Genomic DNA, 115,343 nt, shown 5'->3' on the forward strand with positions numbered 1-115,343 from the left:
GCGTCTACTACGTCCCCGAATGAACGCTTACATAGGGGCTTCAACAATGCTAAAAGCCGATCAAATGCTGGACACTGCCACTTGGCAGACTTCGCTCGACGACCTGTTTGCCAGAATCAGCGACCATTACATCGTCGACGAAGACGCCTATCTGACCGAGCTGTGTACGCTCCTGGGAGCCGGTGAAGCCGATTTCGCACGAATCGGTGACAAGACAGCACAGCTGGTGCGCGATGTCCGGGCCATGGATACCGCCGTCGACTCCATCGATGAGCTGCTTCAGCAGTACAGCCTCGACACGCAGGAAGGCGTATTGCTGATGTGCCTGGCCGAAGCGCTGCTGCGCATTCCCGACAAGGCCACCGCCGACGCGCTGATCGAGGACAAGCTGGGGGTCGCCGACTGGAAGCGTTATCTGGGCCAGAGTGAATCCTGGTTCGTCAATGCCTCGACCTGGGGCCTGCTGATGACCGGCAACGTGATCCAGATGGACAAGCCGCGAGAAGGCAAGCCGGCCAACTTCATCAACAAGATGGTCAATCGCATGGGCGAGCCGGTCATTCGCAGTGCGATGTACCAGGCGATGAAGATCATGGGGCAGCAGTTCGTGCTGGGCCGCACGATCGACGAAGCGCTCAAGCGCTCCCGGCCGCTCTTCAACAAGGGCTATACCTATTCCTACGACATGCTGGGCGAAGCCGCCCGTACCCGTCAGGATGCCAAGCGCTATTTCGACGATTACGCCGCGGCGATTCTCGAGGTGGGCAAGACCAGCCTTAAGCTGGACGCCAGAACACCGGCGCCGTCCGTGTCGATCAAGCTGTCGGCGCTGCATCCGCGCTATGAATTCGGCCGCCGCACCCAGGTACTCGAAGAGCTCGTCGGTACGGTCAAGCAGCTCGTCGAACTGGCCCGCGAGCGCCACGTCGCGCTGACCATCGATGCCGAGGAAGTGGATCGCCTCGAACTGTCGCTCGAGGTCTTCCGCGCCGTCTTCGAAAGCGATGTCTGCCGTGGCTGGGGGCATTTCGGCCTGGTGGTCCAGGCCTACTCCAAGCGTGCCTTGCCAGTCCTTCACTACATCAACCGCCTGGCCGATCAACAGGGCGACGAGATCCCGCTGCGTCTGGTCAAGGGCGCGTACTGGGATACCGAGATCAAGGAGTCGCAGAAGCTCGGCGTCGATGGTTACCCGGTCTATACCCGCAAGGCGTGTACCGATGTCGCCTATCTCGCCTGCGCCCAGTTCCTGCTGTCCGAGAACACCCGCGGCCGTATTTTCCCCCAGTTCGCGACGCATAACGCGCACACCATCACCAACATTCTCGAGCGGGCCAACCATGCCGGCCGCGCGTTCGAATTCCAGCGCCTGCACGGCATGGGTGAAGCCCTCTACGATGCTGCGCTGACCCGGGCGCCCGAAGGCACCTACTGTCGCATCTACGCCCCGGTGGGAGCGCACAAGGATCTACTGCCCTACCTGGTCCGGCGCCTGCTGGAAAATGGCGCCAACTCGTCGTTCGTACATCAGCTGGTCGACCCCCGCGTTCCGGTGGAATCGCTCTGCGTTCATCCGATCGCCACCCTCAAGCAGTACCCGGCCTTCGCCAATACCAAGATCCCGTTGCCGCGCCAGATCTACGGTCCGGCACGCAAGAACTCCAAGGGCGTCAACTTGAACATCAATAGCGAATATCAGCCGCTCGTCGATCGCATGGCGGAGTTCATGGAGCGCGAGCATCACGTCAAGCCGCTGCTCGGAATCGATGTCGCCGACGACGAGAGCCAGCGCCAGCGGGTCACCAGCCCATACGACCGCCGTCAGTCCGTGGGCAGCGTGCAGTGGGCCACGCGCGAGCAGGCCGAAAAGGCCGTCGATATCGCCTGGCAGGCCTTCCCCCGCTGGAGCGAGACGCCGGTCGAGGAGCGTGCGGCCATTCTCGAACGCCACGCCGACCTGATGGAGACGCATCTCGCGGAACTGATGACGCTCTGCTCCCGCGAGGGCGGCAAACTGCTCACCGACGGTGTCGACGAGATTCGCGAAGCCGTGGATTTCTGCCGCTACTACGCGGCGCGCGCGCGTGAATTGTTTGCCGAGCCGACCGTGTTGCCAGGGCCGACCGGCGAGTCCAACGAGCTGGTGATGCAGGGCAAAGGGGTCTTCGCCGCGATCAGCCCCTGGAACTTCCCCGTCGCCATCTTTACCGGACAGCTCGTTGCAGCGGCAGTGGCCGGCAATACCGTGCTTGCCAAGCCCGCCGAGCAGACCTCGCTGGTCGCCAACCGCGTGATCGAATTGCTGTACGAGGCCGGCATGCCCCGGGACGTGGTGCAGTTGCTGCCTGGCGACGGCCCCACCGTGGGTAGCGTCCTGAGCAGCGACCCGCGCATCACCGGCGTGGTCTTCACCGGCTCGACCGACACCGCACAGATCATCAACCGGGCCCTGGCCGCCAGGGAAAATGCCGCGCTCCCTACGTTGATCGCCGAGACCGGCGGCATGAATGCGATGATCGTCGACTCGACCGCCCTGCCCGAACAGGTCGTGGCCGATGTCGTCCACTCCGCATTCCAGAGTGCCGGACAGCGCTGTTCCGCGCTACGCGTTCTCTATCTTCAGGAAGATATCGCCGACCGTGTGATCGAGATTCTACGTGGGGCCATGGATGAATTGCGCATCGGTGATCCGCGTGACCTGGGCACCGATGTCGGCCCGGTCATCGATGAAGACGCCCGCCAGGGTCTGCTCAAGCATGTCGAGACCATGAAGGCCGAAGGCCGCCTGATCGCCGAGGCGAAACTCGATCCGGCCCAGACCAGCAACGGCACCTTCGTTGCGCCGATGGCATTCAATATCGACGGCATCGAGTCGATGGAAACCGAACAGTTCGGCCCCCTGCTGCACATCGCCCGCTACCGCGCCGATCAACTGGAAGCGGTCATCGACTCCATCAATGCCAAGGGCTATGGGCTGACGTTCGGCGTTCATAGTCGCAACGAGAACTTCACCAACCATGTCGCCAGCCGCATCCGCGTCGGCAACGTCTATGTCAACCGCGATATCATCGGCGCGGTCGTCGGCGTACAGCCGTTCGGCGGACAAGGATTCTCCGGTACCGGACCCAAGGCGGGCGGCCCCCATTATCTGTTACGCTTCGTCACCGAAAAGACGCGCACCATCAATACGGCCGCGCTGGGTGGGAACGCCTCACTGCTTGCCATGGGAGACGAGTGATCGCCACGTCCGGCCTAGGCTTTGTCTGAAAACTGCCTGCGCTCGGCCATACGGCGTTAAAAATCGGCTCAAAGTACTCATTTACACCGCGTAAACTCCGTCTTTTCGCCGATTTTTGCCTTGTCTGACCTTCGCTCGACGACTTTTCAGACAAAACCTAATAATTAAGAAACAGGAGACGTTTTTATGGCTATTGGTGTCTGGATAAGCCTTTTTGCCTACTTTGCGCTCATGATCGCCATCGGCCTCTACGCCATGCGCACATCCACTTCCACGTCGGAAGACTACATGCTGGGCGGCCGGACGCTCAGCCCGCAGGTGGCGGCGCTGTCGGCCGGCGCCTCGGACATGAGCGGCTGGCTGTTGCTGGGGCTGCCGGGGGCGATGTTCGTCTCCGGCCTGGGCTCGGCCTGGATCGGTATCGGCCTGTTCGTGGGAGCGTTCTTCAACTGGCTCCTGGTCGCACCGCGCCTTCGTGAACAGACGGTTCACTATGGCAATGCGATCACCATCCCGGCCTTTCTGGCAAACCGGTTCCCCACCCGGGCCATGTCGCTGAGGACGGTATCCGCTATCGTCATCGTCGTCTTCTTCGCGGTCTACACGGCGTCAGGCCTGGTGGCGGGCGGCAAGCTGTTCGAAAGCGCCTTTGCCAATGTCATCAGCATCGGTGGCCTGAGCGACTATGCGGCGGGCGTGATCATCACGCTCGGCGTGGTCCTGACATATACGGTCGTTGGCGGCTTTTTGGCCGTGAGCATGACCGACTTCGTGCAGGGCTGCATCATGATGCTGGCACTGGTAATCATGCCGGCGGTGGTGATCTTCGGCGAAGGAGGCGGCGGTTTCTCCCAAGCCTCGCAGACCCTGAACGAGGTCGATCCCACCCTTCTGTCGTGGACAGATGGGCTGACCTTCATCGGCTGGCTCTCCGCGGTGACCTGGGGGCTGGGCTATTTCGGACAGCCGCATATCATCGTGCGCTTCATGGCCATCCGGTCGCTGAAGGATGTACCCGTCGCCCGCAACATCGGCATGAGCTGGATGCTCATCTCCCTGATCGGCGCTGTCTCGCTGGGCATATTCGGCCGGGCCTATGCGATCCGTAACGGTATGGAAGTCGAGGATCCGGAAACGATCTTCATCATCCTGGCGGATCTGCTGTTCCATCCGCTGATCACCGGCTTCCTCTATGCCGCGCTGCTTGCCGCGATTATGAGTACGATTTCCAGCCAGCTGCTGGTGGCCTCCTCGTCGCTGACCGAGGACTTCTACCGCCTGTTCCTGCGCAAGGAGGCGACGGAGAAGGAAACCGTCGGTATCGGCCGGATCAGTGTCGTGCTGGTTGGCCTGGTGGCCGCCGTGATTGCGTCCGACCCGGACTCTCAGGTGCTGGGGCTGGTGAGCAACGCCTGGGCCGGCTTCGGTGCGGCATTCGGCCCGTTGATCCTTCTCTCGCTGATGTGGTCGCGCACCAATGGCGCTGGCGCCATCGCAGGCATGGTGGTGGGCGCTCTCACCGTCATCGTCTGGATCTCGCTGGGCTGGAACGGTGAATTCATGGGGGGCCCCGGCGTCTACGAGATCATTCCCGGCTTCATCGCCTCCGTCATCGCCATCCTGGTGGTTAGCAGCGTGACCAGCGATGCCGGGGAGTACAAGCAGATCTCGCGTTAGCAAAGCGTGCGTGATGGACTCTAGGCATCGAAGGGCTCCTGCGGGAGCCCTTTTTCATGCTCCGTTCATGCCCTCCCGATACCCGGCCCGCGTCCCCGCCCTGGCTTTGCCTGAAAGGTGCCCCCTGGCTTTGCCTGAAAGGTGCCGTGCCCACCCATGCATGCCTGCAGCCTTTCCGCCTCCGGGCCCTAGACATGATGTTCGCGGAACGCCCACAGCCGCGAACCGATGTAGGTGATCAACGGCACGGTCAACGTAGCAATGACGATGGCCCAGAATCCCGCGATCCTGGTGGATGCCAGCAGCGCCGCCAGCACCCCGTTATTGAGCACGAATCCCAGCACCGCCAGCGTGAAAAAGCGCTTTGCCCGCCCGCGGCGCCGGAATGTCAGCCGCCGATGACCAATGAGAGATATCTGGAAGGCCACCAGAAACCCGCACAGGTTGACGATGAATTCCGACAGCGCCGGCCATAGCGCGCTCAGGACAGCCGCGACCGACAGATGGGCAGCCGTCGCCGCCGTGCCTACCAGGCCGAAACGTGCGGCGGTCTTGGCTTCGCGCTTGAGTCGACGTTTCATGAGTTGCGGGAGGCCTCATCGACCAGACCCGCTTTGGCCAGGCTATCTTTATCATCCAGGCTGTCTTCGGCGACCAGGTAGAGCGGCCGCTGCTTGGTTTCGATGAACAGGCGTCCCACGTACTCGCCCAGAATCCCGACGGACAGCAGTTGCATGCCGCCGAAGAACAGGATCGCCGTCATCAAAGAAGCATAGCCGGGGACATCGCTGCCCACCACGATCACACGCCCCACGAGCAGCAGAATGTAGAGGAATGCGAGCCCCGCGATGACCGCGCCGAAATACATCCAGATGCGCAGCGGCCAGGTCGAGAAGCTGACGAAACCGTCGATGGCGAAGTTCCAGAGTTTCCAGAAGTTGAACTTGCTCTCTCCGCTCTCTCTCGCCGGCCGGTTGTAATAGATGCCGGTCGAACGGTATCCGGGCCAGCTGAACAGCCCTTTCATGAACCGGTTACGCTCCGGCAATCGCTTGATCGCCTCGACGACACGGCGATCCATCAGCCGGAAATCTCCCGCGTTACTGGGGATGGGCGTCTCCGCCAGCCGGTTGAAGAAGCGATAGAAAAGCCCCGCGGAGGTCCGCTTCGCCTGGGTATCTTCATCCCGCGAACCCCGAATGCCGTAGATCATGTCGTAGCCGTGCTCCCGCCATAGACGAATGAATTCCAGAATCACCTCCGGCGGGTCCTGCAGATCGACATCCATCGGCACCACAGCATCACCGCGCGCATGGTCGAGACCGGCGGTCATGGCAGCCTCCTTGCCGAAATTGCGCGTCAGCGATATCACCCGAGTGCGAGGATCCAGCGCTGCCCGCTCTCGCAGCGTGGCCAGCGTCGCATCGGTGGAACCGTCGTCGACGAACAGAATTTCCAGTCGCGGCACCGCATCGCCCAGCGTGCAATCCACGGCTTCCAGGAACCGCTCGATGGCCGTTTCCTCGTTCATCACCGGCACCACGATCGACAACATCCAGTTTCTCTGACGACTCTCCACGAGCACTCCTTGCGCGATGTGCTGCCATCTCATCTCGTATTGGCAACTCGAGCCATTCGCTACTACGCTAATCCTAGCCGGTAGCAGCGGATTGCGCACAAGCAGGCATAACGCCTATGGAGCTGTAAAAAAACGCTGTTTCAAAATTTTACTGGACATAAAAAACACTGTTTCCTATCATAGGGACGTTGTCTCATAGAATGTGAAAGCCGGTAACACGGCTTCATGATGAAAGGAAGGGAGTACTTATCATGACCAAGACCAAACTGTTTTCTGCACTGGTGGTTGCCGGCGCTTGCGCATTCGGAACCCAAGCCGCTTTCGCCTACGGCGCTGGCGACTTCTACGGCCGTCTGGGCGTTGCCAAGACCGACGTTGACACCGGTTATACCGATGACAACGACAAGGGCGCCTACCTGGGCCTGGGTTACATGGTTCACGACAAGATCGGTGTCGAGCTGAGCTCCATGACCGAAACCAAGGTTCACGCTGAAGGCGGCAACTTCAAGCAGGTTCCGATTAACCTGATGGCTCAGTACTACCCGCTCGGCGGCATGGACTCTCGTGTCCAGCCCTATGCTGGTGTCGGCGTCAACTACACCACGTTCTCCGACGAGAGCGGTGTCGGCAGCGTAGACGACTCCTGGGGCGCAGCCGGCCAGTTGGGCGTTGACCTGAACGTCACCGAAAACTTCGGCTTTAACGCTTTCGCGCAGTACACCGATGTCAGCGCCGACATCGATGGCGGCCGCGACATCGATCTCGACCCGGTCACCGTCGGTGCCGGTGTTACCGCTCGCTTCTAAGCGATCGGCGATCGATAGCAAAACCGGGCCTCAGGGCCCGGTTTTTTGTGTCCGCGATTCAGCAAGCGAACGACCATGCTCGCTGTGACCGCTCACGCCTGGGTGACGATGCGGTCGACGACGGCGAGTTCACGAATTACCGGCTCTCTCCTCGAGGCCGGTTCGTCCTTGAGCCACACCTCCATTGCCGGCGCGACCGCGCAGCTCTCCGGCAGGGTCGCACGGGCGTCGATCAGTGCCTGCAGACGGGCGATAAAGACGTACCGCAGCCATTGCGGCAGTGACATGGTATCGACGCAGAATGGTTGCCGGCTTTCGAACGCCGAAGCGTCCGGCCGGGATTTCTCCCAGAAGCCGGCCTCCATCAGGGCCGTTTCCAATTCACGCAAGGCACTGGCCAATTCATCGTGTGGACTCATTCTCTCTCCTGTTGCTGTCTGGATATGGCGCCTTCAGGGTTGCTCACAGAAACCCTGAAAGAGCCTGTGGATAAACTTGGGACACCTTGATCGGAGCGCCGCAAGCCATGCCTTGGCGGAAACTGTTCAATTTTTGGCCACCCCCTATCCAGCGCCATCACCGCAAGTTACAGTGCGCGCCTTGATGAAAATGACGACCGCTACCATGCAAACGCTGAGCGATTTTTTCGCCCATAGCGGCGCAGAGCTTGCGCTGTCGACCCTGGGCCGACGTGTGGCGCCAATGCGCCAGGACACTTTCGCTGCCTTCGAACAGGAGCGCGAGCCATGGCCGCTACCCTGGAACGGCCATGCACAGGTCGCATGCGCCCTGCGCTGGCCAGCTACCTACCAGGATCCGGCGATCTGGTTTCTGTCGTTACCGCTGGACGAACAGGGCATGCTGGTTCCTGCCGCGCGCGACGGATTTCTCGATCGCCTGCTCCAGACCCTGGGCACCCAGGCTGCCGATCCGTCAGAGAACGGTCTCGCACAAGGTAAGCTGGAGCCGCCCAATCTGATGCAGGACAATCCACTGGCATTCGAACCGGAGCTGCACCAGCGCGCGCTGCTGCATGCTCGCCTGTCTCGCCATTTCGGGCAACCGTCGTCATCGCATTCGGACATGGCGCGCCGTTACCTCATCGGCGACGACGCTCTCAATTGGCAAATGCTCGGCCTCCAAGGGCTGGCCGATCAGGTGGTCGCCAGCGATCCCGCCGTCATCGAGGCATTGGCGCTGCGCCTGAACACGCTGCCCCGCGAGGTGATCCTGCCGCTGTGCTACCTGATGGAGCATGGCGATACGCCGGCCGAGCTTCTTCCCACTCTCTGGCACGCCCTCGCCACCGCCCGCGAAGCGCAGGATATAGAGACGTTCTGCGCCCTGCTGAGAGCGCTACTGGGCAGTGACGAACCCCGGGTCGGAGAATGGCTCGATGGTATTCTCGAAGACGACGACCTCATGGCCGCCGACTGTCTCGCCGCCATCGCCGCCCGCGGCTGGCAGCACCTCGAACATGAAACCCGGCTCGAGCGGTTTCTGGAACGTCTGGCAAGTTGCAGGAATGCCAACTTCCGCCGCGTCGTCCATGATTTGGCATTGATCCCTCGCCTGCGCCTGCCCATATTGATGATGCTGCGTCAGGCGCCGGCGAACTCTGCCGTGGGCCGGCTCGTCAGAGAATGGAATGCTTGAACCCATGAAAGCACTACCCTACCAGGCCAAGGCGGTCATCGGCCGACGTGAAATGGTCACGCTACCGGACCTGCACATGACACTCTGCTGCAAGGCGGACACCGGCGCGAGGACATCGGCCTTGCATGCGGAACGGATCGAACCCTACGAGGAGAACGGTCACCCGTGGGTTCGGTTCATCACCCGCTCAAGTGGCCAGCAGAGCACGCACCATGAATGTCAGTTGCCTCTGCACGATCGTCGCCGGGTGAGAAGTTCCAACGGCCAGCAGGAGTGGCGCTATGTCATTCGTACGCGTCTTCTGCTCGGCGGGCTGGATTTCCCCATCGAGCTGACCCTGACCGATCGCAGCAACATGCGCCACCCCATGCTGCTGGGAAGGCGCGCCATGCGGCGGCTTCTGGTTGCCCCTGGCGCCGCGTTCCTGCACGGTGAACCCTGACGGCCCGTTTCGCCTCGCCCTTCCTTCCATTCACGCATCGGAGCCCCAAGCGCATGCATATCGGCATCCTGTCACGCAATCGCAACCTCTACTCGACGCGCCGCCTGGTCGAGGCCGCCGAGCAGCGTGGCCATACCGTCAGAGTCGTCGACACGCTGCGCTGTTACATGAGCATCGCCTCGCACCGCCCTTCGATTCATTACAAGGGCGAAGAGCTCGAGTCCTTCGATGCCATCGTTCCGCGCATCGGAGCATCGGTCACGTTCTACGGCTGTGCCGTGCTGAGGCAGTTCGAGATGATGAACACGTACGTGCTCAACGATTCGGTCGCGATCACTCGCTCGCGAGATAAATTGCGCTCCCTGCAACTGCTCTCCCGCAAGGGGCTTGGGTTACCGGTCACCGGCTTTGCCCACTCGCCCGACGACATCCCCGACCTGATCACCATGGCTAAGGGCGCACCGTTGGTGATCAAGCTGCTGGAAGGCACGCAGGGCATCGGCGTGGTCCTGGCGGAAACCAACCAGGCCGCCGAGTCGGTCATCCAGGCTTTCATGGGCATGAAGGCAAACATCATGGTTCAGGAGTACATCAAGGAAGCCAAGGGCGCCGATATTCGCTGCCTCGTGATCGGCGACAAGGTCGTGGCATCGATGAAGCGCCAGGCTGCCGAGGGTGAATTCCGTTCCAACCTCCACCGCGGCGGCACCGCCAGCGTCATCCGCATCACGCCGGAAGAGCGCTCCACCGCGATTCGCGCAGCCAAGGCCATGGGGCTCGGCGTGGCGGGTGTCGATCTGCTGCGCTCCAACCATGGCCCGGTGATCATGGAGGTCAATTCCTCCCCTGGCCTGCAGGGTATCGAAACCGCGACCGGCAAGGATATCGCGGGCCTGATCGTCGAGCATCTGGAGAAAAATGCCAGCACGCCACGGAAAGCGCCGCCGAAACCCAAGGGCTGATGGATAGCGGTCGAACAAATGGCCGAAAATCCTAAATTTTTCTGCGCCCGGGGGTGGCAAAACAGTGTTTCCGGCCGCACAATTTGTGTCACCTCAGGAGGTGGCCGCACATGTTTCTCGACAATCGCCAAGTGGCGATGGACAGCGTACTCGAAGCGCTGGCCGACAGTCTCGATTACTTTCAGGACAATCTCGATCGCCTGCGACCGGCGTTGCGTAATGCCCTGAAACCCCATTACGAGGAACGTGGGGCCGCCATGCGCGAACTGCAGCAACTGGTTCGCGAACATCTCGATATACTGCCTCGCGATGCCGATGTCGAACGCGACGATTACCTCTGGCTCTGGAGCCGTATCAAGAGCTTCGTCGGCAACGACAGTGCCGTACTACTCGGAGAGCTGCTCGAGCAGGAGCGCGTATTGATGCAGGCGCTGGGCACCGCGTTCACGCACCCCTTGCCGGAAGCCCTGGAGCCCTCGCTGGAACGGTGTTGGAAGAACTGCCGCGCATTGATCCGGGAGATCAACAAGCTGCAGCAACGCCAACGCTAAGAAGCGGTTCTTGGAGGCATGCTACCTTGCTGGCGACAACTCAGGCCTGGATGCGTGTCATGGCGATGACAGCTGGATCGGCTCCAGAGGCCCCAGGAAGTAAGGCTTTCGCCCCCAGACGTAGAGATCGCCAAAGGTAGCGGCACGGGCGAGCCATTCGCGTAGACGTAGCCGCCATTCTCCCTCAACGCCATCATCGGGCACCGCACAGCCGGTAGCCTCGATCCCCAGAACCTCGGCGATGAACAGAGCCCGTGGCAGGTGCCAGCCCTGGGAAATCAGCATCAGGCGATCCGCGCCAAACACCTCCTTGGCACGAACCACGCTATCGAAAGTACTGAAGCCGGCATAATCGAGCGTCATGTGAGCATCGCTGACGTTGCGATGGCGCAAGGAGCGCCACATGCTGATGGGCTCGTTGTAGTACCGCGTGCGGTTGTCGCCGGAAAGCAGCAGATGCTGAACGCGGTGAAGCCTCAGCAGCTCTGCCGAGGTCTCCATCCGGGCCTGATAGTAGGGATTGGTGCCGCCCTCTCGCAGCCACTGCGCGGTACCGAAGACCAGCCCGACCGGCTGCATGGCACACAGCGGCACCTCGTGTTCGATTCGGGCGTGGGTCTTCTGGAGTATCCAGAGATTGATCACCACGACACCGATCACCAGCAGCAACAGGCCAGCGAACAGTGCCTTGAGCAATCCCTTCAGCAGCTCGAGCATGGATGAACGACACGGTAACGGTGTGGGGAAAGCGATCGTCGGGCGCCCCAGCCGGGAGTCGAATAGCGATTAGAGATGTCAATCAGCATGTCGCGTTCGTTATCCTGCCAGAAACCGGCTCGCGCAGCCCGGAAAGCCTGACTCCATGCCACATGCCCAGGGTCCCGTCGACCCTAGAACATTCCCAGCTCGAGGCGCGCCTCTTCGCTCATCATCTCACGGCTCCAGGGAGGATCGAAAACGATTTCCACGTGAACCTTGGAGAACTGCGGCGCACCGAGAATCTTGCGCCGCGCGTCTTCAGCGATCACGTCGCCCATGCCGCAACCGGGCGCCGTCAGCGTCATGCGAATGGTCACCATGCGTTCGCCGGTAAGCAGGCGCTCGATACGACAGCCATAGACCAGTCCCAGATCGACGATGTTGACCGGTATCTCCGGGTCGAAGCATGTCCGCAACTGCTCCCAGACGAAAGCTTCCATTTCCGCTTCCGTCGCATCGGGATCCAGCGTCGGCCGCTCGAGCGCCTTCAGCCCCAGCGCGTCGAGATCATGGCCTTCGATCAGATAGAGACGGCCTTCGTAGCTGACGGTAATCGAGTTGCCCTTGGCCTGCATCACCACCACGGTGCTGTCCTCGGCCAGCGTGATGGTCTTGCCGAACGGAATCGAAATGACATCGACATCCCGCTGCAGCGGCATTTCCTGACCCTTGTAGACCTCGTTTAGCGGATCCATCGTTGCTCCTGACAGAATTGCCGGCCCGGACACGCCGGAAGCCGGAACCGGCTCAGCGCAGCATGCCCAGCACGCGCTGCAAGGCCTCGACGAACGCATCGACCTCTTCCGGCGTGTTGTAGACTGCCAGCGAGGCACGACAGGTCGCCTCGACACCGAAATGACTCAATACCGGTTGGGCGCAGTGATGTCCGGTGCGAATCGCCACACCCAACTGATCGATCAACAGACCGATATCCTGGGCATGCGCACCGTCGACGAGAAACGAAATCACGCCCGCCTTCTCCGGTGCCGTGCCGATGATTCTCAGCCCGTCGATCTGTTCGAGCTTCTGGGTCGCATGATCCAGCAGCCACTGCTCCCAGGCCGACAGCCGCTCGATGCCGAGCGCGTTGACCCAGTCCAGTCCCGCGCCCATGGCGATGACATCGGCCACCGAAGGCGTTCCCGCCTCGAACCGGTGCGGAACGGCCGCGAATTCAGTGCCACGATCGAAGGAGACTCGCGAGATCATCTCTCCGCCACCCTGCCACGGCGGCATGGACTCGAGGATGGAAGCCTTGGCATACAGCGCCCCGGCCCCCATCGGCCCATAGACCTTGTGACCCGAGAAGGCGTAGAAGTCGGCATCCAGCGCCTGCACGTCGACCGCCTGATGCGGCACAGCCTGGGCGCCATCGACCAGCATGAGCGCACCGCCGGCATGGGCATCGCGCGCCATCTCGGCAATGGGATTGATCGTGCCCAGCGCATTGGAGACATGGTTGACGCAGACCAGCCTGGTCCGCTCGCCCAGCATCTCGCGATAGGCCTCCTGATCGAGTACGCCTCGCGCATCGACGGGGATGACCTTGATCACGATCCCCAGCTCACGCTCGAGCAACTGCCAGGGCACGATGTTGGAGTGATGCTCCATCAACGAGATCACCACCTCGTCGCCCGCCTTCAGGTTGGCCCGGCCCCAGCTGTTGGCGACCAGATTGATCGCCTCGGTGGTCCCCCGCGTGAACACGATCTCGCGCGGCTCGAAGGCATTGAGGTGGCGCTGAACCGTGGTGCGCACGCCTTCGAAGGCCGCCGTCGCCTCGTCGGCCAGCGTATGCAGCCCGCGATGGATATTGGCGTTGTAACGACGGTAGTAGTCGCTGAGGCTGTCGATGACCGCCACCGGCGTCTGACTGGTGGCCGCGTTGTCGAGGTAGATCAGCGGTCGACCGTGAACCTCTCGATCAAGAATCGGAAAATCCCGACGTACGGCCGCCAGGTCCAGCGTCAGATCGGTAATCGCGGTCATCTCAAGCCTCCTGAATCGCCTCGGCGGTTTCCACCAGATCAGCCAGGTTGAAACGATCCGGCAGACGTCCCGCAACGGCCCGTTCGACGCGCTCGGCAATGATGTTGAGGCGCACCTTGTCCATGACTTCGCCGACGAAGGCCAATGTCAGCAGCGCCCGGGCCATCGGCTCGTCGATGCCGCGGCTACGCAGCGCATAGACGGCTTCCTCGTCCAGTTGGCCTGTGGTAGCGCCGTGGGAACATTTGACGTCGTCGGCGTAGATCACCAGCTCCGGCTTGGTGTCGATCTCGGCACGGTCGGACAGCAGCAGGTTGGCGTTGTTCTGGTACGCCTCGATCTGCTGCGCGTCCTTCTTGACGAAGACTTTGCCGTTGAACACGCCACGAGAACGGTCATCTAGCACACCCTTGTAGTTCTCGTTGGAGAACGTGCGCGGCGCGTTGTGATTGACCAGCGTGTGGTTGTCGACGTGCTGACGCCCCTGGACGAAGAACAACCCGTTATAGGCCGCTTCGGCGCCTTCGGCATTGATATCCGTCACCAGATCGGTACGTACCAGCGCCCCGCCAAGGTTCAGGTTGTACGAGTTGAAGCGGCTGTCGCGCCCCTGATCGACGTGGATGCTGGCCACGTGCAGATCCGTCAGCGCCGCTTCCTGCAACTTGTAGTGATCGACGATGGCGCCGCGATCGAGCAGCACTTCGGTCACCACGTTGGTGAAATTGGCGGCGTCGGGCTCGCCCGAATAATGTTCGACGATCGTCGCCTCGGCGCGCGCGCCCGCTTCGATCAGTACCCGCGGATGGCTCATCACCGGCCGTTCGTTGGCCCGCGACAGCAGCAGCACGTAGATCGGCTTGTCGACCACCGTACCGGGTGCCAGACGCACGATGACGCCCTCTTCGGCGAAGGCGGTATTGAGCGCCGTGAACGGCGAGAAATCGACACCCGCCAGACGGCCGAGCGAACCGCCTACTGCCTCGTGGTTGGTAGCCATTGCCTTGGACAGCGGTTCGAGGGAAACGCCGGCAGGCAGGCCGTCGAGCCGGGACAGCTCGGCACTGAACACGCCGTCGACCAGTACCAGCCGATAGGCGTCGATATCCAGGCGCTGCTCGTCGAAGCGGGCAGTGTCGAACGCGGCGTCCGTCGCCAGAGCGAAATCGCCCTCGGCAATACGGCGCACGTCGGTATATTTCCACTCTTCGTCACGTCGCGTGGGAAAACCCATTGCCTCGAAGCGCGCCGCGCCGGCCTGGCGCCGTGCCGCGACCCAGCTGGGGTCTTCGGCGCGGCGTGCGGTCAGACGCTCGAGAAAGCGTTCCGGTGCACTCATGCGGCAGATCCCTCCAGCACCCAATCGTAACCGCGGGCTTCGAGTTCCAGCGCCAGGTCCTTGTCGCCGCTCTTGACGATACGACCATCGACCAGCACATGAACATGATCCGGCTCGATGTGATTGAGCAGGCGCTGATAGTGCGTTACCAGCAGAATGGCGCGATTAGCGTCACGCAGCGAGTTGACGCCGTCGGCGACGACCTTCATGGCATCGATATCGAGGCCGGAGTCGATCTCGTCGAGCATCGCCAGCTTCGGCTGCAGCACCAGCATTTGCAGAATCTCGTTGCGCTTCTTCTCGCCGCCGGAGAATCCTTCGTTGACCGCTCGCTGCAGGAAGCTCGGGTCCATCTTCATCTCGGCGCTCTTTTCGCGCACCAGCTTCATGAACTCCGGCGCCGGGATCTCTCCTTCCCCGCGCGCGGCACGCTGGGCATTGAGCGCCGCCTTGAGCAGGTAGATGTTCTTGACCCCGGGAATCTCGACCGGGTACTGGAAACCGAGCAGCAGACCGGCGCGAGCCCGCTCTTCGATTTCCATTTCGAGCACGTCCTGACCTTCGAACAGGATCGTGCCCTGCGTCACCTCGTAGCCATCCTTGCCGGCGATCACGGCCGACAGCGTCGACTTGCCCGCGCCGTTCGGCCCCATGATGGCATGGACCTCACCGGCATTGATGGTCAGATTGAGGCCCTTGAGGATCGCTTTGTCCTCGACCGTAACGTGAAGATCTTTGACTTCGAGCATGTGAAACCCTTGAAACGAGAGAGACCGCCGACGCAGCCTCCCGAATTGGCATATGAATTCGACAGTGGCGGCGAATCAGCCCACCGAACCTTCCAGCGTGACGTTGAGCAGCGCCTCGGCCTCGACCGCAAACTCCATCGGCAACTCCTGGAAGACGTCCTTGCAGAAGCCGTTGACGATCATGCTTACCGCGTCCTCTTCGTCGATCCCGCGCGCGCGGCAGTAGAACAGCTGATCGTCGGCGATCTTGGACGTGGTGGCCTCGTGCTCGACGGTGGCAGTGCTGTTGCCGATCTCCTGATAGGGGAACGTGTGGGCGCCGCACTGGTCGCCGATCAACAGCGAATCACACTGGGTATAGTTGCGTGCGCCCTTGGCCCGCGGCCCGATTTTGACCAGACCACGGTAGGCCTGATCGCTGCGACCGGCGGCGATGCCCTTGGCGACGATCGTCGAGCGGGTATTCTCGCCGATGTGGATCATCTTGGTGCCGGTGTCGGCCTGCTGGCGACCGTTGGTCACCGCGACCGAATAGAACTCGCCGATGCTCTCCTTGCCACGCAGCATGCAGGAGGGGTACTTCCAGGTGATGGCGGAGCCGGTCTCGACCTGCGTCCAGCTGATGCGGGAACGGTCGCCACGGCAGTCGCCACGCTTGGTGACGAAGTTGTAGATGCCGCCCTTGCCTTCCTCGTCGCCCGGATACCAGTTCTGCACCGTGGAGTACTTGATGTAGGCATCTTCCAGCGCGACCAGCTCGACCACCGCCGCGTGGAGCTGGTTCTCGTCACGCATCGGCGCGGTACAGCCTTCGAGGTAGGAAACCTGCGCCTGCTTGTCGCAGATGATCAGCGTACGCTCGAACTGGCCGGTATTGGCGGCGTTGATCCGGAAGTAGGTCGACAGCTCCATCGGGCACTTGACGCCTTCCGGTACGTAGACGAACGAGCCATCGGTGAAGACCGCGGAGTTGAGCGCGGCGAAATAGTTGTCGGCCTGCGGCACTACCGTCCCCAGATACTGGCGCACCAGTTCCGGGTACTCGCGAATCGCCTCGGAGATGGAGCAGAAGATGACCCCGGCCTCGTGGAGCTTCTCCTTGAACGTCGTGGTCACCGATACCGAATCGAAAACGGCATCGACGGCCACCCCCGCCAGCGCCGCCCGCTCGTGCAGCGGAATACCCAGCTTTTCGTAAGTTTCCAGCAGCTTGGGGTCGACCTCGTCCAGGCTCTGAGGGCGGTCTTCCGGCTTCTTCGGCGCACTGAAATAGGAGATTGCCTGATAGTCGATGGGGGGATATTCGAGATGCGCCCAGGACGGCGGCGTCATCTTGAGCCACTGATGATAGGCTTCGAGGCGCCAATCGAGCATCCATTGTGGCTCTTCTTTCTTCTGGGAAATGAAGGCGATCGTGCTTTCATCCAGGCCCGGCGGCACGGTATCGCTTTCGATGTCGGTCACGAATCCCTGCTTGTATTCGCGACGGACCAACTGCTCCATCTCTTCGCTAGCCATGGTCTTCTCTCCTCTCCACCGAGAGTCTTATGACGAAGATGCAATCCCGGCTGGACACGAGAAGCGGCAAACTCTCACCGCCACCGCACCTGCCATTGCCACGTCTTCTTAATGTTCGCGCACTGCCCCGGTCGTCGAAGGCAACGTCACGCTTTGAATCGGTAACTGCACCGGCAACTTGAGCGGGCTGGACTGAGCGAGATGCGCCAACGTGACACAGTCGAGCAGTGTCCGTATCGCCTGTGACACCCGCTGCCAGTTGTCGGCAACGCCACAGGTGTCCATCAGCTCGCAGTCCCCATCGGCATGGCTGCACTCGGTCATGCCGATCGGCCCCTCGATGGCGGCAATGATGTCGCTGGCGGTGATCTCCGCCGGAGATCGGGAAAGCACGTACCCCCCATGAGAACCGCGGCGGGATTCGAGCAAACCGCTTCGGGAAAGCATCTTGAGCGTCTTTCCTACCGTGGGGTGCGGAAGGCTCACGCGTGCCGCCAGTTCAGCCGCTGTATGCGCCTGCTCGGGATCCCGCGCGATCTGCGCCATGATCACCGCCGCATAATCCGTCAATTTCGATAGTTTCAGCATGCCGTGATGCCCTCTCGATCCTGACAGCCGCTATATAGGACCATTTTAGTCCTCTTTGCACACGCTGTGAACCCTTGGTTCTCGCCAGAGGACCGCGGCCTCTACCTGACTGCCTGCCTGCCCGAGCACCGTCGATGCCATCAGGAACGAGGAAGCCATTCACAGACACTTGGTGTCGTTGAATTACGCAACATCAAAAGAACACAAAAAGAAAAACTCGGAAACTAAATTTTCCAATCACACCCATTGGAAAAATAAAGTTACCAAAACCGCTTCAGAACGCTTTTTGGCGTCTCCAACCAGAGACAATAGATGTCGTCATAAAGTCACACGCTGTGCAATAGAACGACACTAAAGCCGCATTCTTCTTTACATGAGCTTTTCCTGAATTGGAACGAAAGACGCTTTGAAACTAACGTTGTCCTCGTATTTCGGAAACACTGTTTGTCATTAGCTGTAAAGAATAAAGATCTTAAAGACCACTAAAATCAAAGGCTTGACATCTTAATGGAAATTAGCCTCGGATTTGATTGGCTTTCGTAATCCTCATCGCCCCATTACGTGACGCTTTGCAGGACGTGACGTCTTTGCAGCGGATGACAAATTGCCGTGTTCAACACTCATATGAATGCCAATGACTGGCATATCGAATGACCGATGCCACGAGACAAGCTCGTGAACGTCGGACACATAACGATACGAATCAGCAAGGAGAGCCATCATGCGGATTACCATCTTTGGAACTGGTTATGTAGGTCTCGTTACCGGAACCTGCCTCGCCGATGCCGGCCATGAAGTCATGTGCATGGATGTCGACAGCGACAAGATCACAGGCCTCGAGAACGGGATCGTTCCTATCTATGAGCCCGGTCTGGAAGCGCTGGTCAAACAGAACGTGGCCGAAGAGCGCCTGCTGTTCACCACCGATCCCGCGGTAGCGGCCAATTTCGGCACCCTGCAGTTCATCGCCGTGGGTACGCCGCCGGACGAAGATGGCAGCGCCGATCTGAAATACGTGCTCAGCGTGGCAGACACCATCGCCGAACACATGCAGGAGTACAAACTGATCATCGACAAGTCCACGGTGCCGGTCGGAACCGCGGATCGCGTGTCCGATGCAGTCCGTCGTCGCCTGCAACAGCGCGACGTGGATATTCCCTTCGACGTCTGCTCGAATCCGGAGTTCCTTAAGGAAGGCTCTGCCGTCGAAGATTTCTCGCAGGGCGCACGCATCATCATCGGCTGTGATTCCCCCCGCGTCGAACCGCTGATGCGCGAGTGCTATGCACCCTACAACCGGCGCCAGGAAAAGCTGATGTTCATGGACATCCGCAGCGCCGAACTGACCAAGTACGCCGCCAATGCCATGCTGGCGACCAAGATCAGCTTCATGAACGAAGTGTCGAATCTGGCCGAGCGACTCGGTGCCGATGTCGAAAACGTGCGCCGGGGTATCGGCAGCGACCCGCGCATCGGCTACAGCTTCATCTATCCCGGCTGCGGCTATGGCGGCTCCTGCTTTCCGAAGGACGTTCAGGCGCTCGCCCGTACCGCCAGCGGCGTCGGCTACGAGGCGGAACTGCTCAACGCGGTCGAGGCCGTCAATTACCGCCAGAAGGCGAGCCTTTACACCAAGCTGTCTCAAGCACTCGACGGTGACCTGCAAGGCAAGACCATCGCCGTCTGGGGGCTGGCGTTCAAACCCAACACCGACGACATGCGCGAAGCCCCGAGTCGCGAGCTGATGGAAGCGGTATGGGCAGCCGGCGGCAAGATTCGTGCCTACGATCCGGAAGCCATGAAGGAGTGTCAGCGAATTTACGGCGAGCGGGACGACCTGGTTCTGACGAAACGTCGTGACAACACCCTCGAAGGCGCCGATGCGCTGGTCATCTGCACCGAGTGGAAGGCTTTCCGCACCGTCGACTTCCGCCGCCTGCGCGAACAGCTGACCACGCCAGCGATCATCGATGGCCGCAACCTGTTCAACCCGGAAAGTGTGCGTGCCGCCGGCCTGCTCTACTTCGCGGTCGGTCGCGCCGACTCGCTGCGCATTTCCCAGCCCACCGAGGCCCCCGCGCCGTTGGCGTCACAGGCCGAGCGCAGCGGCCCGGGCATCGCCTACACGCTATAACGTGCGCTGCCGTCGGCGGCGGCAGTGACCGCCGCCGCCCCGATTTCCATCACGGTTCAGGCCGGTGCCATTGCACGGGTCTACAGGAACTTAGCGTCTGCTAGGCGGATTCGGCAGACGCGCAAGGGACGACGTCAAGGAACGACCCCAAGGGCAAGGGACGACGTCAAGGAACGACCCCAAGGACATCCCGATGAGCCATATCAACTACACCCGTGCCAGGCCCAGCAAAGCCTCGGTAGCGACCGAAGCGACGGTCATCCTACTGCTGGCGACGCTGACCCTGCTGCTGGTGACCCATCTGCCGGGCGAAGTCTTTCACCCCGGCTCGAAGAGCTTCATCTTCGCCGTGGGCCTGATAGGGGCCTGGCGCTACTCGTGGTGGTTCGTGCAGGCGGTACGTTCCGTCTGGTACAACCGCCGCATGTTTCCTCGGCTGCGGGCCGAGGCCGATGCCGTCGGCGCCAGAGAGACGCCGGACGCGCTCTATATCCTGTGTACCTCGTTTCGGATCGACACCGAGGTCACTTTCGCCGTCTACGACGCCCTGATTCGTGATGCCGCGAATTATGGCGTGCCGACGACGCTGTTCGCCGCCATCGCCGATCGCAGCGATGTCGACATCATCGACCAGGTGATGGAGGAGCATGGCTGGCCCGACAACGTCAGCGTGCGTTACATGTTCCAGAAAGGTGATGGCAAACGCTCGGCCATGGCCGAGGTGTTGCGCGCCATCTCCCGCTGCATGCCGACACACCGCTCGCTGCTGGTCAGCATGGACGGTGACATCCGCATCGAACCCGGCACGCTGGAACGTTCGCTGTCGTTCTTTCTGGCCAAGGATGATCTGGGCGCGATCACCACCAACAATAACGCGGTGGTCATCGGCAACGACGTGACCAAGGAGTGGTACGACCTGCGCTACGCCCAGCGTCACCTGGTCATGAGCTCGACCTCGGTATCCGAGCGACTGCTCGTCCTGACCGGCCGCTACAGCGCGTTTCGTGCCGATCTCGCCACGGAGCCCGAGTTCATCGAGCTGGTCGAGAACGACCACGTCGAGCACTGGCGTTTCGGCAACTTCAAGTTCCTCTCCGGCGATGACAAGTCGACCTGGTTCTGGCTGCTCAAGAACCGCTGGAAGATGCTCTACCTTCCGGATGTCTACGTCACCGGCTTCGAGGAGTTGCCCGAGCGTCGTCGATTCTTCAAGTCGACACTCGATCTGATGCGCCGCTGGTTCGGCAACATGCTGCGCACCAACGGCCGTGCCATCGCACTGGGGCCAAGCCGCATGGGCTGGTTCACCTGGTGGAGCCTCGTCGACCAGCGGCTTTCCATGTGGACCACGCTGATCGGCCCCACCATTGCCATCATGCTGACGCTGTTCGTGCGCCCATCGTTCATCTTCGCCTACCTGCTGTGGATCCTGATGACCCGCGGCCTGACCAGCCTGGTACTGGCCTGGCAGCGCGGACGCTGGAGCGCACTGTGGGTGCCGATGCTCTACTACAACCAGCTCAGCGGCGCGATCCTGAAGACCTATGTCAGCTTTCGCTTCAACCGCCAGAAATGGTCACGCCAGGGCATTTCCGCCGGCGAGCCCGACGATCCTCGCGCAGCCCGTCGCCAGCGACTGGGCGGCCATTTCATCCACGCCCTCTACTTAGGTGGCCTGATATTCGTGCTGGCCGTCTTCGGCGGCATCATGGCCCCGGCCGATCGCCTGTCGATCGCGGCGATGACCGGCGCCCAGCCGGAGACGCTCGAGGAAGACGCCGCCGACAACCGCTGGCTCGCGCTGACGCTGACCGATGCACCGGAGGGCGGCAGCGTTCATCTGCCCGCCGGCCACTACCGGATCGATGCCCGATTCAACGACCAGGTCGCCTCGCTGGACAGGATTCGCGGCACCAGACTTCACGGCTATGGCGACCCGGACGCCCCGACCACGCTGGAGGTCGGCACCGGGCTCGCATCGCAGATCCGTTCCGGCGACACCACGCTCGCCAGCGCTGGCAAGTTCGACTGTGACGCCCAGCAGCCCTGTCAGATTGAACTTGCCGGTCACGCTATCCAGCTGACGGCGCTATCGCTGTCGCTCGAAGGCAGCCACATGGAAGAAAACGCGCTGGCACAGAACCGCCAGTAGCCAGGGAATTTCAAGGAGACATCACCATGTCAGATCATGACCGCCTGTCAGGCCACGACAACGACACCCCCCGGGACCCGGACCAGTTGCGCCATGAACGCCGCGACGAGCGCCGCCATGTCCGCGTCGAAATGCCCTTCAACGTTCGTCTGGGGGATGATCGGGTCGTCAAGGGCCACGATCTCTCGATGGGAGGCTTTTCCGCCGAGACCTCGATGCATCTAGAGCTTCAACGCGAGATCCCCGTTGCGCTGATGCTGACCGCCAGCGGTGTCGAACTGGCCCTGCCCGCGATGGCACGCCCACTGCGCGAGATCGGCGACGCGCGCCAACAGCGCGTCGCGTTCGAATTCACCCAGATGGAGTCCCGCCAGCGCGATATCCTGCGCCGGGTGATTCGCGCCCAGATGAGCGGACGCCATGTCAGTCTCGATGGTCTGGTCGACCCGCAGGATGCCCAGACACCCCGCAAGCGCCGTGGCAACGTCGCGACACCGGCCACCAAGCCCAAGCGTCGCGTTCCCATGTTCCGCTATATGGCGTTGCTCGTCGCCGCGGGCGTCTTGACGGCGGCAGTTGCCGCGACGGTCTATCGCAACGTCTTTCTGATCGAGCCGAGCTTTGCCGCGGTGACGGCGCCGCGAACGGATATCCTGGCGCCCGGCGCCGGCCAGTTGAAAGATCTGGAACTCAACGCCGGCGACAAGGTCGAGCGCGACCAGCCGCTGATCCAGGTCAATAACGCCGAACTCCAGAACGATCTGCTGCTGTCCCAGGCCTCGTTCGACTACAACAAGCGCCTGATCGATAACCTCCAGGACAGCCTCGACGATGCTGGCAACCACAAGGTCAGCGTGGCGACATCCTCCAACCCCGCAGACGGCGAGCTGGGTTACGAGACTCTGTCGCCGGAAATCGCGAGGACTCGGGTGGAGCAGTTCGAAACGGCCCGCGACTACGAAAGTTCGCGTATCGATGCCTACAAGGCGCGGGTATCGGCCAACACCATCTACAGCCCGTGTGACTGTGAAGTGGCCTGGGCACTCAGCGCTGCCGGCGGCACCTACGTCAACGAAGGCGATCGTGTCATGACGCTGGTCAGCACCCACAACAACGACGTCATGGTCGAGGCGCTGGTGCATATGGAAGACATCGGCGATATCGAGAACCACCAGCAGGCCTATATCGCCCTGCCCAACGCATCGGAGCCGATTCCCGCGCGTGTGCGTAGCGTCGCGCTCGATGTCGAACGTCAGCCGCGTGCCGGCTTCCCGGACTGGGTGCGCCAGCAGCAGAACGTGGCGAGCGTGCTGCTGGTACCGGAAGAGACGTTGCCGGCCGGCGCCGTGGGTACACCGGTCGACGTCCGCTTCACCGAAGCGCCGATGCTCGACACGGCCGCCGAGTGGACCTACCAGGCGGGCCGCGCCATGTATCAGGGTGTTCAATCGCTGTGGACGAGTGCCGCCGACGGGATGAAAAGCGCCATGAACTGAGCCTTCGACTGGCCGTCGCGTGAAGCGACCGTGAAGCGCTACCGAAACCCATCGCAAACGAACCTTGCCGAGGAAATGACCATGACGCGATCCCAGCTCGACAATGCCAACCGCCGCCCATTGCGCCTTTCGGGCACGGCGGCGCTGATCGCCGGCGCGTTGACTGTCGTCTCCCTGCCCGCGCAGGCCGCCAGTGACGGTGATCTCACCCAGCCACAGGTGTCGGCCTGCTCGACACGCTACGCCCCGGTACATGCCCCGGGCATGAACATTCAGGCCAATGCGGATCCCAAGGCCTGGGTCAAGAGCGGGCTCGATGCCGAGCGACGCTGGGGTGAACAGAACCTGCAGGTGCTGAGCAACGATGAGAGCGGACTCGACGCGCCCGCCCTGCGTGTCAGCTACCCGCAAGGCAGCTCGTCGCCCAGCGATGCCGCAGAGGGCGGCGCCGGCTTCGTGATGCCGGTGCCGGCGCTGCGTCAGGCCGATCGCGCCTGCCTGCGTTACCAGGTGCGCTTCCAACCCGGCTTCGACTTCGTCAAAGGTGGCAAGTTGCCGGGCCTCTACGGCGGTGACGGCCCCACCGGCGGCGACGAGGTCACTGGCAAGAACGGTTTCTCGATGCGTTTCATGTGGCGCAAGCAGGGTCAGGGCGAGCTCTACGAATACGTCGCCAATAAAGACGCCGACTACGGCGAATCGGTCGGCCGTGGCCGATGGCACTTCACGCCGGGGCAGTGGGTCAGCGTGGAGCAGGAGATCGTGCTCAACGATCCCGACCGCGACAACGGCATCGCGCGTGTCTGGGTCGATGGGCAACCGGTTCTCGAGCAGCGAAGCATCGTCTATCGCACCACTGAAGACGTGCATATCGACGGCCTGATGTTCTCGACCTTCTTTGGCGGTCACGGCAGCGACTGGCGCACACCGCGTCACCAGGTCGTCGATTTCGCCGACTTCACCCTGATGACCCCCAGGACGTGATCCATCCTTTCGACAGGAGTCGATTTTCATGAAACGGACGTCACTCGCAGGCCGTGTGGGCCTGCGTCTCACTCTCGCGATGCTACTGGGCGTGACCGCCTCCGGGCTGGCGCTTTCGGCCCAGGCGATGAGCTACGAACAGCGCCAGAAACTGGATCTGTCGGAATATACGGTCACCGACCCCGACGCCTCCTATTTCGACGTCAAGGCCCGCATGGCCTTGCTGCAGCAGACGGACAACGATCTGCTGCAGTACAACCGTGACCAGCTCGAGCCCGGCCCCAGCTGCCAACAGGAACTGTCCAAGCCGGCACTGGACAGCGTCATCCGGATCCCCGGCTATTATCCGCAACCCCAGGCCTGGGAACTGGCTTCCGAGCCACTGTTCGATTTCGAGGACACCGTCTCCAATCTGGCTGGCGCCTACGTCGCCTCCGGGGATGACTACTACGCCGACTGCCTGGTGCGGTTTCTCGACAAATGGGCGACTCAAGACGCATTGAGCCAGTTCTATTACGACCGTCTCGAACCCCAGGGCTGGTACTCGACCGAGTCGATGATGTTTGCCGCCGCCATGGCCTACTCCATCGTGCGTCCGGTCGTGGCGGACAAGCGCCCCGACGCGATCGAGCGCATCAATCACTGGCTCAACACGCTGGCACACCAGCACTCGTCCATCCGCGGCGGAGACCCGAGCTGCTGCAACAACCACTTCTACCGTCGGGCGCTCTACGCCAGCATGATTGGCGTGCTGACGGACGACGACGAGCTTTTCCAGTTCGGCGTCAGCGCCGTCTACTCGGCACTCAGCGACATGACCCCACGCGGAGCCTTGCCCCACGAGATGGCTCGTGGACGACGCGCCAGCCACTATCAGAACTATGCCCTGCTGTACCTCGTCAACATCATGCAGGTGGCCTATCGCCAAGGCTACGATCTGTTCGACTTCGAGTACGACGGTCATACCGTCGACGATGCGGTCCAGTTTGCGCTGGACACCTTCGACGACCCGGCAGCGCTGGGGGATCTGGCGACCCACGCCCAGTACTACGGCTTCCTGGACGACGAGCAGTACCTGGCCTGGATGGAGGTCTATCTCCAGCACCGCGAGGATCCGAGAATTTCTCGTTACGTGAGCCAGAGGCGGCCCATCGACAACCGCAGTGCCGGGGGCTACGTCACCCTCTACTTCATGGATCCGACAGCCCAGCCTCGTGCGCTGCCGGAACCCGAAGAGCAGCAACTCGCCACGTTCGAGCCCGACGCCTGATTTCGAGCCCGACGCCTGATTTCGTCCCGAGGTTCGAGTTCGAGCCTTATCACGGCCTCGGGACCCGACGATCCACTGATCCAGGACCGTTCCAGGGACGGAACGGCTCCGACCCAAAGGAGATTCGCATGACGACATCCATTCGCACAGACCTGCCGACCCCGTCACGCCTGCCCACCAACCGATTCATGCCAGGCCTGGCCTCGGTCTTGATTTCAGCCATAATGCTGACCGCCTGCGCCGGCCAGGGTACACAGGACATGCAAACCGTTGCCGCCCAGGATCAGGCACTGTTTGCCCATCGCTACGTCGAGTCGATGCCTTCGACCGACTGGAACCGCATGGAATACATCCGCAATCTGCAGGCCGAGGGCCAGAGCCTGAAAGCCATCGAGCTGCTCAAACCCATGGCACGGACGCACCCCGAAGCCCGTTATGAGCTGGCACGAATCTACGATGAGGGCGCCGGCGTCCCCCGCGACCCCGAACTGGCCGTTCACTACTATCGTCAGGCCGTCCCCTATGAATTCAGTGGACTGGACAACGCCTCGCTGAAACTGGGCCGGCTCTATCTCGCCGGGGACGGCGTCAAGCGGGACCCCGCCCTGGCCTGGAATCTGTTCCAGCAGGCCATCGACCACGACGGCAACCCCAGTGCTCGCATCGAGGTCGCCGAGATGCAGCTGACAGGCGAAGGCGTGCCGCGTGATGTCGATGCCGCTCGCGAGCAGCTGGAAAAGGCAGCGGCCCAGAACGAGCCGCGCGCCCTTGAGACACTGGCCGAAAACTATGCCGCCGGCGGCGCTTTCGGCAACGACCCGAGCCGGGCACGGGCCTATGCCGAGCGTTATGCGCAGGCAATGACCTCGCGCGCCGAGAGCGGCGATGTCGATGCCATGCTCGCGCTGTCGCGACTCCACGCCGAAGATGGCCTGCTGCCGCAACCCGAGCGTCAGCAGCAGTGGTTGACCCGGGCAGCCGAAAGCGGCGACCCGCAAGCGCTGGCCGCCGCCGGCCATCTGCTGCTCGACCGGCAGGATCCCTCCGAAGGTCTGAGCATGCTCGAACGCGCAGCGCAAACCGGCAACGTGGATGCCGCCTACTGGCTGGGTCAGGCCTATCTGGGCGAAGGCCAGGTCGAAGCCGATCCGGCGCTCGCCGAAAAGTGGCTGACCAAAGCCTCGGAGCAGGGCCAGCTCGACGCCACGCGCAGCCTGGGGCAAGCCCATTTCGACGGCGTGGTGTTATCCGAAGATCCCCAGCGAGGCATTCAACTGCTGGAGCAAGCCGCACAGCACAACGATGCCTACGCCCTCGCCCTGCTGGGCAACATCTATCTCGATAGCGACAAGGTCCAGGCACAGCCGCAGCGTGGCGTCGAATATCTCAAGCGCGCCAATCGGCTCGGCCACCCTTACGCCACCGCTCGCCTGGGCGAGGCTTATCTCAAGGGAGAAGGCATGCCCGCCGATCCGGTTCAGGGCGTTGCGTTGCTCACGGATGCGGCCAACCAGAAACAGAGCGGCGCCGCGCGTACCCTGGGTATCGCCTATATGGATGGCACCGGCCTGCAGCGCGATCCGGCCAAGGCGCAACGGTGGCTGAGCCTGGCCGTCGAACAGGATCCCACCGACACCACGTCGAAGACACGGCTCGGCCAGGGTTACCTGGAGGGCAAGCTTCCCGGCGCCAGCCACCAGGGCGTGAAACTGCTCGAAGAAGCCGCTGACCAAGGTGACGCCTACGCCATGGTGGTGCTCGGTCGCGCCTATCGCGAGGGGGTCGGCGTATCGCCGAACCTGAACCGCTCGGAACTGTGGCTCCAGCGGGCTGAGCGTGCGGGTCACCCATCGGCACGACAGGCGCTGGCTCGTACCTACCGCGCCAGCGGCGAGCAAGGCAATATCGACGACCTGATCCGCGCGGCCAATATGGGCGAAGTGCCGGCCATGGCGGATCTGGGCCGGGCCTATCTGCGCGGCCAGGGCGTCAGCGCCAGTTACGCCAGCGCACGCAAATGGCTGTCGAAAGCCGCCGATGCGGGTCACCCCGGCGCGACGGCCTCGCTCGGTCAGATGTATGCCGAAGGATTGGGGGTCGGCGTCAACAAGAGACGCGCCGCAGGCTATTTCGAACGAGCGATCGCCGCCGGCCATGTCGGAGCCCAGGCCGATCTCGGTCAAATGCTGCTGACCGGCGACGGCATCCCCGCCGACCCGCAACGTGGCGTCAGATTGCTGACCCGCGCGGCCAACGCCGGGCATGGTTCCGCGGGCGTAACGCTCGGCGAAGCCTATCTCAACGGCACCGGCGTCGCCGCTGACCCGGAGCGTGGCGTACGCTATCTCTCCCAGGCAGCGGAACGCGGTGACGACAACGCCCAGCGCGTACTGGGGCTGGCCTACCTCGAAGGCAACGGCGTCGACGCGGACGCCGACGAAGCCGTGAGCTGGCTTTCCCGTTCGGCGAGCAATGGCAATGCCTCCGCGCAAGCGGCGCTGGGCTCGGCCTATCTCGAAGGCCAGGGTGGCGTCACCCAGGACATCGACAAGGGCAAGCAACTGCTGACCGCCGCCGCCGAGACTGGCCACGCCGGCGCCGAGGCCGCACTCGGACGCGCCTATCTCAGCGGAGAAGTTCTGCCGCGGGACCCCCACAAGGGCGCGGAACTGCTGGTCGATGCCGCCCGCCAGGGGCACCGCTCCGCTCGCATCTCGCTGGCTCAGGCCTTTCTGCAAACGCGTGGCGTCGAGTTCGTCAATCAGCAACAGGCGATGATCTGGCTCGACGGTGTCATGGAAGGCGACAGCGAAACCGCGATCGATACCCTCCAGGACCTGCTGGAGAATCCCGAGGCGGCTACCGCTGCCGGGGATGCATCCTCCACATGATTCGATATCGCCAAAGACAAGCGCTGGCACTGGTACTCGCCGCGCTGGCGCTCCCGACCCTGGCGCCGGTGGCAACAGCTGGAACCACGATCCCCGAGGCCGCGACGGACATCGCGGCTTCGGCCGTGATCGACCGGGCCGAGAGCGAACGCCGGAAACCGCTCTACAGCGTGGTGAACAAAACCCGGCTCCCGGCCAGCGAAGACGCCCACGACTACTTCAGCTTTGCACCCTACTGGTGGCCGGACCCGGACAGTGATGACGGCCTGCCCTACGTGCGGCGTGATGGTGAATACAATGAAGCGACGCTCGGCGATGCAACCGACAAGCAGCGCCTGATCGATTTCATCGACACCGTCAACGTGCTCTCCTGGAGTTACCGCCTCACCGGTGACGAGCGCCATGCCCAACGCGCCGTCGCGCAACTGCGCCACTGGTTCGTCACGCCCGAGACGCGGATGGCCCCCAACCTGCGCTACGCCCAGGCCATACCGGGACGGGTCGAAGGGCGCGGCATCGGCATCATCGAAAGTCGGCTGCTGATCGGCCTATCCGAATCGATCCGGCAACTGGCGCCCTCCCCCGCGCTGACCGACGAAACGCTCGGCCCGCTGAAGCAGTGGTACGGCGACTATCTGGACTGGATGCTGACGAGCGAGAACGGCCGGAAGGAGCATTCCAAGCGCAACAATCACGGCACCTGGTATGACGCGCAGGTCGCGGCCTTTGCCCGCTTCGTCGGTCGCCCGGCGCTGGCCAAGCGCCAGTTGCATGAAGCGCTTGACCGATTGGAAGCGCAGTTCGAACCCGACGGGCGCCAACCGCTGGAGCTGGAGCGCACCCGCCCATGGCACTATGCCAATTTCAATCTGGCAGCCTGGTCAGTACTGCTTCGCGAAGCTTCGGCGCTAGGGCTGACCTGGCCCGAGGAGGAAGCGGACCGGGCGCGTCTGGCCGCCGCCTACCGCTGGGTCGCCGATCATGCGGCTAATCCCGATGACTGGTCGTATCAGGAACTTCACGGTTTCGATTCCGCCATTGCGCTCCCCAACCTGGTGATGGCAGCGCGTCATCATCTGCTGCGAGACGACAGCTTGTTGCAAGACAATAGCCTGCTGCAAGACAAGGGCCGTATCGGACCGCTCTTCCAGCGCTGGGTACAGGACCCTGATCGTGACTCGGCCATGGCGGCAACGGCGTTGCTATCCTTGGCGAAGGCGCCCACTGCCCTCCCTTGAACGAAGATGGCCCGCTGCCAGGGCAGCGGGCCATCTTCTGTCATCTATCGACTTCTCTATCGATAGACTGCTTTATCGATCGATTGCTTCACCGTCCGATTGCTTCACCGTCCGATTGCTTCGCCGAGTGACTCGGCGCGAGCGATCAATCAAACGGATTGCGCAGCACGATCGTCTCGTTACGGTCGGGGCCGGTAGAGATGATATCGATCGGCGTACCGACTTCTTCTTCCAGGAAGGCGATATACGCGCGCGCGTTCGCCGGCAGATCCTCGACGCTACGCACCCCGATGGTGGATTCGTTCCAGCCCGGCAGATCGTGATAGAGCGGCTCGATCACTTCGTACCCTTCGGAATCGACCGGATTGTCGATGGTTTCGCCATCCTTGCTGCGATAGCCGACGCAGACGCGGATGTTCTCGAGCCCGTCGAGCACATCGAGCTTGGTCAGGCAGATGCCGGAGACCGAGTTGATCTGCACCGCGTGACGCAGCGCCACGGCGTCGAACCAGCCACAGCGGCGCGCACGACCGGTGGTTGCCCCGAACTCATGCCCTTTCTCGGCCAGGTGCCGGCCGAATTCGTCGAACAGCTCGGTGGGAAACGGGCCGGAGCCGACGCGCGTGGTGTAGGCCTTGGTGATGCCCAGCACGTAGTCGAGGTAAAGCGGGCCGACCCCGGAGCCGGTCGCCGTGCCGCCAGCGGTCGTGTTGGAGCTGGTGACGTAGGGATAGGTGCCGTGGTCGATATCCAGCAACGAGCCCTGAGCGCCCTCGAACAGGATGTTTTCGCCGGACTTGCGGATATCGTGGACCAGGGAGACCGTGTCGCAGACCATGGGGCGCAGTTCTTCGGCAAAGCCCATCGCCTGATCCAGCACTTCCTGGAAATCGACGGCCGGTTCACCGTGATAACGGGTCAACACGAAGTTGTGGTAATCGAGCACCTCGCCCAGCTTGGAGGCGAAACGCTCGCGATGCAGGATGTCGCCCAGGCGCAGGCCGCGACGTGCGACCTTGTCTTCGTAGGCCGGTCCGATACCGCGTCCGGTCGTACCGATCTTGGCAATGCCGCGAGCCTTTTCACGCGCCTGGTCGAGGCGCACATGGTAAGGCAGGATCAGCGGACAGGCCGGCGACAGACGCAGGCGCTCGCGCACCGGCACGCCCTTGGCCTCCAGCTCCTTGATCTCCTCCATCAACGCTTCCGGCGACAGCACGACACCATTGCCGATCACGCAGATCTTGTCGTCGCGCAACACGCCGGAAGGAATCAGATGCAGAACCGTCTTCTGGCCGTCGATCACCAGCGTATGGCCGGCATTGTGCCCGCCCTGGAATCGCACCACGGCACTGGCGGACTCGGTCAACAGGTCGACGACCTTGCCCTTGCCCTCATCGCCCCACTGAGTACCCAATACGACTACGTTCTTGCCCATTGCTCTCGTCTCTTGATCAACCCGTCGCGATCCGGTCGTTCGTCGCGATCCATTTGCTGTATCCACGCTGGCGTCTGTGAACAGGTTCTGACAGCGTTGGCTCAATTCAGCGGCTCGATACGCCACTCGCCATCCTGAAGCACCAGATGACGATTGCAGCGGTGTGACTCGGGACCGGTCCGCTGGTCGGGCAGCGCCTGGATCACGCGCTCCCCCTGGGCCCGTAGCCGATTGATGGTCTCATTGAGCGCGGCGTCCGTCTGGTTCGGTGCCCAGATGCCATTGGTTGGCGGCTCTCGTTCGGCCAAGGTCGCCAGCTGCTTGAGATCCATGGAAAATCCGGTGGCCGGGCGAGCACGGCCAAAGGCCTGGCCGGTATCGTCGTAACGGCCGCCCTTGCTCAACGCCTGGCCGTATCCCGGCACGTAGGCGGCGAACACCATCCCGGTGTGGTACTGGTAACCGCGCAGCTCGGCGAGGTCGAAGTAGAACGATACCTCGGGATGCTCGGCAACGACGCCGCGATGCAGCCGCATCAACTGATCGAGCGCGTCCAGAACGGCTCCCGGCGCCTCGGCCAATACCTGCTGGGCATGCTCCAGAATCTCCGCCCCGCCATGCAGCCGCGGGAGTTCGCTGAGCATCCGCGCGAGTTTGGAGTCCCCGACATTGGCGGCCACCAGTTCGTCGATGACAATGTAAGCCTTGCGTTCGATGGCATCGAACAGCGCTCGTTCGACGTCATCGCTCCAGTCGACGGCACGTACCAGCTCGCGGTAGATCGCAGTATGGCTCAGCGCCAGGTGGATCTCCTTGGCGCCCGCCGCCTCGAGGCTGGAAAGCGCCAGCCTCAACACTTCGATATCGGCATCCAGCCCAGCGTGGCCGAAGAGCTCGACGCCAACCTGCATGGGGCTGCGGCCGCCCTGATGCTTGTCGGCCTTGGCCCGCAGCACCGTCGTGCAATAGCACAGACGCACGGGACCCTGACGCTTCAGCGAATGGGCATCCATGCGCGCGACCTGAGGCGTCACATCGGCGCTGGCGCCCATCATTCGTCCGGTCAACTGATCGGTCAGCTTGAACGTCTGCAGATCCAGATCGGTGCCGGTACCGGTCAGCAGCGAATCGAGAAATTCGACCGGCGGCGGCATGACCAGGTCGTAGCCCCAGCGGTCGTACAGGTCGAGCAGCGTCCGACGCAACTCCTCCATCCGGGTTGCCTGCGGCGGCAATACTTCATCCATGCCGTCGGGTAGCAACCAGCGGTCAGCGATCGTCATGAGCTTTTCCTGCCCAGCGGTAATTCGGTAAAGATCGGAGGCAAAGACCAGCTTCGCCATCCCGTGATAGTTGCAGCCGGAGCGCTGCGAGGCGGGTGCATTGCGCAAAGACTTGATCGTATGAAGACGTGATTGCGCAAAAACAGGCCGCACAAAAAAGCCGGGCTAAACCCGGCTAGGCAATAGTACCACGAAACGCCCGCGGGGAAATCCCGCGGGCGTTCGATTTCCTAGATGGCGGTGTCATTCATCCGCTCGACCCTCATGGCGCCGGAGCCTCGGCAGGCGTCGCGTCCTTCAGGTAGCGGAAGAAGTCGCTGTCGTTCGGGCTCAACACCAGCAGATCCTTCCCTTCGCCGTTGAAGCTGTCGCGATAGGCCTGCAGCGTACGATAGAACGAGAAGAAGTCCGGTGCCTGCTGATAAGCGCTGGCATAGATCTGCGCTGCCTGGGCATCACCCTCACCGCGCGTGGTCTCCGCTTCCTGGCGACCGTTGGCGAGGATTTCCTGGCGCTGACGATCGGCGTCGGCACGAATCGCCTCGGCCTGCTGGGAACCTTCCGCACGATAGGTCCTCGCCGCCTGCTCCCGCTCCGAATTCATGCGCTCGTAAACTGCCTGAGTCACCTCGGGGGGCAGCTCGATCCGTTTGACGCGAATATCGAGGATATGGACACCCAACTCGTCGCGCATCGCCTGGTCGAGCTGCTGTACCGGCTCGACCATCAGCTCTTCCCGAGCCCCTTCGACGGTATCGGCACCCTTGTCCTCGCCGACCAGTTCCTGATTGTCGCTCTCTGCCGCGATTCGTTCCTGGATGATCGAGGACATCTCGGTCTGGCCGAACTTGTTACGCAATGCTTCGTCGGTTCGCGGCGCGATCAGGTTCTCGGCGACCTGGATGTTGCCACGCGTGGCCTCGTAGAACTGCCGAGGATCGGCGATCTTCCACTTCACGAACGAGTCGACGATCACCGCCTTGGAGTCCGCCGTCAGGTAGCGCGTCGCGCTGGAATCGACCGTCTGCACACGCACGTCGAAGATTCGCACCGTGTTGAATACCGGCAGCTTGAAGTGCAGGCCGGGGCCGATGTCGTTTTCGATCACCTCACCGAAACGCAGCTTGATGGCCCGCTCGGTTTCGTTGACGACGTAGAAGCTGGCGCTGGCAAACCAGGCCAGCAATGCCAGGATGATGACGCCAATCAGGGCGCGATTATTAAACATTAGCGACCCTCCCGCAGGCTGGAACTACGTGTCGGCTGCTGCGAGCCACTGTTCATCTGATCGATCACCTGCCGTGAAATCTGTTCAAGCTGTTGCATGCTCATCGACGAGTCGCTTTGGCTGCTGTTGCCACCGGCCTGCATCTGATTGAGCGGCAGTACGGTCACCGCATTGCTGTCTCCCAGGTCGACGAGCGCCTTGGGCGTCTTGGCAAGTACCTGGCTCATGGTTTCCAGATAGAGACGCTGACGCGTCACATCCGGCGCCTGCCGATATTCGCTCAGCAGGGAATTGAAGCGATTGGTCTGACCGATGGCATCGGATACCGAAGCGGCCTTGTAGCCATTGGCTTCCTCGATGAGACGCTGCTGCTGACCCTTGGCCTCGAGAACGACGGCCTGGCTATAGGCATTGGCCTGGTTGATCGAGCGCTGACGCTCCTCCCGGGCACGGATGACGTCGTCGAAGGCGTCCTGGACCTGATCCGGCGGCGCGGTCGATTCGACGTTGACCGTCTGCAGACGCAGGCCGGTACCGTAAGCATCCATGTAGGCCGTCAACCGCTCGAAGACCCGCTGCCCCAGTCGGTCACGACCGGTGGTCAGAATTTCCTGCAGATGCATGTTGCCCACTTCCTGGCGCAAGGCCGAGTCCATGGCGTTCTGCAGCGTCATCTCAGGCTCGTTGACGTTGACCAGAAATGCATGCGAATCGCTCACCACATACTGCGCCGAGACGCTGACGCGAACGATGTTCTCGTCACTGGTCAGCATCGAATCCGTCTGCGTCGCAGAGCGGATGCTGGTCACGTTGACGTTATCCACGCGATCGATGATCGGCGGATTCCAGTGCAGACCGGGATTCAAGGTTTCGGTGTACTTGCCGAGCCGGAACACCACACCGCGCTCGGACTGATCGATCAGATGGAAACCGGATCCGGCCCAGATCACGGCCGCCACGATCAGCACCAGGATCGGCAGCAAAAACGGGTTGCGCTTGCCACCGCCACCATTGCTGCCGCCGGAACCATCGCCGCCAGGACCGGAACGCTTGCCGCGACCGCCCAGCAGACGATTGATCTTGTCCTGAAACTTTTTCAGCGCTTCATCGAGATCCGGTGGCCCCTGATTGCCACCGCCGTTGTTGCCACCATTACCACTCGGGCGTCGGCCCCCTTCGCCGCCCCAGGGGTCCTGCTGGTTGTTGCCACCACCAGGCTCATTCCAAGCCATACCTAGTCTCCAATGATGCAGTCAAAGCGTTGCGTCAAGCCAAAGCATTACGCATGGCATCGGGAGCATGAGCCGCCGTGGCGTTGCACTGACGTGCAAAGGGCTGGTTCGGACTGATGTCGAATCCCTTGTCACCCTGCATCGCTCGGATCTGCTCGCCAGACCACGAAGCTCCCTGCGTAGTTTTCCTCACCTCAAACCCGTTCCCAATCGGCAACCGGCGTTTTTTCCGAGGTGGGCAAGTAATCGTCGGCGCGTTCGCCCAAGCGAGCCATCATCTGCATAAACTCTCGCCGGGGCAAGCGAATCTCCAGATTCGAGCGACCGTGCTCGTCGAACGTTTCGTTTTGCACGGCCTGCAACTCGTGCAGCGCCGCTCGTAGTCGACCCTGCTCGGGCGTCAGCGTCAAGCGGATATCGAGGATATCCTCGGCCAGCCATTCCCCGAGCGCTTCGCGCAGCAGTTCCAGGCCTTCGCCGTCACGCGCCGACAGCCACACGACCTGCGGGAAGCCCTGTTCGTCACGTTCGATCCGCGGCGATGTTCCCAGCAGGTCGATCTTGTTCATCACCAACAGCCGTGGCACGTCGTCAGCATCGATCTCGGCCAGCACGCTATCGACCTGAGCCACGTTGAGTTCGCGGTCCGGGTCGGCAGCGTCGATCACATGGACGATCAAGCTGGCCTCGGTCGCTTCCTGCAGCGTGGCCCGGAAGGCCTCGACCAGCTTGTGCGGCAGATGCCGGATGAAGCCGACCGTATCCGCCAGCACGACCTCGCCGACATCCGGCACGTCGAGGCGACGCAGTGTCGGATCGAGCGTGGCGAAGAGCTGATCGGCGGCGTACACCTCGGACGAGGTGATCGCATTGAACAGCGTCGATTTGCCGGCGTTGGTGTAACCCACCAGCGAAACGCTGGGGATTTCCGCCCGCGCTCTGGCGCGCCGATTCTGGTCGCGCTGCTTGCGGACCTTCTCGAGACGCTTGTGAATCGACTTGATGCGCTCACGCAGCAGGCGTCGGTCGGTCTCGAGCTGGGTCTCCCCCGGGCCACGCAGACCGATACCGCCTTTCTGGCGCTCGAGGTGGGTCCAGCCCCGCACCAGCCGGGTGGACATGTACTCGAGCTGAGCCAGTTCGACCTGGAGCTTGCCTTCGTGAGTCCGCGCGCGTTGCGCGAAGATATCGAGAATCAGCCCCGTCCGATCGAGCACACGACACTTGAGCGCACGCTCGAGGTTGCGTTCCTGGGACGGAGACAGGGCATGGTTGAAAATGACGAGTTCGGCACCGTGGGTCTCGAGTGCGGCCTTGACCTCCTCGAGCTTGCCACTGCCGATGAAAGAACGAGGGTCGGGGCGGCGCCGACTACCCTGAATCAGGGTAACCGACTCCGCCCCGGCAGAGCGCACCAGCTCCAGGAGTTCACCCGGATCTTCGCGCTCATGCTCGTCCTGAAAGTCCACATGGACCAGAATCGCCGTTTCGCCGGCGTCGGGACGTTCGAAAAACAATCACTACCTCTCGATTAGTTATCGAGTCCGGGTGCAGCGGTAGGATCCTGCGGCGGCAACCGGACGTTACGGGACGGCACAACCGTCGAAATGGCATGCTTGTAGACCATCTGACTGACGGTGTTGCGCAACAGGATGACGAACTGATCGAACGACTCGATCTGTCCCTGCAACTTGATGCCGTTGACCAGAAAAATGGAAACCGGGATGCGCTCCTTGCGCAGAATGTTCAGGTACGGATCCTGAAGGGACTGTCCTTTGGACATGTTGCTCTCCCTAATACTGTTATGAGTAGTGCTGTTTTAGTTGGGCGGCGATTCGTTCTGACTCGGCATCACACCGGCGGCATCGCAACGCCGCGAGTATAGGTCTGGACGAAGCCCGCCATTTTACGCTAACTGCCGTGGTCACGCACGATTTTCGCAATCCGCTCGCCCACATCCGGCGCGCAGCTATCCACCCAATGAAGATCGGGCCAGCGCCGCAACCAGGTCAACTGCCGCTTGGCCAGCTGGCGCGTAGCGGCAATACCCCGTTCGCGCAGTCCGTCGTGATCGCAGGCGCCATCGAGGTACTCCCATGCCTGCCGATAACCGACACTCTTCATCGACGGCAGATCCGCATGAAGGTCGCCGCGCTGTTTCAATGTAGCCACTTCTGACACGAATCCTCCAGCAAGCATGGCATCGAAGCGCTGGGCGATACGTGCATGCAGGACATGACGCTCGGCAGGCGCGAGAGCTATGGACAACAGTCGCCACGGAAAGTTTTCACGCTGCTGGCGCTGCCAGTGCTCGGAGAGCGGTACACCGCTCAGCCGGTAGACTTCCAGCGCACGAATCAGGCGCTGACGATTGCGTGGATGGATGGCAGCGGCGGCCTGCGGATCGGCCTCGGCGAGCTCGGCGTGCAGCGCCTCGAAGCCCTCGCGCTCGCCGCGCAGACGGAGCTGTTCCCGCATGGCCGGATCGGCGCCGGGCATGGTCGCGACGCCTTCGACCAGGCGCTTGGCGTACATCATCGTGCCACCCACCAGCAGCGGCGTTTTGCCGCAGGCCGTGATCGCCTTCATTTCACGCAGCGCATCGAGACGAAAGTCCGCAGCGGTATAGACCTCGGCCGGGTCACGAATGTCGATCAGACGGTGCGGCGCCGCTGCCAGCTCCTCCGGTGACGGCTTTGCCGTGCCGATGTCCATGCCGCGATAGACCATCGCGGAGTCGACACTGATCAGTTCCGCACCGAAGCGCCGATGCAGCGCGATCGCGCTGTCGGTCTTGCCAGCGGCCGTCGGGCCGAGCAGCAGTATCGCCAGCGGGCGGCCATCTCGCTTAGAGCCATCGTGTTCCCGCTGGCCGAGAGGTTCGTCGCGCACGCGATCATCGCTTTCGTTCACTGGCATCCTCGTTCACTGACCGCGAAGGAACAGCTTGTCGAGCTGCGCCATCGACATTTCGGTCCAGGTGGGGCGCCCGTGATTGCACTGCCCGCTACGCTCGGTACGCTCCATGTCGCGTAGCAGCGCATTCATCTCGGGTAGCGTCAGTAGTCGATTGGCACGCACGCTACCGTGGCAGGCCATGGTGCTGAGCAGCTCGTTGATCCGGGTCTCGAGACGATCGGAACGCCCGAAGCGCTCGAGGTCCCCGAGCATGTCCCGTATCAGAGGCTCGATATCCGCATCCGCCAGCAGTGCCGGTACCTGACGGATCAACAGCGTCTCGGGGCCGGCGGCGTCGAGCACCACACCCAGCCGGGCAAAGGCTTCCCGCTCCTGATCGGCGACTTCGGCCTCGCCGGCACTGACCGCCATGGAGACCGGCACCAGCAGCGGCTGTGCATCGAGCGCGCCGGCATGAATCTGCTGCTTCATGCGTTCGTAGACGATGCGCTCGTGGGCGGCATGCATGTCGACGATGACCATCCCGCGTTCAGTCTGGGCCAGAATGTAGACGCCATGCAGCTGCGCCACGGCATAGCCCAACGGCGGCGCCTGGGTATCGTCCGGGGCTTTTATATCAGCGGCTAGCGTCGTCAGCGATGCCGCCGGGCGCTCCCGAAGCGCCACATCGGCCGCCTCGCCCCCCGGGGCGCCAGCGCGACCATCACGCGGCGTCAGGAGTGACGACTCGTGCTCCGGATGCAGCGCGTGGTAGCCGGCCATGAATTCGCGAATGCGCTGGGCGCCCGGCCGACCCTGTTCCGGCTGGCCTCCGCCGGCCGCATGCTGCCCGGCCAGCGGCATGCGCTGTTGCTGCCAGCTGGGCGAATCGTAGGCCGCCGCGGGATAGGCTTGCCCCTCGGACGGTTGCCGAGCTGGCGCGCCGATCTCGTCGCCGGCCGCTTCACCCGCCGGCTCCGCGCCCTTCCCTTCCGTCGTCGCCCCGTTGGGCTTCACCGATGCCAGCGCGCGATGCAGGCTCGAGAACAGGAAATCATGAACCAGGCGGCCGTCGCGAAAGCGCACTTCATGCTTGGTCGGATGCACATTGACGTCCACCACCCGCGGATCGAGCTCGAGATAGAGCACGAACACCGGATGCCGGCCATGGAACATCACGTCGCGATAGGCCTGGCGAATGGCGTGGGCGACCAGGCGATCCCTGACGATGCGGCCATTGACGAAGAAGTACTGCTGATCGGCCTGCGCACGGGAGTAGGTCGGCTCGCCGACCCAGCCCCACAGCCGGAGCCCCGTGGCCTCCAGGTCGACGTGCAGGGCCTCGTTCAGGAAGCGCTTGCCCAGCATTGCACCGATACGCCGCTCCCGACCGGCCTGATCCGCAGCCACGCCAGGCAGCTGATGGACGACCTTCTGGTTGTGACGCAGCAGCCAGGTAATATCGAAACGGGACAACGCCAGACGCCGAAAGGTCTCCTCGACGTGACCGAATTCGGTCTTCTCGGTGCGCAGGAACTTGCGCCGCGCCGGCGTGTTGAAGAACAGATCGCGGACCAGCACCGAAGTGCCACGAGGATGCGGCGCAGGCGTGACCCGCGGCTCCATCTGGCGCCCTTCGGCGACCACTCGCCAGCCGCCGGCGGGATCTTCGTTGGCGTTGGAGATCAGCTCGAGGCGCGACACCGAGCTGATCGACGCCAGCGCTTCGCCTCGGAAGCCCAGGCTGGAGACGTCCTCGAGATCGTCGAGCGAGGCAATCTTGCTGGTGGCGTGCCGGGATAGCGCCAACGGCAAATCGCCCTCGCCGATGCCGACGCCATCGTCACGCACGCGAATCAATCGCGAACCGCCCGCCTCGAGCTCGACCTCGATACGCTGGCTGCCGGCGTCGATGGCATTCTCGACGATCTCCTTGACCACCGAGGCTGGCCGCTCGACCACCTCCCCGGCAGCAATCTGGTTGGCCAGACGGGGATCGAGAATGCGAATGCGTGATGATTCATTCATCGCAACGTCTCCTCACCGTCCAACGCAGTCGTCCGAAACTCATTCGCTCTGTCTGAAAAATCGACGAGCGATGGTCAGACAAGGCAAAAATCGGCAAAAAAGCGGAGTTTACGAGGTTGTAAATGAGCATTTTAAGCCGATTTTTAACACCGTATGGCCGAGCGCAGACATTTTTCAGGCAAAGCGTCATCATGGGATGGTCAACACCTGCCCTACCCGCAAGATATCGCTATCCAGCCCATTGGCCTGCTTCAGCGCCTTCATGCTGATGTTATGGCTGGCCGCCACCTGGGACAACGAATCGCCTCTCTGGACGCGATACTCGTTGCCGGCACTGCCGCGGCCCTGATCACGCTGCCAGGCCAGCAGGCTCGAGGGCGGCGGATGCTGGCGGAAATGGGCCACGATGCCGTCGTAGATCGCCTGGGCCAGCTTGGCCTGGTGCGCCGATGACTTGAGCTGCACCTCTTCGCGCGGGTTGGAGATGAAGCCGGTCTCGACCAGCAGCGACGGGATGTCCGGCGATTTCAGCACCACGAAGCCCGCCTGCTCGACGCTCGACTTGTGCAGCTTGTTGATCCGTCCCAACTGGTCGAGCACCTGCCCGCCAGTCGCCAGCGAATCGTTCATCGTCGCGGTCATCGTCAGATCGAGCAGCACGCCGCGCAGCACTTCATCCTTGTCGTCGAGGCTCAAGTTGCCGTCGACGCCCCCGATCAGGTCGGACTGGTTCTCGCTCGCCGCCAGCCAGCGTGCGGTTTCCGACGTTGCCCCGCCCTGGGATAGCGCGTAGACCGAACTACCATAGGGCTGGCTACTGCGAACCGCATCGGCGTGGACCGAGACGAAGAAGTCAGCCTTCTGCTGCCGGGCGATCAGGGTGCGCTGACGCAAGCCGACGTAATAGTCGCTGTCCCGAGTCAGGAACGCCTTGAACCCCGGCGTCTGATCGAAACGCTGCTTCACCTTGCGTGCGATCTGGAGCACGACGTCCTTTTCCCGAGTGTTATGAGGGCCGATGGCACCCGGATCTTCGCCACCGTGCCCGGGATCGACGGCGACGATGATGTCCCGCTTGGGATGCGGCTGCGCCTCGACGGCGGAAGCCACCGTTTCGGCTTCCTGCGAGTTGCCCTCGACGACGGCTTCGGTCTGTGCCCGTTGCGCGGCGATCTCCTGATCGCGAATCATCGCCTCGATGGGATCGATGGGATCCTTGACCGCGCTGGCACCGGGATAGTCGAGATCGACCACCAGCCGGTCGCTGTACTGATCATTGGGCGGCAGCGTGAAGCTCTTGGGGACGACGGAGCGGCTGACATCGAGCACGACGCGCAACCCACCGCTCTCGCGCACGCCGGTCCGCACCTTCGAAATGGCACTGTCGTCCAGGTCGAGCTTGTCGGGGTCGAAATCCAGATCGGTACTGTCGAGGTCGATGACGACACGATCGGGATTGTCGAGGGTGAAGATATTGGCATTGACCGGTCCCGACATGTCGAACACCAGCCTGACGTGGTCCGGAGCCGACCACAGCCGCATGTTGTCCACCTCGACGGCTTGCGCCTGTGCGGCGGTCCCGAGGCAGCAGACAGAAATCAGTCCGGCCAGCCCGCGGCGCCCAAAGCCCTTGCGCATGACCGGCCAGACGCGCACGACCATTCCCGACAGCAGGAATGCGGCATGACACAGGATGGCGACGAAATTCCATAACGACTCACGACCGGGCCGGGCGTCATGAGGCGCCTGTTGCACTTCTGTCAGCATTCATCTTCCTTGTGACTCACGGGTTCCTCACCGCTCATCGAATCGCGCAGCCCCGCCGGCAGCTGCGTCAGCGCGGCACTTCCGTGCTCGCTGTACGCGATGCCCCAGGCGATCCGGCCCGAGGCATGGACCCGGAGGTGTATCTCGAGATCGGGCGTGGGTAGCCAGCCGGCGCCGCGGCTCGGCCACTCGATCAGACAGAGCGCGTCGTCACCCATCATGTCGCGGGCACCGATGAACTCGAGCTCCTCGGGATCGCCCAGGCGGTAAAGGTCAAAATGGTAGATTCGGGCCGATGCAGTCTCGTAGGGCTCGACCAGCGTGTAAGTCGGGCTCTTGACCGCCCCTTCATGGCCATGGGCACGCAGGATGCCCCTTGCCAGCGTGGTCTTGCCGGCCCCCAGGTCGCCGATCAGGTGGACCTGACCACGACCGGCCAGCGCTCGGCCCAGGGATTCGCCAAAGGCCACCTGGGCGGCTTCATCGCTAAGTGTGATCGGCATGACTCGAGACAGGTTGAGGGTTGGCCAAAGTTCGCGCATAGGATGCCAGATCAGTCGCCAGCAAACCACGCTCGCCGGCATCCGACGCCGCGGCATCCGCGGCCAGGGCGTGAAGCAGCACGCCGATCCGAGCCGCCTCGCCGGGCGATTCGAGCTGCCCGGCGAGTCCCGCAATGATGCCGGTCAACGCATCGCCCATGCCGCCACTGGCCATGCCCGGGTTGCCGAACGGACAGAGCGTGAGCCGCTCGCCGTCGTAGACCAGCGTACCCGCGCCCTTGAGCACGATGGTACCGCCCCAGCGCCGGTGCAGGGCGATGACGGCGTCGCGTCGGTCCCGCTGGACGTCGGCGGTGGAAATGCCCAGCAGGCGCCCCGCTTCGCCGGGATGCGGCGTCAATATCCAGTCGTCTCGACGGCGCTCCCGTTCGTCGCCCGCCAGCAGGTTGAGGCCGTCAGCATCGATGACGCAGGGCTTGCCGGCATCGAGTGCGCTCTGCAGCGCGGCCTGACCCCAGGCACCGGTCTCGATACCCGGCCCCACGGCCACGACATCGGCTGCCTCGACCATCGGCTCGAGATCCGGTGCTCCACGCACGCCTCGTGCCATGATCTCGGGAAAGCGGGTCAGACTGGCCGAGACATGAGCGGCATCGGTAGCGAGGCTCACCTTGCCGGCGCCGACACGCGCCACCATCTCGCTGGTCATCAGTGCCGCGCCGCCCATGCCCGGCGCGCCGGCGATCACCAGCACATGGCCATGAGCTCCCTTGTGGCTATTGGGCGTTCGCGGCGGCAGCGCCGCCGCCAGATCCTCGCGCGCCTGGCGCCAGGCCACCGGCACGATATCGCCATGCCGTAGTGGATCGACGCCGAGCGAGGCATAGACGATATCGCCAACCCTGTCGAGCGCCGCTCCGGTATGCAGACCGAACTTGTCGCCGATGAAGGTGATCGTCAGCGTGGCACTGATCGCCTCGGCCTCGACATGGCCGGTATCGACATCGACCCCGGACGGCACGTCGACGGCCATGACCGGACGGCCGCTGGCATTGACCTCAGTGATGGCAGCGGCATAAGGCTCACGAGGCGCGCCACTGGCGCCGGTGCCCAGCATCGCATCGACCATCAGCTCGCCATCCAGGGTCAGCTCGTCGTTCCAGTCGACCGCTTCGACGCCTGCCTCCGCTGCCATTACCGCCGCCCGGCGCGCGTCACCCTCGAGTTCGGCGACCGGCTTGAGCGCGACCAGGTCGACCACCAGGCCCTCGGCGGCAGCCAGTGCCGCGATGACGTAACCGTCGCCACCATTGTTGCCGCCACCGCACAGCACGCAGAGACGACGCACCTGTGGCCAGCGGGCACGCAGCGTGTCATAGGCCGACTCGCCGGCGCGCCGCATCAATGCGAAGCTGTCGCCCTCGGCCTCGATGGTTCGACGATCCAGCTCGCGCACCTGCTCGGCCAGATAAAGCGGCCGCTGAAAAGAAGAGGCGGTCATCGTGACTCCTGTCATCTTCCGATAGAGGATTTGCCGATGAGGACGCCAGATGGCGTCACATCTGCCATTCGACTGACGCTCGGCTCATTAGTGGTGTAGGGTAGCGCACCCGACACTTCCATCTCCGTTGGCTTCTCTGCGGTATGTCACACCCATCCAGCATCGATTTCGACGAACTCGCCTCACGCATCAAGCAGTGGGGACGAGAACTCGGCTTCCAGGCGATCGGTATCACGGATACCGATCTGCAGACCCATGAGCGCTATCTGCAGCGCTGGCTGGACGCCGGACATCATGGCGAGATGCACTACATGGCCAGGCATGGAAGCAAACGCACTCGGCCGCAGGAGCTCGTACCCGGGACGCTGCGGGTGATCAGCGCGCGCATGGACTACCTGCCGCCCGAGGTCGAGACCACGAGAATACTGGGACAACCGCAGAAGGCGTATGTTTCACGCTACGCGCTGGGGCGCGACTATCACAAACTGATTCGCAAGCGGCTGGATCAACTGGCCCGCCGGATCGAGGACGAAGTCGGCCCGATCGGCTATCGCGCCTTCGTCGATTCCGCACCGGTGATGGAGCGCGCCCTGGCCCAGAAAGCCGGACTGGGCTGGTTCGGCAAGAACGCCATGCTGCTCAACCCCCAGGCCGGCTCGCTGTTCTTCCTCGGCGAACTCTATACCGATCTGCCACTGCCGGTGGACCCGCCCTTCGAGCGCGAGCACTGCGGCTCCTGCTCCAGCTGCCAGACCGCCTGCCCCACCAATGCCATCATCGACGACAAGGTGATCGACGCGCGGCGCTGCATCTCGTACCTGACAATCGAACTTCACGGCAGCATTCCCGTCGAGTTCCGCCGGGCCATGGGCAATCGCGTCTACGGCTGTGACGACTGCCAGCTGTTCTGCCCTTTCACCCGCTTCACTCGCGCCAGCACCGAGCCGGATTTCGCGCCGCGTCACGATCTCGACCGCGCCGAGCTGATCGACCTGTTTGCCTGGAGCGAGACCGAATTCCTCAAGCGCACCGAAGGCAGCCCGATTCGGCGCATCGGCTACGAGCGCTGGCTACGCAATCTCGCCATCGGCCTGGGCAACGCGCCCTGGAGCGAACGGGTCGAGAGCGCCCTGCGCGCGCGTCTCGCCTACCCCTCCGATCTGGTTCGCGAACATGTGCGCTGGGCGCTGGAAGAGCAACGGCGCAAGCGCGAGGCACGCATCGCCAGCGTCTAGACCGTTACGAAACGGGTCGCCACGGGTCGCGCGCCGTCACACTCCGGCCTTCAGGAAGGCAGCTTCAGGAACGTCTCGCGGTAATGCTTGAGCTCCGCCAGCGATTCACGGATGTCGTCCAGCGCCTGGTGCGTGTTGCGCTTGGTGAAACCGCTCGCGGCTGCCGGATTCCAGCGCTTGGCCAACTCCTTCAGCGTCGAGACATCCAGATTTCGATAATGGAAGAAATTGTTGAGCGCCGGCATCTCGCGCTCCATGAAACGGCGATCCTGGTGGATGCTGTTTCCGCAGACCGGCGAGGTACCGGGCGAGACATAGGTGGCGAGAAACGCGAGGGTACGGCGTTCCGCTTCCGCCGTATCGATGGCGCTCTCGCGGACCCGCTGGATCAGGCCGGATTCGCCATGGGTCTTCTGGTTCCACTCGTCCATGCCATCGAGCAGGGCGTCCGGCTGGTGCACGGCCAGCACCGGCCCTTCGGCGACCAGGTTCAGCTCGGCATCGGTAATCAGCGTTGCCACCTCGATGATGCGTTCCCGATCAGGATCGAGACCGGTCATTTCCAGATCGATCCAGACCAGAAGGTCGCTACGTGTGCCGGCAGCGGATGGGGCAGAGGCGGATGAGTTAGTGGCGGATGGATCAGACATGAACAACTCCAGATTCGGTGTCCTCGGCCGCGCGGACGCGGGCGGACACGACAAGTCGGTAAAGGCTACAATGCCTGCCATTCTACCCCCGGGGCACGACGGATGGGCAAACACCAACAGCCAGAACCGAAAACCATGAGTCACCGTAAACCATGAGCCGCCGCAAACTGAGCCGACAACAGCGCTGGCGCGTCGAGAAGATCCAGGCCGAACGCACCGAACGAGCGTTGAAGAAGGACGACCGCGATAGCGAACGTCTCGATGCCGGCGAATACGGAGCCGAGCAGCCCGGCCGCGTCGCCGCCCACTTCGGCCGCTCGCTGGAGGTCGAGTCCGTCGAGGGTGATCAGATCCGGCTGCACCGCTGCCATCTGCGCGCCAATCTCGAAGGGCTGGTGACCGGCGACCAGGTGGTCTGGCGCCAGGCCAACGATGGCAGCGGCGTGGTGGTCGCCCGCGGCGAGCGTCACAGCGTGCTCGAACGCCCGGATGCCCACGGTCAACTGCGCCCCGTCGCCGCCAATATCGACCAGATCCTGATCGTGGTCGCGGTCGAGCCGGAGCCGCATCCCAACCTGATCGACCGTTACCTGGTCGCCGCGGAACATACCCGGATCCCGCCCGTGCTAGTGCTCAACAAGAGCGACCTGCTGCCACCTGAGGGCGGCGCGCTGCGCGAATTGCTGGCACGCTACGATCGGCTCGGTTACCCGCTGATCGAAGCGTCCGCGCGCGGCGAGCACGGGCTGGACGCGCTGCATGCACGGCTGGCGGCGCGAACTTCCGTCTTCGTCGGCCAGAGCGGGGTCGGCAAGTCCTCGCTGATCGACAAACTGCTGCCCGCCGAAACCTTACGGATCGGCGCGCTGTCGACGGATACCCGCAAAGGCAAGCACACCACCACCACGGCCCGCCTCTACCCGCTACCGCTGGAGACGGCGCTCGACGGAACGCGACGAGGCGACTTGATCGACTCGCCCGGCATCCGGGAATTCGGCCTCTGGCATCTCGACGAGCGCGAACTGGCGGAAGGCTTCATCGAATTCCGCCCCTATCTCGGCCACTGCCGATTCCGCGACTGCCGCCATCGTCAGGAACCCGGCTGCGCCCTGCTCGATGCCGTCGAACGTGGCGACATTCATCCCCAGCGTTTCGCCAGTTTTCAGCGCATCAGAGACGACATCGCCGCGTCCTGAGAGTCGCCAGGGGTTATCGAAGCCGCCCCAGCGCCTTTCAAGACGACGCTGAACGGCGCCCGCTGAGCCGGGTCTTGTGGCATGGATGCCACAAGAGGCGCGCCTGGACAGGGATGTCCTTGCGCGCCGACCCGAGCGCAAGCGGCAGTCGTTCAGGGTTTCGTCGTTTTGTGGCGCGAAAAGAGGGGGAGCGGCGAGGGGGCGAGCGTTAAGCCCCCTCGTCAGGGTGAGCAGCAGGCTGGATCAAGACTCGACAGTCGTAGCCCCGCTGCCAGAAACACATCTCTCAGGCATGATTTTGATGATGACCAAAAGGATCGCCGCGTCCTGAGACGCGGCGATATCCAATCATCCACCAATGCCTGGGCTGACTCATTCAGACACTACCAGATCACCACTGACGAGGCCGCTACCGCCCTCCTGCACGTTATTCTTGAGGGGCAAGCCCCTCAAACTCCCCTTTTTGACGCCACAGAACGGCGGACTCCGAACGCTAGAGCGCCTGCGCTCGGGTCGGCGCGAAAGGGCATCCTGCCCAACGCGCCTCTCGCGTCATCCATGACGCGAGACCCGGCTCGACGCTCTGCGTTCAGCGCCGTTCCGAAAGGCGTCTCGGGTGCAAGCCTTCGAGAAAGCCAACCTGGCTCAGAAATGCGATGCACCAACGAAGATGGCAATCAGAGGCCGCTTTTTTAACAAAGAGTGTCGAGCGCAGGCCATCTGGTTCAGCCTTCGAACAACATCAGGATGGAGAGGAAGAACAGCACCCACATCGCCGGGCGCACTTCCTTCGCCTTGCCGACCCCCACCTTGACCGCGACGAATGTCAGGAAGCCGAACACCACGCCGTGGGTGATCGAGTAGGTCAGCGGAATCAGCATCATCGCCACGAACGCCGGGATGGCATCGTCGTACTGCTGCCAGTCGATGGTGCGAATCGGCGAGAGCATGAACACGCCCACCATGATCAGCGCCGGCGCGGTGGCGATGGCCGGCACTAGTGCCAGCAGCGGCGACAGGAACAGAAACGGCAGGAACAGCAGCCCCGCGACCACGGCGACCAGCCCGGAACGCCCGCCCTGACTGATACCGGCCGCGGATTCGACATAGGCGTTGGCCGGGCTGGTGCCCAATGGCGCGGAGATCAACGCCGAGAACGCGTCCACCATCATCGAACGGCGAATGTTGCGCGGCTCGCCGTCCTCGTCGAGCAGGTTACCCGCCTGACACACGCCGATGAATGTCGACATCGCGTCGAAGAACGTCGTGAACAGGATCACGAAGATGAACGGCCAATAGGCGATGGATAGCGCGCCGATGAAATCGACCTGCCACAGCGCACCGAAATCGGGCCAGGCGAAAATGCCCTGGAAGTTGACCAGCGTCGGCGAGCCTGTCGGCGACACGGCACTGGCATCACCCCACAGCCGGCCGATGGGAATGGCGAGTACCGTGGTAACGACGATGCCCAGGATCAGCGCGCCCTGAATGCGGCGCGCCACCAGCACGGCAGTGATCCCCAGCCCGATCAGAAACGTGACCAGCGTCGGCGTCATTTCGCCCAGACCGACCACCGTGGCCGGATTGGAGACCAGCATGCCGGCGTTGACCAGGCCGATCACGGTAATGAACAGGCCGATGCCGCAGGCAATGGCGTGACGCAGCGTTGCCGGGATCGCATCGACCACGTAGCGGCGCACGTTGAACAGCGCCAGCAGGCCGAACAGCACGCCGGACCAGAACACGCAGCCCAGCGCGGTCTGCCACTCGATGCCCGCCCCCAGCACCATGGTGTAGGTGAACAGCGCATTGATCCCCATGCCCGGCGCCACCAGGATCGGGTTACGCGCATAGAGGCCCATCATCACGCTGCCGAAAAAGCTGATCAGCACGGTGGCCGTCAGGGCACCGGCGAACGGAACACCGGCGCTGGAAAGAATCGAAGGATTGACCACGATGATGTACATCGCCGCCAGGAAGGTCGCGATGCCCGCCAGCACTTCGGTTTTGACCGTCGTCCCCAGCGAGCGCAGAGAGAACATTTTTTCAAGCACGCAGCAATCTCCTGGCAATCATGATTGTTATTGGTGACGCGAACCGCTCGCGTCCGTGAATTTTGTATACGAGGATGGTCCCCATGAAAAGGGCCGAGAGGTCATCGGGCCGAAAAAACCCGTCCGAATTCGACCTTGCGAACGGGTGGCCGCCACTCTCGAGCGGCGCGCAGTATAGCGGATCCGCTTCGCGACGCCATCCGCTATCCTGGCGACAGGCACGTGTGCCATCATCATGCCCATTGCTGCAGCACGATCACGACAGAAACGATCACGACAGGAGTCACCGCTCATGAGCTCGGAAACCCCTCAGTTGCCACTGATTCTGGACCCGGCCACGTTAGCGCAGCACCTCGAAGACCCGCACCTGCTGATCATCGATGTGCCGCTCAAGGCCGAAAGTTACGAATCGGGTCACGTGCCGGGTGCGATCTTCCTCGAATCCCGCCGCCTGCTGGCCGGCACCGGCGAGGTGCCCAACGACGTGCCATCCGAAGCTGCTCTGAGCGCGCTGTTTTCCGAGCTCGGGCTGACGCCGGAGACCCATGTCGTCGCCTACGACGATGAAGGAGGCGGCTGGGCCGGGCGTCTGCTCTGGACGCTGGAGCTGATCGGCCACCGCCGTTACTCGTACCTCAACGGCGGGATCCACGCCTGGCGTGCCGACGGTCAGCCGGTCTCCACCGCGCCCGCCTCGTCCACGCCCAGCCAGTACGAAGCGGCCTACCTCAATCCGCAGGTCCTGATCCGGCGCGAGGAACTGATGGAGCGACTCGGCGATCCTGCGCTCGCGATCTGGGATGCCCGTTCCGACGAGGAGTATCGGGGCACCAAGGGCGACAATCGCAAGCGGGGTCATATCCCCGGGGCGGTCAACTTCGACTGGCTGGACGTGATGGATAAGGACCACGACCTGCGTCTGCGCGACTACGCCGAACTCGTCACCGAACTGGAAGCCCGCGGCCTGACCCAGGACAAGGAGATCGTGACCCACTGCCAGACCCACCACCGCAGCGGACTGACCTGGCTCGCCGCCAAGGCGCTCGGTTACGACAACGTTCGCGCCTATCCCGGCTCGTGGAAGGAGTGGGGCAACCGCGACGATACGCCAGTCGAGAAGTGACGGCCGCCGGCTCGTAGCTCGTAGCTCGTAGCTCGTAGCTCGTAGCTCGTAGCTCGTAGCTCGTAGCTCGTAGCTCGTAGCTCGTAGCTCATTCTATTGCGCGGACCGGGTGGTCTCGCTACCTTGTCCGCCTTCCAGTTCGTCCGTCTTTCCAATACCGGGGTCATCATCGTGGATCGCCAGGAACTCTTCGCCAGAATTCAGTACCCGCTACCTCACCACGCGATCTCGCGACTGATCGGCCTGGTCGCCGAATGCCGGATTCCCTGGGTCAAGGATCTGTTCATCCGTCGTTTCATTCACACCTACGGTGTGGACATGAGCCAGGCCCTGGAGCCGGACCCGACCGCCTACGCCTGCTTCAACGACTTCTTCACCCGCGCGCTCAAGCCCGACGCTCGCCCCATCGGCGAAGGCCTGGTCTCCCCCGCCGACGGCGTGCTGTCACGCTACGGCCGTATCGAACACGGCACCCTGATTCAGGCCAAGGGACAGACCTACTCGCTTGGCGCCCTGCTCGGCGGCGACGTTTCCCGCGCGGCACCGTTTCGCCAGGGCAGCTTCGCCACGGTCTACCTGTCGCCGAAGGACTATCATCGCGTCCACATGCCCATGACCGGCACCCTGCGCGAGATGACCTACGTGCCGGGGCGGCTGTTCTCGGTCAACCAGGCCACTGCCAATCACGTGCCCGGCCTGTTCGCCCGCAACGAGCGCCTGGTCTGTATCTTCGATACCGAGCACGGGCCGCTGGCGATAGTGCTGGTCGGCGCGATGATCGTCGCTGCCATCGAGACTACCTGGGCCGGCCAGGTCACGCCGCTGAGCGGTCGCGTGCAGACCACGCGTTTCGATGAGCCGATCGTGATCGAGAAGGGACAGGAGATGGGCCGTTTCAAGCTCGGCTCCACCGTGGTGATGTGCATGGGCCGAGAGATGGCTTTCGGGGATTTCGATCCGAAAGGCAGCCCGATCAGCATGGGCCAGACGATGGGCGCGCTGCCGGGCGAGGCCTGATGCTGGCGCCTGGAGAAAGACACTCCATAGCCACCGACTCGGGAGTTAGCAATGCCACTGGAAATCTCCCGCAACGTATCGATCCCCGACAACGAGATCGAACTGATCGCCGTCCGCGCCCAGGGCGCCGGCGGCCAGAACGTCAACAAGGTTTCCTCGGCGATTCACCTGCGCTTCGATATCCGCGCCTCGAGCCTGCACTCCGGGTTCAAGGAAAAGCTGCTGGCGCTCAGCGACAAGCGCATCACCCGCGACGGGGTCATCGTGATCAAGTCGCAGGAGCATCGTACGCAGGAACTCAACCGTGAAGCCGCGCTGGCCAGGCTCAAGCAGTTGATCAAGCCCGTGCTCTACGGCGACAAACCTCGCCAGGCGACTAAACCCAGCCGTAGCGCAAAGCGAAAGCGGGTCGATCAAAAGACGAAACACGGCCAGAAGAAACGCCTGCGCGGGCGTATCGACGACTGAAATCGCCCTTTTCCTCGAGGCGTCTCGTAGAGACGCCTCGAATCGTTCGAATCGCTAAACCAGCCTTGCCATCAACCCGGCCATCAGTCTTGATCTCTCGATCAGACTGTCGACCTCGATATGTTCGTTCAAGGTATGAATGCCGGCACCTCGCAGGCCCAATCCGTCGAGTGTGGGCAGTCCCATCGCCCCGGTAAAGTTGCCATCGGAACCGCCGCCGCTACTGGAGTGCGGCAGGGACATTCCCAGTTCATCCGCAACCGCTTTGGCGTGACCGTAGAGTGCTAGCGTTGCCTCGTTCGGCTCCCATACCGGGCGTACCACGCCGAGTCTGACCTCGAAGCCCACGCCACCCTCCTCGCGCTGGTTCAGTTGCAGCATGCGCGCGATCCCGCGATCCAGGTCCGTCTGGCGCTTGGCCATGCTCAGCGCCTCGCCGCGACAGGTCGTCGACACGCAGTTGACCCATTGACCGCCCTGCACCACACCGACGCTGAAGGTACAGTCATCGTCGGTCATCGCCTCGATCTCTGGAATTCGCGCCACCATCTCGCGAATCGCCGAGTGCCCTTCGGCCAATGCGGCGCCGGCATGACTCGGCCGACCGTGGGCCAGCAGGTCGAAACGGGCGATGGCATACCGGCCGGTAACCACGCCGTTGCCGACCCGCGCCGGTTCCGGCACCAGAATGTAGCGATGTCTTGCCGCTTCCCGTTCGATCAGTTCGCGGGTGCCGGGGCTGCCGACCTCCTCGTCGCAGGTCAGCAGTACATGAATCGGCAGGGCCGTGTCGATGCCGGCCTGACGCAGCGCGGCCACGGCGTGAAGTGCAGCGAACGTGCCACCTTTCATGTCACAGATCCCGGGACCGTAACAGCGACCGCCCTCGTGCCTGAACGGCAAGGTTTCCAGCGTCCCGACGGGATGCACCGTATCGAGATGCGCCATGATCAAGATACCGCCCTGCTCACTCGCGGGGTGCGGAAAGCTCGCCTTGAGACAATCGCCGAGTCCGGTCGGACCGGGAATGCGCTCGACCGAAGCCCCCAGATCGACCAGATCTTCCGACGCCAGTGTCATCATGCGATTGACGGCGTGGGCATCGAAGGTCGGACTTTCGCATTCGACCCAGCGCTTCAGCCCGGCAATCATGTCATCGATATCGAATTCGAGCGCCTTCACGAACCCCCGGGCAAGACTCATGCGCTCACCGCCCGGGACTCGGCCACATCCGCCAGCTCGTTGAGGCGACGCTCGGCAACCCGTGCCAGCAGGCTCGCACCGACCGGCAGAATGCCGTCGTCCAGCACGAACGCCGGATTATGGACCGGAATATCGCCGGCATGTCCCACCCAACAGTAGGAGCCGGGCACTACCTTGAGCATGTCGGCGAAGTCTTCGCTCCCCATTGCCGGGCGGCCGAGATCGCCGACATTGGCGTCACCGACGATCTCCTTGGCCGCTGCTTCCAGCGCCCCGGTCTGCTCGGCATGGTTCTCCAGTACCGAAAAGATATTGCGGATATCGACATCGATCTCGACGCCGTAGGCGTTGGCCACCCCGGCGGAAAGTTCGCGGATGCGCTCGTGGATCAGTGCGGCGACGCCGTCGTCGAAGGTGCGAATGGTGCCGGAGAGCGTGGCCGACTGCGGAATCACGTTGTAGGCGGAGCCCGAGTGCAACTGGGTAATCGAGACCACGGCAGCGTCCAGCGGGTCGGTATTGCGGCTGACGATGCTCTGCATGGCCTGTGAAAGCTGGGTCGCTACCACGATCGGATCTCGTGCGTTATTGGGCTGGGCACCATGACTGCCTCGGCCGCGAATGACGATATCGAAGAATTCCGCGCCCGCCATGGCCTTGCCGCTCATCACCCGAATCTGCCCGTGATCGAGGTGCGGCGCATTGTGTAATGCATAGATTTCGTCACAGGGAAAGCGCTCGAACAGCTTTTCGGCAATCATCGCCCGCGCGCCACCCAGCCCCTCCTCCGCGGGCTGGAAGATCAGCATCACGCGTCCGGCGAAGTCTCGCGTCTCGGCGAGATAGCGCGCCGCACCCAGCAGCATCGTGGTATGGCCGTCGTGGCCACAGCCATGAAATCGACCGGGGTGCTTCGAGGCGAACGGCAGCGCCGTTTCCTCGGTCATCGGCAACGCATCCATATCGGCACGCAGTCCGATCGTCTTGCCCGGCCCACGCTTGCCGTCGATCAGGCCGATGACGCCGGTCTTGCCGATTCCAGCGTGTATCTCGACCCCCAGCGCCTGCAGGTAGGCGGCGACGATTGCGGAGGTGCGCTGCTCTTCGAAGCCGATCTCCGGGTGGGCATGGATGTCGTGACGAATCTCGATCAGTTCGTCGGTAAAGGCGTCGATACGCGGCAACGTGGTCATGAAAACTCCTTGGAACGGAAAATCGGTATTGGCGGAACCCAAGATCAGGCGGGCTCGGCAATAGGCGTGAATGGTCTTCCCAGCGGCGAAGTCCGCATACCCGGACGCAGCCGCTGCCATGGCAGATTGGACGGATCCACCGCCATCGGTCCCGGCGCGGCGCAGACCAGAATGGCTTCGGCAATCGGCGCGAAGTCGGCCCGAAAGTGCACCGAACTCTTGTTGACGAGAATGGCCTGCTCCAACGGCTCGATGCCCACCGAGCGATACATCGCCTGATCCGCCATCTGTGCCTTGCGGCTGACCACCACGACGCGCACGTCGCCGATTCGCAGGCAGGCGGACGGTCCCATCTCGAGGCGCCCGCCACCGTAATACGGGCCGGGCGCAACAAAGCAGCCGTCCGAGAGCGCTTCGACCATGAACTCCGCCTCCAGCGGCGAGTCCCCTTCCACGCCGGAATGACCACCCAGCGCCAGCCGGACCACTGCGCCGACGCCCGCCTCGTGCGCGACCTCGGCCGCTGCCGGGTCGAACACGTTGCCGATCGCGGCGCGCTCGGCCCCGCAAGCGATAAGCGCTTTCAGCATGCCCATGGTGTCGGAGTTGCCCCCTGCTCCCGGATTGTCCTGGGTATCGGCGATCACCACCGGTCTGGTCGCACCATCGGCCAGGCGCATTGCTTCGCGTACCCCGGCGTCGGGATCGAGCACCCGCCCGGCGAATGCCGGCTCCTGTGCGGCAATCCGTGCCATCAGTGTGTCGGCGGCAGACTCGGCAGTGACCGAATCGATGCCATAGACCACGATACAAGGGCCGCAGTCGGCGAAATCGGCGGCCGGAAAGCCGGTCAGAAACGAAACGGAGGGCAGCGACTCGCTCTCCATCGCGGCTACCCCGGCATAGAGCGAGCGGCACGGCTCCTCCGCCGTGCACTGCCAGGCGATCGGCATCAGAAAATCGAGCTGACGAAACGCTTTGGCGGGGCGCGGACTTCCCCCCAACAACTTCGCCAACGCCTTGGCACAGCGCGCACCGGTCTCTGCCATGTCGACGTGTGGATAGGTTCGATAAGCGATCAGCATATCGGCCTGCTCGACCATTGCCGGCGTAACGTTGCCGTGCAGATCCAGCGAGACCACGATCGGGACCTCTTCACCCACCAATGCCCGCACACGGCGCAGCAACTCGCCTTCGCCATCATAGAAACGCTGGGTGACCATGGCGCCGTGCAGGTCGAGATAGATGCCATCGAGCGGCATGGCCTTGTCGATCGACGCCAGCAGACGCGCCGCGATCCGCTCGAAGGCATCCTGCGTGACGTGAGCCGACGGACTCGCTGCCGTCCAGAGGGTAGGAATCAGTGTCCACGCTCGGGATTCGGGAGCATCGATGAAACCGCACAGACCGATATTGCTATCCGCCACCGCATCGAAGATCGCTTCCCCTTCGCTCAGCGGTGGTGCGCCGCCACCGCGAAGGAAATCCTCGTAGGTCGCCGGGCTGGGCGCAAAAGTATTGGTTTCGTGGAGAAAACCACCGACGGCAATCCGGGGCTGGGGCATGACGCGCTCCTTGAATCAAATGGATCATAAGAAGAGGAAGTTCGATCGAGTGATCCCGGCCATTCATGGCTAGACGGGGGCGGTCGATGTGGATGCCGGGGTCTCCTCGAAGACGTGATCGAGAGGACGGAACCCCGAGAAATCCCAGTGTCGGCCGGGAGCCGCCAGCATCAGCGAGCGCGTGTAGGGATGTTCCGGCGCACCGAGCACGCGCTCGGCCGGCCCATACTCCACGACCGCACCTTTCTGCATCACCATCACCTCGTCGCAGATCTGGGCGGCGACACGCAGGTCATGCGTGATGAATAACACCGCGATGCCAAGCCGACGCTGGAGGTCGTCGAGCAGTTCGAGCACCTGGGCCTGAACCGAGACATCCAGCGCCGAGACGGCTTCGTCAGCGACCAGCACGTCGGGCTCCATTGCCAGCGCCCGCGCGATGGCAATGCGCTGACGCTGCCCGCCGGAAAATTGGTGGGGGTAACGGTCGAGTGCGTCTTTCGGCAAGCCCACCAATGCCAGCAGCTCGGCGGATTTCTCCATCGCCTCTTCCCGAGGCGTGCCGTAGTTGATGGGGCCTTCGACCAGGCTGGTGGCAATCGTCAGGCGCGGGTTGAGCGAGCGGAAGGGATCCTGAAAGATCATCTGGATACGCTTGCGATGCGGCTTCAGCGCAGCCCTTCCCAGGCTGGCGATGTCCTTGCCCATCACCCGAACACCGCCGCCAGTCGGTTCGATCATCCGCATCACGCAGCGGGCGACTGTCGATTTGCCGGAGCCGCTCTCGCCGACGATGCCCAGCGTCCGCCCACGCGTCAGCGCGAAGTTGATGTTGCTGGCCGCGAGCGTCTGCGACGCCGCCTTGCCGGTCCAGCGTGCCCAAGCCGAACGTTCGCCATAACGTTTTTCGAGCTCGATCGCTTCTAGCACGATTTCGCGATCGGTCACGGCGCGCGCCGCCCTCGGCCGCAGACTCGGCACCGCCGTCAGCAGTTGACGGGTGTACTCTGTTCCGGGACGTCGCAGCAGTTCCTCGATCGGCTGCGTCTCTACGACCTCGCCATGGCGCATCACGCAGACACGATCCGCGATATCGGCGACGACTCCCATGTCGTGCGTGATGAACAGCACCGAGGTGCCATGGCGCTCCTGCAGCGCCTTGATCAACTTGAGAATCTGCTTCTGCGTAGTGACGTCCAGGGCAGTCGTGGGTTCGTCGGCAATCAGCAGCTTGGGTTCGAGAATCAATGCCATGGCGATCATGATGCGCTGGCGCTGGCCGCCGGAGAGCTGGTGCGGCCAGCTGTCGAAGACACGCTCGATATCCGGCAACTGGACCTGGTCGAGCATCTCGAGTACGCGTTCGCGCCGCTGTGTCGAAGAGAGGCTTTTCTGGTGCATGATCAGCACCTCTTCGATCTGCTCCCCGACCCGCATCAATGGATTGAGCGCCGTCATCGGCTCCTGGAAGATCATCGCCATGCGGCTGGCCCGTAGATCCCGCAGCCGCGTCGGGGAAACCTCGAGCAGCGAATCGACCTCCAGCTCGATGCGCCCGCCGGTCGCTTTCAAGCTCCCTTTGGGCAGCAAGCCCATCACCGCCAGCGAGGTCACCGACTTGCCGGATCCCGACTCTCCCACCAGGCAGAGCGTCTCGCCCGGCGCGATACTGAAGTCGACTCCCTTGAGTATCGGCTTGGCCGCGGCCCCCCGGGTAGCGACCTCCAGCCCCTCGATCTTCAGCACCCACTCAGCAGGACTTTCAGGACGAAGATTATCGGTCATTGCGCACCTCCACGTTTCTGTAGTCGAGGGTCCAGACGGTCACGGGCGGCATCACCAAGCAGATTGATCGAGAGAATGCAGACCGACAGTGCGATGCCCGGCCAGAAGATCAGCGATGGCTTGATCAGGAAGTAGGTTCGGCCCTCCGCCATGATGTTGCCCCAGGTCGGCGTTTCGGTACCGAGGCCGGCACCCAGAAAGGAGAGAATGGCTTCGGTCAGAATGGCCGAGGCGCAGATGTAGGTACTCATCACGATCAGCGGGGCCAGCGTATTGGGCATCAGATGACGCCACATGACCGTGGGGAGGCTACTTCCCAGCGACACGGCAGCCTCCACATAGGGCTCTTCCCGCGCGGACAGCACCACCGAACGGACCAGACGCACGATTCGGGGTATCTCCGGAATGGTGATCGCGGCCATGACCGTCCACAGGTTGGCGCTGATCAAGGAGACGATGGCAATCGCCAGCAGCACGCTCGGAATCGCCATCAGACCATCCATGACTCGCATGATCACTGCATCCAGGCTACGGAAGAAGCCCGCGAGTATGCCGAGCGGCAGACCGACGACGACGCTGATCAGCGCACTGCCGAGCCCCACGATCAGAGAAACCCTTGCGCCGTAGAGCACTCTCGACAGCAGGTCCCGGCCATAGGCGTCGCTGCCCAGCCAGTAGGTATCGCTGGGTGGCTTCAGGCGATCGGCAGGCGACATGCCTAGCGGATCGTGGGGTGCCAGCCACGGTGCCAGAATAGCGATGATCACGATCAACGCCAGGCAGATGGCGGCAACGATCACCGCCCAGCCGGGGCGCTGGCGCGGCCACAAGCGCAGCCGACGCCGTGGTGGAATGGCGGCGGAAACATCGGGGGATGCATGAGGCGATGATAGGCTCATTGGTAACGAATCCTCGGGTCGAGCAGCGCATAGGAGAGATCGATAGCCAAATTGATCATCACGTAGACGCCGCTGGTGACCAGAATCAGCCCCTGAATCACCGGGTAATCGCGCGAGAGAATGGCATCGACGGTCAACCGCCCCAGCCCTGGAATATTGAACACGCTTTCAGTCACCACCACGCCAGTGATCATCAGTGCGAAGCCGGTCCCGATGACCTCCAGAATCGGCACGCCGGCGTTGCGTAGCGCATGCTTGAACAGCACGCGTTTTTCGCTGGCTCCCTTGGCATGGGCAGTACGAATGAAGTCTTCCCCCAGCACATCGAGCATGCTGGCACGGGTCATGCGCGCGATCAGTGCGATATAGATCGTCGACAGCATCAACGCCGGCAGGATCGCGTGCTGGATGAAAGGACCGAACCCTTCCTGGGAAACCCGTCTGAAACCCTGTACCGGTAGCCAGCCGAGATCGATGGAGAAAATCTTGATCAGAATGTAGCCGGTCACGAACACCGGTACCGAAAACCCCAGCACCGACAGGGACATGACCGCGTTATCGATCAGGCTGCCATGCTTCCAGGCCGCGATGACGCCCATCGGCACTGCCACGACCACCGACAGCGCAATGCTCAGCAGCGCCAGGCTAATGGTGGGTTCGAGACGCTGTGCCATCAGTTGCGTCACCGGCAAGTTCGACATCAACGAGGTGCCGAAGTCACCTCGCAATAACTCCCCGGCCCAGTTGAAGAACTGAATATAAAGAGGCTGGTTGAGCCCTAGCGTTTCGCGAATGCGGTCCAGTTGCTCCGGTGTCGCCATATCGCCGGCGATGATGGCGGCGGGGTCGCCTGGCGAGAGCCGCAGCAACAGGAAAACGAACAGCGCAACCACGACCATCACCGGCACTGCTGCCAATGTTCGACGCAGACAGTAGCTGAACATGAGCGTGCTCCATTGAGGTTCGAATCCGATGACTCACGAGTCCGATGAACGACGAACTCGTTGAAATGCGAATTCGTTGACGTGCGAGACGGGAATGGAGCGTGGTGGTAGCCACGCCCCACTCGTTCACTCGGCCTTGGTGACGTTCCAGAACACCGGCACCGGCGAATGGAGAATGCCGGAAAGGTCATTGCTCCAGGCGGCGGGAATCGAATACTCGCCCAGCGGGATATAGGTCACCTGCTCGAAGGCATGCTGCTGAATGCGTTCGGCGATCGCCTTGCGATCCTCGTCGCTGGTGGCCCTGGAGAACTCGTTGCGCATCGACTCGAGCTCGGAATCATCCGGCCAGCCGAACCAGCCGCCGTCCTTGCCACGGCCGTTGAGCATCGGATTGACCAGCGGGTTCCACACTTCGGGGATGTACCAGTTGGTGAAGAACATGTTCCAGCCGCCTTCCGACGGGGGCTGCTGGCTGGCGCGGCGGGTTACCAGCGTCTGCCAGTCCATCGGTTGAAGATCGACCTGAAAACCGGCCTGACGCAGAAGCTGTGCGGCAATGACCGGCTGGGGGCTCACCGTCGGCGCATCGGTTGGCTGCATCATCACCACCGGCGTGCCATCGTAGCCGGCTTCCTCGAGCAGCTGTTTCGCCGCTTCCGTGCCACCGCCTTCGGTCAGCGAATTCGGCGCACCGGCGTCGGTGCCCAGCGGCGTCGAGCATCCGTACATCGATGCACAGGTCGAGTAGAACTCGGGATTGCCGACCAGCGAGGCGAGCACATCGGTCTGGTTCATTGCCATCAGCGCAGCGCGGCGGATCTGGGGATCGTCGAACGGCGGGTAAAGGAAGTTGAAGCGGCCAATGGTCTGGCTCCCCAGCTCATTGATCTTCTCGACAGTGAGGTCCGGATTGGCCTGCAGCACCGGCAGCAGGTCGACCGAGGGCGATTCGAGGAAGTCGATCTCGCCGGCATTGAGGGCATTGAGCGCCGTCTGGGCATCGCTCATGTTGATCCACTCGACGCGATCGACGCTGACCACCTTGCCCCCGGCCGTCCAACTGGCCGGTTCCTCGCGCGGTACGTAGTCCTCGAACTTCTCGTAGACCACCCGATTGCCGGGATCGTACTCATCGGCAACGAACCGGAACGGACCCGAGCCGATCTGATCCTCGACCGTCAACGTCTCGTCCGGCGACTTGCTGGCGATGCGCTCCGGCATCACGAACAGCGGTACCGATGATGGCTTGGCCATCAGCTCCAGCACGTAGGCGAAAGGCGATGACAGGGTCAGCGTCAGTGTCTTCGAATCGGTGGCTTCGACGCTCTCGACGTGATCCATCAGCATCTGCCCACCGCCATCCCGCGCAGCCCAACGCTGGAAGGACGCCACCACGTCACTGGCTGTGACTTCACCGCCATCATGCCACTTGAGGCCGTCACGCAAGGTGAAGGTATATGTCATGCCGTCATCGGAAATCGACCAGTCAGCCATCTGCGGTTGCGGCTGGAACTGGTCATCCATGCCCAGCAAGGTATCGAAAACCATGTAACCGTGGTCACGAGTGATATGGGCGGTGGTGGTGATGGGATCGAGTACGCGCAGTCCAGAGTGCATGACTGCACGAAGCGTATTGGCCTCGGCCGGGGCGGCGGCAAGCGGCGAGAAGACGCCAAGCGTAGAGAACAGAGTCGCCATCGCCACGCCACCCAGCAGGCGGCGACGCGTAGCGGAAAAGCGACGCGGGAACAGTGTCGTCATGCGAGGACCTCATTTGTCGATCTTATGGTTGTCGTCGACGATGACGCCTTGGTGGCCATTGTTGTTCAGCGACGCATGTCTATGCGGCCAACCTGAGCGACGATCGTGCTATCGAGAGTAGGCTTCGTGAAGACGAAAACAATAGTTTCGATGCATCTAAAGCGTTGCTCTAAAAGCAACGCTCAGGCAAGAATGGTCCAGAATACCTGTCGGAGGAATCATATGGCGCAGTCGGGAACGACCGAAGCACACCTCAATGTCCGCTGGCTGCACTATTTCCATGCCGCTCTCACGGCCGGTTCGATAAGAGCCGCGTCGGATCGGCTCGATGTGGAGCCTTCCGTCATCAGCCGTCAGATTCGCCAACTCGAGCAGGCTGTCGGCATGTCGCTGATCGAACGGCATGGTAGAGGCGTCAAAGCCACCGAGGCGGGGAACATTCTGCTCGACTTCTACCGGGAGCGGGACGTCGCCGAGCAGACGCTGTTCGGACAACTCGCCGAGATGGATGGCCTACAGCGCGGCCATATCAGCCTGTCGATCAGCGAGGGCTACAGCGATCAATTGATGAGCGGTGTCATGAACGATTTCTGCGCGCGTCATCCGCAGCTGACCATCGAGCTCAATCTGGCGGCCGTCAACGACGTGGTCAGGCAAGTCTACGAAGGCCAGGCGCACATCGGCGTCGCCTACGCGCCGAGACTGATACCCGGCATCACATCCGTGGCGTCCGCACGGCAACCGCTCTGCGCGGTGGTCCATCCGCTGCACCCGCTCACCCGACTCCCCCAGCCTCTGGCGCTCGATGAGGTGCTCAAATGGCCGTTGGGTCTTGCCAGCCATGGCTACGGTATTCGCCAGTTGATCGATGCCGTGGAAGTGATGAGCAAACGTCATTTCCGCCCTAGCCTGGTGAGCAACTCCCTGGCCACGCTGAAGCAGTACGTGAGTTCTGGAAACGGCGTCACCTTCATTGGCCAAGTGGCACTGCTGCACGAGATCCGCCGCCAGCAGCTCGTGGCGCTGAAGATCGATCATCCGGTGTTCGCCGAAGCGGAGACTCACGTGATCGTGCGTCAGCATCGCCCGCTGTCACCGGCCGCCAAGCAGTTGTTGACGGAAATTACGCATCTATGGCCGTTCGACGGGCAATCAGGCCTGAGCGTTTGATCTACCTCAACACCGCGGCGTAGGGAACGCCATGACCTCGGCAATCGACTCCCTGTTCAGCGCCAGTTGAATCAGGCGATCGACACCCAGCGCCACGCCGCTGCCGGCCGGCATGCCGGATTCGAGCGCGGCAATCAGGCGCTGATCCGGGGCGACGCTTGGCTTCCCCAGCGCCTCGCGTTGACGGTTGTCATCCGCGAAGCGCTCGCCCTGCTCGGCAGCGTCGGTGAGTTCGTCATAGCCGTTGGCAAGCTCGAGCCCCTGGAGATAGATCTCGAACCGCGCGGCGACTTCGACGCCATCCTCGGGATCGAGCCGCTTGCGCGCCAGCGCCGCCTGAGAGGCCGGATAGTCGACGACCGCATCGATACCGCCTCGGCCCAGTTGCGGTTCGATGACGAAGCTCATCAGCAGGTCGAGACAGCCGTCACGGTCCGCGTCATTCATCGCCAGTCCACCGACTTGCCCGGCCAGGCGACGCAGATCCGCCAGCGATGCCGTGAACGGATCGACATCGAGCGTCTCGCGAAAGAGCTCCCGATAGCCGTGCTGGCGCAAGGGGCCCGGGTCGGTCGGCAGCACTGCACGAATCAGCGCCTCGCACTCGTCGATCAATGCCGTCAGCGACAGATCCGGCCGATACCACTCGAGCATGGTGAATTCGAGATTGTGGCGCCGCCCCACTTCACCGTCGCGGAAGCTGCGCGCCAGCTGGAAGATCGGCCCGCTGCCCGCCGCCAGCAGCCGCTTCATGTGGAACTCCGGCGAGGTCTGCAGCCAAAGGTGTTCGCGACCGGCTGGCGTCGTTGCCGTCAGTGACAGAGAGTCCAGATGCGGGTCGGTACTGCCGCCGTGACCGAGAATCGGCGTCTCCACTTCCAGCACGCCTCGTTCGGAGAAGAAGTGCCGAATGGCGGTCAATAGCCTGGCACGCTCGCGCAGTGTGTCGAGACTTGCCGTGGGCTGCCAGTCGATAGACACGATTTCACCTCTATAACGGCAAAAGCCACGCTTGAGCGTGGCTAATAGAATCCGGCCATGCGGCCATCAGATACGGAGTCCTCTCCGAGCGCGCGCCTGACAAGGCGAATTTAAGCGCTGTCAGGCGCGAGCGCAGGTAGGACTCAAGCCCGGGAGACGTACTCGCCCGAGCGCGTATCGACTTTCAGCACCTCGCCCTGATTGATGAACAGCGGTACGCGAACCACGGCGCCGGAAGAGAGCGTTGCCGGCTTGGAGCCGCCCTGCGCGGTGTCACCCTTGAGGCCCGGATCGGTCTCGACCACTTCAAGCTCGAGGAAGTTGGGCGGAGAGACGGCAATGGCGTTATCGTTCCACAGCGTGACGGTATAGACGGCCTGTTCCTTGAGCCACTTCTCGACGTCGCCGATGGCCTTCTTGTCGACCGCGTACTGCTCGAAGGAGCCATCGGTCTTCATGAAGTGCCACATGTCGCCGTCGGTGTAGACGTACTCCATGTCCAGGTCCATGACGTCGGCGCCTTCCAGCGATTCACCGGACTTGAAGGTGCGTTCCCAGACGCGACCGGTGATCAGGTTGCGCAGCTTGACGCGGTTGAAAGCCTGGCCTTTGCCGGGCTTGACGAATTCGTTCTCGAGAATGTTGCACGGGTCGCCATCCAGCATGACCTTCAGGCCGCCCTTGAATTCGTTGGTAGAATAGTTCGCCATGATTCCTCACTAGTAACCGTTCGCGGGCCGTCCGCGACGAAAAACCCCATTTCCGCGCGATGCCTGACCGGCAAGCGCTCTGATTTCGAGTGGCCAGCATGATAACCCGAACCCCGATCGCTGTGCATTGCGAAGAGGTCGAACCCGAAGCGCCCGTATTCGATACACCGGGCGACTGGCAACAGCAACTGCGCGACGTGATCCGCGACCCCGCCGAGCTCTGCCGGCACCTGGGACTGGATGTCGAATGGTCGTCGGGCGCCAGACGCGGCCACGATCTGTTTCCGGTGCGCGTGCCGCTGGCCTATCTCTCGCGGATTCGCCGCGGCGATCCGAACGACCCCCTGCTGCGCCAGGTCCTGCCGCTGGGCGCGGAAGGCGATGATGTGCGGGGCTATGTCGATGATCCGCTGGAAGAGCGCGACCACACGCCCCGACCGGGACTGATCCACAAATACCCCGGCCGGGCGTTGCTGATTGCCAGTCCGACCTGTGCGATCAATTGCCGCTACTGCTTCCGCCGCCACTTCCCCTACGCCGACAACGCGCCGTCAATGCGGGAATGGGAACGGACACTGGATTACCTGCGCGCAGACGACTCGATCCAGGAAGCGATCCTTTCCGGCGGCGATCCGCTGGCCTCGCCGGATCGTCGGATGGCCGCGCTCGTCGAACGGCTGGACGCGATTCCCCATCTCAAGCGGCTGCGCATTCACACTCGCTTGCCGGTGGTGATTCCGGATCGGGTCGACGACGCGCTGCTCGAATGGCTCGGGGGCTCTCGCTTGCAGAAGGTGATGGTGCTGCATATCAATCACGCCCAGGAGATCGACGAAGCGGTGGTCGCGGCCTGCGTTCGACTCAAGGCGGCCGGCGTCACGCTGCTCAACCAGAGCGTGCTGCTGCGCGGGATCAACGACGACGTGGATACGCTAGCTGCACTCTCGGAGCGCCTGTTCGAGGCCGGGATCCTGCCCTATTACCTGCACGTGCTCGACCCGGTATCGGGCGCGGCGCATTTCGACGTGCCTGACGACGAGGCCCGCGATCTGGTGGATGCTTTGCGTCAGCGACTGGCCGGCTTCCTGATGCCGCGACTGGTCCGCGAGGTGCCCGGCGAACGGAGCAAGACACCGCTCTGAGTTCCTGGCGGGTCATCCACTCGAGGGCCGCGCCCCGGCCCTCGCCTCTCGTCTCTCGTCTCTCGCCTCACCCTATCGGCAGCGTGACATGAACGCTCAGGCCGCTGGCGACCGGCAGGGAGGTTTCGTCGAGACGGATCTCTCCGCCAAGCCGTTCGGCCAGTTCCTGAACGATCGACAGCCCCAGCCCCGACCCGCTGGTTCGCTGTCCGGCCAGGCGCACGAAGCGCTCGAATACCCGTTCGCGCTCGGCGACCGGAATCCCCGGCCCGCTGTCGGCAATCTCGATGTGCAACCGGTCTTCGGCTTGCCGCATCCGCAGGCAGACTTCGCCCCCTTCCGGGGTGTAACGCAGCGCGTTGTCCAGCAGATTGCGCAGCAGCACGTAAAGGCCGTTTTCATAGCTGACGACTTGCAGCTCAGCGGGAATCTGCTGGGTGAACTCGATCCTGCGGCCATCGACCAGCGGCTGCATGTCCCGCTGTAGCTCTCTTCCCAGCCGGGTCAGATCCACCGCCTGCCGATTCATGCCCTCACCGCTCTCGAGCCGGGAGAGTGTCAACAGCTGCTCGACGACACGGGTCATCCGGTCGACCCCATTGATGATCGAGCGGGCGCCGCGGTGGGAGCGCGCTTCGGTGGTATCCATCATCAGGTTCTGCGCGTGCACCTTGATCGCTGCCAGAGGCGTACGCAGCTCGTGGGCGGCGTTGGCGGTGAAGCGACGCTCCTTTTCCAGCGTTTCGGCCAGGCGACCGAACAGACCATTGAGCGCATCGACCATGCCGCGAATTTCATCCGGCGCCTCGCTGCCGTCGATGGGTTCCAGATAGCTCGGCTGGCGAGCAGTGATCTGGCGACTGATGCGCAGCAAGGGAGAAAAGCCACGCGCGACGACAAAGGGAATCAGCATCGCGATCAGCAGCACGCCGATCACCGGCGGCATCAGGTTGCGCAGCGCAATCTGCCAGGTCAGCTCGTCGCGCACGTCGTCACGCTGGGCGGCGCTGGCCCAGACGCCGTGGACCTCGTCATACAGCGTGAAGGTACGCCAGTCGTGGCCCTCTCCCTCGGTGTGCGCGTAGCCGGGCGCCGGAATCATCGTCTCGAGCACACCGGGCGTTCTCATGCCCAGCAAGGCATGACCCTCGTCGTCCCAGATCTGGAACCCCAGCTTCTTCTCGTAGGGATGCCCCAGCGGGGTCGGTTCGTCGGTGGGATTGTCCGGCAGCATGACGGGCTGAAGCTGCAGGTCGTGAATCATCTCCTGCGGATCCCGACCCTGATCGCCGCGATACTCGAAATAGAGCGCGACCATTGTTCGCGTCGTCTGCGCCAGTTCGGCGTCGAACAGTTCGTTGATCTGATCGCGAGTGTCGTGATAGCTCCAGAGCGCGGCCAGCGAAGTGATCAATGTCACCGATATCAGCAGAACCCGTCTGAGGTAACGACGAATCGATCTCAACCCGCGGCTCCCAGCCGATAGCCGACGTTACGCACGGTCGCCACCACGCCGCTGCCGAACTTCCGGCGCAGATGATGAACGTGGACTTCGATGACGTTGCTCTCGACCTCGGCGTCCCAGCCGTAGAGCACCTCGACCAGTTGATCGCGCGTAAACACCTGCCCTGGATGCGTCATCAGGTACGCCAGCAGGTCGTGCTCGCGGCGCCCCAGCGCCACCACCGCGTGGTCGAAGCGAATCTCGTGCGCTGCCGGGTCCAGCATCAGTCGGCCGCAGGTCACCACCGGCGACGCACGCCCGGCACTTCGCCGTACCAGTGCACGCAACCGCGCCAGCAGTTCGCCGTTGTCGAAAGGCTTGACAAGATAGTCGTCCGCCCCGCCGTCGAGCCCCCGGATACGGTCGACCACGTCGTCCCTCGCCGTGAGGATCAGCACCGGAATCTGGCTTTGCGCTTCCCGCAGCTGCTTGAGCACCTCGAAGCCATCGATGTCCGGAAGGCCCAGGTCCAGTATCAGCGCATCGAAGGTGGACCCTTCGAGAGCCTCGCAGACTCCGCGCCCCTCGGTGAGCCATTCAGGCACCATCTGTTCACGGCGCAGTACATCGACGACCCCCTCTCCCAGCAACGGATCGTCTTCAACCAGCATTACCCTCATGGCGTTCTCTCTAACTGTCGCCGATCCTGGCGAAACTCGGCTTTCAAAACGTTGCCTTAACAATACAACGACATCGCCGGATTGGTTCCCGCCCTACTGACATGACACTGTCACGTGTCAGCCGGACAATTTGAAACATAAGTGACCGCTAACACCGCAGATCACTAAGCCGGCGTTAAGAATAGGCTCTCATAGTGACGTCTCCGACAGGACGAGCAAAGTCGACGCTTTGAAAACCAACGGGATTTCATCATGCTCGAACTACCCAAGTTATCACTTGTCATCACTGTCCACGACGCCTCTCATGCGGTTAGTCGGGTCGTGGCCGAGGCATCCAGCGCACTTCGCCACGCTGCCGGCCTGGAATTCATCGTCATCGACGACGCCACCTCCGAAAGCGACGAGGATGCGCTGTCACGATTGGCAGCCAGCGATAGCCGGGTCCGGCTTTATCGCCGGGCCACGGCCATCGGCGCCGACGCGGCGCTATGGCAAGCCGGCAGGCTCGCCCGGGGAGAGTGGATCGCGACGCTCGACGCCCAGGGTCGAGACGATCCCCATGACATTCCCGAGATGCTCGGCGAGGCCCGGCATCAAGGCTTGACGCTGGTCGAGGGCATCCCGCTCGATCCGCGTTGCCGCTGGAGAAGGTCACTCTTTCGCGCATTCCGGAGCTTGGGCATCGAGCTCGCGGGCAGCGAACGGGCCGGCCTGCGTCTGATTCGTCGCGACGTGCTGGTCGCGCTGCCGTCCGTCGACCGGCTGCATCGCTTCCTCCCCCTGCTGATTCGGCGAAGCGGTGGCCACATCGGCAGTTACCGCGTCAATCTGCGCCACGGGACACAAGCTGCCCGCTCTTCGCTCTGGCATCTTCCGGCCAATCTCGCGGGGCATGCCCGCGACTGGCTGGGCATGTGGTGGCTATCGCGACGCTGGCACGCCCAGCGAATCACGGGGAAACGTCGGGTTCGCGGCTACGCTCGCTGAGGCTTCATTCGCGCCCGGTCACCGATAGCGCCGCCCCCGATGCTCCAGCCAGCCGCCGATTTCGGTGCCGTCGGGATCGTGGTGTGTCCAGTGAATGACGCCACCCTGGGCATTCCACACGTACTCGCCGCGAAAGCGTAGGTGATCGCCCGCTTCGATCCGCTCGACGCGTGGCGCGATGTCGATATTGTGGGCGACCAGCAGCGTCTGGCTGGTACCCAGCATGACGATGATCCGCTGGTGACGGCTGCCTTCCCGATCATCCGCCAGCACCCGAACGACCCGTCCTGATGCCTCGATCCAGAATCCTTCCCGATGCGTGTCGAAGGCACGCTGAAGCGTCGCCTCGGCGCTGGCGTGTTCTCCGGCATCCGGCAAAAGGTCAACGCCGGGCCGAGACGGAGGCTCGCCTCCGCCTCCCCCGTATTCAACCAGTTGGCTGGCGAGTGCTGCGATGACGATGGCAATCAGAAGCCCCACCAGCATCGTACGACGTCGCGCCTTAATGAATCTTCGTCGCATCTCTCTCGTTACCGTGAAGTCAGGGCGAGTTCAGCCCGATCTCGACGAAAGGCTGCAAGATAACACATGAAAATAGGCCCCATAGGGCCCGATGGAGGAAGATGACCATCGACGGAATGTCGATCGAAAAACTGCGGGTATCGTGTCAGCCGTATGAGCAGGAAAGCTGAAAAACGGACAAAAAGAAGCCGGACCCAATACAGGCCCGGCCTACGCTGTGCGCCCATCCTGGGCTACTAGGTCAGAGTTCGATATCCCGATAGAGTTCCGGGAAAACGCAAAAAACTCGGAACGACGATGGCTGGCCGGTTAGTCGTCACTCTCATCGAGACCCTGGGCGCCCCGTTTCCAGAGCCCGATCAATGACCTGGGCGCGGCGCTCTCCTCCAGCTCCCACTCCTTTTCGGGTCGATCGGAGGACATTTTCAGCGTCACCCGGAAGGATCGCCTGTCGGCCCCGGCCGCTGGCAAAGCGCCACGTCGATGATCGAGCTCCTCGAGCACCGCCTGGAGTCTCAGCCGCTGGCACTCGGTCAGTTCCCGGCAGTCAATCCGCCGCGGGGCGGACAAGCCGGGCGTGACCACGAAGCCGCCCTCCCGAGTGACCAGCAGCACGCTGGTCGGCTCGAGCTCGAGGCCCGCGCTGTCGTTCATGAGAGAACCCCTACCTCGACCCAGGCCCGATTGACGGCCTGCATGACCTCGCTGTCGTTGCCGAAGCGTTTCGCCGCACAGTCGACCGTAAGCTGGGCGAACTGGGCGAAATTGCCATCGCGCTGCAGGCGCGGATCGGTGAGCGCGTCGAACCAGACCGGACCCGCCTTCTCCCAGGCAAATCCACCCAGCCCCGTCGCCGCGAGAAAGAAAGCACGGTTAGGAATCCCGGAATTGATATGCACGCCGCCGTTGTCCGAGGACGTGCACACGAAATCGTCCATATGGCCCGGCTGAGGGTCCTTGCCGAGCACGGGGTCGTCATAGGCGCTGCCCGGATTGGCCATCGAGCGCAGCGCGAGGCCGTTGACGCGATCGGTGAGCAGCCCTTCCCCGATCAGCCAGTCGGCTTCCTCCACGCTCTGCTCGAAGTGGTGCTGCTTGACCATGGCACCGAAGACATCCGCCAGGGATTCGTTGAGCGCCCCCGACTGATCGGCATAGACGAGGCCGGCCTCGCGCTCGATGACGCCGTGGGTCAATTCATGGGCGACGACGTCGAGCGCGGCAGTGAAACGGTTGAACAGTTCGCCGTCGCCATCACCGAATACCATCTGGGCTCCGTTCCAGAAGGCGTTGTCGTAGTCTTCGCCATAGTGCACCGTCCCCAGCAAGGCCATGCCCTCGCCATCGATGGAGTCGCGCTCGAAGACCTGCCAGTAGAAAAGGTAGGTGGCACCCAGCCACCGGTAGGCTTCGTCGACGGCGACATCGCCGCTATCCGGCTCATCCTCCTGGCGAACCAGGTCGCCAGGTAGAGTCTGCTGATTGCCTGCCGAGTAGATATAGCGCGCGATCTCGCCAGGCCGGCTGCCATCCGCGGGTCGCGCCGCCGGCGCTGCCGCATTGCGCAACCGGAATTGTGCATCGGCCTGCAGGGTCAGCCGCGCGCACTGCTGTAGCCTCGCGTTGCCATGCGACATGATGCGTTCGAGAACATGGGGCGGCATGAAGCCCGCGAAAGGCGTGGAACCGTCCAATCCAGCCATGCGATCACCTCCTGTGCGTCAAAGCCTAGACCTCACAGTGTGGTTCAATCTTTCTTGTATGACCGCTACCCAATGTTCGTTTTTGTCAAAAAATGCCAAGTCAACAGACTCGAGATCCCCCGGCACTCCACACGACTCTTCAGTCAGGCGGCCGGATTCAACGATCGATCAGGTCAACTTGTCGAGGCGCCACCACTCCGCGACAAGCCATAATCGCCGGGCCTGGCCACGCCTTCCAACTGACCGAGCTGATCGAGATCGTGTCGTCCCAGCACCAGATCGAGACGACGCTGCCGGCTATTGGCATTGAGCACCATATGGACCTGCGAGGGCCGTCCTTTGGCATCCAGACGTTGAACCCAGGCCAGAGCGCCGCTCGAATATCGCACCAGCGAGCCTATTGGCGCGACGCCGAAGACACGCACGTAGCGTTGAGCCCAGACATTGTCGAAGAGCGCGGCGTTCCCCAGCACATGGCGATAAGCATTGACCAGGGGCCAGGCGTCGCGGTCCGCGCGCGGGCGCGTCAGCGCATCGATGACATCGACCACTGCCACCATCCGACCCAGATCATCGATCGCCTCGGCGCGCAGCCCGCGAGGATAGCCGCTGCCGTCGAGCCGTTCGTTGATCTGTTCGACCACCGACGTGGCGACATCCGTCGAAAGCCAGCGACAATCGGCCAGCCGCTCGCTGATCAGTTGGACATGCCCCGGCAATAGCGCCCGCTGGGCGTCGCTCAACGGGACGCGGCTCTCGAGCAGCGTGGCAGGCAACGACGCCTTGCCGAGATCGTGGATCAGGGCGCTGGCCGCGATCGCCTTGAGGGTACTGTCGTCGTAGCCCTGCCGGCGCGCCAGATCGACGGCACGAACCGCGACCGCCAGCGCATGCTGGACCTGGACCGGTTCGTTCTCGAGATATCCCAGCGCATAGAGCAGCGATTCCCGACTTTGCGCGCCAAGCGACAGCAGCGTGTCCGCATGTCGGGACAGCAAAGATGAGGCAATCAGGCCACCATTCTGAAGCTGCAGGCTCTGCGCGTTCAGATAGTCGGCGATCTTCCGCAGTCGCCGGACGACCGTATTGTCAGCGCCCGCGACTGGCGCCGGGGTGGTTAGGATCGACTTGACCGGTTGCGGCCGGCGCCCCTGCGGCAGCATGAACAGCGAAGAAGGCTCGAGCGGCTTGTCGCTGATCGACGTCTTGCGCGCACTCTCGCGTTCGATTTCCTTGACGCAGTGCCAGAGTTGTCGCTCGCTATCGATCGGCAACTCATCGAACTCGCAGCCGATCAGCGCCATGGTCCAGTCGTCATCGGTGCGTACATGACGGATATGCCCCTTGAGCTTGAGACGCTGTCGATTGGGGAAGCGTAGCTCGAGAGTCTCGATCGGCTGGTCAGGAGTCAGCGCCACGGCATCCACCAGACGCATGGCGAGAAGGCAGCCGCCCAGCGAGAGATTGCGGATTTCGGTATCGATGATAGGCCCATCCTCCGTCAGGGTGAGACGCGTCTCGACGCCCATCTCGGCCCGCAGCGGGGCGCGAAAGGTACCGCGCCGGTGAATGGTGCTGATGTATTCGGGGTAGGTGCAGCGAAACTGTATCCGCTGCGCATCTTCCAGGGGCTCGATCACCGTGAGCGGCGCGGTGCGAACCAGCGCTCCGTTGACATGACCGATGAGATGAAACTCGCCCCCCCGAGTGAGCGACTTCGCCAGCGCCGGCACCGCGGACACGTCGATGACCAGCGCCTGACCGATGACGACGTGATCCAGTATTACCGGCCAGGAAGTGCTACCGGCAGCGTCGAACGCCAGATTCGCGCCACCCTGAAGGCATAGTGGCTCGAGCCACTCCCATATGGCTTTAGCTTGGTGGATATCCGTGGAAGCAGAGTCGGTCATGAGTTTTCGATAATGCGTGGTCGATGACAAACGGCGAATGACAAAGCGCTGATGGCCAAAGGATCAATGGCGAAGAGCCAATGATAAAGCAGTCAGGCGTGGCCGCGTCACGGCCGGCGAGCAAGCAGTGTAACTTTTCGTTGCTGTCAAACAAAATAATTCAACCTCAACCGACTGACCCCCGGGAAACCCGGGAGTCCGCTCGGTCGGCGTGCCGGCCGTGGCCCCCCGCTCAATCTTCCGCCAAGGCCGCCAGATCGGATTCCGAATAGCCCAGCAGGTACAGAAGCCCATCGAGACCGCAGGCCGAAACCGATTGCTGCGCCTGCTGACGCACCAAGGGTTTGGCATGGTACGCCACGCCCATGCCGGCGACCGCCAGCATCTTGAGATCGTTGGCGCCATCGCCAACCGCCACGGTCTGGGCCAGATCCCAGCCTTCCCGTTCGGCGATCTGCCTGAGCATCATCGCCTTGCGGTCGGCATCGACGATCGGCTCCTGAACCTCGCCAGAGACCTTGCCGTCGCGAATGATCAGCTCGTTGGCGTGAATTTCGTCGAAACCCAGCCGTTCCTGCAGGTAACGAGCGAAATAGGTAAAGCCGCCGGAGAGAATCGCGGTCCGATAACCCAGGTGCTTGAGATAACGCATCAATCGCTCCAGCCCCGGCATCAGCGGTAACGATTCGGCAATTTCCGCCAGCACCGACTCGTCGAGGCCTTCCAGCTTGCGCATGCGCTCGCGAAAGCTCTGCTGGAAGTCAAGTTCGCCCCGCATGGCACGCTCGGTTATCGCGGCGACCTCGTCATACACGCCATGACGCCGCGCCAGTTCGTCGATGACTTCCGCCTGGATCAGCGTCGAATCCATGTCGAAGCAGACCAGCCGGCGGTGCCGTCGCCACAGATTCGCCGGCTGCAACGCGACATCGACTCCGAAGCGATCGCTCAGCGCCAGGATCTTCTCACGCAGGGACGCGGAATCGGCCACCGCGCCGCTGAGCCGCCATTCGAGGCAGGCACCGGCCGACGAGTCGGCCGTGTCGAGCTGGCAGCCGGCCGACAGCCGCTTCACCCGCTCGATGATCAGGCCCTGCTCGGCCGTCAGCGCCCCGACTTCCGCCATCACCTCCGCAGAGAGCGACGGTGCCATCAAGGTCAGTACCCAGCGGGCGTCCTTGGCGACATCCCTCCACAGCGCCTCGCTTTCAGAGGACACCTTCTCGACACGGCAATCCAGCCCGAACACGTCGCCGGCCGACGGCAGCAGCGCGCCAAGATCGTCGGCGGTCTCGACCAAAGCCTCCAGCGTCACTTCGCCGAAGGCGACATGCTGGCTCAGGTCCAGCAGACGACAATTGGCGCTGACCAGCGCCGTGCCCAGTGCAGCCGTCTGGCCGGGCCGTGCAGGCCCGGTGGCTCGCACCACGAAACGTTGTGACATCTTTTCCCCACGTGGCGCCGTAACGCCCTCTCTTTATCGATTGATCCGGCCCTGGCCCTCGGGCTGGAGGGCTGGGCTGACCGAGCCGCCGCTCAGGACTCGACCTCGAGCCTGTCGACCTTCTGGAATCCTCGCGCCAGCTTGCTGCCGCGACGGCCACGTTCGCCAGTGTAGTATTCGAGATCCGCCGCCTTCAGCGTCTGCTTGCGCTTACCGGCGTGCACGATCAACGACGCTCCTTCAGGCAGCAGTACCAGGTCGCGCACGAACTCCTCCCGTCTCGCGGCCTTGGCCCCCGGAATGTCGATCATCTTGTTGCCCTTGCCTTTTGCCATCTCCGGCAACTGCGACAGCGCGAAGACCAGCAGACGCCCCTCGTTGGAGACGGTCGCCACCCGCACGCCGTCGCCCTCCGGAATCGCCTTGGGTGGCATCACGTTGCACCCCTTGGGCACCGAAAGCACCGACTTGCCGGCCTTGTTCTTGCCGAGAAGATCCTCGACCCTGGCCACGAAACCGTAGCCGCCATCAGAGGCCAGCAGGTAGCGCGCGCTGGGTACGTCCAGCATCAGCCCGACCATGCTCGAGCCGGCCGGCGGGTTGATTCGCCCGGTCACCGGCTCGCCCTGGCCGCGAGCCGAGGGCAGGTTGTGAGCCGTCATCGTGTAGGCCCGACCGCTGTCATCGAGCAACACCAGCGGCTGGTTGGTCTTCCCTCGTGCTGCCAGGTGGAAGCTGTCGCCCGACTTGTAGGAGAGTCCGGCAGGATCGATATCGTGTCCCCGCGCCGCGCGAATCCACCCTTTCTCGGACAGCACCACGGTCACCGGATCGGCGCCCACCAGTTCGACCTCGGAAAGCGCCCTGGCTTCGGCACGCTCCACCAGCGGCGAGCGGCGGGCATCGCCGTAGGCCTCGGCCGCTTCACGCAGCTCCTTCTCGACGAGATCGGTCATCGCCGCCTCGGAGCTCAGCAGCTTCTGGAGCTGTTTGCGTTCCGCTTCCAGCTCATCCTGCTCGCCGCGAATCTTCATCTCCTCGAGCTTGGCGAGGTGACGCAGACGCAGCTCGAGAATCGCTTCGGCCTGGCGCTCGGTGATGCCGAACGCGTTCATCAAAGCCGGCTTGGGTTCATCCTCCTCGCGGATGATGCGGATCACCTCGTCGATGTTGAGATAAGCGACCAGCAGACCTTCGAGCAGGTGCAGACGATCCTCGACCTTGCCGAGACGGTGCTCCAGGCGCCGGCGCACGGTGGCACGGCGGAACGTCAGCCATTCGCCGAGCATGTCGTTGAGCGGCATCACCCGCGGCCGGCCGTCGAGCGCGATCACGTTGAGATTGACGCGAACGTTCTTCTCGAGGTCGGTGGTGGCGAACAGGTGCGCCATCAGCCCCTCGACATCGATACGGTTGGAACGCGGCTCGATCACCAGGCGCGTCGGTGTCTCATGGGTCGACTCGTCTCGCAGATCCGCCACCATCGGCAACTTCTTGGCCTGCATCTGGGCGGCGATCTGCTCGAGTACCTTGGCCCCGCTGACCTGATACGGCACCGCGGTGATCACGATGTTGCCATCCTCGCGCTCGTAACGGGAACGCAGCTTGACCGAGCCGCGGCCGGACTCGTAGAGCTTGCGCAGATCGGCCGCCGGCGAAATGATCTCGGCATCCGTCGGGAAATCCGGTGCCGGCAGATGCTGCATCAGATCCGCGACGCTGGCCTGCGGATGACGCAGCAGATGGCAGGTCGCCTCGACCACCTCCACCACGTTGTGCGGCGGGATATCGGTCGCCATGCCGACGGCGATGCCCGTGCCGCCGTTGAGCAGCACGTGAGGAAGCCGCGACGGCAGCACCGCCGGCTCGTTCATGGTGCCGTCGAAGTTGGGCGTCCAGTCGACGGTGCCCTGCCCCAGCTCCGCCAGCAGCGTCTCGGAGAAACGCGACAGCCGGGCTTCGGTATAGCGCATGGCGGCGAACGACTTGGGATCGTCCGGGCTACCCCAGTTGCCCTGGCCGTCGACCAGCGGGTAACGGTAGCTGAACGGCTGCGCCATCAGCACCATCGCCTCGTAGCAGGCGCTGTCGCCGTGAGGGTGGAACTTGCCCAGCACGTCGCCGACGGTACGCGCCGACTTCTTGTACTTGGCATTGGCATTGAGCGACAGCTCGCGCATGGCATAGACGATGCGCCGCTGAACCGGCTTCATGCCGTCGCCGATATGCGGCAACGCGCGATCGAGAATCACGTACATCGAATAATCGAGATACGCCTTCTCGGTGTACTCCTTGAGCGAAAGGCGTTCGACATCGCCCTCCGCTACCTGAATATCCATGGTCATTATTGCCCCTTAGGAAAGTGGCTGCGCTCGCTCAGGCGTTGTTAAAAATCGTCTCAAAGTGCTCATTTACACCCTGTAAACTCCGCTTTTTCGACGATTTTTGCCTAGCCTGAGCTTCGCTCGCCGACTTTCTACCTTGCCGGTATCTTCTAACGATCTTCATTACCCGAGGAGCCGCTTCGAGCGGCGCGATAACGTCCTGGACATCGCCGAGCGTGGCTCAGACAAGGCGAACGATGAGCGACGACGCGCAGTTGACTGGGGTGTCAATGAGCATTCGGCGCTCATCGTTCAACGTCGTATGAGCCTCGCGCAGGCATGTCAGACCTCGATCTCGGCGAGATTGCCGTAATCTTCCAACCAACTCTTGCGATCGGCGGCCCGCTTGCGCGCCAGCAGCATGTCCATCATCTCCAGCGTGCCGTCGTCGAGTTCGCGAGTGAGCTGGACCAGCCGTCGGGTGTCCACGGCCATGGTGGTCTCGCGCAGCTGCAGCGGGCTCATCTCGCCCAGCCCCTTGAAGCGCTGGACGTTGGGCGTGCCGCGCTTGCCTTCGAGGCGCTTGAGCGTCGCGGCCTTCTCGCTCTCGTCGAGGGCGTAGAAGACTTCCTTGCCCAGGTCGATGCGATAAAGCGGCGGCATGGCGACGAAGACGTGGCCAGCATCGACCAGCGCCGGGAAGTGGCGCACGAACAGCGCACACAGCAGCGTGGCGATGTGGAGACCGTCGGAGTCGGCGTCGGCGAGAATGCAGACCTTGTGGTAGCGCAGCTTGGAGAGATCGTCGCTGCCCGGATCGAGACCGATCGCCACGGCGATATCGTGCACTTCCTGCGAGCTGTAGATATCGGCGGATTCGACTTCCCAGGTGTTGAGGATCTTGCCGCGCAGCGGCAGGATCGCCTGGGTTTCGCGGTTTCTTGCCTGCTTGGCACTGCCGCCGGCGGAGTCCCCCTCGACCAGGAACAGTTCGCTCGACACCGGATCCTGGCCGGAGCAGTCGGCCAGCTTGCCGGGCAGCGCCGGCCCCGAGGTGACCTTCTTGCGCGCGACCTTCTTGGCGCTCTTCTGGCGCCGCTGGGCGGCGCTGATCACCAGTTCGGCCAGCTGTTCGGCCTGGTCGACATGGTGGTTGAGCCACAGCGAGAAGGCGTCCTTGACCACGCCGGAGACGAAGCCCGCCACCGTGCGTGACGACAGCCGCTCCTTGGTCTGCCCGGCGAATTGCGGGTCGAGCATCTTGATCGAGAGCACGAACGATACCTTCTCCCACAGATCCTCCGGCGACAGCTTGACCCCGCGGGGCAGCAGGCTGCGGTATTCGCAGAACTCGCGTACCGCTTCGAGCAGGCCGCTGCGGAAGCCGTTGACGTGGGTACCGCCGAGCGGCGTGGGAATCAGGTTGACATAGGATTCCAGGACCGGCTCGCCGCCTTCCGGCAGCCACTGAATGGCCCAGTCGACGCCCTGCTCCTCGTCCTCGAAGTGGCCGGTGAACGGCGATGCCGGCAGCACGTCGAAACCGTCGACTGCCTGGGCCAGATAGTCCCGCAGGCCGTCTTCGTACTGCCAGACGCTTTCCGCGCCATCGGTTTCCTTGAGCACCACCTTGAGGCCGGGGCAGAGCACCGCCTTGGCGCGCATCAGGTGTTTCAGCTTCGGCAGTGACAGCCTGGGGCTGTCGAAGTATTCCGCCTCCGGCCAAAAACGCACCACCGTTCCCGTGGCACGCTTGGCACAGCTGCCGATGATCGAGAGTTCCTCGGCCTTCTCTCCCTTCTCGAAGGCGATGCCGTAGCGATTGCCCTCGCGGCACACCTCGACCTCGAGCCGCGTCGACAGCGCGTTGACCACCGATACGCCGACCCCATGCAGGCCGCCGGAAAAGCGGTAGCTGGACTGGGAGAACTTGCCGCCGGCGTGCAGCCGGGTGAGGATCAGCTCGACCCCGGTCACGCCATGTTCGGGATGCACGTCGATCGGCATGCCCCGGCCGTCGTCGGAAACCTCGATGCCCCCGTTGTCCAACAGAACGACGCGAATCTCGCGAGCGTGCCCTGCCAGGGCCTCATCGACGCTGTTGTCGATGACTTCCTGCACCAGGTGGTTGGGACGGGAGGTGTCGGTGTACATGCCCGGCCGCTTGCGGACCGGATCGAGGCCGGAAAGCACCTCGATGGAACTGGCGCTGTATTGCGTCATGCAGGGTCTCGCCACGTTTGTAAGATCAAAGTCACAGGGTCACAGTTGCATGGCCGAAGTTGCAGGGTCGAGAGCGCCACATCGTCGCAGCGTGCCTCTCTCGGGCAAGGCCGATCAGTGAACGAGCGTCAGCGTCTCCACCCCATGCAGGCTGGCGACGATGATACACCCTACTGGTCAAATCTACAGTATCGCGTTACCGCCCGAGGTTGGCGCGATGCGCTCAAGACAGCACGAGGGATCTCGGCACGTGCCAGCCGCCGTGAGCGAAGAGCGCCGGCAGATACTCGGGCAGCACATCGAAGCCATGGTCGCCGCCGGGGTGGATCAGGATGCGACTGCCGGCATAAGCTCGCAGCGCGTCGCGGCAATCCAGCGTCTCGTCCGCGCTGCCGAGCAGCAGAAGGTAGCGCGCGGGATGGACGATGCGTTCCCACTGCAGCGCGGTCAATTGATCGAAATAACTATCGTCGATCGTGAACTGCTCGCCGGAGGCGTCGTTGAGCAACGTCTGCCCCAGGTAATCGGCCACGAAGCGGGCGGGCTGAACCGCCGGATTGATCAGCACGGCCCGCAGACCATAGCGCTCCGCCAGCAGGGTGGCCAGGAAGCCGCCCATGGAGCTGCCGACCAGCAGCGTACCTTCATGGCCCAGCGACTCGAGCGCCGCTTCGGCCTGCCGCCAGGCCAGGTCCGGCCGGTGCGACAGGTCCGGGGTCAGACACGCGAACGGGCGACCCTCGTGTCGGGCCAGCACCTCGCAGGCCGCCTTGACCAGCCGGGCCTTGGGCGAAGCGCTGCTGCTGTTGAAGCCATGCAGGTACAGCAGCGCCCTGGCCGGTCTCGCTATCGAAAGCGACTCGCTCGACATGGCTCCCTCACCTGGCTCGCTGGACATCCGAGCCCCCGGCGCTTTCGCGACACCGGCCGGTCACCAGGACTTCTGTCCCTTCCAGATCGCCTGGATCAGCCCGCGGCTGGAGTCGTCGAGCGTCTCCAGACCATTCTGCGTGGCAATGATCTCTTCGGTCTCGGTGGCGATCTTCTTGCCCAGCTCGACACCCCACTGGTCGAACGAGTCGATGTCCCAGATCACGCCCTGCACGAACACCTTGTGCTCGTAGAGCGCGATCAGGGCACCCAGCGTGGCCGGGTTGAGGCTGTCGAACATCAGCGTGGAAGAGGGCTGGTTGCCGCGATAACGCTTGTAGCTGGGCGGCGTGCTCTCGGACTTCACCGCGTCGTCGCCGAGCATCAGTACGCGGGACTGAGCGAAGCAGTTCGCCAGCGCCAGCCGGTGCTGGGCCATCAGGTCGTCACGGAAGCGTTCGTCCTCGACATCGTTGTAGCGATTGACCGGCGCGATGAAGTCGCACGCCACCGGCTGCGTGCCCTGGTGCAGCAACTGGTAGAACGCATGCTGGCCGTTGGGGCCGATCTCGCCCCAGATCACCGGGCAGGTGGAATAGTCGACCACGTCATCATTGTTGGTGACGGACTTGCCGTTGGATTCCATCTCGAGCTGCTGGAAGTACCCTGGCAGGTGCTTGAGGCGCCCATCGTACGGCAACACCGCGTGGGAGCGGATATCGAGGAAGTTGACGTTCCATATGCCGATCAGTCCCAGCTGCACCGGCAGGTTCTCGGCCAGATCGGCGGTACGGAAGTGCTCGTCCATGGCGTGGGCGCCCGCCAGCAGCTGACGGAAGTTGTCCATGCCGACACGAATGGCGATGGGCAACCCGATGGCGCTCCACAGCGAGTAGCGACCGCCGACCCAGTCCCAGAACAGCAGCTGATTGCCCGGATCGATGCCCCACTCGGTCATCTTCTCGGGTTTGGTGGAAACACCAACGAAGTGGAAACGCTTGATCAGCGCTTCGTCGCCGCCCAAGCGTGTCGCGATCCAGTCGAGTGCGGTGGAAGCGTTCGACAGCGTGTCGATGGTGCCGAAGGACTTCGACGACAGGATGAACATCGTGGTTTCAGGGTTGAGCCAGCTCAGGAAGTCGGCCAGCTGCGAGCCGTCCATGGTCGACGCGAAGTGAGTCGACACCTCGAAGACATCATCGGGCTCGAAATCGGTCAGTGCGGACGTGACCATCAGCGGACCCAGGTCCGAACCGCCGACGCCGAGGTTGACCACATCGGTGATCGGCTTGCCGGTCGCGCCGCGCCATTGACCGTTCAGCAGCTTGTTGACCAGCGTTTCCATCTTGTCGAGGGTGGCATGCACTTCGCCAACCACATCGACGCCTTCGACCTCGAGCCTGGCATCCCGCGGCAGACGCAATGCGGTATGCAGCGCCGGGCGGTCCTCGGTGTGGTTGACCCGCTCCCCCGAGAGCAGGCGTTGCACCGCCTCGGGCACGCCGGCTTCCCGCGCCAGCGAGAGCAACTGCTCCCGGACTTCCGTCGTCCAGCGCTGCTTGGACAGATCCATCTGGATGCCGGCGGCTTCCAGATAGAACGTCTCGAAGCGCGGCGACTGCTGGAACAGGGTCTTCAGATGAACCTCCCGCATCCCCCCTTCGAGCTGCTGCTCGAGCGCTTTCCATGCCTGGGTCTCACGAATCGACATCTAATGCTCTCCTTGTCACGTGCAGCGAAGAGGCGCAAAACGTACACTATGGCCGTAGCGAGTCATGACAGTTGTTGCGCTCGCTTCACGCTCTCCCAATTAAGAATATCTTCCGGCAATGATTGACGCATCTTACCGTGACGCCATCTTTTCGACACCCCTTGATCGTGTGGCGAGCTTCTCGTTCGACGAGCAGGTCGTGGCGTGCTTCCCGGACATGGTCCGGCGTTCGATTCCCGGCTACGGCCAGATTCTCGGCATGCTCGGCGTCATCGCCGAACGCCACCTGCGCCATGGCGCCCATGTCTACGACCTGGGCTGCTCGCTGGGCGCGGTCGGGCTGGCACTGGCCGGGCGCCTGCCTGCCGACGCCTTCGAACTGACCGGCGTCGACCTCTCTCCGACGATGATCGCCCGGGCCCGCGAAACCGCCGCCGCCGAAAGTCCGGATCATCGGATCCAGTTCGTCGAGGGCGATATCCGTCATCTGGACTATCGGCCCAGCGGCATGATCGTGCTCAACTTCACGCTGCAGTTTTTGCCGCCGGCGGACCGCGATGCGGTGATCGCCAGGCTGTTCGCGGCACTGGAGCCCGGCGGCATCCTGGTGCTGTCGGAAAAGATCGTCGCGGAAGACGAGCAGGAAAATGCCTGGCTGGTGGAACGCTACCACGATTTCAAGCGGGCCAACGGCTACAGCGACATGGAGATCAGCCAGAAGCGTACCGCGCTGGAAAACGTGCTGGTGCCGGATACGCTGGCGGCGCATCACGAACGGTTGACCCAGGCCGGGTTCTCGCGCGTCACGACCTGGTTCCAGTATCTCAACTTCGCCTCCCTCGTCGCTTTCAAGGACAAGGCCGCGTTCAAGGACAAGGCGACATCCCAAGAGAAGGCCACGTTCGAGGATGTCTGACGTCGCTATCGATACGCTCAAGGACGCCGAACGCCGGCTCTATCTCGCCTTCCTCGAACACGGCCTGACCCGCTGGCTGGCACTGCTTCCGGAACAGCTGGCGCGCGGGCTCGATCGGCGCCGCCATGGCGATCTGCCGGCGTGGGAAAAGGCAGTGGCCAAACTGCCGGCGTTGTCGTCGACACGGCAAGTGAACCTGCAGGCCGATCGTGTCACGGTAGCGCTCGAACTGAGCGACGCCGAGCGTCGGCGCTGCGAGAATCTGCTCAAGATCCTGATGCCGTGGCGCAAGGGGCCTTATCGTCTCGGCGACATCGATATCGATACCGAGTGGCGCTCGGACTGGAAATGGCAGCGGGTCGCGCCGCATCTCTCGCCCCTCGCCGGCCGTCGCATTCTGGATGTCGGCGGCGGCAACGGCTATCACGCCTGGCGCATGGCCGGCGCCGGTGCCGCGTTCGTGCTGGTGATCGACCCCTCGCCGCGCTTCTACTACCAGTTCCACGCCGTGCGTCACTTCGTGGGCGATGCCGATGGCGAGCGCACCCACTTTCTGCCGGTCGGCATCGAAGACGTACCGGCGAAGCTCGCCGCCTTCGATACCGTGTTTTCGATGGGGGTGCTCTACCACCGCCCTTCACCGCTGGATCATCTGCTGCAACTGAAGGATGCGCTGGTGCCCGGTGGCGAGCTGGTGCTGGAGACGCTGGTGGTCGAGGGTGACGAGCGCACCGTGTTCATGCCCGGCGAACGCTATGCCAGCATGCCCAACGTCTACTTCCTGCCCTCGTCGAGCGCTCTGGCGCACTGGCTCGAGCGCTGCGGCTTCGAAGCCATTCGCTGTGTCGACGAAACGGTCACCACGCTCGACGAACAGCGCTCGACCGACTGGATGCAGTTTCATTCGCTGGCCGATTTCCTCGACCCGGAGGATCGCAGCCTGACCCTCGAAGGCTACCCCGCCCCGCGTCGGGCGACGCTGATCGCCCGCAAACCGAAGCGATAATCGCAGCGCTGCCGGCGTTCGGCGCGACCAGTACGGCATCGGCCGGCAGTGCGATGCCGGCCGATGTCTGCGCAATAGGATTGGGAAAAGATTGACGCTAGCGGGCGTTGCGCTGGACGAGATTTGGACTAGACCCGATTTGGACTAGGCCTGGTTTGAACTAGACCTGGTTTAGACTAGAGACGACGGCGCTTCACGGGCACGGTCCGCTCTGGATATTGGCCTGGGTGATATTGCTCTTCGCCGGTACGCTACAGGTCAGCCAGACGTTACCGCCGATCACCGAGCCCTGCCCCACCGTGATGCGCCCCAGAATCGTCGCGCCTGCGTAGATGACCACGTCGTCCTCGACGATCGGGTGGCGCGGCAGGCCTTTTTCGAGATGCCCTTTCTCGTCGGCCGGGAAGCGTTTGGCGCCGAGCGTGACCGCCTGGTAGAGCCGTACCCGGTTGCCGATGATCGCGGTTTCGCCGATGACCACACCGGTGCCGTGATCGATGAAGAAGCCTTCGCCGATCTGGGCACCGGGGTGAATGTCGATACCGGTATCGGAATGGGCCAGTTCGGCGATGATGCGAGCCACCAGCCCGGCGCCCACCTGATAGAAATAGTGGGCGATGCGGTGATAGATCACCGCGTGGACGCCGGGGTAGCAGAGCAGCACTTCATCGACGCTGCGCGCGGCCGGATCGCCATAGTAGGCGGCCATCACATCGCCATCGAGACGCTGGCGCAGGCTGGGCAGGTCATCCGCGAACCGTTGGATGATTTGCGTCGCCGCCGCCTGGTGCTCGGAGGTCTTGTCGCCATTGAGCCGGGCCATGTAGCGCAACTCGAGCAGCACTTCCTCGTGCAGCGCATTGAGCGCACGGTCCAGCGTGTGGCCGACGTAGAAGTCCTCGCTCTCCTTGCGCAGATCCGAAGGCCCCAGGCGCATCGGAAAGATGGCCCCGCTCAGGAGTTCCAGCGTTTCCCGGATGCGATGTCGTGACGGCAACTCACGACAACCCTTCTCTCTCTCTCGGCCATTCTGAGCGCGCCACTGTTCACGAGTCGCGCGCAGTTGGGTAACGATACCGTCGAGCTGCCAATTGACCTGTTGCATGCCGATCATCCTTTGGAAACGAGACGCACGTTTTCGAACACGACCTCACTTCCGACATCGGAAGTCGTGGACAGGTCCTAACGTGCCATCAGTCAATGATAAGCCCCAGGAAGGAAATAGCCATAGCGCAGCGAATCGGCACGCACGCCGTCGCGGCGCCAGGGCCTGTTTGGCGCCGCAACGCGGGTCTCGCTGAAACGGCAACAGGCCCTAGGCCACGCTCGTTTCCGCTTCTTGCATCATCTCGTCAAACGTGACGGAGGTCTGCATTCGGGGCGTTACCGCCTGGACCTCGCCGCCGGTATCGTGATCCCGCGTGGCCGCGTATTTCACGGCGGCGACCGCATCCTTGCCGTGATCGATAGCCGCCAGCGCCCATTTCCACCCGGTACCATAGGCGATGGGGCCTGTGACAGGCATGCGCACCAGACGATCGAACATCTCGAATACGCCATCGGGCCCCACGATGATCATTTCGATCCGAGTGACATGGGGTTTGGCATGCCTGGGGGAGCCGGCATTGAGCCACTCCATTACTTCCCACCAGCCTTGTTGCTCACCGGCGAATGCCACCCATTCGCCGTTGTCGAGTCGAAAGAGCTTTTGCGCATGGTTGTATGTCGATCCATTGACACTGATCAGCGAATCCGTCGCCAATGTCGTTCCATCCCATACGATCGTGGTCATCATCTACCTCGGTCTGTGGCTCCGGCCAGACATCGGGCTATCCGCAGCGAGCATCCAGGCACGACAGTCACGATCTCCTCCCGGCCGGTTGGGAGCGAGAAGCGGTCAACTGATAGAGAGCATCATCCGTTTGCAAAATGCGGCGGTTAATCCAGTTTGCAGAGTGCGGACATGAAAACGCCACTCCCGGGAGTGGCGTGAACGCATTCCGTTACTTAAAGATACATCAAAGAACACTAATTTTGGAATAGCTGTTTTACATCCTTCGCTTCCCAGTGCGGGAAATGCTTGCGGATCAGCGCGTTGAAATCGATTTCGAACGCCTGCCAGTCGACTTCACCCGCTTGTTTCGAGTCGTCCGCGGCCCCTTCCGCCGCGCCGCGAATCAGGCCCGCACCGACCGTGATATTGGTCAGCCGGTCGATTACCACGAAACTGCCTGTGCCGGGGCTCTTGCGGTAGTCGTCCAGCGGCACGCTGGCAGTCAGCTCGATCCGGCAGCGGCCGATGGCATTGAGCGGCAGGCTGGTGGCCTCGTGATGCTCGAGCGTATTGACGTCGATCTGATAGTCGATCGCCGCGACCTTGCCGGCGATTTCCTGCGTGCCGATCTTGAAGTCGTAGAGCCGGCCCGGCTCGAGGGCGGCATCGTGCATCCAGACGATGTCGGCTTCCAGCGCGTCGGACTGCGCGACTTCCGCATCCGCCGCCACCAGCCAGTCCCCACGGGAGATGTCGATCTCGTCGCGCAGGGTCACGGTGACCGCTTGGCCGGGATAGGCTTCTTCCAGATCGCCATCGAAGGTGACGATACGGTCGATGACGGAACGTTTGCCCGACGGTAGCGCCTTGACCGCCTGACCGGGACGCAGGATGCCCGCCTCGAGCGTGCCGCAGTAGCCGCGAAAATCGAGATTGGGTCGATTGACGTACTGGACCGGCAGGCGCAGGTCGGAAAGGTTGCTGTCGTGGGCGATCTCGACGCTTTCGAGCAGTTCGAGCATCGCGGGCCCCGGCGCGCCGTCGACCTGGTACCACGCCATGCGCTCGCTGCGATTGACGACGTTGTCGCCGTCGAGTGCCGACATCGGCACGAAGCGGATGTCGGTCGCGTCGAGCTTCTCGGCGAACTCGCGATAATCAGCGACGATCTCGTCGAAGCGCGCCTGCGAGTAGTCGACCAGGTCCATCTTGTTGACCGCGATCACCAGGTGCTTGATCCCCAGCAGATCGGCGATGAAGCTGTGCCGCCGGGTCTGCACCTGCACGCCATAGCGCGCGTCGATCAGGATCACCGCCAGGCTGGCGGTGGAAGCGCCGGTGGCCATGTTGCGGGTGTACTGCTCGTGGCCCGGGGTATCGGCGATGATGAACTTGCGCTTGTCGGTGGAGAAGAACCGGTAGGCGACATCGATGGTGATCCCCTGCTCCCGCTCGGACTGCAAGCCATCGACCAGCAGCGCCAGATCGACCTTGTCGCCGGTCGTCCCGCTGGTCTTGGAAGCCAGGGTGATCGCCGCCAATTGATCTTCGTAGATCATCTTGGAGTCGTGCAGCAGTCGGCCGATCAGAGTCGACTTGCCGTCATCGACGCTGCCGCAGGTGATGAAGCGCAGCAGATCTTTCTGCTCGTGCTCTTTGAGGTACTGGCCGATATTGTCGGCGATCAGCGTGGATTGGTGGGACATTAAGAAGCTCCAGTTCTTAGCTGTAAGCCGTAAGCTGTAAGAAACACCCGCTTAGCTTGCAGCGATATTCTCGTTGTCCAGCGTAGCGATAAGGCCTGGTAGAGCTGGGCTGTGCTGGAACATGACCTTTTAGGGCAAAAAGCTGTATGCCGTCAGGGCTAAGCCAAAATTCTGTATTTGGGGAATTACTTACCGCTTATGGCTTACAGCTTTCTAACGCGCCTTCGGCGCGTTAGAAGTACCCCTCCCGCTTCTTCTTCTCCATCGAGCCGACCTGGTCGCGGTCGATGGCGCGGCCGGAGCGCTCTGAGGTGCGGGTGAGCAGCATCTCCTGGATGATCTCGGGCAGCGTGGCGGCTTTCGATTCCACCGCGCCGGTGAGCGGGTAGCAGCCGAGCGTGCGGAAGCGGACCCATTTCTCTTCGGGGACTTCGCCGGGTTCCAGCGGCAGGCGATCGTCGTCGACCATCACCAGCATGCCGTCGCGTTCGACCACGGGGCGCGGTGCGGAGTAGTACAGCGGGACGATGGGGATCGATTCGAGATAGATGTACTGCCAGATATCCAGCTCGGTCCAGTTGGAGAGCGGGAAGACGCGGATCGATTCGCCCTTGTTGACCTTGCCGTTGTAGAGGTTCCACAGCTCGGGGCGCTGGTTCTTGGGGTCCCAGCGGTGGTGCTTGTCGCGGAAGGAGTAGACGCGCTCCTTGGCGCGGGAGGCTTCCTCGTCGCGACGGGCGCCGCCAAAGGCGGCATCGAAGCCGTACTTGTCCAGCGCCTGCTTGAGCGACTGGGTCTTCATGATGTCGGTGTACTTGGCGCTGCCGTGGTCGAACGGGTTGATGCCGGCGGCGCGGCCTTCCTCGTTGATGTGCTCGATCAGCTCCATCCCGACGTCCGCGGCCATCCGGTCGCGGAACTCGATCATTTCCTTGAACTTCCAGGTGGTGTTGACGTGCATCAACGGAAACGGCGGCGGCCCGGGATAGAACGCCTTGCGGGCGAGATGCAGCATCACCGAGGAGTCCTTGCCGATCGAATAGAGCATCACCGGGTTGCCAAACTCGGCGGCGACCTCGCGGATGATATGGATGGACTCGGCTTCGAGCTGCTTGAGATGAGTCTGGCGCTGAGCGCTGACGATAGGAGCTGTCATGGTCGATGTCTCACGGTCGCCCTCTGAAATCAGACGGCAAACAGAATATGGGCTTCTCTGGAAGGCAACCCTAGCGAGACTTCGGTAATAACGTCAAAGAATCAAAGATGATCCAAAAAGCGTTTTTGGTTATAAACAGCTAGAGATCGACGCGTTCGATCCAGGTAGACAACGACTCGCCGCGCAGATCGACGACACGTAAACCGGGCCGCGCCGCCTCGTCGATCGCGAACTCATGGCTCTTCGGCAGGAACTGATCCGAGGTCGACGGACACCCATAGACGGCCACGACGCCCTGCCAGGCGGCAAACGCCTGATGGATATGACCACAGATCAAGGCCTTGACCTGCGAATAGGGCGAGAGCGTTTGCCACAGCGCGTCCCGGTCCTTCAGACCGATCGCGTCCATCCAGACCGAACCGATATCCAGCGGCGGATGATGCAGCGCGACCAGCGTCGGGCGATCGTCCGCCTCGAGCTGCCACGCCAGCCGCTGCAGCTGGTCCTGCCCCAATTCTCCGCCGGGTTGACCGCTGATCCGAGAGTTCAGCAACAACACCCGCCAACCGTCGAGATCGAGCTCTTCGTGAAAAGGCTGGCACTCTTCCATCAGCTCCGGCTGATCGTGGTTGCCGGGGATCCAGAACCACGGGCACCCCACGGCCGCGAAGGCCTGGCTGGCGTGGCGATAGGCAGCAGGTGTCTCATCCTCGGCAATATCGCCGGTGACCAGCAGAATATCGGGCCGCAGCGCCCTGGCGCGCTCGACGACCGCCTGCAACTGGCGCAGCGGAAACCCCTTGCGCGACGTGCCTCGAGGGTCGGCCAACAGGTGACAATCGGTGATCTGGATCAGGCGCATCAAGGCGTTTCCGGTACGTCGACGGCGTGACCGTGCGCCAGCCCATGCTGCAGCCACTCCCCCAGAAAGCGGTTGAGCTGCAATTTTTCATCGGGCTGATGCATCTGCGGGTTGGGATAGCGATAGCGACCCTGGAAATGGCGTTGACGCTGAAAGTCGGTCACTTCCGCCATGTCCGCATCGTGGTAAAGATGCACCGTCATCCGCGGCGAATCGACGAAGCTGTCCAGCACGCCGGTCTGGGAAACTCGCGCCACCGTGGTGTACGGCGCCTGCTCGAGCACTTCGAACCACAGAGTCCCGAAGCGTGCGTGTTCGCCCGCCAGCGGCACTTCCTTGATGTCACCCGGCTCCATATCCATGACGAGACGGCACAGCCGCAGATAATTGCTGCTGCACTCCGCCTGAAGCGTCTTGAGATCGGTGACGTAAGCGGTCTTTCTCATGGTGTTCTCCTGGCGCATGACGGCCTCCAGTCAGCTCGAGTGTCCGGCGCAGCCGCAGGTGATCGTCGACGACTTGCCGCCACTGCTGCGCTACCGACTCTCGCTTCAGGCCTTGGCTCTCAGCGTGGCGCGCTCGCGTGCCAGCCAGTGAAAGCCAATCAACGCCATGGCATTGTCCAATTGTCCCGCCATCAGTCGATCCCATGCCTCGGGAAACGACATGACGTGAACCAGAATGTCTTCGTGTTCGTTTTCGACACCGTGTATGCCGCCGAGCCCCGTGCTGTCGATCAGGCCACAGAACAGCGTGACCTGCTCGGTGCAGGCGCCAGGACTCGGATAGTAGCGATGGAGCTCGATCAGTTCACCGATATCGCAACCCGCTTCTTCCTGCGCTTCGCGGCGCGCGACATCCGCCGGTGTCTCGCCGGGCTCCACCAGTCCGGCGACCGGCTCCAGCTTCCACGGCGAGATAGGATCGTCCAAAGCGCCGGCGCGGATCTGCTCGACCAGCACGACATGGTCATGAATCGGATCGTAGAGTAGTACGCCGACCGCATCCCGGCGAACGTGAACTTCTCGATCGATGGCCTCGCCCCACTCGCCATTGAACCGACGATGACGCAGGCGACGCTTCTCCAGGCCAAAGAAGCCCGAGTACAGCGATTGATCTTCGAGTCGCTCGATATCCTTGGCATCGAAACGATTGACCCGGTCGATCTCACGATCCATGTCGCGGCTCCTTGCCTGGGAACAGGAGCCTCATTATTGCGGCACCGTGAACCGATTCCAACCGCTGCCGCCCTGTTTCGCCAGCCAGCCACATTCCCGGCGGCTACGGCAGGGCCTTCCGCGCTTTCGTTCGATGCGGCAGGTTTTCACGCGAAAGCCAGGCTAGCCCCGCTTCAAATCGGCATCATGGAAACCGGCGCCAAATCAGGGTAGATCGGCGGCGACACCATCGAATAGGAGACGCCACCAGGCAGGATCGCTAGGTTTTGTCTGAAAAGTCGTCGAGCGAAGGTCAGACAAGGCAAAAATCGGTGAAAACGGACCGGGCTGGCGTACCAGTTTACGCGGTGTAAATGAGTACTTTGAGCCGATTTTTAACGCCGTATGGCCGAGCGCAGGCAGTTTTCAGACAAAGCCTAGGATGAACAGATCAACGAAAGCGCGCGCTGGACTATCGGCCAGGGCCGCTTCTCAAAGCCGCTCTGCACTGGGTCGCGCTTACTGATGCTCGGCCAGCCAGCGCTCGGCCTCTTGCCGCAGCGCCTCATCGGAGGAACGGCCGGCCCGAGGTTGGCCATCGACGGCGCGTTTGGCGTACGTCAACGCCTCGGCATCTTCACCCTGCTCCGCTAGAAACTGGGCGTAATAGAAGTTGGTATCGATGCCATCGGGACGAATGCTGACCGCCTTGTACAGGAGCTCCCGGGCCTTGTCCGAGTCTCCGAAAGCGATCGGCCAGCCCGGGGCATGCTGATAGAGCGCCCCCAGCGTCACGTAAGCCGAGCCATTCTCCCCCTGCGGATCGAGAGAGATCGCCTTTTCCAGCGCCGCACGCGCCCGTTTGGCCAGATCCAGCGCCCCCAGCCCGCCCTTCGCCTTGGCGAAAGAGGCCAGGACAACGCCTTGAGCCGTCAAGACATGAGGATCGTCAGGCTGGCTGCGGGCCAGCGCATCGGCTTCGTCGACAAGGTCCTCGAAAGCCTTCAACTGAGCATCGCCCTGCATCTGATATTCGACGTTACCCCACCGCTGCATCAGCGAAAACAGCGTCGAATCCGGCGTTTGCGCGACCGCCACCGTTACCCAGATCAAGCCGAGCAGCGGTGTCATGACCAGCCATCTCGAAAGCTTCGAGAAATGTCTCCATCGATAACGAGAAGATAAGGACTGAGGGCCCTGCCGCCACGGCTGTCGCATCGACATCGCTCCATAAAGATCCGTAGCCGCAATCTAACGAGCGTTTGAATTTATCTCTATAAGGTTTTAGTCGCAGAACGAAAGGTATGACTGGCATCTGGTTAGGGTTCCATTACAAACCGATGAAACCAAACCCGTGAAAAATCACCAGCGCTATGGATATCGAGACGATCGCCAGGAGAGCTGCCAATATGCTGCTGTGAAATGCGATATCCGAATCTCCATGCACCTGGCTGCTGACGCCATAGGTAATGAAGCCGACCGCCAAAGCAGGTAGGGCAATCGAACCAAGAATCATGGGGTACGAGAGTATCACACTGTAATCTCCGTAGCCTGACTCTTGATAACTTACCACACCGCGTTATCGATTGGCGCTGCGCCATTCGTCATGGATCGGGTCTTATGAGGCATCAACAAAACATCGCCGAATTGCCGATGCTGGGATGTTAGCCATCATGTCTCATAGCTAGTCGCGAGGAAGTTCCGAACCGTCATAGTCCTGAGTATCGTCCGGCTGTGATCCAGGCTCGCTGGAAGTCTCGCGTTCGTAATTGCGAGCGGCTTCAATAGCTTGCGGCTCGGTCTCATGCCGAGAAATCTCGCGCTTCCCATTGGGATCCGTGACGTCTACCACGCGCCAGCCAGACACGATAATGCTCTCTTGTGTTTCTTCCTTGATGGGTTCGATACGTGCTGTACGAGTCATATGGCCTCCTGCCTGATAAGCAATCTGCCACTCTGTATAGCTCAATAGCTCACAAACTTCCTGGTTGCGATCTACTTTCCGCGAGGATGGCTATTTCAATATAACCAGGGCAGCCAGGTAGCTCAGGAGGACTTTGGCAACTTCATGCGCGCGCTGAAAATACTCAGCTCTTGCACAGAGATATGAAAAGAGCGGTTGAGGCCGGGCTCGGGAAAAGTCACCGGATGGGAAGAGAGAAATCTGAATGTGTCACAGTCGCGGCGAAGGAAGGCGAGCGTCACGATATGTGTCACTTCAGACTACAGGTTCGAGTGCTCATATCGCTCTCATGCGGACAGGATAAATAGAGAGCATTGAAGGGTTGGAATGGTGCCGGCGGTCGGACTCGAACCGACACACTGTTTCCAGCGGCGGATTTTGAATCCGTTTTTCGACAACCACAGGCCGCGCTTGCTACGGGCTTTTGTCGTTAAAACAATCCCTTAGAATTCTATACTGGTTACATACACAACGTGGTTTAGCTACTGTCTGCGACCAAACTGCGACCACATTACGCCAGCCACTGCAGCGGATGAGCGTCAGCTGCAAAAAAACGATGGCAGTGTGTCGGCGGCCATTTTCAATGGATGAATCGCCCCGGGTCTTCTAGACACGCTTAGAACCATAGAGAAGACCGCACCGTGGATGGTGGGTAAATGTTTTCACTCAAGGCCCGGCGATCGTGATGCCGTGCCACCGCCAATGCGGCCAGGCATGACGCGCGACAAGTGATCATTCTCGTCGTGTACTTGGGCAAGCCAAGAGACGGGCAGCCCAGCGGCGCGATGCTCGTCGATCAGGATGCTAATTAAGCGCTCCAAAAAGTCGCACAGCGCGCGATGAAACAAGAACGGTTGGCGGCACTGGCCATCTGCGGCGACATACTCCAGTCCGAAGCGCTGAAGAGAGAAGCATCTCGTTACCTGGACTCTGACAATGACGCACAGATGACACCGGGCAAATGATTGCTCTTCTTTCAGCTCTAGGTAACCTATGTCTAAGAGGCCAAAAATTGGGAGGCTTCAGGTGGTCAATGTTTTGCCTAATGCCTAGTGGCGGCAGGCTAACTAAGTTGGCTTCTTCATACACATAATTCGAGAGCCCGACAACCATGACAATCATCGCTTACACCGCCAAAACCATCCATACGATGAACCCGTCGCAACCGGTCGGGCAATGTGTGGCGATACGGGACGGGCGGATACTCGGCGTCGGGCCAATCGACGAAATACGGCGTTTCGGCGAGGTGGTCGTCGACGACCGCTACGCCGATAAGGTGTTGGTGCCCGGTTTCGTGGAGGGCCACAGCCATGCGCTGGAAGGCTCGGTCTGGAGCCATCTATATCTGGGCTATTTCGACCGGCGGGACCCGGAAGGTCAGCTGTGGGAAGGGCTGAAGACACCCGATGCGGTTCTGCAGCGTTTGGCCGCACACGTCGATCAAGGTGCCGAAGACAGCCCGCTCATTGCCTGGGGGTTGGATCCGGTCTATTTCGACGCTGAAGCGATCAACCGGCGGCTACTAGATGCGGTAAGTGACATACGACCGATCGTGGTTATACATGCCAGCCTGCATGTGATGTACCTGAACAGCGCGGCCATTGCCCGGGCGGGTCTCGCCGATATGGACCTCGAAGGTATCGTGCGCGACGAGCAGGGCCAGCCCACCGGCGTACTTGAGGAGTTCGCCGCCATGCATCCGGTGTTCGATGCACTGGACTTCGACATCTTCGAGGGCGCCTCCGATACACGCGCACTGAATCGCTATGCCCAGGCGGCACGACGCGAGGGCGTGACCACGATTACTGATCTGCTTAACCCCATGAGCGATGCCGCGATTGCAGCACTTCGCGAGGCCACTGCGGCCGAGGACTTCCCGGTCCGCCTGGTACCCGCGCTCAACGCTCTGGCCTGGGATCCGCAGGTGGGTAGCGAGCGAGTGCAGCAGGCAATCGACTACAACCACGAGCGGTTGCAGTTCGGGCTCGTCAAGCTGGTCACCGACGGTGCGATCCAGAACTTCACCGCCCGCCTGCAGTGGCCGGGCTATCTTACCGGGCAGGACAACGGCGTCTGGAACGCACCGCCACAGACTTTTCACGACATGATCCAGCACTACCACCAGTCGGGGCTGCACTTGCATGTGCATACTAACGGCGACGAAGCGGTCGGCGTGATCCTTGATGCCCTGGACGAGGCGCTGGCGATGTGGCCGCGGCCAGACCACCGACATACCCTTCAGCATGTGCAATTGATCCGCCAGGACCAGCTACGGCGGGTCGCACGCCTTGGGGCCTGCCTGAACATCTTCGCCAACCATATCTACTACTGGGGCGATACCCACCTGTCCAAAACACTCGGTTTCGATCGCTGCCAGCGACTCGAACCGGCGGCGAGTGCCGACCGGATGGGCATCGTCTTCGGTATTCACTGCGATGCCCCGGTCACGCCGATCTCGCCACTATTTACCGCCTGGTGTGCCACCCTGCGCGAGACCGCCGGTGGCGTCACCCTGGGCGAGGCGGAAAAGATTAGCCGTGCCCGCGCACTGGAGGCGATCACGCTGGGCGCGGCCTACACGCTGCGCATGGACGATCGTATCGGCAGCCTGGAGCCGGGCAAGCTCGCCGATATTACGGTACTCGACGAGGACCCGCTCGACAGCACCACGCCACTCAAGGACATCGGTGTGTTCGACACGCTGCTTTCCGGGCGGTCTACAGGTGGCGGCTGAGAGCATGAGCGCGAACAGATACAGGCGAAACGACACCCGGATTACGCCAGTCAAAACACTCGATAACAGGGCATAGCGCCGCATTGATCAATACCCAAGGACGGATCCCCTGGATTGTGGCAATGCCCGGTTCTTCCCGTGATCGGCGTGTTTGCGAAGGGAGTCAGAAACGATGAGCACATCGATATTGCCCATTCCCGCCACCCTGCTCTGTGGATTTCTCGGCAGTGGCAAGACATCCCGCATCAATACGCTCATTGCCAGCGGCGAACTCGCGAACGCGCTATTTTTGGTCAACGACTTCGGGCGTATCAACATCGATGCCGAGCTGATCGAATCGCAGGAAGACCACATCCTGCGGCTGACCAACGGCTGCGCCTGTTGCGGGATCGCCGGCAATCTTTCCGCGCAGCTGCGCGACATACGGCGATGGCCGACGCCGCCATCTCATCTGGTCTTCGAAGCCAGCGGCATCGCGAGGCCGCGCCCGCTCATGCAGTTGCTCGACGCAGCACGCGGCTACCGGCGTGAACACGCCGAGACATGGTGGACGCCAGCGCCTTCACGCGTCACGTCGAGGATATGGCGATTAACGACATCGTCGTGGCCCAAATACGCGAAGTATCCAAACTGCGCATCAACCGTGTCGATTGGCTGACCGACGCGAAGCGCGAACAGATATTGCAATCAATCGCCGCCCTTAACCCGACGGCGCACCGGGTGGTTGAAAAGGCAGGGCAGTCATCAGCGTTGCCTGTCGCTGCCGCGACGCGAGGCAGCGGACCGCTGGTCACGGAAAGCGTGGAGTTCTCCCGCGTCATTGATCTTGCCGTCCTCGAGACTCTGCTCAGCGAGGCAGCACCCACGCTGGTTCGCGCCAAGGGATTGGTGCAGGCCAACGACAATGCGGGCAGCTACCATGTTATCCAACTGGCAGGTGGCCGGTTGACCCGGACCGTGACCCGCGCCCATCAATCGCGGGCGCTGGTGGTCATCGGCTACCCGGGCAATGACATGGACCGTCTGATCACCTCGCTGCGCGCGCTGTAACGATGACCGGGTTCAGGCCTCGGCATACTCGTTTGCGAGTGCGGCGGGTACCGGCCGGGTCATCAGACTGACCGCGACGAACACCACGATATTGCACAGCAGGCCGACGATGCCGGCGTTGATGTCCAGCGGCGTCGACTCCGCCACGATCTGGAAGTAGTAGTTGACGCCAATACCGACAACCATCCCCGCGATGGCTCCCTGCTTGGTGCCGCGCCGCCATATCAGGGCGCCATACACTGCCGGCACGAACTGCGCGATCGACCCATAGGCGCCGACCAGCAGCGCGATGATGCCGGCCGCCCCGAAGATCGACAGCCAATAGGCCGCTGCGCCAATCACGATCACACCGATACGCATGATCCAGACCTGCGTGCGTTCGTCCATGTCCGGCTTGAAAGGCAGGATCACGTCGCGGCCCAGCGAGACCGAGCCGCCGTGGGTGATCGCATCCGAGGATGACATTGCCGCAGCCAGTGCACCTGCCCCGATCAGGCCGTACAGCCAGCTGTTAGCGCCGAGATAGTTGGTCACGAGATGCGGCAGGACCTGGTCCGGGCTTTCCAGCGCGTCCGGGGCGATCACGCCGATGGCGGCAAAGCCGACGAACAGCACCGGCACAAGGAAGATACCGAACAGGGGAAAAGCCATTGTCGTGATCTTGATGCGCTTTTCGGTGGTCGTATAGGACTTGGTGAATAGATGCGGCCACATCAGGAAGCCAAGGGCTGATACCAGTATGACGGTCGAATACGCCATGGCCGACATCTGCGAGCCTTCCTGGCCGATGGTCAGAAATCCCGGCTTTGCTTGCTCGATGGCAGTGAACATCTCCGTCGGGCTTCCCTGCAGCATATAGACCAGGTAATAGCCTACTGTCCAAGCCACGATAAGCATTAGTGCGCCCTGCAGCACATCGCTCCACGCTGCCCCGCGCACGCCCGAGGTTGCCACATACGCGACCACGATGCCGTAAGCCAGCAAGGCGCCGAACCAGTAGGGAATCACCCCGTCGGTGAGGATATTGAAAATGAAGGCCATGCCCTTGATCTGGAGGGTCAGGTACTGAATGAATGCCAGCACCGAGATCACACCCACGATCACGGTCAACGCCTTGGACTGATACCGATCACCCAGGAAATCACCCATGGTGAAGAAATTCTTGCGGGCGCCAATACGACCTACCTTCGGCCCCAGCAAGTACCAAGGCAGGATCCCGAGAGCTATATAGGCCGGCACGAAGTACGACGCTGCCCCTTGGGAAAATGCCATACCCGGGCCACCGAGGAAGGAAAACGCACTGAAAACCGTACCGCCCATCATGAACCAGATCACGATCAGGCCAAGACCGCGATCGGCGACCGCGTATTCGGAAACCGACCAGAACGAGCGTTTGCGCCCGGCCATGAGCCCAATCACGAAGGCAAGGACCAGATACACCAGCATCGAGCCCAGCGCGAATACCCAATTATTCATGCTCGCCTCCGTTGCCATACTCGTAGCGGTAGAAAAAGCACAACGCGACGAAGGTGATCAGCTCTAGAAGAATGACCCAGAACAGACCGAAAGGCAGCCCCAGTACCAGCGGGAACACGTGGTTGGCGAGCCCGTACAACGGAAAGATCATGAGCAGGAACATCACCATCATGAATATAATGTACGGTCGGGTGACTTTCTTTTGGCGGCCGGTGGCCATAAGCGCCCTCCTTTCGATGGCTTATTATGTTTCTTGGCGCGACGGAGCACGCAATTCACGGACTCACGTCTATTGATGTTGTTTTTTAAGTGATTTGCGTGCCAGTTCGGCGAACAGCCGGATGCCATCCGGCATGATCCGGTCGTTGAAATCGTACTCGGGATGGTGCAAGCCGCGGCTATGCTCGGCGTCGCCTGACCCGACATGGATATAGGCGCCGGGGCGCTCGGCCAGCATGTAAGAGAAATCCTCCCCGCCCATGCAAGGCTTGTGGTTCACCGCCAATGCTTCCTCGCCGAAGCAGGCGGCGATGACGTGTCGGGCCGATTCGGTCGCGCCCGCATCGTTGTCGGTGACCCCGAACTTGTCCTCGATGACGAGCTCGATCTCCGCGCCATAGTACTGCTTCAGGCTCTGGCAGAGACGACGCAGCCCCGATCGCACGACCTCTCGGGTAGCTTCGTCGAGTGCGCGAATGGTACCGGACAGCATTGCGGTGTCAGGGATAACGGCAAAACCGGCCAGGTCGCCGCTTTGCAAGGCACAGATACTTAACACCGCCGGGCTCAGCGGATCGACCTCACGGGCAATGATGGTGTGAGCCTTGTGCACGAGTTCGGCAGCGATGCGGATCGGATCGATACAGCCATGCGGGTTGAGCCCACCGTGTCCGCCGCGGCCATGAATGGTGATGTCGATTCGGTCGCCGCCGGCCATGATTGGCCCCGCGATGAGGCCGTACTGGCCGATCGGCAGCGACGGCCAGTTGTGCAGCGCGTAGATTTCGCGCATATCGAAGCGCTCGAAGATACCGTCCTCGATCATCGCCTTGGCGCCACCGACTCCTTCCTCGGCCGGCTGGAACACGAAATAGACCGTACCTGAAAAATCGTCGTTTTCCTTCAAATCTTCGACCGCCCCCAGCAGCATGCTGGTATGGCCGTCGTGGCCGCAGGCGTGCATGCGTCCGGCGCGCGTCGAGGCATGCTTGACTCCGCTTTTTTCCTCGATGGGCAGCGCGTCCATGTCGGCCCGGAGCCCGACACTGGCATCACTGGCGCCATCCGTGCCCACGATCCAGGCCACGATGCCAGTCTGGCCGATCCCGCTGACGTACTCGACGCCGAGCGAATCAAGATAGGCCCTCACCTTGCGCGATGTATCGCGTTCCTCGAAGCCCAGCTCGGGCTCTTGGTGCAAGTTGTGTCGGAATTGGACCAGCTTGTTCAGAGTCTCGGTCTTCATAGGCATCCTGTTCGCGCTGCACCCATGCTCAGTTGGGCAAGGAATTGCAGCCTCTTCGATTAGTTCAAGCTGTATTGCAGAGCTTTTTATGTCAAGTAAACCCACTGGGTGCGTTAGGAGCACCCTGGCCGTACAGAACTGTAGCAAACGCTCTATCCTGTTCTGATGCCCCTTCCGAGGAGGATTGGGTAAGAGTCGTGAATAATGAGATTGTATTCTTCCTTTCTATACTGGCTTCGTTGCGCCACACTGAGGCTAGCACGTTATTTATCAGCCTAATGAACGCCATGAACATTTACCTGTCGTGCAGTAGCGCAAATTATCTTCATGCCCACGTGAGTGGCGCAGTTATCTACACATGCATAGGGCGTTCAAAAGCCCCAAGTACAGACTCATGCAGCGCCTCCGAAAGTGTCGGATGGGGAAAGACCGTGCGCATGATCTCCAGCTCCGTCGTCTCTAGGGTTCGACCCAGCGCATAGGTACCGATCAGTTCGGTCACGTCCGGCCCAATCAGGTGAGCCCCCAGCAACTCTCCGCTGTGCGCATCCATAACCGTCTTTACGAAGCCCTGCGAGTCGCCCAATGCCAAGGCCTTGCCATTGCCCACGAAGGCAAAACGACCGACGGTAACCGCATGGCCGTGCTCTCGGGCGCGCGCTTCCGTCAACCCCACGCTGGCCACCTGGGGATGGCAATAGGTGCAACTGGGAACGGCTTCGGGATCCAACGCATGCGCATCGACAAGCCCCGCTATGCGCTCAATGCATGCCACCCCCTCGTGGCTGGCCTTGTGGGCGAGCCAGGGCGGACCGGCCACATCGCCGATGGCGTAGACACCCGGTTCATCGGTGGCCGACCAGCGGTCCACCACGATGTGGCTCTTCTCCACCCGCACCGCCGTCTGCTCCAGCCCTAGCCCCTCGACGTTGCCGACGATGCCGGCGGCTAGGATAACCCTCTCCGCATCTAGGCTATGCTTTGCGCCGCCCTCGCTGAAGGTGATCTGCAGGCCGTCGTCCTGCGCCTGCTTGGATTCGACCATGGCCTGAGTGCGCACGTCGATGCCCTGCTTGCGCAGGCGCTCGGCGAGCATCGCGGAGATCTCGGCGTCCTCCACCGGCAGGATGCGCTCGGCCGCCTCCAGCAGGGTGACCTTTGAGCCTACCGTGGCATAGAAGCTGGCGAACTCCACGCCGATCGCCCCGGCGCCGATGACCGTGAGCGTATTCGGCAGCGCCGGCGGGGTCATGGCCTCGCGGGCGGTCCAAATCAGCTTGCCGTCGGGCTCGAAGTTGGGCAGCGCCCGGGGCCGGGCGCCGGTGGCGAGGATAATATGCACAGCACTCACCTCCTGCACCCCCTGCTCGCCCTCGATAACGACGCGGCCCTGCCCCTGCAGGCGGGCGTGTCCCGTGAGCACGCTGACCTGATTTTTCTTCAGCAGTCCGCGCACGCCACGGTTGAGCTGTCCGGCCACGGTGCGCGAACGCTTCACCGCCGCCTGCAGATCGAACTGCGGCGGGGCGTCCAGCACCAGGCCATAGTCAGCCCCCTCGCGGGCCTGTCGCAGAAGCTCGGCGGAGCGCAGCAGGGTCTTGGTGGGGATACAGCCCCAGTTCAGGCACACCCCGCCCAGCTCGGCCCGCTCAACAATGGCGGTCCTGAGCCCCAGTTGGGCAGCGCGGATGGCTGCCACGTAGCCGCCGGGGCCGGCACCGATGATTAGTACTTGATAACGCTCCATAGCCACCTCCTAGACTAGAAGTTCCAGCGGGTCTTCCAGCAGTGCTCGCAGCTCGGCTAAGAAGCGAGCACCCACTGCGCCATCCACCACCCGGTGGTCAGAGGACAGAGTCATGATCATGACGTTACCCACCGCCAGCTGGTCATTACGTACCACCGGACGCTTCTCCACCGCGCCCACGGCCAAAATGGCCGCCTGGGGCGGATTGATGATGGCGGAGAACTCGCGGATGCCATACATGCCGAGGTTGGAGATGGTGAAGCCGCCACCCTGGTATTCGGCAGGCGCCAACTTGCCCGCGCGGGCCCTGTGGGCCAAATCGCGGATCTCGCCGGAGATCTCCGCCAGGCCCTTGCGATCGGCCTCGTGGATCACCGGAGTGACCAGGCCGCCCTCGGTGGCCACGGCCACGCAGACGTCCACGTCCAGGTAGCGCAGGATGGCCTCCTCGCTCCAACTGGCGTTCACATCCGGCACACGGCGCAATGCGCGGGCCGCAGCGTAGACCACGATGTCGTTCACCGATAGTCGATATTTGCGATCGGCCCCCGAGCTCTTGGCGTTGAGACGGCCGCGCAGGGCCAGCATCTCCTCCACGTCCACTTCCATGGTTAGGTAGAAGTGCGGGACCTGCTGTTTAGACTCGGTCAGGCGCCGGGCAATGGTCTTACGCATGCCGCTGTTGGGGATACGCTCGACACGGGCGCCTTCGGGCACGGATGACGCCTGGATCGATGCGGCGGCGGGTGCTGCTGCCTGAACCGGGGCGGCTTCGCGGGCCCGCTCGACATCCAGGCGGACGATGCGGCCATGCGGACCACTTCCTTGGATGCCGCTCAAATCCAAGCCGTACTCATTTGCCAGACGCCTGGCCAGCGGGCTGGCGAAGACGCGGCCTTCGCGCTCCGGAGCGGAGGCTTGTCCTTGCGATTCAGCGGACACAGGGTTTTGAGCGGGTGCGGCCTGGGGCTCAGGCGCGGTTTCCGGCTCCGGCGACGCGGGTGCGGCGGGCTCGCTCGGGGCGCTGGGCGCCTGAAAAGCGGCCAGCGCGGACTCGTCCTCGCCGGGCTCGAGCAGAACGCCGATCATCGTGCCTACGGTCACGCCCTCGCTACCGCCCGGCACCAGGATGCGCCCGAGCACTCCGTCGGCCTCGGTCTCCAATTCCATCACGGCCTTGTCGGTTTCCATCTCGGCGAGCGTCTCGCCCTTGGACACCTGGTCGCCCTCGACCTTGACCCAGCGCACCAGGGTGGCCTCTTCCATGCCAGCGGCTACCGAAGGCAGTTCGATCTTGATCGCCATGGCTCAGCCCTCCTTGGGCACGTCGGGCCGGTAGGCCTGGATGTCGGCGTACTGCACGAACTCGAGAATGTTGCCCTCGGGGTCGCGCAGGAAGATCAGAAAGGTGCCCGGGCGCACTTCCACCAGCTCGCTGCCGCTGAGCAGCGGCAGGCCCAGCTTCTTGAGCTTGGCGAGCATTGCCGCGAGATCGTCGACAATAAAGGTGAGGTAAGCGTTGCCGCGCCGCTCGAGAATGGTATCGGTATGCGTGGACGCCGCCGGGGCCGCCTCGGGCTGGAGCAGTTTGATGCGCTCGCCGAAAGGCGTCTGCAGCCGTGCGACGCGGTAGGCGCCGACGGTCAGCCCGGTATCGCCGGCTTTTTCCGCTGTCACGTCAATGACGTTGATCTCGGTGAGCCCCAACTCCTCGACATAAAAGCGCTTGAGCGAATCCAGGTCCTGGCAGCAGATGCCGACTTCCATGGGTACCAGTTGCTTCATGTTCATTACTCCTTTAGGCGAGCGGCCGGCCCTGCTGGGCCATGACCAGACGTAGACCGTCTTCGATCTCTTCCGGCCCGGCGCAGGCGGCGCGCTCGAGCACCTTGGAAATGCTGGGCGAGGCTTCGCCGCCGGTCACGCGCTGCACCGGCTGGTCCAGATAGTCAAAGAAGCGGCGCTGGACCTCGTCGCCCAGCAGGACACCGTAGGCGGTGCCCACCGAACCCTGCTCCACGACCAGCACGTTGTTAGTCTTGCGGATGCTCGCGCCGATGGTCTCCCAGTCGAGCCCGGCCCGGTCCAGGCTGCGCAGGTCGATCACTTCGGCATCCACGCTCAGCCGTTCCACGGCCTCCACCGAGGTCTGCACCAGGGATAGATAAGTCAACACGGTAACGTCCTTGCCCGGACGCACCACTTTCGCCTTGCCCAGCGGGATGTAGTAGTCCAGATCGTCGACTGGCGCCGGGAACTTGGCGTTGTAGAGGTCAGTGTGCTCGATCACCAGCACCGGGTCTTCGCACTGCAGCGCGCTATTCATCAGCCCGACGTAGTCATAGGGGGTGCTCGCCGCCACGATGCGCCAGCCCGGCGAGGTAGCGAAGATGCCGGCGGGATCCATGGAGTGCTGCGAGCCGTAGCCCGTGCCCATGGCCACCTTGGTGCGCAGCACTAAGGGCATGGCGCTGTCGCCACCGAACATGTGGCGCGCCTTGGCGATCTGGTTGAACACCTGATCGGCGGCCACCCACATGAAGTCCGGGTACATGAACTCCACTACCGGCCGGTAGCGCCCGTCCATGGCGATGCCACCGCCCAGCCCGACGAAGGCATTCTCGCTGATGGGCGTGCCCAGGCAGCGGTCAGGAAAGTCCTGCGAAAGCCCTCGGGTGGCGCCGTTAGTGCCGCCCTTGAGGCGGTGCACATCCTCGCCCATCACCACGATGCGTTCGTCTTTGCTCATACGCCGGTGCATGACGTCGGCCACGCTGTCGACGAACTTGTGCTCTTCGAGCTTGCCCTGGAACTGCTCCTGCTCCACATAGCGCACGCCGTCGAGCTCGGAGAGGTCGCCGCGAATGTGGGCGTCGCGGAAGTCCGGCGTCGGCCACAGGTCCGCCCGCACCGCCGGCTTGGCGCCGCTTTTGTCGAGCAGCTCGTCAGCGGCCGCCTCCATGGCGGCCTGCGCTTGCTCGCGCAGTGACTTGATGCCGGCCTCGTCGATCAGCTTGCGTTTGATCATCTCGCTGCCCACGCGATCCAGCGGATCGCGTGCACGCCACTCGTTTTCCTCATCCTTCGTGCGGTAGCCAAAGGCGCTGCCGGGCAGCGGCCCGTTCTGATGGAAGAAGCGGTACACGTCGGCTTCGATAATCGTCGGGCCGCCGCCGCTGCGCATGATCTCCAGCGCCTCTTGCGTGGCCAAGTACACAGCAAGCGGATCCATGCCGTCGATTTTCCACGAGGGGATTCCGAACGCCTGGCCGCGCGCCGAGAGCCGCGGCTCGGCGGTCGCTTCGTCCACCACCGTGGAGACGGCGTAGCGATTGTTCTCGATGAAGAAGCACAGCGGCAGTTTCCAAGCGGCGGCCAAGTTCATGGTCTCCAACACCGAGCCGATGTTGATCGCGCCGTCGCCGAAATAGGTGATCGTCACATCGCCCGTACCGGCGCGACGATGCGACCAGGCAGCACCGGCGGCCATGGGTACGCCGCCGCCGACGATCGCGTTGGTGCCGAGTACGCCCGCGTCGCCCCAGCGCAGGTGCATGGAGCCGCCGCGACCACGGCAGTAGCCCTGCGCCAGACCCATGATCTCGGCCAGCGTCTTCTGCAGCAGTTCGTGAACCGGCGCGGTCACGGCGTTAGCTGGGTCCATGCCCTCGGGGGAGACATAGTGCAGGCACTTTGCCAGAAACTGATGATGCGCCCGGTGGGAGCCGTTGATCTGGTCGGACGCGCGTAGCGTCAGCGCAGAACCCACGGCGCCGCTTTCCTGGCCGATGCTCGAGTGAGCAGGGCCATGCACCAGGCCTTGGCCTGCCAGCTCCAGCACTTTCTCTTCGAATGCGCGGATCAGGTGCAGGTCGACGAGGGAGCTCCGCAGCAGGCCGGGATCGGCGGCTTGCCAGTCCTTGTCGGTGGTGACTAGCTCGCGCCAGGGCGCGGCGGAAGTGAGTTTGCTGGAACGGGGCATTGCCGCCTCCTTAAATCGTTTAGAGATAGCCGTTGGCGGACCAGCCGCCATCCAGTCCGATGACTTGTCCGGTGATGAAACGCGCCTGGTCGGAGGCGAGGAAGTAGGCCAGGTCCGCCACTTCCTGGACGCTGCCGAAGCGTCCTTGGGGGGTGCGCCGGGTGAGAGCTTCAGCATCGACACGGCCATCGTTGATCAGCTCCTCGAGCAGTGCCGTGCGGATGTAACCGGGCGCGATTGCATTGACTCGGATATCCGCCGTCGCCCACTCCACCGCAAGCGCCTTACTCATCATCGCCACCGCGCTCTTGGTCGCGCAGTAGCCCAATCGGTTGGGCGCAGCGACCACGCCATACATCGAACTCATGTTGAGAATCACGCCCTCACTGCCGCGCATGTGCCGGGCGGCCTCGCGAGCGCAAAGGAAGACGCCGGTGAGGTTCACGTCCAACGAATGCTGCCACTCGTCCAGCGACAGCTCGAACGTCGGACGGTTACAGGAGACACCCGCGTTATTGATCAGCACGCGCACACCACCGAATTGTTTCGCGGCGGCTGCAAAGGCCGCGGTCACATCCTTCTCGCAGGCAACCGAACCCACCGATGCGGCGGCATAGCCGCCGGCCTCGGTGAGAGTAGACACCGCGCTAAGGGCTGCGTCGCCGTCGCGGTCGAAGATCAGCACCGGCTGATCTGCCGCCGCGAAACGCTCGGCGATGGCGCGTCCTATGCCGCTGCCCCCACCGGTGACCACCACCGCTCCGTTCGCAGGACGCTGCGATTGTTCTTGCATGGTAAAATGCTCCCAGACTTGTCTGATTGCCTTACAAGTTTAAGCGGCGCAGATACGTAGGACCTGCCCTCTTGCAGCGGGCACTGGTATGAACCGCTAACTTATGCGGTCACGCGACCTCTAGCCACTCGCGGCGGATATCATCACGCCCCTGCATTTCCTCGGCGGAGCCGTCGAAAACGATCTCGCCGTGGCCCATGACCAGCACCCGGCTCGCCACGCGCATGGCCATGCTCATCTTCTGCTCGACTAGCATCACACCCACGCCCTTGGCGTGGATGTCACGTATAACGTCCGTGACAACGTCCACGATCATAGGGGCGAGCCCCTCGGTGGGCTCGTCCACCAGTAGCACCAGCGGATTGCCCAGCAGTGAACGGCAGATCGTTAGCATTTGCTGCTCACCGCCTGACATGTAGCCCGCACGCTGGTTGCGCCGTTCCTTGAGCCGCGGGAAATAGCCGAACATGTCTTCTAGTGACCAGCGTGGAGCGCCTTCCACACCACGCTGCACGCCCATCTGGAGGTTTTCCTCGACGCTGAGATTGGGAAATACCAGCCGCTCCTCGGGTACGTAGCCCAGGCCGCGCAACGCAATCTGGTGTGAGCCTTTGCCGGCGAGCTCCTCGCCTTGAAGCTTCACGCTGCCTTCGGCCGGCGGCACGATGCCCATCATGGCCTTGAGCGTGGTCGAGCGTCCCGATCCGTTGCGCCCAAGCAGTGCAACGATGTCAGCCTCTGGCAGTGCGAAGTTCACGCCGTGGAGGATGTGGCTCTTGGCGTAGTAGGCGTGAAGACCCTTAATTTCGAGTAACACTATGCGACCTCCTCGCCCAGGTAAGCCTCTTGTACTTCCCGGTTGTTGCGGATTTCATCGGGTGTGCCAGTGGCGAGGATCTCCCCGTACACAAGCACCGAGATGCGGTCGCATAACCCGAACACCACGCTCATGTCGTGCTCGACCATCATCAGCGTCTTATCCGTCGTGATTTCGCGAATGAGATCGACGATATAGGCTGTCTCCTCGCGCGACATGCCCGCGGTGGGCTCATCGAGCAGGATCACTTCGGCCCCGGTGGCAAGAGTCATGCCGATCTCCAGCGAGCGCTGCTCGGAGTATGTGAGATCACCCGCCGGGGTTTCAGCGCGGTGTCTAAGGCGCACCCGCTCGAGCAACTCCATGGACTCAGTGTTAATTGCCTTCATGCGACTCACCCGGCGCAGAAGATTAAAGCGAATGCCGTGGCGGGCCATCACACCGATGCGGATGTTTTCCAGCGCCGAGAGACGGGCGAACACGTTGGTGATCTGGAACGAGCGGGCGAGCCCGGCGCGGTTGATCGCCTCGGGGCTCATGCCACTAACAACCCGCCCTTGCAGCTCGATGGTGCCGCTGGTGGGCGGAAATTCGCCGGAGATCAGGTTAAACATCGTGGACTTGCCCGCCCCATTGGGACCAAGCAGCGCGTGGCGCTCCCCGCGGTGAAGATCGAGATTCACACCTTTCATTATTTCCAGGCCGCCGAAGCTCTTGGTAACGTCCCGCACGGCTAGAACGACGTCGTCATTGCGTGTCATCGCATTGCTCCCTTAGTGACCACCGCCAGCGGCCGGTGCAGTCTCGGATTCGTACACATCGGCGCCCTGGTCTTCCCACAACTCATGGATGCGGGCCATGGCCTTGCGCACGATGATTACTCCGGGGACGAGCAGCACCAGTGACACAAGCCAAGTCACCGGGCTCAGCGGATCCCAACTCGCGCCGAGCAGGTGATAATCAGGCCACTCGCCAGTGCGTGTGACGACCGTCTGGTAGCGATTAGAGAATACGTGCTCAACACTCTGAATGAAGAACACAGCGGCTAGCGATATGAGCACGCCACCGCCGGCGAGTACGGCGTACGGCAGCGGCAGACGCGCCCAAGGCAGGCGATGACGCTGATCGATATGCGCCTGGATCAGCCCGCCGATGCCGCTGGGGGCGTAGAGCATCACCAAAACGAAGATCAGTCCCTGGTAGAGCAACCAGGCGTTGGTTGCGCCCGAGACGACGAAGCCGAACAGGGTGAAGATGCTCGCTCCGATGATTGGCCCAAAGAATACCGTGGAGCCGCCAACGAAGGTGTAAAGCACCACTTCAGCCGAGATGTGAGTACTGAAAATGCTGTAGTTGGCGGTCTCGCTTGATATGGCCATGAGTCCGCCGGCAATGCCAGCGAAAGTGGTGGAGATAGCGAACACCACCACTTTTGTGGCGTGCGCGTTGTAGCCCATATAGCGGATGCGCTGGGCATTATCGCGCAGCGCCTGGGTGAGCCGTCCAAAAGGGGTGCGCGTGTAGGCGTACAGAATGACCAAGCACAGCACCACCCAGACCAGCGTCAGGTAGTACACCTCCAGCGTGGTACCAAAATTGAGCCCCATGAAAGGCATGCGCATAGAAGAAAGCCCGGCTTCACCACCAAAGATGCCTTCCCAGTGCGGGGCGAGGGAGTACAACAACTCGGCGAGGGCGAGCGTGACCAGTGAAAAGTATACGCCGGCGCGCATAGTGGCAAAGTAGCCCGCGAAGAGCCCTCCGGTGAGACCCGCTACGCCACCGGCCAGCGGCAGCAGTACCGTGGGGACACCAAGGCCTCCGTATTCCACCGCCTGCATCAGGTGCAGCACGGCGAAGGCACCGATACCAAAGTAGGCCGCATGCCCGAAGGAAAGCATGCCACCCTGCCCCATGAGCAGATTAAAAGCCGCTGCGAACAGCGAGGCAATCAGCGCATTGACCAGCGCGTACTGAACGCCACCGCCGAACAAGGGCGGAACGGCGACCAGGGCAACCATCAGCAGAGCGATGAGAGGGAGTTTATAGCGCATCATCCTATCCTCAGTTCTTGGAGCCCATCAGGCCAGCCGGGCGAACCAGGAGCACGATCAGCATTAACAGGAAAGGCATCGCGCCGGAAATAGAAGAGATCGACATAGTGAGCAGGCCGCCCACGCTACGCGCCCAGCCTCCGAGCCCTACCCAGTCGAAGGCGCCGGCGAGCGACCAGTCCAGACCCACGGCAAAGGAGCTGAAGATACCGATCATCAGCGAGGCGAGCAGCGAGCCGGTGAGCGAGCCCAGGCCGCCAACCACGACCACCACGAACACGATCACGCCAAGCTCAAGCGCCATGTTCGGGTTGGTGGGGTAGAAAGCACCGGCCACCGCGCCTCCGAGACCCGCCAGCGCGGCACCGGCGCCGAACACGCCCATGAAGACGAGCGGCACGTTATGGCCCAGGGCCTGTGCTGTCTGCGGCAGGCGTTCGGCGCCACGCACCACGATGCCCACGCGCGTTTTGTTGAGCAGTACCAGCAGCGAGATAAACATGGCCAGCGCCACGCCACCGATGAAAACTCGGTAGAATGGATAGTCCGTCCCGAAGATATTGAACGCTGCGAAGTTCAAGACGTCAGGCATTCGATAGTTCACTGGATAGTCGCCGTAGAAGAGCTTGACTAGCTCTTCAAAGATGAAAGCGAGACCGAAGGTCAGCAGCAGCTCGTGCGCGTGCCCATAGAAATGGACACGTCGCAGCAAGTAGCGCTCGACCAGGATACCGATGATGCCCACCAGCAGAGGGGCCACCAGCAACCCTATCCAGAAATTGAAAATACCTGAGAGCGTGTAGGCGAAGTACGCGCCCAGCATATAAAAAGAGGCATGGGCGAAGTTGAGAACGCCCATCATACCGAATATCAGCGTCAGGCCCGCCGAGACCATGAACAGCAGCATCCCGTAGATGACGCCGTTTAATGCGGAGGTTATGAGGAATTCCATGCGTCACTCCTGATCCGAGCAGCGCCGGGGCCTCGGATGGGAAGGAAACGCCCCGCGGGTCGGTGGCCCGCGGGGCGGGCTTACTTACGGCCGGCGCATCCGGCAGGATTCCTGCACCGAAAAAATCGCGTCCTCGGCGGACACCACTTCGATGGGCTCAAAGCCCATATCGGTGCCGTCAACCGGGTACTTCACATCCTTGCTCACTCGTGACACGACCACCGGCATCACCGTCTGGTGATCGCCCTCACGGATGGAGATTTCACCGAGATCGGTCTCCAAGGTCGCCTGCTCGAGAGCGGCTGCGATCTGGTTGACATCGATATCTCCGCCCTCGAAGTCCACTTTCTCCAGCGCCTTGGTGAATAGCTTGATGCCATTGACTGCGCCTGGCTCGACATAGACGGGATAGTGGCCGGTCATGGACTGGTAGTCGTTCACAAACTCTTCGCTGAGCAGTTCGATATTGCCCGGGTGCGCCACGTAGTTGCCCATGGCCCCTTGACCTGCGTTGGCTACGTTACCAACCTGATCCAAGAAGGCAGTGCCAAAGGTGATGTCGTCCAGACCAGCGCCGCCGACTGCCTTCATCAGCAGAAGCAGGTCGTTGGACCAGTTGCCCGTGATCACCGAGTCGGGATTGGCGGACTTGATCTGCGCGACGTAAGGTGCGAAGTCTTGGATGCGGTTAACCTCATGCAGCACCGTGTCGACGACTTCGTAGCCATATTCGTCGGCGCGCGCCTCTATGGACTCCTGCATGTCCTTACCCCAAGAGTAATTCTGGTTGATCGAGTAGACGCGGTCGCCTAGATCTCCCTGCTCAGACATCACTTGAGTTAGCGCACCGACGCGCATCGGCGCGGTGGAGGTGAAGTGGAAGGCGTGGTAGTGGCACTTGTTGCCGCGCAACTCCATCGCCTCGCCGCCGACGTTGAGGTAGAGCACCTCGTCGCCGCGGTTGCGGATGTTGTGCTTGCGCACATCTTCGCTCACCTGGCCGGCAACGGCCGAAGAGGAGCCCTGGATGATGACATTGACGCCATCAGCAATCGCCTGGCGCACTTTAGCCGCAGCACCGGAGGTGTTGCCGCCGTTATCGTATTCCAGGATTTCGATCTGCTCGCCGTTGTAGCCACCCTGCTCGTTGACCTTCTCCAGCACGTAGCGTGCGGCAGTGGCGTACAGCCGGCCGGTGGAAGTCTGGGAGCCTGACAAGGACTCGACAATACCGACTTTGAGTGGCTCGGCCTGGGCCGAGGAAGCCACAGCCATCCCCAGTGCCATGCCGGCCCCAGCCACTGTTGATATAGCTCTCCTGCTTAGCATAAGCGCCTCAGTGATCTTAAAAATTGTTTTTGAAAGCCTTTACTTGAAGCACATGTCAGTAATAAGTTTGTAAGCTAATCTGACAACTTCTAAGTCACACTGGATGTTGTAAGGCAACCAAACAATAAGACCTTGGTATCGAATAAGGACACTCATGAGCAAGCAGCGACACAAGACCGCCGTAATTACCGGTGCTGCGGGTGAGATTCCCACAGCAATCGCCAAGTTATTTCACAAAAGAAATATCAGGTTAATGCTGACAGACATCAGTAATGATGTTCTGCCCACCCTCGTAAACTCCTTAGGAGGTGAACCCAATTGCTATGGGGTCCGTCAAGATGTCACAAAGATGGAGGACGCCGAGCGTATAGCCGCTACATGCAAAGACGTGTTCGGCCAAGTAGATTATATCGTCACCGGAGCAGGCCTCTACCAACACCTGCCCCTGGAAGAGATTGCTGAAGCGGATTGGAGAACGAGCCTAGCCATCAACCTTGATGGCGTTTTCTTCACCATACAGGCCTTGCGGCCGCTCTTGAGCGAGGACAGCTCGATCGTCAACATTGCCTCGCTGGCCGGCCAGCGAGGCAGCTTGAACCATACGCCCTATGCAACAGCAAAAGGTGGGGTGCTGACGCTCACCCGGTCATTGGCCCAAGAGCTCGCGCCACGCACTCGCGTCAATGCCATCTCTCCGGGGCTCATAGATACCCGGATGATGGAATCGCTTGATGCGGCCAAGCGGCAAGCCATGATCGGCACCACCCCCTTGCAGCGCCTGGGAAGACCCGATGAAATCGCCAGCGTCGTCAGTTTCCTGTGCAGCGATGCGGCGAGCTTCATGACCGGGGAAAGCCTCCAGGTTAATGGCGGACTCTATGTCAACTGATACACGAAGACATATTTATCGGTCGAAGAGCGCCGCCTTCTTCCGGAATGGGAAGCCATGATGAACAACGTACCTTCAAGCACCATCGCACGAGGCCACTCCCTATCGGATGAGGTGGCCATGCGTATCAGAAAATCCATCGAAAGCGGCAGCATCGAGCCAGGCAAGCGCTTACCTACCGAGCAGGAGCTCGGCGAAGCCTATGGCGTCAGCCGCCCGGTGATTCGAGAAGCCGTCTCGATCCTGAAGTCGGACGGCCTGGTGATTTCGCAACAGGGACGCGGTCACTTCGTCAACCCGCAAGGCGCCTCGGTCTTCCGACTCGAGCCCAGTTTCGAAGACAAGGAAGACCTTGCCGACCTGTTTCACTTCCTCATGTCCGTCGAAGTGGCGGCAACTGAGCAAGCCGCCACCCGCCGCACTTCCAGCGACCTTGACGCCATCCGCCAGCAACTTGATGGACTGGAAGTCGCCATCCGGGAAAACCGCAACGGAGTCGAGGAGGACATAAAATTCCATCGTGCCATCCTCCAGGCCACCCACAACGCCTACTTCATCTGCTTCGGAGAGTTTTTGGATTCGCGCGTCCGTAATCTGATCCGTACCGCTCGTGAGAATACGGCGCGAAACCAGGATATGATCAAGCGCGTACAGCATGAGCACGAAGCGATCTTCAAAGCCATTGTCGCCCAAGATGCCGAAGGCGCCCGGGCTGCCGCCAAGCAACACCTCAACAATGCCGCCCAGCGGCTTCATATCTACCTAGCACCCGCCGATTGATCGGAGCGATCAGCGCTCGTGACATGAGCTACCTCCTGCGGTGGGCTTGCCTGGCGCTTAGCCGCGCTTGATGGCCGAGAGCAAGCCCTGCAGCGGATGTGCCAGAGCCGTGTTCGAGAGTCGCTTGGCCTGGCTGCGACACGAGTAGCCGGTGGCCAGCAGCGTGCCGGCATTGGCCGGAGCCTCGACCGGCGTGCGCCACGAGAGATCGTAGATCGCCTCGGAGGTCTCGCGGTTACGCGCCTCGTGGCCGTAGGTGCCGGACATGCCGCAGCAGCCGGTGGCGATCAATTCGAGTTGCAGCCCGGCGTTGGCGAACACCTGCTGCCAGGCCTTGGGCGAGCCCGGGGCGTTGGTGCGCTCGGTACAGTGCGAGAGCAGCTTGAAGCCGGGATCGTCGAGGCTTACGTCCGGGGGCAATAGCCGCTGGCCGAGCGAGACCAGCCATTCCTGCAACAGCAGTACCTCGGGGGCGCTGTCCGGCCCCAGCGCCTGGGCATATTCCTGGCGGTAGGCCAGGGTCATCGCCGGGTCGACGCCGACCAGCGGCACGCCACTTTCGGCCAGCGTCCTGAGGCGCCTTGCCTGTTTTTCGGCGGTGCGCTCGAAGGCGCCGAGAAAGCCCTGGACGTTGAGCGGCTTGCCGTTGGCCGAAAAGGGCGCGACGAACACGCGGATGTCGAGCCGGGTGAGCAGCTCAACGATATCCATCACCAGCTTCGACTCGAAATAGCTGGTGAAGGCGTCCTGGATCAGGATCACGCTGCGCGCTTTCTGGCGCTCGTTGAGCAGGCCGAGCGAGGTCGGCGTGGCCTCACTGATGCCCCAGGCGCGCAGTTGCTTGGCGAGGCTCGCCCGCGACAGCCGCGGGCTGTCGACCATGCCGATGGGGCCGGCCAGCAAGCGCTCGACCAGGCGGTTGCCGAGCAGGGCGTTGTAGGCCGGCGCCACCGGCTGCAGATAGGGCACGAAGAATTCCAGCCCGCCGATCAGGTAGTCGCGCAGCGGGCGCAGGTAACGGCCGTGATAGATCTCGAGGAACTGCGAGCGGAACTCGGGCACGTTGACCTTGACCGGGCACTGCCCGGCGCAGGACTTGCAGGCCAGACAGCCGGCCATCGCCTCGTGAACCTCGTGGGAGAAGTCCGGCTCGCCGCGGCGCTTGGCCAGGGTATTGCGCAGACGTAGCGGGAAGTCGCGGACGAACTCCCAGGCGCCCTCGGACTTCTTGTTGCGCGACTCCTCGAGTACGTCGATGCCGGCGTTGCCCTGCAGGCGCAGCCACTCGCGCATCAGGCTGGCGCGGCCCTTGGGCGAGTGGATGCGTTGCCGGGTGGCCTTCCACGACGGGCACATGGCGTCATCGGGGTCATAGTTGTAGCAGGCGCCGTTGCCGTTGCAGTACACCGCGCTGGCATGGGCGCGCCACACCCGCTCATCGATCTGGCGATCGAGTTCGCCGCGAGTCGGCACGCCGTCGACGGTCAACAGGCCAGGATCGGCCCCCTTGATGGCCTGTTCGGCGACCGTATCTTCTCCCCGGGACGCGCTGCCTGTGGCCGCGGACGGACTCCCCGCAGTTTCGGGCGGGATAGCCGTACCGGCGTCTTCGGGCCGGATGGATCGCTCCGCGTCTTCGAGCGGGATAGTCGTACCGGCGGCTTCGGGCCGGATGGAAAGCGGCGTAGCAATCTTGCCCGGGTTCATCTGGTTGTGCGGATCGAACGCCGCCTTGAGGCGTTGCAGGGTGGGGTAGAGCTCGCCGAAGAACTTCGGCGCGTACTCCGAACGCACGCCCTTGCCATGCTCGCCCCATAACAGACCATGATATTTGTGAGTCAGTGCGGCGACTTCATCGGAAAGCTCGCGTATCAGCGTCGCCTGGGCCGGGTCCTTCATGTCGATCGCCGGGCGCACGTGCAGCACCCCGGCGTCGACGTGGCCGAACATGCCGTAGCTGAGCCCGCGCTCGTCCAGCAGGGCGCGGAACTCGGCGATGTAATCGGCCAGATGCTCGGGCGGCACCGCGGTATCCTCGACGAACGGGATCGGGCGCTTCTCGCCCTTGGCGTTGCCGAGCAGGCCCACGGCGCGCTTGCGCATGGCGTAGACGCGGCCGATCTGCTCGCGACCCTCGGCCCGCGTGTAGCCCAGCCGTTCGACACTGGCGTCGGCGGCCAGGTGATCGGTGAAGGCGGCGACGCGCGCCTCCAGTTTTGCCGGGTCGTCGTCGTTGAACTCGACCAGGTTGATGCCGCGAATCGTCACTTGCTCGCCGCGGCGCGTGGCCGGGGCGATGGCGACTTCGACGCCCTCGCTGAGCGGCTCGGGACGGTCGTTGTCCGGCGCGGGAAAGAACTCGGCGACACTGTCCCAGACGAAATCCTCCATCGCCAGGGCCAGCACGCTATCGTCGATGGTCTCGATCGAGGTCGGCTTGGCATGGCTCGCCATTAGTGCCTTGGCGTCGCGCAGCGCATCCATGAAGCCGCTGTAGCGGATATTGACCAGCGTCGAGTGGCGAGGGATGGGCAGCACGTTGAGTGTCGCCTCGGCGATGAAGCCCAGCGAGCCTTCCGAGCCGCACAGCACGCTATTGAGATCGAAGCGACCCTCCGCGTCCCTGAGGTGCGCCAGGTCGTAACCGGTCAGGCAGCGGTTAAGCGGCGGAAACACGGCCTCGATCCGTTCGCGTTGACTGTCGATGATATCGCTCGCAACACGGTGGGTCTCGCCGACGATATCGTCGCGTGCGCAGAGTGCAGCGAGTTCGGCGTCGTTCACCGGCCGGCTCTCGAAGCGCTCGCCGCCGAGCATGACCATGTCCAGCGCCAATACGTGATCGCGGGTCTTGCCGTATTCGCGGCTGCCCTGGCCGCTGGCGTCGGTGGAGATCATGCCGCCGATGGTCGCGCGGTTGGAGGTCGACAGCTCCGGTGCGAAGAACAGCCCGTGAGGCTTGAGCGCGGCGTTGAGCTGGTCCTTGACCACCCCGGCCTGGATCCGCACGCGGCGATTTTCGACGTCGATCTCGAGGATCCGGTTCATGTAGCGCGAGACATCGACCATCAGGCCGTCGGCCAGCGACTGGCCGTTGGTGCCGGTGCCGCCGCCGCGCGGGGCAAGCACGATATCGCGGTACTCGCGGGTCCCGGCCAGCCGCGCGATGCGTTGCAGGTCATCGGCGTCGCGCGGGTAGAGCACCGCCTGGGGCAGGCGCTGATAGATCGAGTTATCGGTGGCCAGTACCGTACGGTTGGCGTAGTCGGGCGCGATATCGCCGCGAAAGCCGGCGTGGCGCAGGGCCTCGAGGAACGCCAGGTAGCGGGCGTCGAGGTGTGTAGCCGGGTCGGTGTGGGCCGTGTCCAGTCTAGCGATCATGGTATCTCGGGAAAAAAGCCCAGCATGAAGCTGGGCAAGCGAAACACGACTTCGCAGTCGCTCGTGCAAAATTATCCACAAGGGGGGTCAGGTCATGTAAAGCCCACCGGCTACATCGATGGTCTGCCCCGTGACGAAACTCGACTCGTCTGACGTCAGATACAGCGCCAGGTCCGCGACTTCTTCCGGCTTGCCCAAGCGCCCGAGCGGAGTCAGACGAACCTGCTCATCATTGATGGCGGAATCCACCGCAAGCACCATCGGCGTCTCGATCCGCCCCGGGGCAACCGCATTCACGCGAACGTTGTAGGGTCCCAGTTCGGCGGCCAGGTGCTTGGTAAATCCGATGATGGCCGACTTGGTCGCCGCATAATGGCACGCCACCACCGGTGAGTGGGTCTTGCCGGCAACGGACGACATGTTGACGATGTGGCCACGCCGCGCACGACGCATGCCATCACCAACCGCGCGGATGGTATTGAAAGCCCCCGTAAGGTTGACTCCCACTACCTGATTCCACTCTTCCGGCGCCATTTCACAG

General features: G+C 62.5%; 97 protein-coding genes and 1 tRNA gene (1 of these 98 running past the window's edge). 29 read left to right on the top strand and 69 right to left on the bottom strand.

Annotated features, from left to right (window positions below; translation table 11 throughout):
• Positions 1-46: 46 nt before the first annotated feature.
• The gene (gene putA, locus CCD76_RS09680; RefSeq protein ID WP_087719317.1) at positions 47-3,238 is read left to right on the top strand and encodes a bifunctional proline dehydrogenase/L-glutamate gamma-semialdehyde dehydrogenase PutA; all 3,192 of its coding nucleotides are present in this window, start codon (positions 47-49) and stop codon (positions 3,236-3,238) included.
• A 186-nt stretch (positions 3,239-3,424) separates the two neighbouring features.
• Complete coding sequence (putP, locus tag CCD76_RS09685; protein WP_087719318.1) at positions 3,425-4,915, top strand: sodium/proline symporter PutP; 1,491 nt, start codon at positions 3,425-3,427, stop codon at positions 4,913-4,915.
• Positions 4,916-5,103: 188 nt separating this feature from the next.
• Here putP and CCD76_RS09690 read toward each other — a convergent pair whose 3' ends face one another.
• Complete coding sequence (locus tag CCD76_RS09690) at positions 5,104-5,496, bottom strand: GtrA family protein (protein ID WP_087719319.1); 393 nt, start codon at positions 5,494-5,496, stop codon at positions 5,104-5,106.
• Positions 5,493-6,494 carry a glycosyltransferase family 2 protein gene (locus tag CCD76_RS09695; RefSeq protein WP_256961242.1) on the bottom strand — a complete coding sequence of 334 codons (1,002 nt, stop codon included), beginning with the start codon at positions 6,492-6,494 and terminating at the stop codon, positions 5,493-5,495. The genes CCD76_RS09690 and CCD76_RS09695 overlap by 4 nt, the downstream gene beginning before the upstream one ends.
• A gap of 251 nt (positions 6,495-6,745) precedes the next feature.
• Here CCD76_RS09695 and CCD76_RS09700 point away from each other — a divergent pair, with 251 nt between their 5' ends.
• Positions 6,746-7,300: an OmpW/AlkL family protein gene (locus CCD76_RS09700; RefSeq protein WP_087719321.1), complete on the top strand. Its 555-nt coding sequence runs from the start codon at positions 6,746-6,748 to the stop codon at positions 7,298-7,300.
• Between the two features lie 92 nt (positions 7,301-7,392).
• Here the strand turns inward: CCD76_RS09700 and CCD76_RS09705 are convergent, their stop codons facing one another.
• The gene (locus tag CCD76_RS09705) at positions 7,393-7,719 is read right to left on the bottom strand and encodes a YqcC family protein (protein WP_087719322.1); all 327 of its coding nucleotides are present in this window, start codon (positions 7,717-7,719) and stop codon (positions 7,393-7,395) included.
• Positions 7,720-7,924: 205 nt separating this feature from the next.
• Between CCD76_RS09705 and CCD76_RS09710 the strand changes: the two genes are divergently transcribed.
• The 4 genes from CCD76_RS09710 (at position 7,925) to CCD76_RS09725 (ending at position 10,911) form a co-directional block, all read left to right on the top strand.
• Entirely contained in the window at positions 7,925-8,956 is a 1,032-nt protein-coding gene (locus CCD76_RS09710; protein ID WP_087719323.1) for a DUF3549 family protein, read from the top strand.
• Between the two features lie 4 nt (positions 8,957-8,960).
• On the top strand, positions 8,961-9,398 hold the full coding sequence (locus CCD76_RS09715; RefSeq protein WP_071233235.1) for an ATP-dependent zinc protease family protein: 438 nt from the start codon (positions 8,961-8,963) through the stop codon (positions 9,396-9,398).
• Between the two features lie 53 nt (positions 9,399-9,451).
• Positions 9,452-10,360, top strand: coding sequence for a 30S ribosomal protein S6--L-glutamate ligase (gene rimK / locus CCD76_RS09720; RefSeq protein ID WP_087719324.1), 909 nt, complete (start codon positions 9,452-9,454; stop codon positions 10,358-10,360).
• Between the two features lie 110 nt (positions 10,361-10,470).
• Complete coding sequence (locus CCD76_RS09725; RefSeq protein ID WP_087719325.1) at positions 10,471-10,911, top strand: hypothetical protein; 441 nt, start codon at positions 10,471-10,473, stop codon at positions 10,909-10,911.
• A 57-nt stretch (positions 10,912-10,968) separates the two neighbouring features.
• On the opposite strand, the gene CCD76_RS09730 is transcribed toward CCD76_RS09725, so the two are convergent.
• The 7 genes from CCD76_RS09730 to CCD76_RS09760 form a co-directional block, all read right to left on the bottom strand.
• Positions 10,969-11,628, bottom strand: a complete 660-nt coding sequence (locus tag CCD76_RS09730; protein WP_087719326.1) for a SanA/YdcF family protein — start codon at positions 11,626-11,628, stop codon at positions 10,969-10,971.
• A 173-nt stretch (positions 11,629-11,801) separates the two neighbouring features.
• Positions 11,802-12,365, bottom strand: coding sequence for a putative Fe-S cluster assembly protein SufT (gene sufT, locus CCD76_RS09735; RefSeq protein ID WP_087719327.1), 564 nt, complete (start codon positions 12,363-12,365; stop codon positions 11,802-11,804).
• 52 nt (positions 12,366-12,417) lie between these two features.
• Entirely contained in the window at positions 12,418-13,659 is a 1,242-nt protein-coding gene (locus tag CCD76_RS09740; protein WP_087719328.1) for a cysteine desulfurase, read from the bottom strand.
• Between the two features lies 1 nt (position 13,660).
• Positions 13,661-14,998: a Fe-S cluster assembly protein SufD gene (sufD, locus tag CCD76_RS09745; protein WP_087719329.1), complete on the bottom strand. Its 1,338-nt coding sequence runs from the start codon at positions 14,996-14,998 to the stop codon at positions 13,661-13,663.
• Complete coding sequence (sufC, locus tag CCD76_RS09750) at positions 14,995-15,747, bottom strand: Fe-S cluster assembly ATPase SufC (RefSeq protein ID WP_071233242.1); 753 nt, start codon at positions 15,745-15,747, stop codon at positions 14,995-14,997. Before sufC ends, sufD begins: the two co-directional genes overlap by 4 nt.
• Positions 15,748-15,822: 75 nt before the next feature.
• Positions 15,823-17,265: a Fe-S cluster assembly protein SufB gene (gene sufB / locus CCD76_RS09755; protein ID WP_087719330.1), complete on the bottom strand. Its 1,443-nt coding sequence runs from the start codon at positions 17,263-17,265 to the stop codon at positions 15,823-15,825.
• A gap of 108 nt (positions 17,266-17,373) precedes the next feature.
• Positions 17,374-17,853 carry an SUF system Fe-S cluster assembly regulator gene (locus CCD76_RS09760; protein WP_087719331.1) on the bottom strand — a complete coding sequence of 160 codons (480 nt, stop codon included), beginning with the start codon at positions 17,851-17,853 and terminating at the stop codon, positions 17,374-17,376.
• Positions 17,854-18,574: 721 nt separating this feature from the next.
• Between CCD76_RS09760 and CCD76_RS09765 the strand changes: the two genes are divergently transcribed.
• From CCD76_RS09765 to CCD76_RS09795, 7 genes are all read left to right on the top strand, one after another.
• Complete coding sequence (locus CCD76_RS09765; RefSeq protein ID WP_087719332.1) at positions 18,575-19,987, top strand: UDP-glucose dehydrogenase family protein; 1,413 nt, start codon at positions 18,575-18,577, stop codon at positions 19,985-19,987.
• Between the two features lie 193 nt (positions 19,988-20,180).
• Positions 20,181-22,139: a glycosyltransferase gene (locus CCD76_RS09770; protein WP_087719333.1), complete on the top strand. Its 1,959-nt coding sequence runs from the start codon at positions 20,181-20,183 to the stop codon at positions 22,137-22,139.
• 26 nt (positions 22,140-22,165) lie between these two features.
• Complete coding sequence (locus tag CCD76_RS09775; protein ID WP_087719334.1) at positions 22,166-23,635, top strand: HlyD family efflux transporter periplasmic adaptor subunit; 1,470 nt, start codon at positions 22,166-22,168, stop codon at positions 23,633-23,635.
• Positions 23,636-23,716: 81 nt separating this feature from the next.
• The gene (locus tag CCD76_RS09780; RefSeq protein WP_143543272.1) at positions 23,717-24,619 is read left to right on the top strand and encodes a polysaccharide lyase; all 903 of its coding nucleotides are present in this window, start codon (positions 23,717-23,719) and stop codon (positions 24,617-24,619) included.
• Positions 24,620-24,647: 28 nt separating this feature from the next.
• A complete protein-coding gene (locus tag CCD76_RS09785; RefSeq protein ID WP_087719336.1) occupies positions 24,648-25,889 on the top strand; it encodes an alginate lyase family protein in 1,242 nt (413 codons plus the stop codon).
• A 128-nt stretch (positions 25,890-26,017) separates the two neighbouring features.
• Entirely contained in the window at positions 26,018-28,780 is a 2,763-nt protein-coding gene (locus tag CCD76_RS09790; RefSeq protein ID WP_087719337.1) for a tetratricopeptide repeat protein, read from the top strand.
• Positions 28,777-30,018, top strand: a complete 1,242-nt coding sequence (locus tag CCD76_RS09795) for an alginate lyase family protein (RefSeq protein WP_087719338.1) — start codon at positions 28,777-28,779, stop codon at positions 30,016-30,018. Before CCD76_RS09790 ends, CCD76_RS09795 begins: the two co-directional genes overlap by 4 nt.
• A 145-nt stretch (positions 30,019-30,163) precedes the next feature.
• Here CCD76_RS09795 and CCD76_RS09800 read toward each other — a convergent pair whose 3' ends face one another.
• From CCD76_RS09800 to CCD76_RS09850, 11 genes are all read right to left on the bottom strand, one after another.
• A complete protein-coding gene (locus CCD76_RS09800) occupies positions 30,164-31,456 on the bottom strand; it encodes an adenylosuccinate synthase (protein WP_071233250.1) in 1,293 nt (430 codons plus the stop codon).
• A gap of 101 nt (positions 31,457-31,557) precedes the next feature.
• A complete protein-coding gene (locus CCD76_RS09805; RefSeq protein WP_087719409.1) occupies positions 31,558-32,739 on the bottom strand; it encodes an ATP phosphoribosyltransferase regulatory subunit in 1,182 nt (393 codons plus the stop codon).
• Between the two features lie 262 nt (positions 32,740-33,001).
• Complete coding sequence (gene hflC, locus CCD76_RS09810) at positions 33,002-33,967, bottom strand: protease modulator HflC (RefSeq protein ID WP_087719339.1); 966 nt, start codon at positions 33,965-33,967, stop codon at positions 33,002-33,004.
• On the bottom strand, positions 33,967-35,199 hold the full coding sequence (hflK, locus tag CCD76_RS09815) for an FtsH protease activity modulator HflK (RefSeq protein WP_087719340.1): 1,233 nt from the start codon (positions 35,197-35,199) through the stop codon (positions 33,967-33,969). The genes hflC and hflK overlap by 1 nt, the downstream gene beginning before the upstream one ends.
• A 194-nt stretch (positions 35,200-35,393) precedes the next feature.
• The gene (hflX, locus tag CCD76_RS09820; protein ID WP_087719341.1) at positions 35,394-36,716 is read right to left on the bottom strand and encodes a ribosome rescue GTPase HflX; all 1,323 of its coding nucleotides are present in this window, start codon (positions 36,714-36,716) and stop codon (positions 35,394-35,396) included.
• Between the two features lie 14 nt (positions 36,717-36,730).
• The gene (gene hfq / locus CCD76_RS09825; protein ID WP_087719342.1) at positions 36,731-36,982 is read right to left on the bottom strand and encodes an RNA chaperone Hfq; all 252 of its coding nucleotides are present in this window, start codon (positions 36,980-36,982) and stop codon (positions 36,731-36,733) included.
• Between the two features lie 128 nt (positions 36,983-37,110).
• Positions 37,111-38,091 (bottom strand): tRNA (adenosine(37)-N6)-dimethylallyltransferase MiaA, encoded by a 981-nt coding sequence (gene miaA, locus CCD76_RS09830; protein ID WP_256961248.1) that lies wholly within the window; start codon positions 38,089-38,091, stop codon positions 37,111-37,113.
• Between the two features lie 33 nt (positions 38,092-38,124).
• Positions 38,125-40,125, bottom strand: a complete 2,001-nt coding sequence (mutL, locus tag CCD76_RS09835; RefSeq protein WP_087719344.1) for a DNA mismatch repair endonuclease MutL — start codon at positions 40,123-40,125, stop codon at positions 38,125-38,127.
• A gap of 189 nt (positions 40,126-40,314) precedes the next feature.
• Positions 40,315-41,763 (bottom strand): N-acetylmuramoyl-L-alanine amidase, encoded by a 1,449-nt coding sequence (locus CCD76_RS09840; RefSeq protein ID WP_087719411.1) that lies wholly within the window; start codon positions 41,761-41,763, stop codon positions 40,315-40,317.
• A 122-nt stretch (positions 41,764-41,885) separates the two neighbouring features.
• Positions 41,886-42,395: a tRNA (adenosine(37)-N6)-threonylcarbamoyltransferase complex ATPase subunit type 1 TsaE gene (gene tsaE / locus CCD76_RS09845; protein WP_087719345.1), complete on the bottom strand. Its 510-nt coding sequence runs from the start codon at positions 42,393-42,395 to the stop codon at positions 41,886-41,888.
• Positions 42,379-43,896, bottom strand: coding sequence for an NAD(P)H-hydrate dehydratase (locus CCD76_RS09850; RefSeq protein WP_087719346.1), 1,518 nt, complete (start codon positions 43,894-43,896; stop codon positions 42,379-42,381). Before CCD76_RS09850 ends, tsaE begins: the two co-directional genes overlap by 17 nt.
• Before the next feature lie 143 nt (positions 43,897-44,039).
• Here CCD76_RS09850 and queG point away from each other — a divergent pair, with 143 nt between their 5' ends.
• Entirely contained in the window at positions 44,040-45,131 is a 1,092-nt protein-coding gene (queG, locus tag CCD76_RS09855; protein WP_087719347.1) for a tRNA epoxyqueuosine(34) reductase QueG, read from the top strand.
• A gap of 50 nt (positions 45,132-45,181) precedes the next feature.
• Here the strand turns inward: queG and orn are convergent, their stop codons facing one another.
• A complete protein-coding gene (orn, locus tag CCD76_RS09860) occupies positions 45,182-45,781 on the bottom strand; it encodes an oligoribonuclease (protein WP_087719348.1) in 600 nt (199 codons plus the stop codon).
• Positions 45,782-45,933: 152 nt separating this feature from the next.
• Between orn and rsgA the strand changes: the two genes are divergently transcribed.
• On the top strand, positions 45,934-46,977 hold the full coding sequence (gene rsgA, locus CCD76_RS09865) for a small ribosomal subunit biogenesis GTPase RsgA (RefSeq protein ID WP_087719349.1): 1,044 nt from the start codon (positions 45,934-45,936) through the stop codon (positions 46,975-46,977).
• A gap of 725 nt (positions 46,978-47,702) precedes the next feature.
• Here the strand turns inward: rsgA and CCD76_RS09870 are convergent.
• Entirely contained in the window at positions 47,703-49,019 is a 1,317-nt protein-coding gene (locus CCD76_RS09870) for an NCS2 family permease (RefSeq protein ID WP_087719350.1), read from the bottom strand.
• Between the two features lie 304 nt (positions 49,020-49,323).
• On the opposite strand from CCD76_RS09870, the gene CCD76_RS09875 reads away from it, so the two are divergent.
• The 3 genes from CCD76_RS09875 to arfB all read left to right on the top strand — a co-directional run bounded on the left by CCD76_RS09875 (position 49,324) and on the right by arfB (position 51,639).
• Positions 49,324-50,154 (top strand): sulfurtransferase, encoded by an 831-nt coding sequence (locus tag CCD76_RS09875; RefSeq protein ID WP_087719351.1) that lies wholly within the window; start codon positions 49,324-49,326, stop codon positions 50,152-50,154.
• 123 nt (positions 50,155-50,277) lie between these two features.
• Positions 50,278-51,171: an archaetidylserine decarboxylase gene (gene asd / locus CCD76_RS09880; RefSeq protein ID WP_373419414.1), complete on the top strand. Its 894-nt coding sequence runs from the start codon at positions 50,278-50,280 to the stop codon at positions 51,169-51,171.
• A gap of 51 nt (positions 51,172-51,222) precedes the next feature.
• Positions 51,223-51,639 carry an alternative ribosome rescue aminoacyl-tRNA hydrolase ArfB gene (arfB, locus tag CCD76_RS09885; RefSeq protein WP_087719352.1) on the top strand — a complete coding sequence of 139 codons (417 nt, stop codon included), beginning with the start codon at positions 51,223-51,225 and terminating at the stop codon, positions 51,637-51,639.
• Positions 51,640-51,693: 54 nt separating this feature from the next.
• Here arfB and CCD76_RS09890 read toward each other — a convergent pair whose 3' ends face one another.
• From CCD76_RS09890 to CCD76_RS09920, 7 genes are all read right to left on the bottom strand, one after another.
• On the bottom strand, positions 51,694-52,842 hold the full coding sequence (locus CCD76_RS09890) for a M20/M25/M40 family metallo-hydrolase (RefSeq protein WP_087719353.1): 1,149 nt from the start codon (positions 52,840-52,842) through the stop codon (positions 51,694-51,696).
• A complete protein-coding gene (locus tag CCD76_RS09895) occupies positions 52,839-54,035 on the bottom strand; it encodes a M20 aminoacylase family protein (protein ID WP_087719354.1) in 1,197 nt (398 codons plus the stop codon). The genes CCD76_RS09890 and CCD76_RS09895 overlap by 4 nt, the downstream gene beginning before the upstream one ends.
• Positions 54,036-54,079: 44 nt before the next feature.
• Positions 54,080-55,600 (bottom strand): M81 family metallopeptidase, encoded by a 1,521-nt coding sequence (locus tag CCD76_RS09900; RefSeq protein WP_087719355.1) that lies wholly within the window; start codon positions 55,598-55,600, stop codon positions 54,080-54,082.
• A 69-nt stretch (positions 55,601-55,669) separates the two neighbouring features.
• Complete coding sequence (locus tag CCD76_RS09905) at positions 55,670-57,385, bottom strand: ABC transporter ATP-binding protein (protein WP_087719356.1); 1,716 nt, start codon at positions 57,383-57,385, stop codon at positions 55,670-55,672.
• Positions 57,382-58,284 (bottom strand): ABC transporter permease, encoded by a 903-nt coding sequence (locus CCD76_RS09910; RefSeq protein WP_087719357.1) that lies wholly within the window; start codon positions 58,282-58,284, stop codon positions 57,382-57,384. Before CCD76_RS09910 ends, CCD76_RS09905 begins: the two co-directional genes overlap by 4 nt.
• The gene (locus CCD76_RS09915; RefSeq protein WP_087719358.1) at positions 58,281-59,228 is read right to left on the bottom strand and encodes an ABC transporter permease; all 948 of its coding nucleotides are present in this window, start codon (positions 59,226-59,228) and stop codon (positions 58,281-58,283) included. Before CCD76_RS09915 ends, CCD76_RS09910 begins: the two co-directional genes overlap by 4 nt.
• A gap of 126 nt (positions 59,229-59,354) precedes the next feature.
• Positions 59,355-60,992, bottom strand: coding sequence for an ABC transporter substrate-binding protein (locus tag CCD76_RS09920; protein WP_087719359.1), 1,638 nt, complete (start codon positions 60,990-60,992; stop codon positions 59,355-59,357).
• 222 nt (positions 60,993-61,214) lie between these two features.
• Here CCD76_RS09920 and CCD76_RS09925 point away from each other — a divergent pair, with 222 nt between their 5' ends.
• A complete protein-coding gene (locus tag CCD76_RS09925; RefSeq protein ID WP_179208895.1) occupies positions 61,215-62,162 on the top strand; it encodes a LysR family transcriptional regulator in 948 nt (315 codons plus the stop codon).
• Between the two features lie 6 nt (positions 62,163-62,168).
• On the opposite strand, the gene epmA is transcribed toward CCD76_RS09925, so the two are convergent.
• Positions 62,169-63,143: an EF-P lysine aminoacylase EpmA gene (gene epmA, locus CCD76_RS09930; protein WP_087719361.1), complete on the bottom strand. Its 975-nt coding sequence runs from the start codon at positions 63,141-63,143 to the stop codon at positions 62,169-62,171.
• A gap of 143 nt (positions 63,144-63,286) precedes the next feature.
• Positions 63,287-63,853, bottom strand: a complete 567-nt coding sequence (gene efp / locus CCD76_RS09935) for an elongation factor P (RefSeq protein WP_071231664.1) — start codon at positions 63,851-63,853, stop codon at positions 63,287-63,289.
• A 98-nt stretch (positions 63,854-63,951) separates the two neighbouring features.
• Between efp and epmB the strand changes: the two genes are divergently transcribed.
• On the top strand, positions 63,952-64,995 hold the full coding sequence (epmB, locus tag CCD76_RS09940) for an EF-P beta-lysylation protein EpmB (protein WP_087719362.1): 1,044 nt from the start codon (positions 63,952-63,954) through the stop codon (positions 64,993-64,995).
• A gap of 67 nt (positions 64,996-65,062) precedes the next feature.
• Here the strand turns inward: epmB and CCD76_RS09945 are convergent, their stop codons facing one another.
• Complete coding sequence (locus CCD76_RS09945) at positions 65,063-66,460, bottom strand: ATP-binding protein (RefSeq protein WP_087719363.1); 1,398 nt, start codon at positions 66,458-66,460, stop codon at positions 65,063-65,065.
• A complete protein-coding gene (locus CCD76_RS09950; protein WP_087719364.1) occupies positions 66,457-67,119 on the bottom strand; it encodes a response regulator transcription factor in 663 nt (220 codons plus the stop codon). The genes CCD76_RS09945 and CCD76_RS09950 overlap by 4 nt, the downstream gene beginning before the upstream one ends.
• Before the next feature lie 252 nt (positions 67,120-67,371).
• Between CCD76_RS09950 and CCD76_RS09955 the strand changes: the two genes are divergently transcribed.
• Complete coding sequence (locus tag CCD76_RS09955; protein WP_087719365.1) at positions 67,372-68,106, top strand: glycosyltransferase family 2 protein; 735 nt, start codon at positions 67,372-67,374, stop codon at positions 68,104-68,106.
• A gap of 18 nt (positions 68,107-68,124) precedes the next feature.
• Here CCD76_RS09955 and CCD76_RS09960 read toward each other — a convergent pair whose 3' ends face one another.
• The 9 genes from CCD76_RS09960 to pgi form a co-directional block, all read right to left on the bottom strand.
• The gene (locus CCD76_RS09960) at positions 68,125-68,592 is read right to left on the bottom strand and encodes a DUF3465 domain-containing protein (RefSeq protein ID WP_087719366.1); all 468 of its coding nucleotides are present in this window, start codon (positions 68,590-68,592) and stop codon (positions 68,125-68,127) included.
• 345 nt (positions 68,593-68,937) lie between these two features.
• A complete protein-coding gene (locus CCD76_RS09965; RefSeq protein ID WP_087719367.1) occupies positions 68,938-69,282 on the bottom strand; it encodes a protealysin inhibitor emfourin in 345 nt (114 codons plus the stop codon).
• Positions 69,279-70,331: a M4 family metallopeptidase gene (locus CCD76_RS09970; protein WP_087719368.1), complete on the bottom strand. Its 1,053-nt coding sequence runs from the start codon at positions 70,329-70,331 to the stop codon at positions 69,279-69,281. Before CCD76_RS09970 ends, CCD76_RS09965 begins: the two co-directional genes overlap by 4 nt.
• Positions 70,332-70,504: 173 nt before the next feature.
• Positions 70,505-72,241 carry an HD domain-containing phosphohydrolase gene (locus CCD76_RS09975; RefSeq protein ID WP_087719369.1) on the bottom strand — a complete coding sequence of 579 codons (1,737 nt, stop codon included), beginning with the start codon at positions 72,239-72,241 and terminating at the stop codon, positions 70,505-70,507.
• A 232-nt stretch (positions 72,242-72,473) separates the two neighbouring features.
• The gene (gene serB, locus CCD76_RS09980) at positions 72,474-73,685 is read right to left on the bottom strand and encodes a phosphoserine phosphatase SerB (RefSeq protein ID WP_087719370.1); all 1,212 of its coding nucleotides are present in this window, start codon (positions 73,683-73,685) and stop codon (positions 72,474-72,476) included.
• Between the two features lie 92 nt (positions 73,686-73,777).
• The gene (gene parC, locus CCD76_RS09985; protein ID WP_087719371.1) at positions 73,778-76,030 is read right to left on the bottom strand and encodes a DNA topoisomerase IV subunit A; all 2,253 of its coding nucleotides are present in this window, start codon (positions 76,028-76,030) and stop codon (positions 73,778-73,780) included.
• A gap of 321 nt (positions 76,031-76,351) precedes the next feature.
• Entirely contained in the window at positions 76,352-78,232 is a 1,881-nt protein-coding gene (gene parE / locus CCD76_RS09990; RefSeq protein ID WP_087719372.1) for a DNA topoisomerase IV subunit B, read from the bottom strand.
• 223 nt (positions 78,233-78,455) lie between these two features.
• Positions 78,456-79,103 (bottom strand): YqiA/YcfP family alpha/beta fold hydrolase, encoded by a 648-nt coding sequence (locus CCD76_RS09995; protein WP_087719373.1) that lies wholly within the window; start codon positions 79,101-79,103, stop codon positions 78,456-78,458.
• A gap of 60 nt (positions 79,104-79,163) precedes the next feature.
• On the bottom strand, positions 79,164-80,813 hold the full coding sequence (gene pgi, locus CCD76_RS10000) for a glucose-6-phosphate isomerase (protein ID WP_087719374.1): 1,650 nt from the start codon (positions 80,811-80,813) through the stop codon (positions 79,164-79,166).
• Between the two features lie 118 nt (positions 80,814-80,931).
• On the opposite strand from pgi, the gene cmoA reads away from it, so the two are divergent.
• Both cmoA and cmoB read left to right on the top strand, forming a co-directional pair.
• On the top strand, positions 80,932-81,729 hold the full coding sequence (gene cmoA / locus CCD76_RS10005; protein ID WP_087719375.1) for a carboxy-S-adenosyl-L-methionine synthase CmoA: 798 nt from the start codon (positions 80,932-80,934) through the stop codon (positions 81,727-81,729).
• On the top strand, positions 81,722-82,735 hold the full coding sequence (cmoB, locus tag CCD76_RS10010) for a tRNA 5-methoxyuridine(34)/uridine 5-oxyacetic acid(34) synthase CmoB (protein ID WP_087719376.1): 1,014 nt from the start codon (positions 81,722-81,724) through the stop codon (positions 82,733-82,735). Before cmoA ends, cmoB begins: the two co-directional genes overlap by 8 nt.
• A gap of 193 nt (positions 82,736-82,928) precedes the next feature.
• Here cmoB and epsC read toward each other — a convergent pair whose 3' ends face one another.
• The 11 genes from epsC to CCD76_RS20050 form a co-directional block, all read right to left on the bottom strand.
• Complete coding sequence (gene epsC, locus CCD76_RS10015; RefSeq protein ID WP_087719377.1) at positions 82,929-83,840, bottom strand: serine O-acetyltransferase EpsC; 912 nt, start codon at positions 83,838-83,840, stop codon at positions 82,929-82,931.
• A 210-nt stretch (positions 83,841-84,050) separates the two neighbouring features.
• Positions 84,051-84,527 carry a 20S proteasome subunit A/B gene (locus tag CCD76_RS10020; protein WP_087719378.1) on the bottom strand — a complete coding sequence of 159 codons (477 nt, stop codon included), beginning with the start codon at positions 84,525-84,527 and terminating at the stop codon, positions 84,051-84,053.
• A gap of 236 nt (positions 84,528-84,763) precedes the next feature.
• Positions 84,764-86,215 (bottom strand): sulfate adenylyltransferase subunit CysN, encoded by a 1,452-nt coding sequence (gene cysN / locus CCD76_RS10025; RefSeq protein WP_087719379.1) that lies wholly within the window; start codon positions 86,213-86,215, stop codon positions 84,764-84,766.
• Positions 86,216-86,447: 232 nt separating this feature from the next.
• Positions 86,448-87,371: a sulfate adenylyltransferase subunit CysD gene (cysD, locus tag CCD76_RS10030; protein ID WP_087719380.1), complete on the bottom strand. Its 924-nt coding sequence runs from the start codon at positions 87,369-87,371 to the stop codon at positions 86,448-86,450.
• 139 nt (positions 87,372-87,510) lie between these two features.
• On the bottom strand, positions 87,511-88,233 hold the full coding sequence (locus tag CCD76_RS10035) for a phosphodiesterase (RefSeq protein ID WP_071229899.1): 723 nt from the start codon (positions 88,231-88,233) through the stop codon (positions 87,511-87,513).
• The gene (locus tag CCD76_RS10040; protein ID WP_071230002.1) at positions 88,233-88,679 is read right to left on the bottom strand and encodes a DUF1249 domain-containing protein; all 447 of its coding nucleotides are present in this window, start codon (positions 88,677-88,679) and stop codon (positions 88,233-88,235) included. The genes CCD76_RS10035 and CCD76_RS10040 overlap by 1 nt, the downstream gene beginning before the upstream one ends.
• A gap of 105 nt (positions 88,680-88,784) precedes the next feature.
• Entirely contained in the window at positions 88,785-89,411 is a 627-nt protein-coding gene (locus tag CCD76_RS10045; protein ID WP_071229900.1) for an NUDIX domain-containing protein, read from the bottom strand.
• Between the two features lie 498 nt (positions 89,412-89,909).
• Entirely contained in the window at positions 89,910-90,521 is a 612-nt protein-coding gene (locus CCD76_RS10050; protein WP_087719381.1) for a hypothetical protein, read from the bottom strand.
• A 199-nt stretch (positions 90,522-90,720) separates the two neighbouring features.
• Complete coding sequence (locus CCD76_RS10055) at positions 90,721-90,924, bottom strand: hypothetical protein (protein ID WP_087719382.1); 204 nt, start codon at positions 90,922-90,924, stop codon at positions 90,721-90,723.
• A 150-nt stretch (positions 90,925-91,074) separates the two neighbouring features.
• Positions 91,075-91,314, bottom strand: coding sequence for a hypothetical protein (locus CCD76_RS10060; protein WP_071229903.1), 240 nt, complete (start codon positions 91,312-91,314; stop codon positions 91,075-91,077).
• 367 nt (positions 91,315-91,681) lie between these two features.
• A tRNA-OTHER gene (locus CCD76_RS20050) sits at positions 91,682-91,764 on the bottom strand.
• Between the two features lie 700 nt (positions 91,765-92,464).
• Here CCD76_RS20050 and CCD76_RS10065 point away from each other — a divergent pair.
• The 3 genes from CCD76_RS10065 (at position 92,465) to CCD76_RS10075 (ending at position 95,137) form a co-directional block, all read left to right on the top strand.
• Complete coding sequence (locus CCD76_RS10065) at positions 92,465-94,087, top strand: amidohydrolase (RefSeq protein WP_087719383.1); 1,623 nt, start codon at positions 92,465-92,467, stop codon at positions 94,085-94,087.
• Between the two features lie 172 nt (positions 94,088-94,259).
• Positions 94,260-94,745 (top strand): GTP-binding protein, encoded by a 486-nt coding sequence (locus tag CCD76_RS10070; protein ID WP_087719384.1) that lies wholly within the window; start codon positions 94,260-94,262, stop codon positions 94,743-94,745.
• Positions 94,631-95,137 carry a GTP-binding protein gene (locus CCD76_RS10075; protein WP_087719385.1) on the top strand — a complete coding sequence of 169 codons (507 nt, stop codon included), beginning with the start codon at positions 94,631-94,633 and terminating at the stop codon, positions 95,135-95,137. Before CCD76_RS10070 ends, CCD76_RS10075 begins: the two co-directional genes overlap by 115 nt.
• 12 nt (positions 95,138-95,149) lie before the next feature.
• Here the strand turns inward: CCD76_RS10075 and CCD76_RS10080 are convergent, their stop codons facing one another.
• From CCD76_RS10080 to CCD76_RS10140, 13 genes are all read right to left on the bottom strand, one after another.
• The gene (locus CCD76_RS10080; protein ID WP_218777012.1) at positions 95,150-96,631 is read right to left on the bottom strand and encodes a sodium:solute symporter family protein; all 1,482 of its coding nucleotides are present in this window, start codon (positions 96,629-96,631) and stop codon (positions 95,150-95,152) included.
• Positions 96,606-96,833 carry a hypothetical protein gene (locus tag CCD76_RS10085; protein ID WP_087719387.1) on the bottom strand — a complete coding sequence of 76 codons (228 nt, stop codon included), beginning with the start codon at positions 96,831-96,833 and terminating at the stop codon, positions 96,606-96,608. The genes CCD76_RS10080 and CCD76_RS10085 overlap by 26 nt, the downstream gene beginning before the upstream one ends.
• A 69-nt stretch (positions 96,834-96,902) precedes the next feature.
• Positions 96,903-98,183, bottom strand: a complete 1,281-nt coding sequence (locus CCD76_RS10090; protein WP_256961246.1) for an amidohydrolase — start codon at positions 98,181-98,183, stop codon at positions 96,903-96,905.
• A gap of 247 nt (positions 98,184-98,430) precedes the next feature.
• Positions 98,431-99,825: a dihydrolipoyl dehydrogenase gene (gene lpdA / locus CCD76_RS10095; protein WP_087719389.1), complete on the bottom strand. Its 1,395-nt coding sequence runs from the start codon at positions 99,823-99,825 to the stop codon at positions 98,431-98,433.
• A gap of 9 nt (positions 99,826-99,834) precedes the next feature.
• Positions 99,835-101,130 (bottom strand): pyruvate dehydrogenase complex dihydrolipoamide acetyltransferase, encoded by a 1,296-nt coding sequence (locus tag CCD76_RS10100; protein ID WP_087719390.1) that lies wholly within the window; start codon positions 101,128-101,130, stop codon positions 99,835-99,837.
• Between the two features lie 3 nt (positions 101,131-101,133).
• A complete protein-coding gene (locus CCD76_RS10105) occupies positions 101,134-101,610 on the bottom strand; it encodes a VOC family protein (protein ID WP_218777013.1) in 477 nt (158 codons plus the stop codon).
• A gap of 13 nt (positions 101,611-101,623) precedes the next feature.
• A complete protein-coding gene (locus tag CCD76_RS10110) occupies positions 101,624-103,807 on the bottom strand; it encodes an alpha-ketoacid dehydrogenase subunit alpha/beta (RefSeq protein WP_087719392.1) in 2,184 nt (727 codons plus the stop codon).
• Positions 103,808-103,826: 19 nt separating this feature from the next.
• The gene (locus CCD76_RS10115; RefSeq protein WP_087719393.1) at positions 103,827-104,600 is read right to left on the bottom strand and encodes an SDR family NAD(P)-dependent oxidoreductase; all 774 of its coding nucleotides are present in this window, start codon (positions 104,598-104,600) and stop codon (positions 103,827-103,829) included.
• Between the two features lie 109 nt (positions 104,601-104,709).
• Positions 104,710-105,417 (bottom strand): ABC transporter ATP-binding protein, encoded by a 708-nt coding sequence (locus CCD76_RS10120; protein ID WP_087719394.1) that lies wholly within the window; start codon positions 105,415-105,417, stop codon positions 104,710-104,712.
• Positions 105,417-106,178, bottom strand: coding sequence for an ABC transporter ATP-binding protein (locus CCD76_RS10125; RefSeq protein ID WP_087719395.1), 762 nt, complete (start codon positions 106,176-106,178; stop codon positions 105,417-105,419). The genes CCD76_RS10120 and CCD76_RS10125 overlap by 1 nt, the downstream gene beginning before the upstream one ends.
• A 12-nt stretch (positions 106,179-106,190) precedes the next feature.
• Complete coding sequence (locus CCD76_RS10130) at positions 106,191-107,471, bottom strand: branched-chain amino acid ABC transporter permease (RefSeq protein ID WP_087719396.1); 1,281 nt, start codon at positions 107,469-107,471, stop codon at positions 106,191-106,193.
• Between the two features lie 10 nt (positions 107,472-107,481).
• The gene (locus tag CCD76_RS10135; RefSeq protein WP_087719397.1) at positions 107,482-108,423 is read right to left on the bottom strand and encodes a branched-chain amino acid ABC transporter permease; all 942 of its coding nucleotides are present in this window, start codon (positions 108,421-108,423) and stop codon (positions 107,482-107,484) included.
• A gap of 84 nt (positions 108,424-108,507) precedes the next feature.
• On the bottom strand, positions 108,508-109,710 hold the full coding sequence (locus CCD76_RS10140; RefSeq protein ID WP_087719398.1) for a branched-chain amino acid ABC transporter substrate-binding protein: 1,203 nt from the start codon (positions 109,708-109,710) through the stop codon (positions 108,508-108,510).
• A 196-nt stretch (positions 109,711-109,906) separates the two neighbouring features.
• Here CCD76_RS10140 and CCD76_RS10145 point away from each other — a divergent pair, with 196 nt between their 5' ends.
• Together CCD76_RS10145 and CCD76_RS10150 are read left to right on the top strand one after the other, a co-directional pair.
• Entirely contained in the window at positions 109,907-110,641 is a 735-nt protein-coding gene (locus CCD76_RS10145) for an SDR family NAD(P)-dependent oxidoreductase (protein WP_087719399.1), read from the top strand.
• 57 nt (positions 110,642-110,698) lie between these two features.
• Positions 110,699-111,421, top strand: coding sequence for a FadR/GntR family transcriptional regulator (locus CCD76_RS10150; protein ID WP_218777015.1), 723 nt, complete (start codon positions 110,699-110,701; stop codon positions 111,419-111,421).
• Positions 111,422-111,478: 57 nt separating this feature from the next.
• Here CCD76_RS10150 and CCD76_RS10155 read toward each other — a convergent pair whose 3' ends face one another.
• Together CCD76_RS10155 and fabG are read right to left on the bottom strand one after the other, a co-directional pair.
• Entirely contained in the window at positions 111,479-114,802 is a 3,324-nt protein-coding gene (locus CCD76_RS10155; protein ID WP_087719400.1) for an FAD-binding and (Fe-S)-binding domain-containing protein, read from the bottom strand.
• Between the two features lie 87 nt (positions 114,803-114,889).
• Positions 114,890-115,343: the 3' portion of a 3-oxoacyl-ACP reductase FabG gene (gene fabG / locus CCD76_RS10160; RefSeq protein ID WP_087719401.1), read on the bottom strand. 344 nt of this gene lie beyond the right edge of the window; 454 of the gene's 798 nt are visible here — the last part of the coding sequence; the start codon falls outside the window, past its right edge — the gene reads right to left on this strand; its stop codon occupies positions 114,890-114,892.

Source organism: Salinicola salarius (assembly GCF_002179555.1).
GTDB lineage: Bacteria > Pseudomonadota > Gammaproteobacteria > Pseudomonadales > Halomonadaceae > Salinicola > Salinicola salarius_A.

Coding starts and splice junctions, on each gene's coding strand:
- putA (WP_087719317.1), top strand. CDS start 47: ATGCTAAAAGCCGATCAAATGCTGGACACTGCCACTTGGCAGACTTCG.
- putP (WP_087719318.1), top strand. CDS start 3,425: ATGGCTATTGGTGTCTGGATAAGCCTTTTTGCCTACTTTGCGCTCATG.
- CCD76_RS09690 (WP_087719319.1), bottom strand. CDS start 5,496: ATGAAACGTCGACTCAAGCGCGAAGCCAAGACCGCCGCACGTTTCGGC.
- CCD76_RS09700 (WP_087719321.1), top strand. CDS start 6,746: ATGACCAAGACCAAACTGTTTTCTGCACTGGTGGTTGCCGGCGCTTGC.
- CCD76_RS09705 (WP_087719322.1), bottom strand. CDS start 7,719: ATGAGTCCACACGATGAATTGGCCAGTGCCTTGCGTGAATTGGAAACG.
- CCD76_RS09710 (WP_087719323.1), top strand. CDS start 7,925: ATGCAAACGCTGAGCGATTTTTTCGCCCATAGCGGCGCAGAGCTTGCG.
- CCD76_RS09715 (WP_071233235.1), top strand. CDS start 8,961: ATGAAAGCACTACCCTACCAGGCCAAGGCGGTCATCGGCCGACGTGAA.
- rimK (WP_087719324.1), top strand. CDS start 9,452: ATGCATATCGGCATCCTGTCACGCAATCGCAACCTCTACTCGACGCGC.
- CCD76_RS09725 (WP_087719325.1), top strand. CDS start 10,471: ATGTTTCTCGACAATCGCCAAGTGGCGATGGACAGCGTACTCGAAGCG.
- CCD76_RS09730 (WP_087719326.1), bottom strand. CDS start 11,628: ATGCTCGAGCTGCTGAAGGGATTGCTCAAGGCACTGTTCGCTGGCCTG.
- sufT (WP_087719327.1), bottom strand. CDS start 12,365: ATGGATCCGCTAAACGAGGTCTACAAGGGTCAGGAAATGCCGCTGCAG.
- CCD76_RS09740 (WP_087719328.1), bottom strand. CDS start 13,659: ATGACCGCGATTACCGATCTGACGCTGGACCTGGCGGCCGTACGTCGG.
- sufD (WP_087719329.1), bottom strand. CDS start 14,998: ATGAGTGCACCGGAACGCTTTCTCGAGCGTCTGACCGCACGCCGCGCC.
- sufC (WP_071233242.1), bottom strand. CDS start 15,747: ATGCTCGAAGTCAAAGATCTTCACGTTACGGTCGAGGACAAAGCGATC.
- sufB (WP_087719330.1), bottom strand. CDS start 17,265: ATGGCTAGCGAAGAGATGGAGCAGTTGGTCCGTCGCGAATACAAGCAG.
- CCD76_RS09760 (WP_087719331.1), bottom strand. CDS start 17,853: ATGCTGAAACTATCGAAATTGACGGATTATGCGGCGGTGATCATGGCG.
- CCD76_RS09765 (WP_087719332.1), top strand. CDS start 18,575: ATGCGGATTACCATCTTTGGAACTGGTTATGTAGGTCTCGTTACCGGA.
- CCD76_RS09770 (WP_087719333.1), top strand. CDS start 20,181: ATGAGCCATATCAACTACACCCGTGCCAGGCCCAGCAAAGCCTCGGTA.
- CCD76_RS09775 (WP_087719334.1), top strand. CDS start 22,166: ATGTCAGATCATGACCGCCTGTCAGGCCACGACAACGACACCCCCCGG.
- CCD76_RS09780 (WP_143543272.1), top strand. CDS start 23,717: ATGACGCGATCCCAGCTCGACAATGCCAACCGCCGCCCATTGCGCCTT.
- CCD76_RS09785 (WP_087719336.1), top strand. CDS start 24,648: ATGAAACGGACGTCACTCGCAGGCCGTGTGGGCCTGCGTCTCACTCTC.
- CCD76_RS09790 (WP_087719337.1), top strand. CDS start 26,018: ATGACGACATCCATTCGCACAGACCTGCCGACCCCGTCACGCCTGCCC.
- CCD76_RS09795 (WP_087719338.1), top strand. CDS start 28,777: ATGATTCGATATCGCCAAAGACAAGCGCTGGCACTGGTACTCGCCGCG.
- CCD76_RS09800 (WP_071233250.1), bottom strand. CDS start 31,456: ATGGGCAAGAACGTAGTCGTATTGGGTACTCAGTGGGGCGATGAGGGC.
- CCD76_RS09805 (WP_087719409.1), bottom strand. CDS start 32,739: ATGACGATCGCTGACCGCTGGTTGCTACCCGACGGCATGGATGAAGTA.
- hflC (WP_087719339.1), bottom strand. CDS start 33,967: ATGTTTAATAATCGCGCCCTGATTGGCGTCATCATCCTGGCATTGCTG.
- hflK (WP_087719340.1), bottom strand. CDS start 35,199: ATGGCTTGGAATGAGCCTGGTGGTGGCAACAACCAGCAGGACCCCTGG.
- hfq (WP_087719342.1), bottom strand. CDS start 36,982: ATGTCCAAAGGACAGTCCCTTCAGGATCCGTACCTGAACATTCTGCGC.
- mutL (WP_087719344.1), bottom strand. CDS start 40,125: ATGAATGAATCATCACGCATTCGCATTCTCGATCCCCGTCTGGCCAAC.
- CCD76_RS09840 (WP_087719411.1), bottom strand. CDS start 41,763: ATGCGCAAGGGCTTTGGGCGCCGCGGGCTGGCCGGACTGATTTCTGTC.
- tsaE (WP_087719345.1), bottom strand. CDS start 42,395: ATGCCGATCACACTTAGCGATGAAGCCGCCCAGGTGGCCTTTGGCGAA.
- CCD76_RS09850 (WP_087719346.1), bottom strand. CDS start 43,896: ATGACCGCCTCTTCTTTTCAGCGGCCGCTTTATCTGGCCGAGCAGGTG.
- queG (WP_087719347.1), top strand. CDS start 44,040: ATGTCACACCCATCCAGCATCGATTTCGACGAACTCGCCTCACGCATC.
- orn (WP_087719348.1), bottom strand. CDS start 45,781: ATGTCTGATCCATCCGCCACTAACTCATCCGCCTCTGCCCCATCCGCT.
- rsgA (WP_087719349.1), top strand. CDS start 45,934: ATGAGCCGCCGCAAACTGAGCCGACAACAGCGCTGGCGCGTCGAGAAG.
- CCD76_RS09870 (WP_087719350.1), bottom strand. CDS start 49,019: ATGTTCTCTCTGCGCTCGCTGGGGACGACGGTCAAAACCGAAGTGCTG.
- CCD76_RS09875 (WP_087719351.1), top strand. CDS start 49,324: ATGAGCTCGGAAACCCCTCAGTTGCCACTGATTCTGGACCCGGCCACG.
- arfB (WP_087719352.1), top strand. CDS start 51,223: ATGCCACTGGAAATCTCCCGCAACGTATCGATCCCCGACAACGAGATC.
- CCD76_RS09890 (WP_087719353.1), bottom strand. CDS start 52,842: ATGAGTCTTGCCCGGGGGTTCGTGAAGGCGCTCGAATTCGATATCGAT.
- CCD76_RS09895 (WP_087719354.1), bottom strand. CDS start 54,035: ATGACCACGTTGCCGCGTATCGACGCCTTTACCGACGAACTGATCGAG.
- CCD76_RS09900 (WP_087719355.1), bottom strand. CDS start 55,600: ATGCCCCAGCCCCGGATTGCCGTCGGTGGTTTTCTCCACGAAACCAAT.
- CCD76_RS09905 (WP_087719356.1), bottom strand. CDS start 57,385: ATGACCGATAATCTTCGTCCTGAAAGTCCTGCTGAGTGGGTGCTGAAG.
- CCD76_RS09910 (WP_087719357.1), bottom strand. CDS start 58,284: ATGAGCCTATCATCGCCTCATGCATCCCCCGATGTTTCCGCCGCCATT.
- CCD76_RS09915 (WP_087719358.1), bottom strand. CDS start 59,228: ATGTTCAGCTACTGTCTGCGTCGAACATTGGCAGCAGTGCCGGTGATG.
- CCD76_RS09920 (WP_087719359.1), bottom strand. CDS start 60,992: ATGACGACACTGTTCCCGCGTCGCTTTTCCGCTACGCGTCGCCGCCTG.
- CCD76_RS09925 (WP_179208895.1), top strand. CDS start 61,215: ATGGCGCAGTCGGGAACGACCGAAGCACACCTCAATGTCCGCTGGCTG.
- efp (WP_071231664.1), bottom strand. CDS start 63,853: ATGGCGAACTATTCTACCAACGAATTCAAGGGCGGCCTGAAGGTCATG.
- epmB (WP_087719362.1), top strand. CDS start 63,952: ATGATAACCCGAACCCCGATCGCTGTGCATTGCGAAGAGGTCGAACCC.
- CCD76_RS09950 (WP_087719364.1), bottom strand. CDS start 67,119: ATGAGGGTAATGCTGGTTGAAGACGATCCGTTGCTGGGAGAGGGGGTC.
- CCD76_RS09955 (WP_087719365.1), top strand. CDS start 67,372: ATGCTCGAACTACCCAAGTTATCACTTGTCATCACTGTCCACGACGCC.
- CCD76_RS09960 (WP_087719366.1), bottom strand. CDS start 68,592: ATGCTGGTGGGGCTTCTGATTGCCATCGTCATCGCAGCACTCGCCAGC.
- CCD76_RS09965 (WP_087719367.1), bottom strand. CDS start 69,282: ATGAACGACAGCGCGGGCCTCGAGCTCGAGCCGACCAGCGTGCTGCTG.
- CCD76_RS09970 (WP_087719368.1), bottom strand. CDS start 70,331: ATGGCTGGATTGGACGGTTCCACGCCTTTCGCGGGCTTCATGCCGCCC.
- CCD76_RS09975 (WP_087719369.1), bottom strand. CDS start 72,241: ATGACCGACTCTGCTTCCACGGATATCCACCAAGCTAAAGCCATATGG.
- serB (WP_087719370.1), bottom strand. CDS start 73,685: ATGTCACAACGTTTCGTGGTGCGAGCCACCGGGCCTGCACGGCCCGGC.
- parC (WP_087719371.1), bottom strand. CDS start 76,030: ATGACCATGGATATTCAGGTAGCGGAGGGCGATGTCGAACGCCTTTCG.
- parE (WP_087719372.1), bottom strand. CDS start 78,232: ATGACGCAATACAGCGCCAGTTCCATCGAGGTGCTTTCCGGCCTCGAT.
- CCD76_RS09995 (WP_087719373.1), bottom strand. CDS start 79,103: ATGTCGAGCGAGTCGCTTTCGATAGCGAGACCGGCCAGGGCGCTGCTG.
- pgi (WP_087719374.1), bottom strand. CDS start 80,813: ATGTCGATTCGTGAGACCCAGGCATGGAAAGCGCTCGAGCAGCAGCTC.
- cmoA (WP_087719375.1), top strand. CDS start 80,932: ATGATTGACGCATCTTACCGTGACGCCATCTTTTCGACACCCCTTGAT.
- cmoB (WP_087719376.1), top strand. CDS start 81,722: ATGTCTGACGTCGCTATCGATACGCTCAAGGACGCCGAACGCCGGCTC.
- epsC (WP_087719377.1), bottom strand. CDS start 83,840: ATGCAACAGGTCAATTGGCAGCTCGACGGTATCGTTACCCAACTGCGC.
- CCD76_RS10020 (WP_087719378.1), bottom strand. CDS start 84,527: ATGACCACGATCGTATGGGATGGAACGACATTGGCGACGGATTCGCTG.
- cysN (WP_087719379.1), bottom strand. CDS start 86,215: ATGTCCCACCAATCCACGCTGATCGCCGACAATATCGGCCAGTACCTC.
- cysD (WP_087719380.1), bottom strand. CDS start 87,371: ATGACAGCTCCTATCGTCAGCGCTCAGCGCCAGACTCATCTCAAGCAG.
- CCD76_RS10035 (WP_071229899.1), bottom strand. CDS start 88,233: ATGCGCCTGATCCAGATCACCGATTGTCACCTGTTGGCCGACCCTCGA.
- CCD76_RS10040 (WP_071230002.1), bottom strand. CDS start 88,679: ATGAGAAAGACCGCTTACGTCACCGATCTCAAGACGCTTCAGGCGGAG.
- CCD76_RS10045 (WP_071229900.1), bottom strand. CDS start 89,411: ATGGATCGTGAGATCGACCGGGTCAATCGTTTCGATGCCAAGGATATC.
- CCD76_RS10050 (WP_087719381.1), bottom strand. CDS start 90,521: ATGACACCGCTGCTCGGCTTGATCTGGGTAACGGTGGCGGTCGCGCAA.
- CCD76_RS10060 (WP_071229903.1), bottom strand. CDS start 91,314: ATGACTCGTACAGCACGTATCGAACCCATCAAGGAAGAAACACAAGAG.
- CCD76_RS10065 (WP_087719383.1), top strand. CDS start 92,465: ATGACAATCATCGCTTACACCGCCAAAACCATCCATACGATGAACCCG.
- CCD76_RS10070 (WP_087719384.1), top strand. CDS start 94,260: ATGAGCACATCGATATTGCCCATTCCCGCCACCCTGCTCTGTGGATTT.
- CCD76_RS10075 (WP_087719385.1), top strand. CDS start 94,631: ATGGTGGACGCCAGCGCCTTCACGCGTCACGTCGAGGATATGGCGATT.
- CCD76_RS10080 (WP_218777012.1), bottom strand. CDS start 96,631: ATGGCAACGGAGGCGAGCATGAATAATTGGGTATTCGCGCTGGGCTCG.
- CCD76_RS10085 (WP_087719387.1), bottom strand. CDS start 96,833: ATGGCCACCGGCCGCCAAAAGAAAGTCACCCGACCGTACATTATATTC.
- lpdA (WP_087719389.1), bottom strand. CDS start 99,825: ATGGAGCGTTATCAAGTACTAATCATCGGTGCCGGCCCCGGCGGCTAC.
- CCD76_RS10100 (WP_087719390.1), bottom strand. CDS start 101,130: ATGGCGATCAAGATCGAACTGCCTTCGGTAGCCGCTGGCATGGAAGAG.
- CCD76_RS10105 (WP_218777013.1), bottom strand. CDS start 101,610: ATGAAGCAACTGGTACCCATGGAAGTCGGCATCTGCTGCCAGGACCTG.
- CCD76_RS10110 (WP_087719392.1), bottom strand. CDS start 103,807: ATGCCCCGTTCCAGCAAACTCACTTCCGCCGCGCCCTGGCGCGAGCTA.
- CCD76_RS10115 (WP_087719393.1), bottom strand. CDS start 104,600: ATGCAAGAACAATCGCAGCGTCCTGCGAACGGAGCGGTGGTGGTCACC.
- CCD76_RS10125 (WP_087719395.1), bottom strand. CDS start 106,178: ATGACACGCAATGACGACGTCGTTCTAGCCGTGCGGGACGTTACCAAG.
- CCD76_RS10130 (WP_087719396.1), bottom strand. CDS start 107,471: ATGCGCTATAAACTCCCTCTCATCGCTCTGCTGATGGTTGCCCTGGTC.
- CCD76_RS10135 (WP_087719397.1), bottom strand. CDS start 108,423: ATGGAATTCCTCATAACCTCCGCATTAAACGGCGTCATCTACGGGATG.
- CCD76_RS10140 (WP_087719398.1), bottom strand. CDS start 109,710: ATGGCACTGGGGATGGCTGTGGCTTCCTCGGCCCAGGCCGAGCCACTC.
- CCD76_RS10145 (WP_087719399.1), top strand. CDS start 109,907: ATGAGCAAGCAGCGACACAAGACCGCCGTAATTACCGGTGCTGCGGGT.
- CCD76_RS10150 (WP_218777015.1), top strand. CDS start 110,699: ATGATGAACAACGTACCTTCAAGCACCATCGCACGAGGCCACTCCCTA.
- CCD76_RS10155 (WP_087719400.1), bottom strand. CDS start 114,802: ATGATCGCTAGACTGGACACGGCCCACACCGACCCGGCTACACACCTC.